The sequence below is a fragment of the Streptomyces sp. NPDC048002 genome, from assembly GCF_040653275.1.
GTDB lineage: Bacteria > Actinomycetota > Actinomycetes > Streptomycetales > Streptomycetaceae > Streptomyces.
Genome location: NZ_JBEZNL010000002.1, coordinates 115,159 through 229,059, shown reverse-complemented (window position 1 = coordinate 229,059; position 113,901 = coordinate 115,159). Strand labels below are relative to the sequence as shown.

Sequence of the window (113,901 nt, the reverse complement as noted above, 5' to 3'; positions counted from 1 at the left end):
CTACCTAGTCGACCAGGGCATGCTGACCGAGACAGAGGACGACGAGCGTCTGGTGAAGGTCTACCGCACCACCGGCCGCTACCAACTGCAGGTCCGTGAACTGGCAGCCGTCGAGGTATACGACGAGTTACTGCGTCTCGGCGCCCCCGCAGGGCACGCTGCCGGCGACGTCGTGCGGGTTTCCGACTCCGGCACGCTGTACTGACGGGCTCGGGTGTGGACAACACGATGAACTATGAGCTCTCTCGGGTCCGCCTGTGCTCGGTCGGCCCGACGGGCGCACGGTTCCAGGACGTGACCCTGGACCTCAGCGGTGCCGGGCGTCCGGTCACCCAGGAGCAGGCGGATCTGTTCGACTCTGTGACGCAGACGTTGCGCCCGTCGCCCGCCAGCGTGCTCTTCCTGGAGAACGGCGGCGGCAAGTCCGTACTTCTCAGACTGGTGTTCTCAGTACTGCTTCCTGGGAGAGGCCCCGTCAAGGGAGCCGCCGATCCTCGTCTCCTCGACGACTATGTGCTGGGCCAGGATGTCTCCCACATCGTTCTCGAATGGACGCACGCGGTGAACGGCCGGACGCTCGTCACCGGCAAAGCCATGGCGTGGAAGAACCAGACGGTCTCCAAGATCGCCGAAAATCTCAAGGAGTGGTGGTATCACTTCCGCCCTACCGACACGCTGGCCCTGGACACCCTCCCGATCGCCGACGGTGGCCGCTATCTGTCCTTCGACGCCTACCGCAAAGACCTGATCGAACTCAGGGACCAGGATCCGAGGCTGGAACTGGACTGGCCGAAGTCCCATGCAGACTGGACGGAGCGGCTGGGGGACGACCTTGGTATCGATCCCGAACTCTTCCGCTATCAGCGGGTGATGAACAAGGGCGAAGGCGAGGCGGTACGCGCGTTCGACCTCGACTCGGACGCGAGCTTCGTCGACTTTCTACTCAAGGCCGTAGTCAAGCAAGACAGTCTGACCGAGTTGGCCGATCTGGTGTCCCAACACCAGGACAAGCTCGCTCGGCGGCAGAGCTTGTTGCTGGAACAGGAGTTCGTGGAGCACACGGTTGAACTCCAGGGCCCCCTCATCGAGGCGTCGCGCGCCGAGGCCGAGGCACGGAAGTCCTTTAAACAGGCCGAGGAATGCCTGGTGACGTTCGCCGGGCAGCTCAAGCGTCGCGTCGACGACGATGACGTCAATCTGGGGAAACTGGAACAGGAGGTGACACGTCTTGCCCGGGAACGGGACGACGCCGCTCACCTGGCCAAGCGGTGGAGCGCGACCGTGGCCGAACAGAGACTCAGCCTTGCCGCAATGCGTCTTGAAGAGGCCAAGGCTCTCGTCGCCCGAGCGTCCACGGAGCGGGACGACGCCAACGCCCTCACGGAAGGCTGGCAGGCGACGGCCGTCGTACTGCGCCACCAGGAGAAGACCGGCGAGGCGGCCCGGCTCCGTGAACTGGTCAACCTCGGCGAAGAACGTGCCCGCCCGGCCCTTGAAGCACGCGATCACGCCGCCAGGACACTTGCCTTTGGGCTCTCGGCCCTCGCGCGCGAAGCCGACACGCGGGCGCGCCATGAGGAGGACACAGCGCGTCGACGCGACGAGGCCGAGGCGGAGACACGCGGCAAGCGGGAGGAGGCGCTCAAGGCCGCGACCGAAGCGCAGGGCGAGCGGCGGAGCCTCATCGAGAGGATGGAGGCGGTTGATGCCGACGCTGAGCAGGCCGTGGCCGACGGACTGGCAGCCGACCCCGAGACGCTGCCACAGGCCGCCCAGGATGCACAGCACGCTTTGGAAGCCCTACGTAACAAGATCGACGCCCTGGCAGAGGAAGAGGACGCACTCGCCGAGGAACACATCGAGGCCCAGCGGCTCCTGGACGAGGCGAAGGAGAACGAGGGGAAGGCACGCCAGCTTGCCGAACGCCTCCAGGACAGGATGCAACAGGCCATGGGTCCCAAGACGGTACTGGAGTCCGAGCCACGGCTGACGGCACTCCTCGACGGGGAACCAGTCGACCTCGAAGACGATGCGCACCTTCTGCTCGAGCGTCTCGCCGAAGCGGTCGCCGAGGGAGAACGGGAACATGTCACACTGCGGATCGAGGAAGCCCGCGACGAGCAGGCCCGCCTGGCCCTGGCCGACGGGCGGCTGCTGCCGCCGCCGGCCGTCGTGACCGAAGCATGCCGGATTCTGAGACACGAGAAGATCGACGCCTGGCCGGGCTGGGAACACATCGCGGACTACCCCCAGCGAAAGCGCGAGGAGTTCCTTGCCCGAGCGTCCCATCTCGTCAGCGGCGTCATGCTGAACTCCGGCGATGACCTGGACAGGGCCCGTGACGTCCTTGTCGCACTGAGGCCCCAGCCCACTGCTTACGTGGCCGTGGGCACTAGCGAGGCACTCGAGTCACCGCAGACCAGGCATCCGGACGGTGTTGCGTTCACCCTCCCTTTCCACCCCGCGCTGTACGACCCCGAGGCAGCCGACGCCGAACACCGGGCCATCGAGGAGCGGCGTTCCCAGCGCACACGGCGCCTCGCTGAGATCAAGGCCTCCAAGCACAGGGATGAGGGACTCCGGCACCGGATCGCCACCTGGCGGGAGAGTTACCCGCCCGGCGCCCTTGCCGTCCTGTCCGAAACAGCTGCTATGGCCGCTGACGATCTCGTCACCGCGGGGAGGCACACAGCCGAGCGACAGCGCGGTGTCACCGGCCTGGTTGAGCGGCAGACACAGAACCGGACAGCTCAACGTACGGCCGCGGTCGAGCGGGATCGCCTGACCGAGGTGAGCAGCAGACTCAACGACATCGCCCGACGCCTGGACCAGATGTCGGAATGGTCGGACCTGGCCCGTGCTGCCGAGACGCGACGGGACCAGCAGAATGAAGCGGCCGCGCAGGCACTGACCGCCGCGGAGGAGCACCGTCGTCTGGCAACAGAGCACAGGAACACCGCCGGTGAACAACTTCAGATCAAGGAAGGCGCGATCAAGGAACGGGCGGCACTGCCCGGTGCGCAGGATGTGCCTGACAACGCGGATTCGCCACGGGAGCCCATCGCCGTGCTGCGCAACACCTACAAGACCGCGTCAGACAACTACGAGAAGGCCGATGTGCCGGACGAGTTGCGCCGAAGCCTCACCCGGGCAGGGGAGGAGGAAACGGCTGCCGGCGCCGAGTACTCGGCACTGGACGAGGCACTTCGTGACCGGGCCCATCGGCTCCTGTTGACCCCGGAGGCCTCCGACGCGACTACCCGCGCGCAAGCCCTACGGCGTGCGCAACGTACTCGGAAGGCCGCCGAAGAGGCTGTCGGGAAGGCCCAGGTCACCCAAGGACAGCACGAGAACGCCCTGAACGAACGCGACAACGAATTCCGGGCGCTCACCTCCGAGAGCGTGGCGCCCATGCCTCTGGAGCGCCAGCCCCGCGACATCGCCGCATGCCAGGAAGCAGTCGAGGAAGCCGAGTCGAAGCAGTCGGCCGCCGCAGTGGCGAAGGCTTCCGTGGACGCCCTGCACGCCGTGGCCGTCCAGACATGGGAGGTGGCGAAAGACACCGCCAAGGAGTTCGCCATCCTCGCGGAAACCCTCACAGCTCTCACTCCCGAGGAAGCCACCGTCGAGCCGTTCACGGGTGACGCCGCCGTCGCACGCCGCGAGCACCGCCGACTCAACCAGGCCAGGAACACAGCCCGGGACGATCAAGCCAGACACGACCGGACCCTGCGCAAAGCGATCGAGAGGCTGAAGAAGCATGCGGGCTCTGACAAGTACGACTCCCTGAACATCCCCGTCCGCCGCCAGATCCTGCTCCTCCCGCCCGAGGAACTGACCGCCCATGCACCCGGCTGGGACATTCCCCTCACCTCGCGGCTGCGGAGCCTCACCGACGACCTGAACCAGATCAGCCGACATCTGAAGGTGATCATTGAGCACCTCAAAGGCGAGGTCGACAAGGCCCTGGCCATCCTGCGGTCGGCGCAGCGCCTGTCCACGCTGCCGCGTTCCCTCGCCGAATGGGCCGGACAGGAGTTCATCCAGTTCAACTTCGACAAGCTCGGCGACGAACTGCTCACGGCCCACCTGGGACAGGTGATCGAGGAAGCCGCCGCCGGTGTCACCGGCGACGGACGCAAGACGCGGCGCGACGGCCTCTCCCTGCTGCTGCGCGGCGTGCACACCGCCGTCCCCAAGGGATTCCGGGTGTACATCCTCAAGCCCGACAAGGTCCTGCGAACGGAGCGCGTCCGGGTGTCCAAGGTCAAAGAGATCTTTTCCGGCGGCCAGGAGCTCACCGCCGCCATCCTCCTCTACTGCACGCTGGCCTCCTTGCGGGCCAACACCAAAGGCCGCAGACGCGATCGCCACGCGGGCGTTCTGTTCCTCGACAACCCGATCGGACGGGCCAACGCCGACTACCTGCTCGACCTGCAACGATCGGTGGCGGAGGCGCTCGGTGTCCAACTTGTCTACACCACAGGTCTCTTCGACGAGAAAGCGCTGGGACAGTTCCCCCTGATCATCCGGCTGCGTAACGACGCCGACCTGAGGGCCGCGCGCAAGTACCTGGTCGTGGACGAAGTGATCCGGAATCACCTCGACCGTCTCCCTCCCGAAGACGGCACCGGGCGTCTGTCTGCCGCCAGGGTCTTCACCCGCGAGGCGAGAGGTGCCCGAGCGTGACGCAGGAGACACCGGCGGAAGAGACCGGGCCGTCCCGACGGGAACGTGAACTCCTCGCGCGCCTGCGCCAGTGGGCAAAGGACAACAAACGCAGCACCAAAAGCAAGACGCAGATCCCACTGGACGCCGTTCTGCATACCTTTCGGACTGTCCCCAACCGCAACCCTGAAGGGGAGTTCGAGTCGGCCGTACTCGACAACTGCCTGAAAATCCTGGAACGGCATGGCTTGATCAAGGTTTTCCAGGAGAGGACGTCCGAGAAGGTGTCTCTGCCGGTCAAGATCTGGCTCCTGCCCGAGGACCGTCCCGTCCGTGCCGAGGAACCGATGCCACGCTGGCATCACGAACTCAACTGGCTCGCACGGGAATGGCAGCGGGCCACTCCCAAACAGCGGGCCGCCTACACCGCCCTCAACCTGTGGCGCAAAAGCGACCCGGACCTGTTCGCCGTACCTATCCGCGAGCGCGCCCTGGAGATCTTCGGCACCTTTGGCTCCGAGGCCGACTTCCCCATGCCAGAGAAGACCTTCGACGAGCTGAAGTCCGGCCCCCTCTTCTCTGATCCGGACCGGCTCGACGAGGTGATCCGAACGTTCCGGTCGCCCCCACCCCTGCTCACCGAAACCTTCCCCCTGGAGGAAACGGACGGCCGGTACTGTCGGGTCGGCACCGGTGACGTCCTGCTCGTCGTCGAGAACTCGACCACCTGGTGGTCCCTCGTCGAATGCCTTCCAGAACAGCACCGTCTCGGATACGTCGCCTGGGGACTTGGCGGCACCTTCAGAGCTTCGGTCCGGGCCATCACCGAGGAACATCGTGTCTCGGATATCCGCTACTTCGGCGACCTCGACCTCAGCGGCGTACGCATCCCGCTGAAGGCCTCCCACACGGCGTCACAGCTCGGCCTGCCCACCGTAAAGCCCACCGAAATGTTGTACGAAGCGCTCTTGGGTCAGGGCCGACCCCGTAACGCCAAGGAGGCTCCGGCCAGCGCGGCGGAAGCCGCACAACTGGCGAACTGGCTTCCCGAACAACTGCGGGCGGACACCGTGGGTCTTCTCATGGAGGGCAAACGACTTGCTCAGGAATGGGTCGGATACCGATACCTGAGACGGAATACGGACTGGTACACGGACGTTCGTTGACGGGTCCGGAGCCTTCGTCACGCTGACCGGGTTTATTCCAACGAGGGTGATAGCCCGGAGTCCTCTCATGCGTCCGTGGCGCCGCGAAGGTCTGCCAGGATCCGCCGGATGTCCGCGGCCAACGTCGCGGGTGTGATGACCCTGCCGGCTCGAACGGACAAAGCGCCCGGAGTGTCAGGCGGATCAGCCTCCACCAGGTCCCCCACTTCCGTCAGGATGCCGAACAAGACCGCGTGGAGATGACGCCGGGCGGCTTCCTGCGCGCGATCCGCCGGGCCCATGGGCCAGCCCCGTAGCTGCTCGTCGGCCGCGGCACGGCGGAGACTACGAGTGGCGAACCACTCCACGCCGACTGACTCACCGCGATCGGTCACCACGACGCCGTGGGCGCGGTAACGGTCGTCGTTGTCCGCCTCCGGTAGCCCGGCCGCCGCCAGAAGCGTCCGGATCTCCAGCCGCAGCGGTCCGCGGCCTGGGGGCTGGAGCCGATGCTGAGCACTTGTCACGAGGCATACTCCTTGGTTGTGCGAGTCGTCATTCGACGAGAGTGATGACGCCGTCAGGAATCCAGCCTTCGATATATCCACGGAGGAACGGGCCGAGCTCGCGCGGGTGTACATCGAATTCCTCGTCCTCGACATTCGCCAACGGATGCCAGGCGTAATCGACGTTCGTGACGACACGTGCGCGGGCACGAAGACTGATCGATCTCATTTTGCTGCGACGGACTACAAAGATGTGCGTCGATTCATCCAGCCTGTCTCGCTTCGGTAGCGGGTTGTAACGTCCGGCAACCGGAGTACGCGCAAGGAACCAGTGCGAGAAGAGTGAGTCCAGAACATGAATGACAGAGAACCGTGAAGGCCCGAGGCGGATTACCCGCGAGGCGACCGGCCGCCACGAGGGGTCACCATGAACTCTGCACAGCAGTACACGCTCCTCGCGATCGATCACAGCCAGGGCGGTGTGCAGCGACTTATTTCGGAATGCGGTCCTCATGCCCTGAGCATCGGCCGTAATCGGGCCATACGCCCTCGGTGAGCCGGAAAGGAATGAAGCCGAGAAAAACGAAGCCATTCTTTGAAGTGAGCCGCTTGCAACGACGTCGTCCGGCAGCTGATGCTGCAACGTTGGACAGTGAGACCGAGGATGTGCCCTGACCTGCAGCGATCAGCTAAGCGTTTCCGGAGCGGCGCGTGTGCGTTCCGCAGCAATCTCCTGGCCACCTGCTGACCTGCGGTGACGGAGTTTTCTACAAGCCCCACGAAGGCGGACGGTGGCCCCGTGGGGTCACAGGCGTCAGGGTACCGGATCAGGCCGGGGTCGGGTCAGGTCGTCGGGACGTGGGTGAAGCGGGAGGCTGCCCTGAGGTCGGATTCGATGGCCCGGGCCGTGTCGCGCAGGGCCGGGAGGAGCTTCTCCTCGCAGTCCTCCCGGGTGTGGCGCGCCGCGTGCATCGACACCGACGCCGCGGCGACGGGGCGGGAGGCGTCGGCGGGGCGGATCGGGACCGCGATCGTGCGCAGGCCCCTCTCCTGTTCCTCGTCCAGGAGGACGTGGGTGGGGGTGGTGTCCGTGGGGGAGAGGAGGATCTGGCCCAGGGCCGTACGACGGGCCGGGGCCCGTGTGCCCGGGGTGATGGTCACGCTCATCACTCCGGGGGCCGTCGCTCCGGCCGTGTACTGGATCTCCTCCGCGTCCGGGGTCAGGATCGCCAGGGACGTCGATTCCCGGATCGTCGCCGTCAGGTCCGCCAGGTGCGGGGCGGCCAGCCGGGGGAGCGTGGTCCGGGACAGCGGGGGGAAGCCCAGGGAGAGGACCTTCGGCGTCAGGGCGTACGTGCGCTCGTCGGGGCGGGTGATCAGGCCCAGGTGTTCGTAGGTGATCAGGGATCTGCGGGCCGTCGCCCTCGCCAGGCCCGTCGCCTGGGCCACCTCCGTCAGTGTCAGCCGGTCCCGGCCCTCGCCGAAGGCCGTCAGTACGGTCAGGCCGCGGGCCAGGGATTCCACGAAGTCGCGGCCCAGTTCCTGCTTGGACGCGCCCGTCCAGGCGGCCAGCGCCGAGGGCGGCGGGGGAGTGGACGGGGGCGGTGCCGTGCGCAGCCGTTGTTCCATCGCCGCCACCGCCCGCCTGAGGCGCGGGAGCAGCGTCCCGTGCAGGTCCGCCGCGGTGTGGCGGCTGGTGTGGCTGACCACGCTCGCCACGCAGGCGATGCGCAGCGTGCCGGGATCCCGTACCGGTACCGACAGCGCCACCAGGCCCGGTTCGATCAACTGGTCGTCCAGGGCGAAGCCGTTCTCCCCGGCTCGGGTCACCCACTCCGCGAACTCCGCGTCCCGCAAAGGGTGTTGCCGATGGGGTACGGCGGGGAAGTCCCGGTCCTCCGGGTCCCGGTCCCGGCGCTCGCGCCAGGCGCGCCACTCCTCGTCCGTCCACTCCGTGGCGAACAGCGGTCCGGGGGCGGTGCGTTCGGCGGGCAGGAGGTCGCCGATGCGGAAGCTCAGGGACATCGCCCGGCGGCGGGTCGCCTGGTGGATGAAGCGGATGCCGTCGCCGTCGGACACCGCCAGGGAGACCGACTCGTCGAGTTCGTCGGCGAGCGCGTCCGCCTCCCCGGCGAGGAGGTCCGGCAGGCGCAGGGCCGCCAGGCAGGCGTTGCCCAGTTCCATCAGGCGGGGGGTCAGGACCGCGTCCCGGCCGTCGAGGCGGACGTATCCCATGCGGGCGAGGGTGGAGGTGATCCGGTCGACGGTGGAGCGGGCCAGGCCCGTGGCGCGTTCCAGCCCGCTCGGGCTCATCGCCCCGCCCGCCTCCGACAGCTCACGCAGCACGGCGACCCCTCTGATCAGCGGGGTCACCGCCTCGGGCGGAGGGGTGGCGGTGAGGTGCGGGGACGGCATCGGTTCTCCGGTACGACGAACGGCGGACGACCACCGAGGGACTAAGGACGACCGCCCAGGGACGGCGGACGACCACCGAGGGACTACGGACGACCGCCCAGGGACGGCGGACGACCACCGAAGGACGGCGGACGGCCACCCCAGGGACCGCGGACGGCCACCCAGGGACCGCGGGCGACCACCGGCGGACGGTGCGGGCAGCCACCGGCGGACCGCGGACGACCACCGGCGGACCGCGGACGACCACCGGCGGACCGCGGACCCGGAAGGCGGCCCGTCCACCGTAGACCGGCCCCGGCCAACCACCCCGCCCCGCCCCGCACTACCCCCGGCTCACCCGCACCACATGATCCCCCGAAAGCTTCGCCGCCACCGCGATGTGGATTCCGTTGGCGGGGTCCCTGAACGCCTCGCCGGGGGTGAACGGGGCGTCGGAGAGTTCCGCGTGGACGTTCGGGCTGCGGGTGCAGCCGCCGCTGTCGCCGCGGCTGTCGTAGACGCGTACCGGGCCCTGGCCGGTGTCCACGTCCGCGTCGACCTTGTAGATGAGCACGCCGGGACGGCACACCGTCTCGTCGTTGCCCTCGCGGGTGCGCAGCTCGACGGCGTAGCCGGTGCGGGCGTCCAGTGGGACGAAGACCAGTTTCGGGCCGCCGGGACGGGCCAGCGGTGTGAGGGTGTACTCGGTCGTCCCGGGTGCCGTCGCGCAGCGCACCTGGGACGGGTCCAGCCAGCCGAGCTTCCACTTGTGCCAGCCCAGTACGTCGTTGTTGGCGCCCCAGTCCTCGCTCATGATGTCCCAGTGGCCGACCGCGCCCCCGCCCTCCTGGGTGTAGAGGTCGGGCAGGCCGAAGACGTGGCCGTTCTCGTGGGGCAGGACGCGGTAGCCGGTGCGGTCGTAGGTGCCGGAGCCGTCGTCCTGGCGGGAGTAGACGAAGGAGGCGTTCGCGACGGGGACGCCGTCGGCCGTCGGGGCCTCGCTGTTGCCGGCGAAGGTCACGGACAGGACCGTGTCCAGGGCGGACGGGCCGGCGTTCGGTGTCACCAGGACGTTCACGAAGTCGTAGCGCCTGAAGTCCACCTCGGGGTCGGCCGCTGCCACGATGTCCTGGACCAGGTCCCGGTAGCCGGGGTCGAAGGGGGCGCCGCGTTCTATGCCGTACTCCTCGAAGGGCTTCGGCATGCGCAGCCAGCCGGTGATCGGGGTCTCGGTGCGGTAGTCGAGACGGCCGTAGGAGCTGGTGCGGAACCAGTCCTGGGTCTGCGGGAAGAACTCGTCGAAGCGGTCCAGCGCGCGGCCGGACCCGCGGGCGTCGGAGAAGTCGATCATCAGGGTCAGGGCCCGGACGGTGCCGGTGGAGCGGGCGTAGCCGCCGGTGGTGGGCACGCTCTCCGACATCTGGACCTGAGGCCCACCGGTGATCATGCAGGGGCCGAGCGCCGAGCTGCGGGACAGCGAGATGGGTCCCGCCTTCGCCGTCGTGCCGCCCGCGGAGAGGGTCCCTGATCCGGCCGAGGAGCTGACGGCGAAGGTCAGCGCGGCGACGGAGGCGAGGGCGGCGGCACGACGGGGACGTATCCGACGGCTGGACGGCTGCATGCACGGGGCCCTTCGTCCTCGGCAGCCGCCGGCTTGGCTGCACCCTTGCGATCACCCTCGGCCGAGGGGGGCGCGGGCGCGCGCTGGGAGAGCCCGAACGTGGCACCGGACAGGGGTGTGACTCAGGTCACAGGAAGTCTTTCCCTCAACTCGAAATATCCGGGGAGCGTCTCCCCGTTTAGAACAGTGTTCGCGCGAAACGGGGAGAGCTTCCCCGGATCGCGACCGGAGAACTCCGGCAGAGCCGGAAGGCTTCGGCAGAGCCGGAAGGCTTCGGCAGAACCAGAGAACCTCAGCAGGACCAGAGAACCTCAGCAGAGAAGGAGTACGCCGTGCAGACCGCTCTTCCCGCGCAGCGCAAGGTGACCCGGCCGCGCGCCGACGCCCTGCGCAACCGGGAGCGGATCGTCACCGCCGCCCGGGAGATGTTCGTCGAGTGCGGCCCTGACGTCCCGCTCGACGAGATCGCCCGCCGTGCCGGAGTCGGCAACGCCACGGTGTACCGCAACTTCCCCGACCGGGACGCCCTCGTCCGCGAGGTCGTCTGCTCGGTCATGGACCGGACGGTCGCCGCCGCCGAGACCGCGCTCGCGGAGAACGGCGACGCCTTCGAGGCACTGGAGCGCTTCGTGCACAGCGCCGCCGACGAGCGGATCAGCGCGCTGTGCCCGATGATCTCCAGCACCTTCGACCAGAACCACCCCGACCTGGAGGCGGCGCGCGAGCGCGCCGAGCGGATGGTCGCGATGGTCATGGAACGCGCCAGGACGGCCGGGCAGCTCCGCGCGGACGTCGGCGTCGGTGACCTCATGGTCGCCGTGGCCCAGCTCAGCAGGCCCCCGGCCGGCGCGGGCTGCCTCAGCGCCGACCGCTTCGTCCACCGTCATCTTCAGCTGTTCCTGGACGGACTGCGGGCCCCGGCCCGTTCCGCGCTGCCGGGCACGGCCGTAACCCTGGAGGACCTCCGGGAGTCATGAGCCGTTCCGGCGCCTGACAAAGGTGTCAGGTTCCGTCTTCTTCACATACCTCCTCTCCTCCTCCTGCCCCTCCCCTTAGCCACACGTATTTCCGTAACGCTTTTCCGTCACGAAGTCCCGAAGTGGGTACCCCCATGTCTGAAACAGCCGTCAAGGCTCCCGGAGTCCCCGACTCCAACCGCTGGAAGGCGCTGATCTTCATCGCGCTCGCCCAGCTGATGGTCGTGCTCGACGCCACCATCGTGAACATCGCCCTGCCCTCCGCCCAGCAGGACCTCGGCATCTCCGACGGCAACCGGCAGTGGGTCGTCACGGCCTACGCCCTCGCCTTCGGCGGTCTGCTGCTGTTCGGCGGCCGTATCGCCGACCTGTGGGGCCGCAAGCGCGCCTTCGTCATCGGTCTGACCGGCTTCGCCGCGGCCTCCGCGCTCGGTGGCGCCGCCACCAACGAGGCCATGATGTTCGGCGCCCGCGCCCTCCAGGGTGTCTTCGGCGCCCTGCTCGCGCCCGCCGCGCTCTCCCTGCTCGCCGTGATGTTCACGGACGCCAAGGAGCGCGCCAAGGCGTTCGGCATCTACGGCGCCATCGCCGGTGGTGGCGGTGCCGTCGGTCTGATCCTGGGCGGATTCCTCACCGAGTACCTGGACTGGCGCTGGACGTTCTTCGTGAACATCCCGTTCGCCGTGGTCGCCGCGGCCGGTGCCTGGTACGTCATCCGTGAGCCCGAGGGCGGCCGCAACCGCTCGCCGCTCGACATCCCCGGCGTCATCCTCTCCACCCTGGGTCTGGTCGCGCTGGTCTACGGCTTCACCCGCGCCGAGTCCGAGGGCTGGGGCGACTCCGTGACGATCGGCATGTTCGTCGCCTCCGGCGTCCTGCTCGCAGCGTTCGTCGCGGTCGAGGCCAAGGTGAAGGCCCCGCTGCTGCCGCTGCGCGTGGTCACCGACCGCAACCGCGGCGGGATCTACCTCTCGCTGGGCCTCGCCATCATCGGCATGTTCGGTCTGTTCCTCTTCCTGACCTACTACCTGCAGATCGTGAAGGGCTACTCCCCGGTCAAGACCGGCTTCGCCTTCCTGCCGATGATCGTCGGCATGATCACGGGCTCGACCCAGATCGGCACCCGCCTGATGACCCGGGTCGCGCCGCGGCTGCTGATGGGCCCCGGCTTCCTGCTCGCCGCGGTCGGCATGCTGCTGCTGACCCAGCTGGAGATCGGCTCCTCCTACGCCGCCCTGCTGCTCCCGGCGATGCTGCTGCTCGGCCTCGGTATGGGTACGGCGTTCATGCCGGCCATGTCCCTGGCCACCACGGGCGTCAAGCCGCAGGACTCCGGTGTCGCCTCCGCGATGGTCAACACCTCCCAGCAGGTGGGCGGCGCGATCGGTACGGCGCTGCTGAACACGATCGCCGCCTCGGCCACCACGTCCTACGTCGCCGACCACATCGGCGGCGCCGCCACCCGCTCCCAGCAGCAGCTGGTCCAGCTGGAGGGCATGGTGGAGGGCTACACCAGCGCGATCTGGTTCGCCGTCGGCATCCTGGTCGCCGCCTCCCTCATCGCCTTCACCTTCGTCAACGCGGGCAAGCCGGGCAGCACGCCGGTCGCCTCGTCCGACGGCGCCGAGGAGGAGCTGCCGGTCCCGGTCGTCGCCCACTGACGACCGCCCGTACCCCTTCGGCACCCCGGTAGGACCCGTACGTACGGGGAAGGGACGCCCCGTGCGTACGACCCGGGACCTGCCCCGGCCCCGCTGAGTGAGCGGCTCAGCGGAGCCAGGGCAGGTCCGCACCCGCTTCGTCGGGTTCGAGTCCCTCGGCGACGATCCGCATGATCTCGCCGAGGGACTTCTGCTGTTCCGGGGTGAGCCGGTCGAAGAGCGCGCCGCGTACGGCGGCCACATGACCCGGCGCGGTCCGCTCCAGCACCGCGTGGCCCTCGTCGGTGAGGACCGCGAACTGGCCGCGCTTGTCCGAGGGGCAGTTCTCGCGGCGCACCCAGCCGTTCTTCTCCAGCCGCGCGATCGCGTGCGAGAGACGGGAGCGGGTGATCTTCGCGTACATGGCCAGCTCGGTCATCCGCAGCCGCCGCTGCGGCGAGTCGGCGAGCTTGACCAGCAGCCCGTAGTAGATGTGCGGCATGCCCGCGTCCCGCTGGAGCTGACGGTCCAGGTGGTCCTCCAGCAGCGTCGTGGCCTGGAGGTACGAACGCCAGACGCGCTGTTCCCCGTCGCTGAGCCAGCGGGGCTCCTCGGTGGGGCCGGATGCGGGGGAGGGGCCGGGTGCGGGTGCCGTGTTCATGGCTCCACTGTACGAGCAGTCTCCTTGAAACTTAAACCAAAGGGGGCTTATCCTGACGTAGAGATTTAGACTTCAAGTAATGCCTCAGAGGGAGCCGCCGTCATGACCGCCACCGCCCCGGAACGCATGCCCGCGCTCTACCTCAGCCATGGCGCCCCGCCCCTCGCCGACGACCCGGTCTGGCCCGGCGAGCTGGCCGCCTGGTCCGCCGACCTGCCCCGCCCCAAGGCGATCCTCATGGTCTCCGCGCACTGGGAGGAGGCCCCCCTCGCCCTCGGCGCGGTGGAGACCGTCCCGCTGGTCTACGACTTCTGGGGCTTCCCCGAGCACTACTACCGGGTGACCTACCCGGCGCCCGGCGCCCCCGCGCTCGCCGAGTCCGTGCGCAAGCTGCTGCGCGCCCCGGGCACGCCGGTGCAGGACATCCCCGACCGGGGGCTCGACCACGGCGCGTACGTCCCTCTGGTGGAGATGTTCCCGTCCGCCGACATCCCCGTCCTCCAGATCTCCATGCCGACCCTCGACCCGGTCCGGCTGATGGAGATCGGCCGCAGGCTGGCGCCGCTGCGCGACGAGGGCGTGCTGATCGTCGGCTCCGGCTTCTTCACCCACAACCTGGCCGCCCTGCGCCAGGGCGGCATCCCCGCCTGGTCGGCGGAGTTCGACGACTGGGGCCGGCGGGCCCTGGAGGACCACGACTGGGACGCCCTGCTGGACTTCCTGGGCAAGTCCCCGGCCGGCCGCTACGCCCACCCGCGTACCGAGCACTTCGCCCCGCTGTTCGTGACCATGGGCGCGGCGGAGGCGGGCGGCGAACTGGACGCGCAGAAGTCGGTCATCGACGGGTTCTGGATGGGCCTGGCGAAGCGGTCGGTGCAGTTCGGCTGAGCCGCACGTGCGCGGGGGCGCCCGACCCGGCGGGTGATGTGCGTTGCCTGTGAGGTCGTACTCCCTGGCAACCATCCGGCCGCGCGGTCCGTCTTTCCGGTGGGGAGAGCGGGCGGGGGTGGCGTGAAGGGTGCTCGCGCATGTGACGGGCGTCTCGCATGTGCGGGGATCGCGGGGGTATCCGAGAGGTCCGGAGAGACCTGCGACCCAGGTCCTGACCTGCGCCTCCGTGGCCGCTGCCGATGCCGCCCCGCACTGTGCGGCGGCACAGGGTACTGCATGATCAGAAAAATAGAGGGACGGGTTGGGAATTCTGTCCTGATTCCAGTCGTTGTTTCCATCGGATGCAGGGCACCCGAGCAGAGTGCCGGGCAACCAAGGACCACCCGCCAGCCCACCATCGCAAGGGAGCACGCATGGCAACCCGTGCCGTCGCCCGTCGTAAGTCCGCCACCGGCGGGACGTCCGACGCGGCACACAGTGTTCGCGCCCATGGCGGCGAGATCGCCGATCGCGACCTGGTCGGCATGTACCTCGACGAGATCGCGCGCACCCCGCTGCTCGACGCCGCCAAGGAAGTCGAGCTGTCCCAGGTCATCGAGGCGGGTGTGTTCGCGCGACAGGTCCTCGACGGGTACGAGGAGTCCAAGGCGGACGCCTCCCGCGAGGAGCTGGAGGCGCTGATCGCCGACGGGGAGCGCGCCAAGGACGTCTTCATCCGTTCCAACCTCCGTCTCGTCGTCGCCGTCGCCCGCCGCTATCCGCGCAGCGGACTGCCGCTGCTGGACCTCGTCCAGGAGGGGAACGCCGGCCTGGTCCGCGCGGTGGAGAAGTTCGACTACCGCAAGGGCTTCAAGTTCTCCACGTACGCCACCTGGTGGATCCGCCAGGCGATCACCCGCTCGATAGCCGACCAGTCCCGGACCATCCGGCTCCCCGTCCACTTGGTGGAGGAGCTGGGCCGGATCCGGCGCGTGCAGCGCGAGTTCAACCGTGAGCACGGCCGCGAGCCGGAGCACACGGAGATCGCCACCGAGCTGGGCTCCACCCCGGAGCGCGTCGCCGACGTCCTCGACTGGGCCCGCGACCCGGTCTCGCTGAACATGTCGGTGGACGACGACGGCGACACCCAGTTCGGCGACCTGCTGGAGGACACCTCGGCGGTCTCCCCGGAGCAGTCCGTGCTGACCCTCCTGCGCAGCGAGGAACTGGACGACCTGATCGGCCGCCTCGACCAGCGCACCGCCTCGATCATCAAGATGCGGTACGGCATCGAGGACGGCCGTGAGCGCACGCTCACCGAGGTCGGCAAGGAGCACGGGCTGACGCGCGAGCGCATCCGGCAGATCGAGAAGCACGCGCTGCTGGAGCTGAAGAAGCTGGCCCACCAGACCGGCTTCGACGCGGCGGCCTGACGGGCGGGGCGTGCGCGGTGAGGGCCGCGGGGCGTGCGGGGCTTCGGCCGCGCACGCCGGGTGGCCAAAGACCGCGCAAAGTATGGCGGTCCAACGCCGCTTCAACCCCCGGGGCCCTGGGAACAACCTTTCAGGGTCCAGGAGTTCGGTCGGCGATCCCCCCTCGCGGGCCCTTCATATGGACCACGTCCCGTCGCGGTACCCCCCCGGCGCCGGGACCCTCCGAGAGCCGGACTTCGGTGCCCTCCCCCCCCCCTGGGCGCCGGGGTCCGGCTCCTTCTGTACGGGCGGCCTCGACGGGCCCGGGCATGCTGGGAAGCGGGCCACCCCGTACCTGAACCCCGGGGTGGCCCGCGGATGGCAGATTGTGTCACATGGGCATAGCCTGCCGAACGTGAGCAGTCCCACCCCGAGCCCCAACTCCGGCCCCGAACCGCACCCCGCCGCACCGCACTCCGCCGCACCGCTGTCCCTGACGGAGCGGCGCAAGGCGGAGACGCGTATGCAGATCGCCCGCGCGGCGGCCGCCCTCTTCGTCCGGCAGGGCCTGCGCGCCACCCGCGCCGAGGACATCGCCCAGGCCGCCGGTATCGCCCCGCGCACCTTCTACCGGTACTTCGCCACCAAGGAGGAGTCCGTCGCCCCCCTCTACGCCGCCGGCGCCGAGCGCTGGGCCCGCGCGGTGCGGCTGGCACCCCCGGAACTGTCCCTCCCCGAGGCCCTGGAGCACGCCGTACGCCACACCCTGACGCCCGGCGTCGGTGTCTCGGCGTCCTCCTGGGCGTGGGTGCGCACCCTGATCCGCCTCGCCGCTTCGAGCCCCGCTCTGGGCAAGGTGTGGGCGGAGGTCTGCCACGACTCCGAGCGGACCCTGGCGGAGGTGCTGGCGGAGCGTCTCGGTACGGGGGACTCCGCGGCCGGCGAGGCCGACGACAACGTTGCCCTGGCGCCCGAACTGCGGTTCGCGGCAGCCGTGGCCGCCGCCGCGGTGCGGGTGGCCGTGGAGTCCTGGGCGGCCGGAGAGGCCCGGCCGGAGAGCGAACAGGGGCCTGCCGCACTGGCGTTGCGGAATCTCGCCGTGCTGCGGGGCATCGCCTGGGGGAAGCTGGCCTGAAGGCGCCCTGACCGGTGTCCCGGTGTCCCGGCGCCCCGGTGTCCCGGCGCCCCGTTCGTCCCGTGGTGCTCCGTTGCGGCCTCCCGCGGCGGAGGCTCAGCCGCCCGCCGCCGCCCTGCTCAGCCTCGCGCCCAAGTCCCTCACATGCCGCACCAGTTCCTCCGGCTCGTGCACCGTGAAGTCGTAGCCGACCATCGCCAGCCGTACCGCCATCCACTCCACGGCGTCCCCGGTGGTGGCGTGCAGCCGGCAGGTGTCGGCGTCGATCGGCTGGGGCGTCCCGAGCCACTGGGGGACGCGGGCCGCGACGGACTCGGCGGGGGCGGCGAAGGTGACGGTGAACTCGTAGGTCTCCTGCCGCCGGTACATCGACTGCCGCAGGTACTCGGCCGCGTCGCCCGTGGGCAGCTCGCGCGGGGCGAACCGGGCGCCGGTGGCGAAGGGCTCGCTCACCCGGTCCACCCGGAACGTCCGCCAGTCGTCGCGGCCGAGGTCGTAGGCGACGAGGTACCAGCGGCGGCCGGTGGAGACCAGCCGGTGGGGCTCGGTGACCCGGCGCGACTCGGTGCCGTCCTTGGCCCGGTAGGCGAACCGGAGCCGCTCGTGACCGGCCACCGTCGAGGCCATCACGGTCAGCGTCTCCGGTGCGATGCTCGCCCCGTCGCCGCTGGTCAGGGGGGTGGTCGCGGCCTGGAGGGTGGCGACCCGGTGGCGGAGCCGGCCGGGCAGCACCTGTTCCAGCTTGGCGAGGGCCCGCACCGACGCCTCGTCCACGCCCTCCACGGCGTGCCCGGCGCCCGCCCGGAGCCCCACCGCGATGGCGACGGCCTCCTCGTCGTCGAGGACGAGCGGAGGCATCGCCTTGCCCGCGACGAGCCGGTAGCCGCCGTCGGAGCCCATGGTCGCCTGCACCGGATAGCCGAGTTCACGCAGCCGGTCGATGTCCCGCCGGACCGTGCGCCGGGACACCCCGAGCCGGTCGGCGAGCTCGCCGCCGGGCCATTCGCGGGGCGTCTGGAGGAGGGAGAGGAGCTGAAGCAGCCGGGCCGGAGTGTCAGTGGTCATGGATCCGAGGATGCCGTACTACTAGGACACGATCTGACCTATTGGGGCCATAGGTTCTTCCCATGACCTCCAGCGAGCCTCACCTCGAAACCTCCGACCGGGCCTCCGCGCCCGCCCCGGCGTCCTCCGCCGCGGACAAGCGCCGTTGGTTCGCCCTGGCGATCGTGATGACCGCGGCCTTCATGGACCTCGTCGACGTCACGATCGTCAACATCGCCATTCCGTCGATCACGCAGACCGCGGGCGCCACCGAGAGCCAGATCCAGTGGATAACGGCCGGCTACGCGCTCGCCTTCGCCGCGGGCCTGATCACCGGCGGCAGGCTGGGCGACATCCACGGCCGCAAGAAGCTGTTCCTCATCGGCATCGGCGGCTTCACGGTCGCCTCCGCGCTGTGCGGTTTCGCCGCCAACCCGGAGATGCTCGTCGCCTCCCGCATCCTCCAGGGCGCGATGGCCGCCCTGATGGTGCCGCAGGTCCTGTCGATCGTGCACGCCACCTTCCCCGCCCACGAACGCGGCAAGGTGTTCGGCCTGTTCGGCGCGGTCGTGGGGCTCGGCGCGGTCAGCGGCCCGCTGCTCGGTGCGCTGCTCACCGAGTGGAACCTCTTCGGTCTGGAGTGGCGCCCGATCTTCCTGATCAACCTGCCGGTCGGCATCGCGGGCCTGATCCTCGGCAGCCGCTTCATCACCGAGTCCAAGGCCACCCGGGCCCCGAGGCTGGACCTGGTGGGCGTCGCCCTGGTCACGCTCGGCCTGCTGATGCTGCTCTACCCGCTGACCCGCGGCCGTGAGCTGGGCTGGCCGCTGTGGGGTCACCTGTCCATGGCCGGCGCGCTGGTCGTGCTCGCGGTGCTGGTGGCGTACGAGCGGCGCAAGACCGCGCGGGACGGCTCCCCGCTCATCGAGCTGTCCCTGTTCCGGGTGAAGAGCTTCGCCGCCGGCATCGCCGTGCAGACCGTGTTCGGGGTGGGCCTCGGGATCTTCTTCCTGGTGTGGACGCTCTACATGCAGATGGGTCTGGGCTGGAGCCCGCTGAAGGCGGGGCTGACCGGGGTGCCGTTCTCGATCGCGGTCTCGGTGGCGGCGGGGCTGTCGGTGCAGAAGCTGGTGCCGCGCTTCGGGCGCAAGGTGCTCCAGGCGGGCGCGCTGGTGCTGGGGCTCGGAGTCCTGCTCTACATCTGGGAGTCGGAGCGGTACGGCCTGGGCATCGAGCCCTGGCAGATGGCGCTGCCGCTGGTCGTGATGGGCGTGGGCATGGGCCTGATCGTCGCCCCGCTGACCGACGCGATCCTCTCCGAGGTGCCCCGGGAGCACGCCGGTTCGGCGTCCGGGCTGATCAACACCGTGCAGCAGATGGGGAACGCGCTCGGGCTCGGGCTGGTGTCGGTGGTGTTCTTCGGGGTGCTCGACGACCGGCTCGGCGGTCTTGGAAGCGGTTCGGAGGCGGGTGCCGGGTCCGGTGCCCGGGCCGTGGTCGGGTCGGCCTTCGCGGACGCCTTCCAGCACGCGCTGGGCTGGGTGGCGGCGGTGATGGGTGTCATCTTCCTGCTGATGTTCGCCCTGCCGCGCAAGCCGGCGCAGCACGTCGAGGGCGCCGGGGAGCCGGAGCCGCACGCCGACCCGGAGGAGACCCGCGAGCCGGTCCCGGTGGGCTGACCGCCCCCCCCGACCCCCAGGCTGGAGCAAGGGCCCCGTACCGGAAGGTGCGGGGCCCTCCCATGTCGCCCGGGCCATGTCGCCCGTAAGCGCCCCTATGGGGGAACTTGGGAAGCTGTGCGTGGTTCACGGCACCTGCGAGATACGTCACGGTCCGGGGTCAAAGTCCCGGACCGTGGTGTGTACTGGGCCGCATGCCTGAGGACGTCTCGATCTTCCAGCTGGTGGGCGTGGGTCTGCTCGCCCTGCTGACCGTTGCCTGGGTGATCGGCCTGGCCCGCGTCCTGCGCGCCTGCCGCCCCGAGGCCACCCGCCCGACCATCGACCCGGCCCTGTCCGGCCTTCCGCAGCAGCGGCAGGCGGGCCCGCACCTGGAGTCGGTACAGCTCACACCGGCGGAACAGGACGCGTTCGCGGGCCTGGTGCGACAGCTCAGCGACGGCCGCTGACCCCCTGGCGGGGCCGGCCCGCTACGACATCTGCCCCGCGCGCCGCTCCATGGCCTCCCGGGCCTCGTCCTCGCTGACGTACACCTCGCACCGGTGCCGCCCGTCCGGCGTCGCCGTGTGCTCGACCTCCCACAGGGAGATCTCCTTGCCGTCGCGCAGCAGGAAGGCGTGCTCGTAGAGCGAGAAGCACAGCCCGGCGCGGCCCGCACGGCAGGGGCGCCCGAAGGCCTGGGTGATCTGGTGCGCGAACGCCGTGGCCAGCAGGGTCGCGGTGGCCCGACCCGGGCGGTCGGTGTTCTCCGCGCGGCGCAGCAGGCGGCGCGCGTGGTCGGCGGAGTCGTCCGGCACGTAGGTGTGCCGCGGGGCGCGCACCGGGGCGAGCTGCACCATCACCGGCAGCTCGAAGTCGGGGGCGTCCGGCGGTAAGGGCAGACGCGCGGTCGCGGCCCGCAGCTCCTCCTCGTCGACGTACACCTCGTGCTGCGGCGCGCTGTCCGGCGCGGTGTTGTGCACCAGCTCCCACAGGGTGAGCGCCGAGCCGTCCGCGAGCAGCCAGGTGTGCCGGTACGTCTCACGGTGCCGGCCCGCGCTGTGGTGCGCGGAGTGCAGCGAACTGTCGTGCGCCAGCGCGCAGTCGAGCCGCCATATCACCTCGTCGGGCAGCTCGAAGGAGTTCAGGGCGCGGCCGAGGAGTCGCGCGAGGTGCTCCTCCGGAGACTCCGGCGACCCATGGGATTCGTACGCTGCCGTCTCGTACGGAACGCTCAAGGTTTCTCCCGGCGTTGCTGCATGTCACCTTGTGGGTGCATACCGTAGCCCCTCGGTCGGACATCATGTCCGCGAACCGAGAAAACGTACGTACCTAAAACGCCGGGGCCGCGCGGATGGTTCCCGCGCGGCCCGACGCACTGTCAGAAGCCCCTGATCAGGCGGCACTTCCCGCGGTCCACTGGCTCCACGGCAGGTTCCATCCGTTGAGCCCGTTGTCCGGTGCCACCGACTTGTCGGGGGAGTTCTTCACGATCACCACGTCGCCGATGAGCGAGTTGTCGTAGAACCACTTCGCCGTGGTGTCGCCCTGCGCGCCCTGTACGTCCTGGAGCCCGACGCAGCCGTGACTGGTGCCCTGCTGCCCGAACGGCGGGTTGCCCTTGTTGTACCAGTAGTTGCCGTGCAGGAAGGTCCCCGAGGTCGTCAGGCGCATCGCGTGCGGCACGTCGGGGATGTCGTAGGCGTCGGCCAGATCCACCGTCTGGCTGTTCATCCGGGTCTCCTTGAGCTTCTCGGAGATCACCATCTGCCCGTTGTACGTCGGGAACTCCGCGCTGCCCGCCGAGATCGGCACCGACTTGAGGGTCTTGCCGTCCCGCTCGACCGTCATGGTCTGGGTGTTGACGTCCACGGTGGAGACCTGGGAGCGCCCGATGGTGAAGGTCACCGTCTTGCGCTGCACCCCGAAGACGCCGTTCGCGCCCTCGACCCCGTCCAGGTCGATCTTCAGGGTGACCTTGGAGCCGGCCTTCCAGTACTCCTCCGGCCGGAAGTCGAGCCGCTGCTCGCCGAACCAGTGGCCCACCACCTCCTGCCCGCTGCTGGAGGTGACCGTGATGCCCGACTGGACGGCCTTCCTGTCGCTGATCGCCTTGTCGAAGGTGAACGACACCGGCATCCCGACGCCCACCGTCGTGCCGTCGTCCGGCGTGTAGGTCCCTATGAAGCTGTTCTCGGTGCTGACCGTGGTGAAGGTGGAGTCCGCGGTGGTCGTCCTCCCGTCCGAGCCCTTGGCCTTCGCCGCTATCTCGTACTTCGTGCCGCGCTCCAGCTGCTCCTTCGGCTTCCAGCTGGCGCCGTCCGCCGCTATATCGCCGGGCACGGCCTGCCCGGTCTCCGCCACCGTCATCGTCACGGCGGTGAGATCGCCGCCGTCGACCTTCACGCCGGTCGAGTTGATCGACGCGCCGGACGAGCCGTCCTTCGCCGAGATCACGATCGTCGCCCCCGACGTCCGGCCCGAGCCGTCGCCGCCCTTGCCGTCGTCCTTGGCGGTGGCGCTGCCCCCGCAGGCGGTGAGGGTGAGGGCGCCGACCACCAGGGCGGCACAGGTTCCCAGCACGCGCCGCGCTGTTTTGTCCGGCGTAGTCACTGTCTGCTCCCCGTTCGCATGGTGTGCGTGGTCCGATCCGATGCGTCCTGAGAGAGGGGACCGGTGAGGGGTCGGGTTCCCGCTGTGCGCGGTGAACGCCCTCACGTGACAGAACCGGGACAATCGGCGATGCGGCGGGGACGGATGTGACGAACGAGCCGGAGCCGGAGCGCTCGGCGGAGCGCTTCTCTCCGGGCACTCCTCTCCGGGCGGTCCTCTCCGGGCGGTCCTCTCCGGGCGGTCCTCTCCGGGCGGTCCGCTCCTTCAGGGCGTGCCGCCACCCCCGTACAGCTCCCCGTACGACGGCCACACCCCGCCCGGCCCGTCCACGGACTCCGCGGCCCGTACCGCGCGCACGACGGCCCGCGTCACCATGTCCGCGCCCGCGGCGAGGACCTCGTTCAGCGCGAGCGGGCTCGCCGCGTCGAGCGGGCGCTCCCCGGTGGCCAGCGCGAACACGGTGTCGCCGTCGTTGAGCAGGTGCACCGGCCGTACGGCGCGCGCGATGCCGTCGTGTGCCGTGCCGGCCAGCTTCTGGGCCTGGGCCTTGGTGAGGTCCGCGTCCGTCGCGACCACGGCGAGGGTGGTGTTCAGCGGGGGAGGGGCGTTGCGCTCGGCGGCCCGCGCGAGGTACCGGAGTGCCTCCTCGTGCCGTCCCGCGTCGGGGTACTCCACCCGCCCCTGGAACAACTCGCCGTACAGGACGCCGGTTTCCGGGTCCAGCACGTCGCCCGCCGCGTTCGCCACCACCAGGGCGCCGACGGTGATCCCGGACGCGAGCACCACGCTCGCCGTGCCGATCCCGCCCTTCAGCGCCCCGACCACCGCTCCCGTTCCCGCGCCGACGCAGCCCTGAGGCACCGCGGTGCCCGGCGCGCTCGCCGAGGCCGCCTCGACCGCCGCCCGTCCCGTCGCCGCGTCCGGCCGGGCCCGGAAGTCCCCGCCCCGCCCCAGGTCGAAGACGCAGGCCGCGGGCACCACCGGCACCACGTGCGCCGGATCCGGTCCGACGCGCACCCCGCGCCGGCGCTCCTCCAGCCAGGCCATCACACCGGAGGCCGCGTCCAGCCCGTACGCGCTGCCCCCGGTCAGGACGATCGCCTCGACCTTCTGCACTAGGTTGCGCGGGTCGAGCGCGTCGGTCTCCTTGGTGCCGGGGCCGCCGCCGCGCACGTCCACCGCGGCGACGGCGCCACCCTCCGGCGCGAGGACGACGGTGGTCCCGGTCAGCATGCCGTTCCCGGTGCGGGTGGCGTGTCCGACCCGCACACCGGCGACGTCGGTCAATGCGTCAAGAGTCATGGGGCCAGTGTCGTGCAGCGCGGGCCGTACCCTGGGGGTATGGACAACGCCCCCGCCCCCGAGCCGCGCGAGCCCAAGGCCGCGCTCGTCTTCGACGACCCGCTGGACCAGCAGTCCTCGGACGACACGGACCGCGGGTGGGGCGACCGGCCGGCCGGCACCGGTGACAGCGCGGCGGATCTCAAGCGCTTCCTCGACGAGAAGCCGCCCCACCACATCTGAGCCGGGCGGCACGTCCGGACCCCGTGCCGATTCCGGAACTCGGGCCGGGCCCGGACCCCGTGCCGCGTTCGGACCCCGTGCCCCGCTAACTCTCGCTGCGCCCGGAGCCGCGCTGCGCGACCAGCGCGTCGCGGATCTCCTTGAGGACCTCCAGCTCGGTCACCTCGATCAGCTCGTGGGTGCCTTCCTTCGCCTTCCTGCGGGCCTCCTGGCGGGCCAGGTACTTCGACATCGGCAGGACCATCAGGAAGTAGACGACCGCCGCGGTGATCACGAAGCTGAGCGTCGCCCCGAGGACCGAGCCCCAGAGGATCATCACGCCGCTGGTGACCGTGCCGTCCGCGGCCTTCTCGCAGGGGCCCTTCAGACACGAGCTGTAACTGTCGAGATTCTGCGTCCCGATCGCTCCGACGAGCGGGTTGATGACGCCCCTCACCACCGAGTTGACGATGTTGGTGAAGGCGGCGCCGATGACCACCGCTACTGCCAGATCGACGACGTTCCCGCGCATCAGGAAGGCCTTGAAGCCGTCCAGGATGCCGGGTTCCTTCTTCTCGCTCACCTCGGGGACTCTCCTCGTACGCGCAAGTGGTGGAACAGGCCGCTCCGCAACCTACGTCAGGGCTGGGCCGTCCTGTCCAATTCCATCGCTCGAAAGGGCGACTTGACAGACAGTCAAGCATCAGGCGAATCATGCGGTTCAGCACAGGGTCACCGCCAGCCGTGCCGTGGCGCTCGCGCCCACCAGCCGTGCCGCGAGGGGGCGCGGCACCGTCAGCACGACGAGCGCGCCGCTGTCGACCGCCTCCCCGGGAGCCTCGGGCACCTTCGACACCCGCACTCCGCGCGCGACCACCTCCGCGTCGCCGCCCGTGCTCCGCTCACCGGCCGCGATGACGTCCACCCGGTCGCCGGGCCGCAGCAGCCGGACCGTCGCCGCGTCGGCGATCCGCACCGGCGCCGTCACCAGTTCCACCGAGCGCCGCTCGCGGCCGGGCTCCGCCGCCGGATGCCCACGTGTCCGCTCGGTGTCCCGGGGGCCCGCCGCGACCAGGGCGGCGGCGGTGACGGCGAGGCCCGCGGCCACGGCTCGCCGCCGGTGCCGTACCAGCCGGTGCAGCGCGAACCGTCCGCCGCGCACCCGCACCGGCGCGAAATGCGGCACCTCGCAGGTCGCGGGCGCGTCCGTGCCGAGCGGGCGGGGTGACGGAGAGGAAGAGAAGGGGGAGGTTGAAGAGGAGAGGAACGAAGGCGTCGGACCGTAGGACATGAGGAACCACCTGCCACGAGGGATCGGCTTGCGAGACCCACGATGGGGCCTCGCGCCGCCGCCCGCCGCGGCCGGTGGAGGACTCCGCGGTTGTGGACAACTCCCACACCCGAACGAGGGGTTCCGCCCCGGCCGGTCGTACTACGGCAGCTCGAACCCCGGGTCCATCCCGCCCAGCGCGGACGTGCACAGGCAGTCCCGCTCCTCGGTGGCGGGCAGCGCGGCGACCGCGTCGAACAGCACGCCCCGCAGCCGGTCCACGTTCGCCGCGAACACCCACAGCACCTCGTCGTGGGAGACGCCCTCGCCGGTCTCCGCGCCCGCGTCCAGGTCGGTGACCAGGGTCATCGACGTGTAGCAGAGTTCGAGTTCACGGGCGAGCGCCGCCTCGGGGTGACCGGTCATGCCCACCACGGACCAGCCCTGCGCCTGGTGCCACAGGGACTCGGCGCGGGTGGAGAAGCGCGGCCCCTCGATCACGACCAGGGTGCCGCCGTCCACGGGCTCCCAGTCCTGCCCGCGCGCCGCCTTCAGCGCGGCGGCCCGCCCGGCGGGGCAGTAGGGGTCGGCCAGCGACACGTGGACCACGTTCGGCACCGTGCCGTCGGGCAGCGGCAGCCCGTCGAAGTAGCTGCCCGCGCGGGACTTCGTACGGTCGACGAGCTGGTCCGGGACGAGCAGGGTGCCGGGACCGTACTCGGGGCGCAGCCCGCCCACCGCGCACGGCCCGAGGACCTGGCGCACCCCGACCGAGCGCAGCGCCCACAGGTTGGCCCGGTAGTTGATCCGGTGCGGCGGCAGATGGTGGCCGCGCCCGTGCCGGGGCAGGAAGGCGACCCGCCGGCCGGCGATCTCACCGAGGAAGAGGGAGTCGCTGGGCGCCCCGTAGGGGGTGTCCACCTGGACCTCGGTCACGTCCTCAAGGAACGAGTAGAAGCCGGACCCGCCGATTACGCCGATCTCTGCGTTCGCCATGCCGCCACAGTAGCGGGCGCCCGTCGGCCGCCGGACGGGCCGCGGGACGCCGAGAACCCCGCCGTCGCGTGACGGCGGGGTTCCTGAAGCCGGATGTCAGGCGGCGGAGGTGCTGCTCGTCGAGGAGCCCTTGCCCGAGGACTTCGAGTCCGAGGAGGACGACGACGAGGACGAAGACGAAGAAGAAGACGACGAAGAGGACTCCGACGACGACGCGGTGGACGTCGACGACTTCGACGACGACGCCGGCGAGCTGCTCGACGAGGAGCCGCGGCTGTCGTTGCGGTAGAAGCCGGAGCCCTTGAAGACAATGCCGACCGCGGAGAACACCTTCTTCAGGCGGCCACCGCAGCTGGGGCACTCGGTGAGGGCGTCGTCGGTGAACTTCTGCACCGCCTCGAGGCCCTCGCCGCACTCGGTGCACTGGTACTGGTAGGTCGGCACTGTCTTCCTCCTGGCACTCTCACTCAATGAGTGCTAACGACGGTCCATAGTGACGTATTCCGCGGGATCAGTCCACCGCCACCGGCACGCGGTGACCGACGCCACGTGCGACGGTACGGCTCCGGGGGCGTGTCGCGAGCCGGGAACGCAGGGCCACCAGGGTGGCCAGAGCGAGCAGAGTGCCGACCGCGGGCACCAGGAATCCGGCGCCCTGCCAGAAGCGGTCCTCCAGTTGTCCGGCCACCGTCACGGCGGCCGCCTGGCCGAGGGCCACCGCGCCGGTCAGCCAGGTGAACGCCTCGGTGCGGGCGCCGGCCGGCACCAGGCCGTCCACCAGCGTGTAGCCGGTGATCAGGGCGGGCGCGATGCACATGCCAACGAGGAGACCCAGACCGGCCAGGACCGGCACCGAGTGCGCGGCCCACAGTCCGGACGCGGCGAGCGCGAGGGCGGCGTAGCCGAACAGGAGGCGCTGCCGCGGTGCGGCCTTCCACGCGACGGCGCCGCACGCGATGCCGGACAGCATGTTGCCGGCGGCGAAGACGCCGTACAGGACGCCGTTCATGCCGGGCTCGCCGATCGACTCGGTGAAGGCGGCCAGCGACACCTGCATGCCGCCGAAGACGGAACCGATGCCGAGGAAGGTCACGATGAGCACGCGCACCCCGGGGATGCGCAGTGCGGACTCGTGCCGCACGCGCGCGTGGCCGTCGAGGGCGACCGAGGGCTGGGTGGAGCGCTGCGCGGCGAACAGCAGACCGCCCACCAGGGTCAGCGCGGCCTCCGTGACCAGGCCGGCCGCCGGGTCGACGGTGGTGCACAGGGCGGTGGCGAGCAGCGGGCCCAGGACGAAGGTCAGCTCGTCGGTGACGGACTCGAAGGCGGCGGCGGTCGGCATCAGGGGCGAGCCCTGGAGCTTCACGCCCCAGCGGGCCCGCACCATCGGGCCGACCTGCGGAACCGAGGCGCCCGTCGGCACGGCCGCCACGAACAGCGCCCACAGCGGGGCGTCGGCCAGCGCGAGCGCCGTCAGCGTCAGACCCGCCAGCGCGTGCACCAGCACGCCGGGGATCAGGACGGCACGCTGCCCGTACCGGTCGGCGAGGCGCCCGCTCCAGGGGGCGAACAGGGCCATGGAGACGCCGGTGACGGCGGCGGCCGCGCCGGCGGCGCCGTACGAGCCCGTGGTGTGCTGCACGAGCAGCACGATGGAGATGGTGAGCATCGCGAACGGCTGACGCGCCGCGAAGCCGGGGAGCAGGAAGGTCCAGGCGCCGCGGGTGCGCAGCAGCTGTCCGTATCCGGGGCGGGAGGAGGCCGGCGAGGTCGTCGACGGCTCGGTGGTGACCGTGGATTCCACGGCCCGTGCCTTTCTGCCGCCTGGTAGCGCGGCCCCCGGGTGCGGGGCGGCGCCGAGAGCTGTCCTCTTGCGCGGTGCGGTAGATACCGGCGCCTACTGCGAAGGACGTCCCGGCCGCCATACGGTCGCGCCAGCTCTGCGTCAGGCAGAGTTGGTTCGATCAGGGTGCGCCTTCAGCGTACAGGGATCAAGGGCTTGTTCGCCTGTGAAAACGAGCACCAAGACGCCGGCGCGCCTGTGAATGAATGGGGTGTGAACGGTACGAAACATCCCCTTAACGACCCCACGCCCGTACGAGCACGCGACCCCACGACCCCACGCCCGCACGACCCCACGATCAACGCCCGTGCCGGTGCCGCCCGTGCCCGCCGCCGCCTTCCGTGGCCTCCGCGAGCCAGCCGGCCAGCTTGCCGCCGCGCCCGACGGCCCGCAGCCGCCGCTCCGCCGCGTCCCGCACCGGATCCGTGGCGACCACGAGCAGCTCGTCCCCGCGTCGCAGCACCGTCGTCGGCAGCGGCACGAACGAGGTGCCCTCCCGCACGACCAGGGTGACGGCGGCGCCGGCGGGCAGCCGCAGCTCGGCGACCTCGACCCCGTGCATCCGCGAGCCCTTGGGGATCGCCACCGACAGCAGGTGCCCGCGCAGCCGCTCCAGCGGCGCCGACTCGATGCCGAGGTCGGCCGCGGCCTCCGCGTCCTCGCCGAGCCGCAGCTTGCGGGCGAGCCAGGGCAGAGTCGGCCCCTGCACAAGGGTGTAGACGACGACCAGCACGAAGACGATGTTGAAGATCCGGCGGCTGTCCTCGACCCCGCCGACCATCGGGATGGTCGCCAGGATGATGGGGACGGCGCCGCGCAGTCCGGCCCAGGACATCAGTGTCTGCTCCTGCCACGGCACCCGGAACGGGGTCAGGCACAGCACGACGCTCAGCGGGCGGGCGATCATCGTCAGCACCAGGCCGATGAGGAGGGCCGGCAGGATGTCGTCGCCCAGCTCGTGCGGGGTGACCAGCAGGCCGAGCAGGACGAACATCCCGATCTGGGCCAGCCAGCCGAGCCCGTCGGCGAACCCGCGGGTGGCCGGCCAGTGCGGCAGCCGGGCGTTGCCCATCACCATCGCGGCGAGATAGACCGCGAGGAAGCCGCTGCCGTGGGCGAGGGCGCCCGCCGCGTACGCCACGACGGCGATGGCCATGACGGCGATCGGGTAGAGGCCGGAGGCGGGCAGCGCCACGTGCCGCAGCCCCAAGGAGCCGAGCCAGCCCACCGCGAGGCCGATCGCGGCGCCGATGGCCAGCTCCAGCAGGATCTCGCCGATCAGTACGTACCAGTGCTCGATGGGCCCGGAGTGCGAGAAGGCGACGACCAGGATGACCACGGGGGCGTCGTTGAAGCCGGACTCCGCCTCCAGGGTGCCCGTCACGCGCGCGGGCAGGGGGATTCTGCGCAGCACGGAGAAGACCGCGGCCGCGTCGGTGGAGGACACCACGGCGCCGATGATGAGCGCCTGGCGCCAGTCGAGGTCGATCAGGTAGTGCGCGGCGGTCGCCGTGACGCCGACGCTCACCGCGACGCCGAACAGGGCCAGCGTGGTGGCGGCGGGAAGGGCCGGCTCGATCTCTTTCCACTTGGTGCCCAGACCACCCTCGGCGAGGATCACGACCAGGGCCGCGTACCCGATGACCTGCGTCAGCTCGGCGTTGTCCCACTGGATGTCACCGATGCCGTCCTGGCCCATCGCGATGCCGATGCCCAGGTACAGCAGCAGGCTGGGGAGCCCGCTGCGCGAGGAGATCCGGACCGCCACGACGGCGAAGAGCAGGACGAGCGAGCAGACGAGCAGGAGCTGGTTGAGGTCGTGGACAGTCAGCGGCCGTTCCCTTCCCTGGCTCACGGGCACGCGCGCGTGAGCTCACGTACATAGGACACGAAGTGGTGGGACTTCGTACCCAACTACTTCGTTACCTTACCTAACTCTTGACGATTTCTTGACGCTTCGCCGGGCATGATCGAACGCCCGTGCGCGCGGGTTCCCCGGTCCGCGTCAAGTGCCGCCGGGCCCTGCGCCTATGGTTGCTCCAGCGCTCATTCACATGGACAGCCCGCCCTGCCGCTCGCGTTAGGACAGCAAGGACAGCGATGCCCCCCAACACCACCGCCTCCACGGGTCAGCAGCCCGGCAAGTCCGGCAGGAAGAAGGGGCGCAAAGCCCGCCTTGTCGTCATCGTCCTCGTGCTGGCCATCATCGGAGGCGTGGCGTACGGGGCGTACTGGTCCATCAGCACGGTGCGTGCCTCGTTCCCGCAGACCGAGGGCTCGATAACCCTCGAAGGTCTGTCGGGCCCCGTCGACGTCAAGCGGGACGGCTACGGCATCCCGCAGATCTACGCCTCCTCCGACGAGGACCTCTTCATGGCGCAGGGCTACGTCCAGGCGCAGGACCGGTTCTACGAGATGGACGTCCGCCGCCACATGACCTCCGGGCGCCTGTCGGAGATGTTCGGCGAGGGCCAGGTCGACAACGACGAATTCCTGCGCACCCTGGGCTGGGACCGGGTCGCGAAGGAGGAGTACGAGACCAAGCTCTCGGACTCCACCAAGAAGTACCTCCAGGCGTACGCGAAGGGCGTCAACGCCTACCTGGAGGGCAAGAGCGGCGAGGAACTGTCCCTGGAGTACGCGGCCCTCGGCTTCGTCAACGACTACGAGCCCGAGGCGTGGACCCCGGTCGACTCGGTCGCGTGGCTGAAGGCGATGGCCTGGGACCTGCGCGGCAACATGGAGGACGAGATCGACCGGGCCCTGGCGACCAGCCGGCTGGGCCCGAAGCAGATCCAGGACCTCTACCCCGACTACCCGTACGGCCGGAACAAGGCGATCGTCCAGGAGGGTCAGTACGACGAGCTGACCGGGGCGTTCGCACAGGAGGGCGCCTCCACGGGCGAGGGCACGGGCGACGGCACGGGCGCGGGCACCGGCACGGCGGGCACCGCGGACGCCACCGGCGCCGCCGCCGGCTCGACGGACACCGGCGGGGCGACGGGCCTGGAGAGCCAGCTCTCGGGCCTCTACGACGTCCTGGAGGACCTCCCCACCGCGGTCGGCGTGAACGGCAACGGCATCGGCTCCAACTCCTGGGTCGTGGGCGGCGACCACACCATCACCGGCAAGCCGCTGCTGGCGAACGACCCGCACCTGTCGGCGTCGTTGCCGTCGGTCTGGTACCAGATGGGCCTGCACTGCCGCGAGGTCTCCGCCAAGTGCCAGTTCGACGTCTCCGGTTACACCTTCGCGGGTCTGCCCGGTGTGATCATCGGCCACAACCAGGACATCTCCTGGGGCATGACCAACTCCGGGGTCGACGTCACCGACCTCTACCTGGAGAAGCTCACCGGCGAGGGCTACCAGTACGACGGCAAGGTCAAGCCGTTCACCACCCGCGAGGAGACGATCAAGGTCGCCGGTGGCGAGTCCAAGACGATCGTCGTCCGCGAGACCGTCAACGGCCCCCTGCTCTCCGACCGCAGCGACGAACTGGTGAAGGTCGGCAAGAAGGCTTCCGTCGACACCGCAGCGCCCGACCGCGGTGACGGCTACGGCATCTCCCTGCGCTGGACCGCGCTGGACCCGGGCACCTCCATGGACGCCGTGTTCGCCATGGACAAGGCCGCCGACTGGAACGACTTCCGGGCCGCCGCCGCCCTGTTCGACGTGCCCTCGCAGAACCTGGTCTACGCCGACACGCAGAACCACATCGGCTACACCCTGCCCGGGAAGATCCCCACGCGCGCGCAGGGCGTGGACGGCTCGATCCCGCAGCCCGGCTGGGACTCCAAGTACCGCTGGACCGGCTACATCCCGCAGAAGGAGCTGCCCTACGAGTACGACCCCGCGCGCGGGTACATCGTCACCGCCAACCAGGCCGTGATCGACGAGGACAAGTACCCCTACCTCCTCACCGCGGACTGGGGCTACGGCACCCGCAGCCAGCGCATCACCGATCTGATCAAGTCGAAGATCGACGACGGCGGCAAGGTCTCCACCGACGACATGCGCCAGATGCAGCTGGACAACAGCAGCGAGATCGCCAAGCTGCTGGTGCCCAAGCTGCTGAAGATCGACATCGACGACCCGGACGTCCGCCAGGCGCAGAAGCTCCTGGAGGGCTGGGACTACACCCAGGACGCCGACTCGGCGGCCGCCGCGTACTTCAACTCGGTCTGGCGCAACATCCTCAAGCTGGCCTTCGGCCACAAGCTGCCCAAGGAGCTGCGGGTCAAGGGCCAGTGCCTGTGGGTCGACCCGGTCAGCACCACCGGCCCCGCCGACGAGGCGGAGAAGGTCCGCGAGTGCGGCCGGCGCGACGCCGACCAGGCGCAGCCGGACGGCGGCGACCGCTGGTTCGAGGTGGTGCGCAACCTGATGGCCGACGAGGACAGCGACTGGTGGCAGACGCCGGCGTCGGGCACCCGTCCCAAGGCCGAAAACCGTGACCAGCTGTTCGAGCGCGCCATGATCGACGCCCGCTGGGAGCTGACCGCCAAGCTCGGCAAGGACATCGACACCTGGAGCTGGGGCCGGCTGCACCGCCTGTTCCTGAAGAACCAGACCCTCGGCACCGAGGGCCCCGGCTTCCTCCGGTACGCCCTCAACCGCGGCCCCTGGAAGCTCAGTGGCGGCGAGGCGACGGTGAACGCGACCGGCTGGAACGCGGCGGGCGGCTACGGCGTCATCTGGGTGCCGTCGATGCGGATGGTGGTGAACCTCGCCGACCTCGACAAGTCGAAGTGGATCAACCTCACCGGCGCCTCCGGGCACGCCTACAACGCCCACTACACCGACCAGACGGACAAGTGGGCCGACGGCGAACTGCTCGACTGGTCCTTCTCGAAGGACGCCGTCGAGAAGAGCACGAGCGACACCCTGACGCTGGAACCGTGAGCCGCTGACGGCGACACCGCACCGACGAAAGGGCCCTCCACGCGCGCGTGGAGGGCCCTTTCGCACGGGTGAGGGCGCTCAGGCGGGCCGGAAGTGCCGCACACCCGACGGTGTCACCACGGCGTGCACCGGCCGGTCGTGCGGCTCGGCCGGCACCCGCTCGACGACCTCCCCGTCGTACAGCAGCACCACCAGCGCGGGGTGCGCGTCCGCGCGTTCCAGCCGTGCGAGGACCCGGTCGTAGGAACCGCCGCCGCGTCCCAGGCGCATGCCGCGGGCGTCGACCGCGAGCCCCGGCAGCAGCACGGCGTCCGCGGTGGTGACGGCGTCCGGGCCGAGGCGCTCCCCGGCCGGCTCGAAGAGCTCCATCCGTCCGCCGTGCCGGACCGGGGCCAGGGTGTGCTCGCCGTCGTACGCGCCCCAGTCGAGGTCGTTGTCGGGCAGGAGCACCGGAAGCAGGACCCGCATGCCCCGCGCGCGCAGCGCGTCCAGCAGCGCGAGGGTGCCCGGTTCGCTCCCGACGGAGACGTAGGCCGCCACCGTGCGCGCACGGCTCAACTCGGGCAGCCGCAGCGCGTGCCCCGCCAGCGCGGCCGAGGATCTCCGCACGTCATCAGCCGTCAACCTGTTTCTCACCGCGATGAACTCTCGCCGCAACGTTCGCTTGTCAGGCTCAGCCGGACGTCCGATCTGACTCAATGGTCGTACCCGTACCCTTTCAATACGCTCATATGAGAGCCAATTAACCGGAGCCACAGATTCCCTACAAAGGCACCGGATAAGGTTGCGGGCATGACTCAGTCGCACCCTCGGATCAGCAAGGCTGTCATCCCCGCAGCGGGCCTCGGCACCCGGTTCCTGCCGGCCACGAAGGCCACTCCCAAGGAGATGCTGCCGGTCGTCGACAAGCCGGCGATCCAGTACGTGGTCGAGGAGGCCGTCTCCGCGGGCCTCGACGACGTCCTCATGATCACGGGCCGCAACAAGCGCCCCCTTGAGGACCACTTCGACCGCAACTACGAACTGGAGTCCGCCCTTCAGAAGAAGGGCGACGCCGACCGGCTCGCCAAGGTGCAGGAGTCCAGCGACCTCGCGACCATGCACTACGTGCGCCAGGGCGACCCCAGGGGCCTCGGCCACGCCGTGCTCTGCGCCGCCCCGCACGTGGGCCACGAGCCCTTCGCGGTGCTCCTCGGCGACGACCTGATCGACCCCCGCGACCCGCTGCTCAAGCGGATGGTGGAGATCCAGGAGCAGCACGGCGGCAGCGTCATCGCCCTCATGGAGGTCGCCCCCGAGCAGATCCACCTCTACGGCTGCGCCGCCGTGGAGGCCACCGACGACGGCGACGTCGTCAAGGTGACCGGCCTGGTCGAGAAGCCGGACGCCGCGGACGCCCCGTCCCACTACGCCATCATCGGCCGGTACGTCCTCGACCCGCACATCTTCGACATACTCCGCAAGACCGAGCCCGGCCGCGGCGGCGAGATCCAGCTCACCGACGCCCTCCAGCAGCTCGCGGCGGACGAGAAGGTCGGCGGCCCCGTGCACGGCGTCGTCTTCAAGGGCCGCCGCTATGACACCGGCGACCGCGGCGACTACCTGCGTGCCATTGTCCGACTCGCATGCGAACGTGAAGACCTGGGCCCGGACTTCCGGACCTGGCTTCGCAGTTACGTAGCCGAGGAGATGTAGCAACGTTGAGCAGCCCCGCGCCCCGCACCGCCGCCCAGGACCACCTCTGGTCGGTGGACGAGCACCTGGAGGACATCCTCGCGACCGTCCGCCCCCTCGAACCCATCGAGCTGAACCTGCTCGACGCCCAGGGCTGCGTCCTGGTCGACGACATCACGGTGCCGGTCTCCCTGCCGCCGTTCGACAACAGCTCCATGGACGGGTACGCGGTACGGGTCGCCGACATCGCGGGCGCGAGCGAGGAGTACCCGGCGGTCCTGGAGGTCGTCGGGGACGTCGCGGCGGGCCAGGCGCAGCTGCTGCAGGTGGGGCCCGGTCAGGCCGCCCGCATCATGACGGGCGCGCCGCTGCCGCCTGGCGCCGAGACGGTCGTCCCGGTCGAGTGGACCGACGGCGGGCTCGGCGAGGGCCCGGTGACCGGCATGCGGGCCCGCAGCCTCGCCCCCGAGGCGGCCTCCGGGCACGTGCATGTGTACCGCCCCGCCGAGGCACGCGCGCATGTCCGCGCGAAGGGCAGTGACGTACGGGCCGGCGACCGGGCCCTGGAGGCGGGCACCGTGCTCGGCCCGCCGCAGATCGCCCTGCTCGCCGCGATCGGCCGCGGCACGGTGAGGGTCCGCCCGCGCCCCCGCGTGGTCGTGATGTCCACCGGCAGCGAACTCGTCCAGCCCGACGAAGAGTTGCGCGACGGCCAGATCTACGACTCCAACAGCTTCGCCCTCACCGCGGCGGCCCGGGACGCCGGCGCCATCGCCTACCGCGTCGGCGCCGTCGCCGACGACGCCGAGACCCTCCGCTCCACCATCGAGGACCAACTCGTCCGCGCCGACCTCATGGTCACCACCGGCGGGGTGAGCGTCGGCGCGTACGACGTGGTCAAGGAGGCCCTCCAGTCCGTCGGGGACGAGGACGAGGCGGGCAGCGGCATCGACTTCCGCAAGCTCGCCATGCAGCCCGGAAAGCCCCAGGGCTTCGGCTCCATCGGCCCCGACCACACCCCGCTGCTGGCCCTGCCCGGCAACCCGGTGTCGTCCTACGTCTCCTTCGAACTGTTCGTGCGGCCCGCGATCCGCACCCTCATGGGTCTGGACGACGTCCACCGCCCGCGCACCACCGCACGCCTCACCGCGGGCAAGGCCCTGACCTCGCCCAAGGGGCGCCGGCAGTTCCTGCGCGGCGCCTACGCCGACGGCGCGGTGACCCCGGTCGGCGGAGCCGGATCGCACCTGGTCGCGGCCCTCGCGCACGCCGACGCGCTGATCGTCGTCCCCGAGGACACCGAGTCCGTGGAGCCCGGCGCCGAGGTCGAGGTCGTCCTGCTCGGCTGACCCCTGGTCCGGGCGCCGGTCCCGCGCCGGTGCGCGCCCCGACTTGGCGGTACCGTGTCGCGCACAGACAGGCCCTGGCGCCGCACCGCCGAGGGCCCGGACCGGGAGCGCCGCCAAGCATGAGTACGCAGGATCGACTGACGCACATCGACGAGGCGGGCGCCGCCCGCATGGTCGACGTATCCGGCAAGGACGTGACCGCGCGCACCGCGCGCGCGAGCGGGCGCGTCCTGGTCGCGCCCCGGGTGGTCGAGCTGCTGCGGGGAGAGGGCGTCCCCAAGGGCGACGCGCTGGCCACCGCGCGGATCGCGGGCATCATGGGAGCCAAACGCACCCCGGACCTGATCCCGCTGTGCCACCCCCTGGCGGTCTCCGGTGTGAAACTGGACCTGTCGGTCGCGGACGACGCGGTGGAGATCACGGCCACCGTCAGGACCACGGACCGCACGGGCGTCGAGATGGAGGCACTCACCGCGGTCACCGTCGCCGCGCTCACCGTGATCGACATGGTCAAGGCGGTCGACAAGGGAGCGGTCATCACGGACGTGCGCGTGGAGGAGAAGACCGGCGGCAAGTCGGGCGACTGGAGCCGGGCGTGAGCGCCGGGACCCGTCGCGCCCTCGTCGTGACCGCCTCCAACCGCGCCGCCGCCGGGGTCTACGAGGACAAGGGCGGCCCGCTGATCGCCGCGGGACTGAAGGGCTTCGGCTTCGAGGTCGAGGGCCCCCGGGTCGTTCCCGACGGCGAGCCCGTGAAGGCCGCGCTGCGCGCCGCCGTCGACGCCGGGTACGACGTCGTCGTCACCACCGGCGGCACGGGCATCTCACCCACCGACCGCACCCCGGAGGCGACCCGCGAGGTGATCGACCACGAGGTGCCGGGCATCGCGGAGGCCATCCGGGCCTTCGGACGCGAGAAGGTGCCGACCGCGGCGCTCTCCCGCGGGCTGGCCGGGGTGGCGGGTGCCACGCTCATCGTCAACCTGCCGGGTTCCACCGGCGGGGTGAAGGACGGACTCGCCGTCCTGGAGCCCCTGCTGGCGCACGCCGTCGACCAGCTCCGCGGCGGCGACCACCCCAGACCCGGCGCGGGCACCGGGGGTGCGAGCTGAACAGCCCTTCCTGGCCGGTCGTCCTCGCGGACGGAGACATCGTCCTCCGCCCGATAAGGCTGCGCGACCAACGGGCCTGGCGCGAGGTCAACCGGCGCAACCGGGACTGGCTGCGCCCCTGGGAGGCCACCATCCCGCCGCCCACGCCCAGCGGGCCGATCACGCACCGGCCGACCTACCGGCAGATGGTCCGGCACCTGCGCGCCGAGGCGAACGCGGGCCGCATGCTGCCCTTCGTCATCGAGTACCAGGGGCGGCTGGTCGGCCAGTTGACGGTCGCCGGGATCACCTGGGGCTCGATGTGCTCGGGGCACGTCGGCTACTGGGTGGACCAGTCGGTGGCCGGGCGCGGGGTGATGCCGACGGCCGTGGCGATGGTGGTGGACCACTGTTTCCGCACCGTCGGACTGCACCGCATCGAGGTCTGCATTCGCCCGGAGAACGGGCCGAGCCGCCGGGTGGTGGAGAAACTCGGATTCCGGGAGGAGGGGCTGCGGCCCCGCTATCTCCACATCGACGGGGCCTGGCGCGACCATCTGGTGTTCGCGCTCACCGCGGAAGAGGTGCCCGACGGACTCCTCGGCCGCTGGCGCCGGTCGCACGCGCGCGGTTCCTCGACCGACGGACCCAGGAACCCGCAGAACACGCCGGGGAATCCCGGATAGCCCCTGGTAATTGAATATATGTTCGAAATTGATCGAGCGGCGATCGTCTCGGAGCTGTGAATTCACGTCCGTTGCGGCCTGCTGATCGCATCGATCACAAAAAAATTTCGAAATATCAGCCAGATCGTGCGACACACCGGCTCAATTGGCAGATGGCCTCACACAAACCCCTCTACCGTGTGAGGCGTGAGCAGCAGCGGCCTCATCTACGCAGTCATTGTCGGGGCCTGGGCCGCCTACTTGGTGCCGATGTGGCTCCGTAGGCAGGACGAGCTGAACGAGGCCCGTCCGACGGAACGCTTCAGCACAGCCATCCGGTTGCTGTCCGGCCGGGCGGGGATGGAGCGTCGGTACGCCAAGGACCTGCGGGCGCGCTCCACCGACGAGGGGGAGCCCAGCGCCGTCGACCCGGACGACGTCACCGCATCGGTGGACGTCCGGGCCTTCGCCATGCCTCCGACCCGCCCGCAGGCGCAGGCGGCGGTGCCGGCCCCGGCGGAGGAACAGGACCGGGCGGCGGAACCGGAACCCGTACAGGAACGGCCCGAACCGGCCCGCGCACCGAAGCGGCAGCAGGCGCAGCCGGCGCGGAAACCGGCCCCGTCCGCACGGCGCACACGTCCCACACCCGCCTCGGAAGCGGCCGCCGCGCGCGCCCGGCGCACGAAGGTGCTCGCGCGCCGTCGGCGTACCACCGTGATGCTCTTCCTCGCCTTCACCTGCGGTGCGATCGTCGCCGCGGTCGGCGGGCTCACCTTCCTCTGGGCGCCCGGTGTGCCGGCCGTGCTGCTCAGCGCGTACATCGCCTACCTGCGCACCCAGGAGCGCCGCCGGTTCGCGTACCAGATGGACCGCCGCCGGGCCGAGGCCGCCGCGCAGCGGCTGCGGGAGCGGGCGCGCCAGCCGCGCCGGCGGGTGCCCGCCGACCCCGGCGCGGACGCCGAGGAGTCCGACGAAGGCCCCGGACCACAGACCGACCCGGGCCTCCTGGCGCTCGCCGCCGACCGGCGGGCCCTCGTCGAGCAGACCGACCACGCCGAGTGGGTCGACCAGCAGCGCGAGCGTCAGCGGCGGCCGGGCCAGGGCGAGAGCTGGGACCCGGTCCCGGTGCCGCTGCCCACCTACGTGACCGCGCCGGTCGCGCCGCGGGCCACCGCCGACGTGGATCTGGGCGCCCCGGACGCCTGGAGTTCGGCGCGGTCCAGCGCGGTGACGCCGGAGCAGGAGACGGCGGCGCCCCAGGAGGCCGTGGCCGAGCGGCCGGAGGCGGCCGAGGGCGAGGAGAAGGCCGACGGCGGCGGGCGCAGCGACGCCCGCCGGGCCGCCTCCGCGCGGCGGGCGCGCGAGCGCGGCCGCACCCCGCTGTTCGACCAGTACGACGACGGCGGCCGGCCGCGGGCCGCCAACGAGTAGGCGGGGCCCGTGTGATCCGCCGGTCCGGGCGTCCCACCAGCGCCGGACCGGAGGCCGCGCCGGAACGGATTTTTATGCCGGCGCATCGGGGTGCTAGAGTTTCACTCGTTGCAAGGGCCTGTGGCGCAGTCTGGTAGCGCACCTCGTTCGCATCGAGGGGGTCTGGGGTTCAAATCCCCACAGGTCCACCGCAGCGAGATCCCGTCCGATCGTTCCGATCGGACGGGATCTCTTTTTTTTGGTGCCGTCGAGCGCCCAACACCCCCGCCCCGACCGGCGGCTGACGCGGTGACGGCCGGGCGGGGGCGCTCGGGAGCGTTCAGGGGTTGAGCGGCTTGGCGTAGCAGAGGCTCAGTTCGTGGAAGCGGTAGTAGCCGAACTTCGCGCACGGTTCGTAGCCGCTGGACTCGTACAGGGCGACCGCCTCCGGCTGCTTGGCGCCCGTCTCCAGCACCATGCGCGACCGGCCGGCCGCGCGGGCGTCGTCCTCCAGGGCGGCCAGGACGCGCCGGGCGAGACCTCGGCCGCGCATGTCCTCGATCACGTACATCCGCTTCAGCTCGGCGTCCCCGTCGAGGTTGCCCTCGTCGTTCGTGTCCTGTGCGCGCCAGCCGCCCGAGGCGACCGGGGTGCCGTCCTCGGCGTAGGCGATCAGGTACACGCCGTTCGGCGGCTCGAAGTGGGCCGGGTCCATGTGAGTGGCGTCACCGCCGTCGCCGTAGCGGACGCCGTACTCGGCCTGGACGGCGTCGTTGAGCTTGACGGCGTCGGGGTGGTCGAAGGAGACGCGACGTATGTTCATGCGGCAAACCGTACATTCGTAAGAGGTCGGAATCTGGACTACGTCCAGTGTGCCGGTATCGTGCCGGGGTGCTCACTGTGACCTCCGTGAATGTGAACGGGCTGCGTGCCGCCGCGAAGAAGGGCTTCGTGGAGTGGCTGGCCGAGACCTCCGCCGATGTGCTCTGCCTCCAGGAGGTGCGCGCCGAACCGCAGCAGCTGCCCGAGGCCGTGCGCGCGCCCGAGGGCTGGCACGTCGTGCACGCCCCCGCCACCGCGAAGGGGCGTGCGGGCGTCTCCCTCTACACCCGGCGTGAACCCGACCGGGTGCGGATCGGATTCGGGTCGGCCGAGTTCGACGCGAGCGGCCGGTACGTCGAGGCCGACCTGCCGGGTGTGACGGTCGCCTCGCTCTACCTGCCCTCCGGGGAGGTCGGCACCGAGCGCCAGGACGAGAAGGTCCGCTTCATGGGCGAGTTCCTCGCCTACCTCAAGGAGCTGCGCGAGCGGGCCGCCGCCGACGGCCGCGAGGTCGTGGTCTGCGGCGACTGGAACATCGCGCACCGGAACGCCGACCTGAAGAACTGGCGCGCCAACGCCAAGAACTCCGGCTTCCTGCCCGAGGAGCGCGCGTGGCTCGGCCAGGTCCTCGACCCGGCCGACGGCGGGTACGTCGACGTGGTGCGCGCCCTGCACCCGGACGTCGAGGGCCCCTACAGCTGGTGGTCGTACCGCGGGCGGGCCTTCGACAACGACTCGGGCTGGCGCATCGACTACCAGATCGCGACGCCGGGGCTCGCCGGCCGGGCGGTCAAGGGGCTGGTGGAGCGGGCGGCGACGCATGCCGAGCGCTGGTCGGACCACGCGCCGGTGACGGTCGTCTACGAGTAGGCCCCCGCGGGGCTAGTTGGTCTTGCGGAGGCGGCGGTCCAGGGCGAGGGACATCTCCGCCTCCACCACGCTCCTGGCCAGCGGGCGCAGCCGGGGGAGGTCCTCCTCGGCGGCGTGGCGCAGGATCAGGTCGGCGAACAGGTCGGCGAGGACGTCGGCGTGGGCGCGCAGTTCCTTGCCCGCGGCCAGCACCTCGGCCAGCGGGATGCCCTCGCGGACCAGCGCGGCGGAGACGTCCAGCAGGCGGCGGCTGATGTGGACGATCTCCCCGCCGTCGGTGGCGAGGTAGCCGAGGTCCAGGGCGGCGGCCAGGTTCTCGGCGGTCACCTGGCCCTCGAAGCGGGCGGCGAGTTCCTCGGGGGTGAGGCGGACCGGCTCCTCCTCGGTGGGGGTGACGCCGAGCAGGTCGGCGACGTCCCGGCCGTGGTCGAGGGCCTCGGCCAGCTCGGCGATGCCGCTGAGGGTGTGGCCGCGTTCCAGCAGTGTCGAGATGGTGCGCAGCCGGGCCAGGTGGCGGTCGTCGTACCAGGCGATGCGGCCCTCGCGGCGGGGCGGGTGGATGAGCCCCCGTTCGCGGTAGAAACGCAGGGTGCGCACGGTGATGCCGGCCAGGTCGGCCAGTTCCTCCATGCGGTACTCGCGTCGGCCTTCGGGTCGTCCAGCGTCTTCTGCCACGCCGGAAGCCTATGGTGTACCGCCGGTAACTTTCCTCGGTCCAACCCCTACCCATGAGTACGGAGCTGCTCTACCCTCCCATTGCGCCAGTGTTCACTGGCAGAGTCGCACGGCTGTGGAGGGCTTCGGGATGACCGAACACGAGCATGTACGGGTGGCGGTGATCGGATCCGGGTTCGGTGGGCTCGGGGCCGCGGTGCGGCTGCGGCGGGAGGGCGTCACCGACTTCGTCGTTCTGGAGCGGGCCTCCAGTGTCGGCGGCACCTGGCGCGACAACAGCTATCCCGGCTGCGCCTGTGACGTCCCGTCGCATCTGTACTCCTTCTCCTTCGCGCCCAACCCGGACTGGCCGCGCACCTTCTCCGGTCAGGAGCACATCCGCGCCTACCTGGAGCACGTCACGGACACGTTCGGGCTGCGCCCGCACCTCCGCTTCGACTCCGAGGTCAAGCGGATGGCCTGGAACGCCGAGCGGCTGTGCTGGGACATCGAGACCACCGCCGGGAACCTCTCCGCCGACGTCGTCGTCTCGGCCACCGGGCCGCTGTCCGACCCCAAGGTCCCGGACATCCCGGGCCTGGACTCCTTCCCCGGCAAGGTCTTCCACTCCGCCCGCTGGGACCACGACTACGACCTGCGCGGCAAGCGCGTCGCCATGGTCGGCACCGGCGCCTCCGCGATCCAGATCGTGCCGGCAGTCCAGCCCGACGTCTCCCGGCTCACCCTCTTCCAGCGCACCCCGCCCTGGGTGATGCCGCGCATGGACCGCGCGATCAGCGGGGCGGAGCGCTGGCTGCACAAGCAGCTGCCCTTCACCACCCTGGCCCGCCGCGGGCTGCTCTGGGGCATCCGGGAACTCCAGGTCCAGGCGTTCACCAAGCACCCGAACGAACTCGGTCTGGTGGAGCGGCTCGCCAAGCAGAACATGGCCCGTGCCATCAAGGACCCGGCGCTGCGCGCCAAGCTCACCCCGGACTACCGGATCGGCTGCAAGCGGATCCTGCTGTCCAGCTCGTACTACCCGGCGATCGCCCAGCCCAACGTCGACGTCGTCGCCAGTGGGCTGGCGGAGGTCCGGGGCTCGACGGTGGTGGCCGCCGACGGCAGCGAGGCCGAGGTCGACGCGATCATCTTCGGCACCGGCTTCCACGTCACCGACATGCCCATCGCGGAGCGGGTCGTCGGCGCCGACGGGCGGACGCTGGCCGAGGCGTGGAAGGGCGGGATGGAGGGGCTGCGGGGCGCGTCCGCCGCCGGGTTCCCGAACTGGATGACGATCATCGGGCCCAACACCGGGCTCGGGAACTCGTCGATGATCCTCATGATCGAGAGCCAGCTGAACTACCTGGCCGACTACATGCGCCAGTTGGACCTCCTCGGCGGCCGGGTCGCCCTGGACGCCCGGCCGAGCGCCGTGGGCGCCTGGAACCGGCGGGTGCAGGAGCGTATGAAGCGGACCGTGTGGAACACCGGCGGCTGCACCAGCTGGTACCTCGACGCGGCCGGCCGCAACACCACCGTCTGGCCGGGCACGACGGCCGAGTTCCGGCGCGCGACCCGGCGGGTGGACCTCGCGGAGTACTCCGTGGTGCGCGCCGGGGGTGCGGAGAACGGCGGCCTCGCCGCCGCCGACGACGTCCGTCCGGAGGTGGACGCGTGAGCCGCCTGACGCACGTGACCTCCGGGCCGTACGCCCCGCCCGCCGCCGCGCGGGAACTCACCGTGACCTCCGCGGACGGCGCGCGCCTCCACGTCGAGGTGCACGGACCCGACGACGCGCCCGCCGTCGTCCTCGCGCACGGCTGGACCTGCTCCACCGCCTTCTGGGCGGCGCAGATCCGCGAACTCGCCACCGACCACCGGGTCATCGCCTACGACCAGCGCGGCCACGGGCGCAGCCCCGCGAGCCCGTCCTGCGGCACCGAGCAGCTCGCCGACGACCTGGAGGCGGTGCTGCGGGCGACGCTCGCGCCCGCCGAGCGGGTGGTGGTCGCCGGGCACTCGATGGGCGCCATGACGGTGCTGGCCGCCGCGGGCCGGCCCGCGTTCCGGGAGCACGCGGCCGCCGTCCTGCTGTGCAGCACCGGCGCCTCGCGGCTGGTCGCCGAGTCCACCGTCGTCCCCATGAGGCCGGGGCGGGCGCGGACCTGGCTGACCGGGCAGGTGCTCGGGTCGCGGGCGCCGCTCGGGCCGGTCACTCCGCTCGCCCGGCGCATCCTCAAGTACGCCACCATGGGGCCCGGTTCGGCGCCGCACATGGTCGAGGCGTGCGCGCGGATCGTGCACGCCTGTCCGCGCGGGGTACGGCACGCCTGGTCGCGGGTGCTGGACCGGCTCGACCTCGACCACGGTGTGACGGAGCTGAAGGTGCCGGCCGCGGTGGTCGTCGGCACCGCCGACCGGCTCACCCCGCCCGTGCACGCGCGCTCGCTGGCCGCCGCGCTGCCGACCTGCGTCGGGCTCACCGAGCTGCCCGGACTCGGGCACATGACGCCGGTGGAGGCGCCGGAGCTGGTCAGCGCCAGGATTCGTGAACTCGTCGTCGCCTACGCACAGATCAAGGAGGGCGCATGAGCAGGGTGAGCCTCGAAGGACAGGTCGCCGTCGTCACCGGAGCGGCGCGCGGTGTGGGTGAGCTGCTCGCCCGCAAGCTCTCCGCGCGCGGGGCGAAGGTGGCGCTGGTCGGTCTCGAACCGGACGAACTCAAGCAGGTCTCCGAGCGGCTGCACAGCGAGAGCCACCACTGGCACGCCGACGTCACCGACCACGAGGCGATGGCGCGGGTGGCCCAGGAGGTCAAGGAGCGGTTCGGGAAGGTCGACATCGTCGTCGCCAACGCCGGTGTCGCGTCGGGGGGTCCGTTCGTCGACTCCGACCCGGTGGCGTGGCGGCGGGTCATCGAGGTCAACCTCATCGGCTCGGCGGTGACCGCGCGGGCGTTCCTGCCGGTGCTGACGGAGAGCCGCGGCTATCTGCTCCAGATCGCCTCCCTCGCCGCGATCACCCCGGCGCCGATGATGACCGCGTACTGCGCGTCCAAGTCGGGCGTCGAGGCGTACGCGCACAGTCTGCGCGCCGAGGTCGGGTACAAGGGCGTGCGGGTGGGCGTCGGTTACCTGTCCTGGACCGACACCGACATGGTGCGCGGCGCCGATCAGGACGACGTGATGCGGGAGTTGCGGCAGCGACTGCCGTGGCCGTCGAACAAGACCTACCCGCTCGGTCCGGCCGTCGACCGGATCGTGGCCGGGATCGAGCGGCGCTCCAGCCATGTGTACGGGCAGTGGTGGCTGCGCGGGATGCAGGGGGTGCGGGGGTATCTGCCGGCGCTCATCGGGACCGTGGGCCAGCGGGAGATGGGCCGGTTCGCCGGCCGGCTCGACGGCATGCGGATCGGGCTGGTCGGGGCGGGTGGCGCGGCCGACGAGCAGGAGAGGGTCACGCAGCGCGACTGATCGACATGCGGTGGGTGACGGGGCGTGTGAATCTGGTCGAGCCCGATCCCCTCATCGACGAGGGGATCGACTCAGCCATCACAGGAGTGAAAACTCATGGGCATGAAGGACCAGTTCCAGGAGAAGTCCGAGCAGTGGCAGCGCCAGGCGAAGGACAAGATGCAGCAGTCCCGCGAGCAGTCCCGCGAGCCGGGCGGTCGGCCCGAGCGGCGCGAGCAGGGCTCGCAGCCGGGGCGTCACGAGCAGGGCTCGCGGCCGGAGCGGGAGCGCGGCGAGCGCGGTGAGCGCGGTGAGCACGCGGAGCGTATGCCGCGGGGCGAGCAGGAGCGGTTCGACCACGACATGTAGGTCGCGCTCGGCTTGAGCCGTGAGGCGTGGGGTGCCCCCTTCTTGTGGGGTGCCCCACGCCTCGGTTCTGTTTTCGGGTGCGGGTTCGGTGGGGGCTGGTCGCGCAGTTCCCCGCGCCCCTGGCGGGCGGGGCTTTGCCCGCGCCTCCGCTGTTTTCGGGTGCGGGTTCGGTGGGGGCTGGTCGCGCGGTTCCCCGCGCCCCTGAGGGGCGGGGCTTCGCCCGCGCCCCGCGCTCCCGCACCCCTCAGGGGCGCTCGGGGAGTTGGGGGCGGGATCGGTTGGGGACCTGGGAGTAGTCGGGGGGAGTTGCCGGGGGGTTGGTTTCGAGGAGGTCCAGGGCCAGGCGTACGGCGTCGTCGAGTTGGGCGTGGCGGCCCTCGGCCCAGTCCAGCGGGGTGCGCAGGATCTCCAGGTCGGGGATGACACCGTGGTTCTCGATCGTCCAGCCGTACGCGTCGAACCAGGCCGCGTTCATCGGGACCGTGATCACCGAGCCGTCGCCCAGCTGGTGGCGGCCGGTCATGCCGACCACGCCGCCCCAGGTGCGCTGGCCCACCACCGGTCCCAGCTTCAGGAGTTTGAAGGCGGCCGTGATCATGTCGCCGTCGGAGGAGGTCGCCTCGTCCGCGAGGGCGACCACCGGTCCGCGCGGGGCGTTGGAGGCGTACGACACCGGCTGGGCGTTCCTGGTGAGGTCCCAGCCGAGGATGGTGCGGGTCAGCTTCTCCACGACCAGTTCGCTGATGTGGCCGCCCGCGTTGCCGCGCACGTCGACGATGAGCGCCGGGCGGGACACCTCCATGCGCAGATCGCGGTTGAACTGGGCCCAGCCCGAGCCGCCCATGTCGGGGATGTGCAGATAGCCGCAGCGTCCGCCGCTCAACTCCCGTACGACATCGCGGCGTTTGGCCACCCAGTCCTGGTAGCGCAGGGGGCGTTCGTCGATCAGCGGGACCACGGCGACCCGGCGCGCGCGTCCTTCGCCCGCCGCCGGGGTGAACGTCAGCTCCACCGTCGTACCGCCCGCCCCGGCGAGCAGCGGGAAGGGGCCCGTCACCGGGTCGACCTCCCGGCCGTCGACGTGGGTGAGCACCGCGCCCTCGCGGATGCCGGTGCCCGCCAGCGGTGAGCGGGCCTTGGAGTCGGAGGAGTCGCCGGGCAGGATCCGCCGGACCGTCCAACCCGCCTCGCGGCGCACGAGGTTGGCGCCGAGCAGGCCCTGGCGGCGCTGGTAGTGCGGTGGGCCCTCGTTGCGGCGGGCCGCGGAGACGTAGGCGTGGGAGGTGCCCAGTTCGCCGAGCACCTCGCGGAGCAGGTCGGCGAAGTCGTCGGGGGAGGCGACCTGTTCGACCAGCGGGCGGTACTGGTCCAGCACCGCGTCCCAGTCGATGCCGCACATGCCGGGGTCCCAGAAGTAGGCGCGGATCAGCCGGCCCGCCTCCGCGTAGGACTGGCGCCACTCGGCGCCCGGGTCGACCTCGTGCAGGATGCGGCGGGTGTCGATCCACACCGTGGAGTCGCTGTCGCCGGGTTCCGTGGCGGGCACCGCGCGCAGTTCCCCCTCGTCGACGACGACCAGCCGGCTGCCGTCGCCGCTGACCGCGAACCAGTCCAGGTGCTCGACGAGTTCGGACTTCTTGGCCTTGGTGATGCTGAAGTGCTCCAGGGTCGGGCGGCCGCTGGTGTCGTCGGGGTTGGCGAAGGTCTCGCCGAGCGCTCCGGAGATCGGCCAGCGCAGCCAGACCAGACCGCCGCCGGAGACCGGGTACAGCGCCGAGTACTTGGAGGCGGTGACCGGGAACGGTGTCACCCGGCTCTCCAGCCCCTCGATCTCGACGGTCACCGCGCCGCCCTCGCCGCCCTCGTCCTCCACCGGGTCCATGCCCCCGGCCGCCGGGCGTCCCTCCGGGGTCAGCGCGAACGGGCTCGGTGTCGCCGAGGACAGCGGCACCAGGTAGGGGCGGCAGCCGAGCGGGAAGGACAGGTCGCCGGTGTGGACGTCGTAGACCGGGTCGAAGCCGCGCCAGGAGAGGAAGGCCAGATAGCGGCCGTCGCTGGTGAAGACCGGGTTCTCGTCCTCGAAGCGGCCGTTGGTGACGTCGACGACGAGCCGGCCGGGCTGCCCGGTGGCCGGGGTGCCGGCGATCCGGGCCATCTTGATCTGCCGCAGGGAGCGGCCGATGCCGGGGTGCGACCAGGTCAGCCAGGAGCCGTCGGGCGAGAAGGCGAGGTCGCGCACGGGGCCGTTGATCGAGCGGATCAGCTCGGTCACCTCGCCGCCCGAGTCCTCGGTGGCGTCCAGGAGCAGCAGCCGTCCGTCGTGCGAGGCGATGGCCAGCCGTTCGCCCTGCGGGTCGGCGACCAGTTCCAGTACCCGGCCCAGCTCGCCCGAGGCGAGCCTGCGCGGCTCGCGGTCGCCGGTGGCGCGGGGCAGGTAGGCGATCTCGATCGCGTCCTCGCCCTCGGCGTCGGTGACGTAGGCGACCTGTCCGGCCGGGCCGAGCATCTCGGGGAGCCGGACCCGGACGCCGGGGGTGTCGGTGATGGTCCGGGCCGGGCCGTCCCGGTGGGTGAGCCAGTACAGGCTGCCGCGGACCACGACTGCGCTGGCGCGGCCGGTCTCGTCGACCGAGACGCCGTCCACGTGGTGGGCGGCGGGCACCTGGTAGCGGCGCCGTCCCGCGCTCGGGCCGCTCAGCCGGACGTCGAGCTTGCGCGGCTCGCTGTCGAGGTCGTCGACGATCCACAGTTCGCCCGCGCACTGGTAGACCACGCGCGTGCCGTCGCTGGAGGCGTGCCGGGCGTAGAAGGCGTCGTGGTCGGTGTGCCGGCGCAGGTCGGTGCCGTGGTGGGTGCAGGAGTAGAGGTTGCCGACGCCCTCGTGGTCGGAGAGGAAGGCGACCCGGCCGCCGACGAGCATCGGGCAGGCGAGGTGGCCGTCGAGGTCGGCGAGCAGGCGTTCGCCGTGGAACCACAGGCGGCCCATGGCGCCGCCGCGGTAGCGCTTCCACGAGGCCGGCTCGTGCGGCGGGGTGCCGGTGAGCAGCAGGGTGCGGCGCTCGCCGTCGAGGTCGGCGCACTGGATGTCGCTGACCGGGCCCCAGGGGAGCTTGCGGCCGGGGGAGCCGTCGGGGGAGACCTTGTAGGCCCAGGTGTAGTAGGAGAAGGGCTCGCCGTGCGAGGCGACGGCGAGGATGTCGCCGTCCGGGGTCCAGCCGGTGACCTGGGTGTCGGCGGTGCCCCAGTGGCTGAGCTGCCTGCCCGGTCCGCCGTCGGTCGGCACCAGGTGGATCTCGGGGACGAGGCTGCGCCAGCTCGTGTACGCGATGTGCCCGCCGTCGGGGGAGAAGCGGGGGTGGCCGGCCTTGGTGCGGTCCACGGTCAGCCGCCAGGCGCGGCCGGGGCCGTCCAGGGAGGCCAGCCAGAGGTCGTCCTCGGCCACGAAGCACAGGCGGTCACCGTTGAGATGAGGAAGGCGCAGGTAGCTCACCTCCCCATGCTTTTCCCGTGGATGGGCCCGGGCAACTCGTGAGAATCCGGGCGGCGTGACCCAGGACACGTACGAAACCGTTTCGTTTCGCTCAGGGCTGCGCTACATTCGTCCTGTACGAAACAGTGTCGTTCGCAGTGGGACGATGCGGAGAAAGGGGAGTGCATCATGGTCGAGGTCGCAACGGCGCGCCGCAGCCGGATCACGCCCGAGCGCGAGGCCGAGCTGTACGGGGCCGTGCTCGATCTGCTCCGCGAGGTCGGCTACGACGCGCTGACCATGGACGCGGTCGCCGCGCGCACCAAGTCCAGCAAGGCGACGCTCTACCGCCAGTGGGGCGGCAAGCCGCAACTCGTCGTCAAGGCGATCCGGTCCACCAAGCCCGGGGGCTCCTTCGACAGCGTCGACACCGGCACGCTCCAGGGCGATCTGCATGCCCACACGGAGCACACCGACGACTGCCAGATGGAACAGAACGCCGCGCTGATGCGGGGTCTGGCCATGGCGGTGCACACCAACCCCGATCTCCTGCGGGAGTTCCGGGAACAACTCGTCGAACCGGAGATGGCGGAAGTCCGTCGGGTGCTCCAGCGTGCGATCGACCGGGGTGAGATCCGCGAGGACTGCCCCGCCCTCGACTACGTGGTGCACATGATGATCGGTGCGTTCGTCACCCGGGGGCTGATCGAGAACCAGCCCCCGACCCGTGCCTTCGTCCGGTCGTACATCGACGCCGTGGTCCTCCCCGCCCTCGGCGCGCCCGTCTCCTGAGCACGTGCCGTCGCGCCTGACGCGACGCGCCACCCGCAGTACCTGACGCGACCGCTCACGTCGTCGGGCCGGTCCTCCCTGTCCCCACGGGTCGACCACCCATGCCCTGAACACCCCCACGACCTGACCGGGAGTACCCCTCCGTGGCCACGTTCCTCTATCGACTCGGACGGCTCGCCTTCAGGCGACGCCACTTCGTCGCCCTCATCTGGGTGGCGCTGCTGACGCTCGCCGGCGTCGGCGCCGCCTCCGCGCCCGCCGCGGGCACCACCTCCTTCTCCATCCCCGGCACCGAGGCCCAGCGCGCCTTCGACCTGCTGGAAGAACGATTCCCCGGCTCCAGTGCCGACGGAGCGACCGCCCGGGTCGTCTTCGAGGCGCCGGACGGGCAGAAACTCGCGGACGCCGACAACAAGGCGGCCGTGAAGCAGGCCGTCAAGGAGCTGGGCACCGGCTCCGAGGTCGTCTCGGTGACCGACCCCTTCCAGACCAAGTCGATCTCCGAGGACGGCGGCGTCGGCTACGCGCAGGTCAGCTACGAGGTCTCCGGAATGGAGCTCCAGGACGCCTCCAAGGAGGCCCTGGAACACGCCGCCGACGAGGCGCGGGAGGCCGGACTGACCGTCGAGATCGGCGGTGACGCGCTCCAGGCCACGCCCGAGACCGGCTCCACCGAGATCATCGGTATCGCGGTCGCCGCCGTCGTCCTGGTCATCACCCTGGGCTCGCTCGTCGCGGCCGGACTCCCGCTGCTCACCGCCCTGATCGGGGTCGGCATCGGCGTCTCCGGCATCACCGCGCTGGCCAACGCGCTGGAGCTGGGCTCCACCACCTCCACGCTGGCCATGATGATCGGCCTCGCCGTCGGCATCGACTACGCGCTGTTCATCGTCTCCCGCTACCGCGCCGAACTGGCCGAGGGCCGGGACCGCGAGGAGGCCGTCGGCCGCGCCGTCGGCACCGCGGGCTCGGCGGTGGTCTTCGCCGGCCTCACCGTCGTCATCGCGCTGGTGGGTCTCTCGGTCGTCAACATCCCGATGCTGACCAAGATGGGCATCGCCGCGGCCGCCACGGTCGTGATCGCGGTCCTGATCGCGCTGACGATGATCCCGGCGCTGCTCGGGTACGCCGGCCGCAAGGTGCAGCCGGCGGGGGCGAAGAGCAAGCTGTTCGGCCGGGGCGGGAAGAAGTCCTCGGACGCCGCTGACTCCGCGGACACCGCGGACGCCCCCGACCAGCCCGCCAAGCCCAACATGGGCACCCGCTGGGCCAGCTTCGTGGTCCGCCGTCCCGTCGCCGTGCTCCTCTTCGGCGTGATCGGCCTCGGCGTCGCCGCGGTCCCGGTCGCCTCCCTGGAGCTGGGGCTGCCCGACGACGGCTCCCAGCCCACCTCCACCACCCAGCGCCGCGCCTACGACCTGCTCTCCGACGGCTTCGGCCCCGGCTTCAACGGGCCGCTGATGGTCGTCGGCGACGCCAAGGGCAGCGACGACCCCGAGGCCGCCGCGACCGAGGTGGGCGACGAGATCAAGGGCCTGGACGGCGTGGTGTCGGTCATGCCGGCCACCTTCAACAAGGCCGGCGACACCTTCACCATCACGGTAATCCCCGACTCCAAGCCCTCCTCGACGCAGACCGAGGACCTGGTCCACTCGATCCGGGACACCGGCGCCGACATCGAGGCCGCCACCGGCACCGAGGTGCTGGTCAGCGGCAGCACGGCGATGAACATCGACTTCTCGCAGAAGATGAACGACGCGCTGGTCCCGTACCTCGCGCTCGTGGTGGGACTCGCCTTCCTCCTGCTGATCGCCGTGTTCCGCTCGATCCTGGTCCCGCTGAAGGCGGCGCTCGGCTTCCTGCTGAGCGTGCTCGCCGCCCTGGGCGCGGTCGTCGCGGTCTTCCAGTGGGGCTGGCTGTCCGGCCTCATGGGCGTGGAGGAGACCGGCCCGATCATGTCGATGATGCCGATCTTCATGGTCGGCGTGGTCTTCGGTCTCGCGATGGACTACGAGGTCTTCCTCGTGACCCGGATGCGCGAGGCGTACGTCCACGGCGAGAAGCCCAGCCAGGCCGTGGTGACCGGCTTCAAGCACGGCGCCCGGGTGGTCACGGCCGCCGCGGTGATCATGATGGCGGTCTTCGCCGGCTTCATCGGCTCCTCCGAGTCGATGGTCAAGATGATCGGCTTCGGCCTCGCCATCGCCGTCTTCTTCGACGCCTTCGTGGTCCGGATGGCGATCGTCCCGGCGGTGCTGGCCCTGCTCGGCAAGCGGGCCTGGTGGCTGCCGAGGTGGCTGGACCGCGCGCTGCCCAACGTCGACGTCGAGGGCGAGGGCCTGCGGACGGCCGCGGCCGACGAGCAGGACGACGACAAGGAGCTGGTACGCGTCTGACGTACCGCTCCTGAGTGACCAGCCGGTGAGGGCCGTCGTGGGGACGGTGGCGCCCTCACCGGCTTCCTCATGAGCGGATCCGCCCGCTCACGGGAAGTACAGGTCCGCCTTGCGCAGGACGTGACGGGTGAACAGCCCGCCCCAGGGGACCTGGCCCCGGTACAGGGTGGTCCGCCGGACGCCGGGGCCGACCTGGACGACGACGGGCCGTCCGACCACCGAGGTGTCGAGCATCTGCGCGTCCCGCGCGGCGAACCGCACCGCGGAGGGGTGGACGTCGGTGCTGATCAGGGCGGGCAGGGCGGTCACCACGTTGCGGGCGCCGGGGATCCCGCCACGCAGGCTCTTGGCGTGGGCCAGGGCGTGCGCGGTGAACCGGGCGAGGAGCTCGGCGTCCACCGAGGGGACCGCCGCGGCGTGGACGAAGAGCTTCGTCCGGGTGCCGAACCAGCCGGCCTTGCGGTCCGCGCGGCTGCCGACGAGGACCGGCAGGCCGTCCCACACCTCGAAGACCACCGGGGTCCCGTCGGCGGCCAGCCGGCCGTGCAGGGCTTCCAGGTAGGCGACGGCGTCATCGGCCTGCGGGGGCGTGTCCGGTCTCTGCTATGTCATGCGCCGATCCTCCAACACCCCTGATTTGAAAGGAAGATGACGAAAACGCCGTTAAGCCGGTCGCGTGCGGTGTGCACGCGCCGTTAGCGTTCGGTTCATGACCTCCTCCGACTCCGCGGCCCACCCCCGCTTCGCCGAGGCCCTCGCCGAACTGGGCCTCGCCGAACTGACCGCCCGCGTCCGCCGCTTCCCCGACGCCACCCGCACCGCCGCCGAGGCGGCCGCCGCCATCGGGTGCGAGCTGAGCCAGATCTGCAAGTCCCTGATCTTCGCCGTGGACGGCGAGCCGGTGCTGGTCCTGATGGACGGGGCGTCCCGGGTCGACATGGAGCTGGTGCGGCGGGAACTCGGCGCCGAGAAGGTGACCCGGGCCAGGGCCGACGTGGTCAGGGAGACCACCGGGTACGCCATCGGCGGGGTGCCGCCCTTCGGGCACCGGACCAGGACACGGGTCCTCGCCGACCGCTCGCTGCTCGACCACGACGTGGTGTGGGCCGCCGCCGGCACGCCGTACACGGTCTTCCCGATGGAACCCAAGGCCCTCGTCGCCCAGGCCGGCGCCACCCTGACGGACGTGCGCGAGCGCACCGCCTGAGAGTGCGGCTCGTCCGGGAACGGTGTCTGCGGTGGTGGGGGACGGGGCTGGAGGAGCACCCTGGAAGCAGGTGTTCCGGAGGTGATCGTCATGATGCACACCACAGTGGGATGGCACGTCGACATGGAGTTCCGGGAGGACGAGCAGCACACGCGGGCGGCGGCGATGGTCCGGCTGCCCGACGGCTCCGAGATGCGGGGCCACGGGGCGGCCAGCCGTCACCACAGCGACTCCAACCAGCCACGGGTCGGTGAGGAGATCGCGGCGGCCCGCGCCCTGAACGAACTCGCCATGCAACTGCTGTCGAAGGCGCACGGCGAGATCGACGCGGCGTCGGGGCGGACCTCGCACCCGATCCACGTGTGAGCCCGAGGTCGGGAGGTCAGGCGCCCCGCTCCAGGGACACGCGCACCGCGCGGACCAGCGCCTGGGCCCGCGGGTCGGCCGTCACGGTCTTGCGGAAGCCGTTGGTGACATAGCCGAGGGCGATGCCCGAGGCCGGGTCGGCGAAGCCGAGGGAGCCGCCCCGGCCGGGGTGGCCGAAGGAGTCCGGCGAGAGGAACGGCGAGGCGCCGCCGTGCAGCATGAAGCCGAGGCCGAACCGGGTGTTCACGACCAGCACCCGGTCCGGCCCGGCCGACTCCTCGGCGCGCGCGGCCTGCGCCGTGGCCGGGTGGAAGAGCCGTACGCCGTCCACCTCGCCGATGAGCGCCGCGTACACGCGGGCCAGCCCGTCGGCGGTGGCGGTGCCGTTGGTGGCGGGCAGTGCCGCGGCCCGGTACGCGGGGTCGTTCTGGTCCGGGAACGGGGTGATCGCGGCGAAGGCCCGGCGGGTCAGGGAGTCGGGGTCGGCGTAGGCGTCGGTCACCGCGCGCTTGGGGCGGGCCCGCAGGACGGCTCCGGGGGCCGGTTCCGGACCCTCGATGCGGCCGACCCGGCCCGCCCGGCCCGCGGCCTCCCCCTCGGGGGGCAGCCCGAGCCAGAACTCGGCGCCCAGCGGACCGGCGATCTCCGCCGCGATCCACTCCCCGGCGCCCCTACCGGTGACCCGGCGCACCAGTTCGTCGAGCATCCAGCCGTAGGTCAGCGCGTGATAGCCGTGATCGGTGCCCGGCTCCCAGGCGGGTGCCTGGGCGGCTACCGCCGCCGGGCCGAGCGCCGGGTCCAGCGCCTGCTCGGGGGTGAGGGGCCGGTCCAGCACCGGCAGTCCGGCCCGGTGCCCGAGCACGTGCCGGACCAGCACCCGCTCCTTGCCCCGCGCCTTGAACTCCGGCCAGTACTCGCCCACCGGGGCGTCCAGGTCCAGCAGGCCCCGCTGCCACAGCACCAGCGCCGCGGCGGCGGCGACGCCCTTGGTCGCCGAGCGCACGACCTGGGCCGTGCCGCGCCGCCAGGGCTCCGTGCCGTCGACGTCCCGGGTGCCGGCCCACAGGTCGACGACCCTCTGCCCGTCCCGGTACACGGCGACCGCGGCGCCCCGGTCGCCGAGCGTCTCGAAGTTCCGCGCGAACGCCTCGCCGACCGGCTCGAAGCCCTCGGCCACTGTGCCGTTCACGTCCACGTCCGTACTCCCTCGCCCGCCACCCGGTGCCGATCCCCGCTGCTTCACCCAAGCAGGATCGTCACGTCGATGTTCCCGCGGGTCGCGTTGGAGTAGGGGCAGACCTCGTGCGCCGCGTCCACCAGCTTCGCCGCCACGTCGGCGTCGAGGACCGGCAGGGAGACGCTGAGGGCGACCGCGAGCCCGTAGCCGCGCTGCTTGTTGGGGCCGATGCCGACCTTGGCGGCGACGGTGGAGCCGGTGAGGTCCAGCCCGGACCGGCGTCCCACCAGGACCAGCGCGTTGTGGAAGCAGGAGCTGAAGCCGGCGGCGAAGAGCTGCTCGGGGTTGGTGCCGTTGCCGTCGCCGCCGAGCTGCGCGGGCATCGCGACCCGCAGCTGGAGGTGGCCGTCCTGGCTGGTCACATAGCCGTCCCGGCCGCCGTGCGCGGTGGCCTCGGCGACATACATGATCTTGGTGGGACGGGTGTCGACGGCGGTGTCCTCGGTCAAGTTCGGCCTCCCCCGGAATTAGCGAGTGCACAAGTACATCGTGCACAAGGTACTTGCCGGTAGGGAGGGGTGCGCGGGCAGGGGGTGGAGACCGCCGGTAACGCCCCGGCGCCGGTCGGGGCCGCTACGGCGCGCGGTCCGCGGCGGCCCGTGCCTTCTCGGTCAGCCGCCACAGCTCCTCGCGCAGCCGCGCCGCCTCGGAGCCGTCCAGCTCCGTCGAGGCCAGCAGGGCGCCCGGCACCCGCGCCGCGCGCTCCCTCAGCTGCTCGCCGCGCCCGGTGCACGCCACGCGCACCGAGCGCTCGTCGTCCGCCGCGCGCTCCCGGCGTACGAGCCCCGCGCTCTGGAGCCGCTTGAGCAGCGGCGACACCGTGCCGTAGTCCAGCCGCAGCGCCCCGGCCAGCTCCTTCACGGTGGTCTCGCCCCGCTCCCACAGCACCAGCAGGACCAGGTACTGCGGGTAGGTGAGCCCCAGCTCGTCCAGGAGCGGCCGGTACGCGGCCGTCACCGCGCGCTGGGCCGCGTACAGCGCGAAGCAGAGCTGTTCGTCCAGCAGCAGGGATCCGGCGGCGCCGTCTTCGTGGCTCGTCACCCGCCCATTGTCACGGACGGGCCCCGGGCGCCGGCACCGAACGCGGATCGAAGCCGAAGGGGAGTTCCAGCCGGTGGGCGCGCATCAGCTCGCCGTCGGAGAGCAGCTCGGCCGTAGCGCCGTCGGCCGCGATCACGCCCTCGCTCAGGACCAGCGCGCGCGGGCACAGCTCCAGCGCGTAGGGCAGGTCGTGGGTGACCATCAGCACGGTCACGTCCAGCGAGCGCAGGATGTCGGCGAGTTCACGGCGCGAGGCCGGGTCGAGGTTGGAGGACGGCTCGTCCAGGACGAGGATCTCCGGTTCCATGGCGAGCACCGTCGCCACGGCCACCCGGCGGCGCTGTCCGAAGGAGAGGTGGTGCGGCGGCCGCTCCTTGAACGCGGCCATGCCGACCTGGTCCAGCGCCTTGTCCACCCGCCGCTCCAGCTCCTCCCCCTTCAGCCCGGCCGCCGCCGGGCCGAACGCCACGTCCTCGCGGACCGTCGGCATGAAGAGCTGGTCGTCGGGGTCCTGGAAGACGATGCCGACCCGGCGCCGGATCTCCGCCATGTGCGCGCGTCCCACCGGCAGCCCCGCGACCCGCACGGTACCGGTGCCCCCGGTCAGGATGCCGTTGAGGTGCAGTACGAGGGTGGTCTTGCCGGCGCCGTTCGGGCCGAGCAGCGCGACCCGTTCGCCGCGGCCGACGGAGAAGTCCACGCCGAACAGGGCCTGATGGCCGTCGGGGTAGGCGTAGGCGAGGCCGGAGACCTCCAGAGAAGCTGTCACAGCGTCCATCCCAGCAGACATACGACGAGGGCGGCGAAGGGGAGGGCGAACGCGTGCGTCCACTGGGCCCGGGACGCGGTCACCTCGTCGATGACGGGCATGGCGCCGGCGTACCCGCGGCTGACCATGGCCAGGTGCACCCGCTCGCCGCGCTCGTAGGAGCGGATGAACAGGGCGCCCGCCGACTTCGCGAGCACCCCCCAGTGCCGCACCCCGCGCGCCTCGAACCCGCGCGACTCACGGGCGATCCTCATGCGCCGCATCTCGTCGGTGATGACATCGCCGTAGCGGATCATGAAGGAGGCGATCTGGACCAGCAGCGGCGGGAGTTTCAGCCGTTGCAGGCCCAGCAGCAGTTCCCGCAGTTCGGTGGTGGACGCCAGGAGCACCGAGGCGGCGACGCCCAGGGTGCCCTTGGCCAGGACGTTCCAGGCGCCCCACAGTCCGTTGACGCTCAGCGAGAGCCCGAGCACCTCGACCCGCTCGCCCTCCGCCACGAACGGCATCAGCACCGCGAACGCGACGAACGGCACCTCGATCAGCAGCCGCTTGAGCAGGAAGCCGGCCGGCACACGGGCCAGGCACGCCACCCCGGCGAGGAGCGCGGCGTACACGCCGAACGCCCACATCGCCTCGCGCGGGGTCGAGACCACGACCAGGACGAACGCGAAGGTCGCGGCGAGCTTGGTGTGCGGCGGCAGACCGTGCACGGGCGAGTGCCCGTGCCGGTAGAGCCTGTGCGCGTGCCCGGCACCCATGTCAGACGTTCGTGCTCGCGGGGGAGACGTCCTCCCCGCGGCGCCTGCGCACGGACCAGAACACGGCGGTGCCCGCGACGACCGTGACGCCGACGCCGATCACACCGGCGAGGCCGCCGGAGAGCCGGGCGTTGTCGACGTCCTTGACGCCGTAGTCCGCGAGCGGCGAGTCGGCGTAGTGGTGTTCCTCGGCCTTCTCGTCGATGCCGTTGTCGGTGGCGACCTTCTCCAGGCCGTCGGGGTCGGCCGAGGCGTAGAAGCTGACGAGGCCGGCGAGGACGAGCGAGGTGACCAGGCCGCTGATCCACAGCGTGCGCCGGGAGGTGCGCGCCGCGACGGGCGCCGGCTCGGTCTCCGGCTCGGGCGCGTCGATGAGTTCGCCGTTCACCCGCAGCTGGAGGCGTTCGCGCAGGTCACGGGCACCGTAGACGAGGTCCGGGCGGACCGCGAGCACCGCGCCGACGGTCAGTGCGGTGATCGCCGCCTCGCCGATGCCGATGAGGATGTGCACGCCGACCATCGCACCGGCGACCTTGCCGATGGAGACGTCGGTGGTGCCGCCGATCGCGTACATGAGCGTGAAGGCCAGCGCCGCCGCCGGGACGGAGACCAGCGCGGCGACGAAGGAGGCGACGGTCACCGAGCGACGGGTGCGCGGCAGCACCTTCACCAGCGCGCGGAAGAGGCCGTAGGCGACGACCGTCGTCACGATCGCCATGTTGGTGATGTTGACGCCGAGCGCGGTCAGGCCGCCGTCGGCGAAGAGCAGACCCTGCATGAGCAGGACCACGGAGACACAGAGCACGCCGGTGTAGGGACCGACGAGGATGGCGGCGAGCGCGCCGCCGAGGAGGTGGCCGCTGGTCCCCGCCGCGACGGGGAAGTTCAGCATCTGCACCGCGAAGATGAAGGCGGCGACCAGGCCGGCCAGCGGGGCGGTGCGTTCGTCGAGCTCGCGGCGGGCGCCGCGCAGGCTCACGGCGACCGCGGCGGCAGCGACCGCTCCGGTCGCGACCGAGGTGGGGGCGTCTATGAATCCGTCAGGCACATGCACCGTTCGATGATAGTGGCTTGTTGCGAACGGTTTGCAAGAGCGTGTGACCGAAAAGAAACGGCGGATGACTCCCGGCTCCGGAGGCGCCCCCCGGGAAATATGCGACATTGGAGAGAAAGCGGATCCACAGCTTTCGTTCAGGTCGCTGAGTGTGAGGGGCCGTCCGATGTCCGTAGTCGAACAGTACGCGCGAGCCCACATCGTCACGGACACCGACGTCCTCATACAGGAGGACCGTGACGCGGTCCCCGTGGTCCTGCGCTACGACCCCGAACTCGACCCCCGGTCGGTGCGGTTCGGACTGCCCGGGGCGCACGAGTGGACCTTCGACCGGGACCTGCTGGAGCAGGGCCTGCGTGCCCCGGCCGGCAGCGGAGAGGTCCGCGTGTGGCCGTGCGGCCGGGTCCAGGCGGTGGTGGAGTTCCACTCCGCGCAGGGCGTCTCGGTCGTGCAGTTCGACAGCAAGGCACTGCTGCGGTTCCTTCGCCGCACCTACATCGCGGCCGCCGACCCCGTGCACCACTGAGCCGCCGGGCGGGAGCGGCTCGCGTCAGTCGGCCAGCTTCAGCAGCGCCGCCACGATCGGACCCGCCGTCGAGCCGCCGTGCCCGGCCGCCTGCACGACCCCTGCGGCCGCGACGTCGCCCCGGTAGGCGGTGAACCAGCCGTTCGGCTTCTTCTGGTTGTCGACCTCCGCCGAGCCGGTCTTCGCGCCGACGTCACCGCTCACCCCGGCCATCGCCTCGGCCGCCGTGCCGTACGCGGCCGTGTACGCCATCAGCTCGCGCAGCTGCGCCAGCGTGTCCGCGGACATCGCGCGCGCGGCCGTCGCCAGCTGCCGGCCGTCCACCTCGGGGGAGACCAGGTAGGGCTGGTGGAAGACGCCCGCCTTCACCGTCGCCGAGACCGACGCCATGTTCAGCGGGTTCATCCGCACCCCGCCCTGGCCGATCAGCTCGGCCGCCATCTGCGCCTTGGACTGCACGGGCACGGCGCCGTCGAAGGTGGAGACGCCCACGGCCCAGTTGTTCAGGCCGAGGCCGAACACCTGCTGGGCCTGTTCGGTCAGGCTGTCGTCGTCCAGCTCGGGGGCCTGGCTGATGAAGGCGGTGTTGCAGGAGCGGGCGAAGCTCGCCTTGAAGGTGCCGCCCTTGATCTGGAACTTGTCGTCGTTCTGGAACTTCCAGCCGCCGTAGGTGAAGTACTTGGGGCAGGGGTGGGCCGCGTTCGCCGAGGCCAGGTCCTTCTCGATGAGCATCGAGGAGGTGATGACCTTCATGGTGGAGCCGGGTGCGAGGGAGCCCTGGAAGGCGGTGTTGAAGCCCCGGGAGGCGTTCGCCGCGGCCAGGATCTCGCCGGTGGAGACGCGCAGCAGGACCACCGAGGAGCGGGCCTTCTTGGCGACCTGTTCCTCGGCGGCGGCCTGGAGGGCGGGGTCGAGCGTCGTCTCGACCGTGCCCGGGGTGCCCTTGCTCAGCTCCAGCAGGGTCTTGTCCGCCGACTCGGCCTCCTTGCCGCGGACCACCCGCACCTCGACCCCCGCCTCGCCGCCCGCGGTCTTGCCGTACTTCTCGCGCAGGGAGTCCAGGATCGAGCCCAGCGAGGGGTACTTCGCGGTCGTCAGCTCGCCGCCGTCCCGGTCGAGCGCCTTGACGGGCGGTGTCCCGGCCTCGCCGGTGACCAGGCGGTCGCCGTCCTTGAGGTCGGGGTGCACGACGGACGGCTGCCACCGGACGACGGGCTCGCCGTCGCCCGCGCGCCGTACGACGGTCAGCGCGCTGTCGTACGCCAGCGTCTTGCTGAGCTTGTCGAACTTCACCGTCGCCTTGACGGAGAACGGGACCTTGCCGCCGGTGGCGGTGCCCGCGGTGAGGGTGACGTCCTTGACGCGGGCGTCCTTGAAGTACCCGGTGAGGGCTTTGCGGGCGCCGGCCGCGTCGTCCGTGCCGCCGGAGGCGGCGGCGACGCGGCCCTCCTGCCAGGCGCCGAGGAAGGTCCGGGAGGCGGTGGCGACCTCCTTGGCGGACAGCGGGCCGGTCTTCACCGACTTGGTGTCGTTGGCCGACTCGGTGCGGTCCTCGGCGTCCCCGCCGAGCAGCGCGTAGGCGGCGACCCCGGCACCGGCCACGACCGCGGCGATCGTCCCGCCGACCAGCACGGCGGGGTTCGTCTTCCGTCGCTCGGCGACGCGCCTTCTCTTGCCCACTGTCCTCAAGTCCTCCGCGCAATCCCCGGGGGTTCCCGGGTCCGGTCTCGTCAGCCCAACGACGGCACCACCCTAGAGTCCCGGGCGGGTCACGTGACGTCAGCCACCCGCGGCCAGCACCGCCCGCACGATCGGGCCCGCCGCCTCGCCGCCGCGCCCGCCGGACACCGCCATCGCCGCCGCGCTCACATCATCACGGAAACCGGTGAACCAGCTGTTGGCGTCCTTCCCGTCCACCTCCGCCGAGCCGGTCTTCGCGCCGATGTCGCCGCCCAGACCGGACATCACCGTGCTCGCCGTGCCCTGCGTGGCGGTGAGCCGCATCATCTGCTTGAGCTGGGTCGCGGTGTCCGCCCGGAGTCCGTCGGCGGTGGCCAGCTCCCGTCCGTCCAGGTCGGGGGAGACGAGATACGGCTGCCGGAAGGTTCCGGTGATCGCGGTGGCTGTGACGGACGCCATGTTCAGCGGGCTCATCTGGACCTGGCCCTGGCCGATCGCGTTGGCCGCGCGGTCCGGCCCCGTCGAGGCGGGCACGCTGCCGTCGAAGGAGCTGATGCCGGTCTTCCAGTCGTCCCGGCCGAGCCCGAACCGCTGCTGGGCCTCCGCCGTCAGCGAGGAGTCGGTGAGCGGCTCCTCGTCCACGAGCTTGATGAAGCCGGTGTTGCAGGAGCGCATGAACGTGTCCGCGAGCGTGGCGCCCTCGTTGGCCGCCAGGCCGGGGAGGTTGCCGAAGGTCTGGCTCTGCCAGGTGGCGGAGTCCGGGCAGGGCGCGGGACCGTTCATCGAGGTGACACCGTTGTCGATCAGCATCGCGGCCGTGATGATCTTCATCGTGGAGCCGGGTGCCACCTGCCCCTCGAAGGCGGCGTTGAAGGCGTCCGCACGGTGGTTCGCCACCGCCAGCACCTCGCCCGTGCTCGGCTTCACGGCCACCACCGACGACTCGGGGTAGTCCTTCACCGCCTTCTCGGCGGCGGCCTGCACCGGCGCGCTCAGGGTGGTGCGCAGCTTGCCCGGTTCGCCCTCGGCGAGGGTGAGCAGCGGGGTGTCGGCGACGCCCTCCGCCGCGTGCCTGACCACCAGTTCGACCCCGGGCGTGCCGCCCGCCTTGTCGCCGTACCGCTGGCGCAGGGTGTCCAGGACCGGACCGAGGGAGGGGTACTTCGCCTTGGTGAGCACCTGGTCGTCGCGGTCCACGGCCTCGATGGGCGGGCTCGCCGACTCACCGGTGACCAGGGTGTCGTCCTTCTTCAGCTCCGGATGCACCACGGACGGGTCCCAGTCGACCAGCGCCCGCCCGGAGGTCTCCCCGCGCACGACCTTCAGCTCGCTGTCGTAGGCGAGCGGCTTCGCCTTCCCGTCGTAGGACACCGTCGCCGCGACGGAGAAGGGCACGACCCCGCCGTTCGCGGTCCCCGGCGTGATGTCGACCTTCGTGATGTGCGCGGCCTCGCCGTAGGCGGTCAGCAGCGCCGTCGCCTCCTGCGGGAAGTCGGTGTACGAGGCGGCCTCGGACGCCTGCCCCTTCTCCCAGGCGGCGAAGAACTCCTCCGAGGTCTCCTCGACCTCGTCCCCGCTCGGCGGCCCGGTCTTCACCGCCGCGGGGCCGCCCCCGTCACCGCCCACCGCCGACACGACGTTGTAGGCGCCGTATCCGGCACCGCCCACCATCACCGCGAACACACCGCCGATGACGGCGGCCTTGACCCCCTTGCCCATTGGGCAGTCCTCCCCGTGTCCCCATTGGTTCCCGCCACTCTAGGAGCGGGCTGTGACGGAGGGGGCGGGTGTTTCCGGATTGTTGCTAGACCCACGTATCGAGCCACATCCGCGACCGCCAGCTGTCGATGGGGATCGAGGTGCCGGTGTAGAGGGGCCAGAAGTAGATGAAGTTCCAGGCGATCAGCAGGACCAGGACGCCCGCGCCCGTCGCGCCCGTCACCCTGCGCAGCTCGCTCGACCCCGGCGGGCCGGTGAGCGCGCCGAGCAGCATCGCCACGGCCAGGCAGAGGAAGGGCAGGAAGACGACGGCGTAGAAGAAGAAGATCGTCCGCTCCTGGAAGAAGAACCAGGGCAGGTAGCCGGCCACGATGCCGCAGGCGATGGCGCCCGCGCGCCAGTCGCGGCGGAAGAACCAGCGCCACAGCACGTACAGCAGGGCGAAGCAGCCCACCCACCACAGCAGGGGCGTGCCGATGGCCAGCACCTCGCGCGCGCACTTCTCGCCCGCGTCCGCCGGGCAGCCGTCCTTGCCGGGGGCCGGGGACTCGTAGAAGTACGACACCGGGCGGCCGGTGACGATCCAGCTCCAGGGGTTGGACTGGTAGGTGTGCGGCGAGGACAGGTCGACGTGGAAGTCGTACACCTGCGTCTCGTAGTGCCACAGGCTGCGCAGCCAGTCGGGGAACAGCCACGACCAGTCGCTGTTCCTGCCGTCGGTGGCGGCCCAGTTGCGGTAGTAGCCGCCGGAGCCGTCCGTGGGGGAGAGGATCCAGCCCGTCCAGGAGACCAGGTAGGTGACGATCGCGACCGGCACGGTGGCCAGGAACGCCAGTCCCAGGTCGTGCTTGAGGACCGCCAGGTAGGGGCGGCGGGCGCCCGCCACCTTGCGGGAGCCGACGTCCCACAGGACCGTCAGCAGGCCGAACGCGGCGAGGAAGTACAGGCCGTTCCACTTGGTACCGAGGGCCAGGCCCAGCATCAGGCCCGCCGCCCAGCGCCAGGGCCGCAGGCCCAGACCGAGCGTGTCGGCGGTGTGCGCGTCGGGGCGGACCATGCCGTTCGCGTCCGCGGGCAGCGCGGCGGCGAGCCGCTCGCGGGCCCGGTCGCGGTCGACGACCAGACAGCCGAACGCGGCCAGCACGAAGAACATCAGCACACCGTCGAGGAGCGCGGTGCGGCTCATCACGAAGTGCAGCCCGTCCACCGCCATCAGCGCGCCCGCCAGGCAGCCGAGGAAGGTCGAGCGGAAGATCCGGCGGCCGATCCGGCACAGCATCAGCACCGAGAGCGTGCCGAGCAGCGCGGTCATGAACCGCCAGCCGAACGGGTCGAAGCCGAAGACCAGCTCACCGAGGCCGATGACGTACTTGCCGACCGGCGGGTGCACCACGTACGCCGCGTCGGTCGGGATGTCGACCTTGTCGCCGAGCTGGAGCACCAGGTCGTTGGCGTTCTTGTCCCAGTTGACCTCGAAGCCGCGGTGGACGAGCGCCCAGGCGTCCTTGGCGTAGTACGTCTCGTCGAATATCACCGCCTTGGGGCTGCCCAGGTTCCAGAACCTCAGCACGCCCGCGAACAGCGTGACCAGCAGCGGACCGCCCCAGCCCGACCAGCGCGCGAGCCGGTCGGTGAGCACCGGCGGCAGCCCCAGCACCGACCACATTCTCGGTCCCGGCTGCGCGTACGGCGGGTTCAGACGGTCGCGGACGTCGCTCGCGGGCCCCGCCGTGTAGCCGAAACGGCGCAGCCGCTGCTGCCACGACGGCCGCTGGTCGTGCGGCGTCTTGTCCTGCCGGGTGTCCATGGAGGACGCGGTACTGGTCACCGCGCCATCGTAGGGAACCGCGCTGTGGGAGTCCCGTGCACGGCGCCTGCGAGGATGGAAACGTGACAGTTACGTCCGGAACCCTGGTCCTCGCCGGCACTCCCATCGGGGACATCGCCGACGCCCCGCCCCGGCTCGCCGAGGAACTCGCCGGCGCCGACGTCGTCGCCGCCGAGGACACCCGGCGGCTGCGCCGGCTCACCCAGGCCCTGGGGGTCACGCCCAAGGGGCGGGTGGTGTCGTACTTCGAGGGCAACGAAGCGGCCCGCACCCCCGAACTCGTCGAGGAACTCCTCGGCGGCGCCCGGGTGCTGCTCGTCACCGACGCGGGCATGCCCTCGGTCTCCGACCCCGGGTACCGGCTGGTCGCCGCGGCCGTCGAGCGGGACGTCAAGGTCACCGCGGTGCCGGGGCCGTCGGCGGTGCTCACCGCGCTCGCGCTGTCCGGGCTGCCCGTCGACCGGTTCTGCTTCGAGGGCTTCCTGCCGCGCAAGGCGGGCGAGCGGCTGTCCCGGCTGCGCGAGGTGGCCGGGGAGCGGCGCACGCTCGTCTACTTCGAGGCCCCGCACCGGCTCGACGACACCCTCGCCGCGATGGCCGAGGTGTTCGGCGCCGAGCGGCGGGCCGCGGTGTGCCGGGAGCTGACCAAGACCTACGAGGAGGTCAAGCGGGGTCCGCTGGGCGAGCTGGCCGCGTGGGCGGCCGAGGGGGTGCGCGGGGAGATCACGGTGGTCGTGGAGGGCGCGCCGGAGAAGGGGCCCGAGGAGATCGGGCCGGAGGAGCTGGTGCGCCGGGTGCGGGTGCGCGAGGAGGCGGGCGAGCGCCGCAAGGAGGCCATCGCGGCGGTCGCGGTGGAGGCCGGGCTGCCCAAGCGGGTCGTCTTCGACGCGGTGGTGGCGGCCAAGAGCCGGTGACCGAGCCGGTCCCGAGCCGGTGACCCGGCCGGTGACCGGACGGGTCGGGCGGGCGGCTCCGTCAGGCCGGCGTGAGGAAGTCGCCATGCCGGAGTAAAGCGGTACGGGCGTTTCGGCAAGGAACGTCCAAGGCGGTCCCAACAGTGCGCAGCTCGCGTGCTTTCGCCCCGGCCGAGGAGTCCACTGGAATCGAGGGGCGCGACCCGCCCCCGCCAGCGGAACCGACAGGAGCCGGCATGAGTGAGATCGCAGGGCAGCACCGCCTCCGCACCGCGGAGACCCCCGTCGTCCACGAGTCGTATTCCTTCGCCTGCATGCGCTGCGGGCACGGCTGGGAACAGTCGTACGAGATCGAGCACCACACGGACGCCGAGGGGCGGGAGTTCGTCCTGTACGTGGCGGACGGCAGGATCGTCCCCTCCCCGCTGAGCCGTCCCACCTGCGTGAACTGCGACGGCCACGTCGTACGGATCATGCGCGCCGGACAGGTCTCCTCGGTCCGTGACGCGGCGCACCGGCCGCGCCGCACACCCCCGAAGCAGCCGGACGCCCCGGCCGCGGAGCGCCACCACTGGCATCTGTCCGACCTGCTGCACCCCTTCCAACGCAAGGCGGGCTGAACGGGCTCGGCGGCGGGGAGCGCAGGCCCCTTCGTAGGATCGGGGCATGCCTTCCTCCAGCGAGAAGAACGCGGCGCCGCCGCTCCCGGAACCGCTCCGGGTGCCCGTCGCCGACTCCCACACCCACCTCGACATGCAGTCCGGCACGGTGGAGGAAGGGCTCGCGAAGGCCGCGTCGGTCGGGGTGACCACGGTCGTGCAGGTCGGCTGCGACGTACGCGGCTCGCAGTGGGCCGCGGACACCGCGGCCGCGTTCGACGGCGTCCACGCCGCCGTCGCCCTGCACCCCAACGAGGCGCCGCGCATCGTCCACGGCGACCCCGACGGCTGGTCCCGGCAGGGCGCGCGCCGGCCGGGCGGCGAGGCCGGGCTGGACGCGGCGCTCGCCGAGATCGAGGCGCTGGCCGCGCTGGAGCACGTCAAGGCGGTCGGCGAGACCGGCCTCGACTACTTCCGCACCGGCGAGGAGGGCAAGGAGGCGCAGGAGCGCTCCTTCCGCGCCCACATCGAGATCGCCAAGCGGCACGGCAAGGCGCTGGTCATCCACGACCGCGACGCGCACGCCGACGTGCTGCGGGTGCTGAAGGAGGAGGGCGCCCCGGAGCGGACCGTCTTCCACTGCTACTCGGGCGACGCCGAGATGGCGGAGATCTGCGCGGCCGCCGGATACTTCATGTCCTTCGCCGGCAACGTCACCTTCAAGAACGCCCAGAACCTGCGGGACGCCGTCGCGGTCGCCCCGCTGGAACTGCTGCTGGTGGAGACCGACGCGCCCTTCCTGACCCCGGCGCCCTACCGCGGACGGCCCAACGCCCCGTATCTGATTCCGGTCACGGTGCGCGCGATGGCCGCGGTGCGCGGGATCGACGAGGACACGCTGGCGACGGCCCTCGGTGCGAACACGGCACGCGCCTTCGACTACTGAGGACCAATCTCCGGCCCGCGACGGTGCGTAGTCGCGTCGCTTTGGAGAGTGACGTCCGCTCCGCTAGGTTCTGGCCCGATCGGGACCCCTCTGGCCTCTGTGGCCTCTTCGGCCTCTCTGGAGCGTGGCGGCGTGAGCAGCAGATCGCAGTACGAGACGTACGAGGCGCACGAGGAGTACCGGGAGCGGCACGCGCGCGGTGCCGATCTGCACAGCGCGCAGACCCTGGCGTACGGGATGCCGGCGGCGTACGAGCGGACGTACGTGGACACCTACGTGGACACCTACGTGCCCGCCTACGAGGAGACCCCCGGGCCCGTCGAGGCCCCCGGACCCGTCGAGCCCGGCGAACCCGTCGCGCGCGCCGGAGCGGTCCGGCGGGGCGCACGCCGGCGGAAGGCGCGCCACCCGGGCGGCGCCGACGGCTCCGTGCGCCGCCTGCTGCCGCAGGCGCTGGTCGTCGCGTTCCTCGCCGGCGGCACCACCGCCTTCGTCGCCGAGGACAAGGCGGTCGAGCTGACCGTCGACGGCCACCCGCGCACCCTGCACACCTTCGCCGACGACGTGACCGAGCTGCTCGCCGAGGAGGGCGTGCGGGTCGGGGCGCACGACGTGATCTCGCCCGCCCCCGGCACCGAGCTGAGCAGCGGCGACGAGATCATGGTCGAGTACGGGCGCCCGGTGACCCTCACGCTCGACGGCCGGCGCTACGAGGCGTGGACGACGGCGCACACGGTGGAGGAGGCGCTGGCCCAGTGGGGCGTGCGCGCCGAGGGCGCGTACCTGTCCCGGGCGCGCTCCCTGCGGATCGGGCGCGCCGGGCTGGCGCTGGACGTGCGCACCGAGCGCTCCGTGACGGTCATGGCGGACGGCCGGGCCCGCACCGTGCGCACCAACGCGGCGACCGTCGGGGAGGCCGTGGAGGAGGCCGGGATCACCCTGCGCGGCCTCGACGCCACCTCCGTCCCCGCCGGAAGCTTTCCGCGCGACGGGCAGACGGTGACCGTACTGCGCATCACCGGCTCCACGGAGGTCCGCGAGGAGGAGATCCCCTTCGGGGTGCGGCGCACCGAGGACCCCTCGCTGTTCCGCGGCACCGAGGTCGTCGAGCGGGCCGGACAGGCGGGGCTGCGGCGCATCACCTACTCCCTGCGCACCGTCAACGGTGTACGGCAGAAGCCGCGGCTGCTCAGGACCGAACTGGTGCGGGAGGCGCGGACCCAGGTCGTGAAGGTGGGGACCCGGCCCATGCCGACCTCCGTGCGGGGCGCGGACGGCCTGAACTGGCAGGCGCTCGCCGCCTGCGAGTCGGGCGGGCGCCCCGACGCGGTCGACCCCTCCGGAACCTACGGCGGCCTGTACCAGTTCGACACCCGGACCTGGCGCGGCCTCGGCGGCAGCGGGCGCCCCCAGGACGCCCCCGCCGCCGAGCAGACCTTCCGGGCGAAGAAGCTGTACGTGCAGCGCGGCGCCGGTCCGTGGCCGCACTGCGGGGCGCGGCTCTAGACCGCGTCGGACACGGCCTGGACGGGCGGGGGCCCGCGCGGGCCGGGCGGGAGGCGTGGGCGGTGGCCCGTACCCTTGTCCCGTGAGCAGCAGCCCCGCCCCCGACGCCCTCCTGGGCCCCGCCGACGTCCGCGAACTCGCGGAGGTGCTCGGTGTGCGGCCCACCAAGCAGCGCGGCCAGAACTTCGTGATCGACGCGAACACCGTGCGCCGCATCGTCCGCACCGCGGACGTCCGGCCGGACGACGTGGTCGTGGAGGTCGGGCCGGGGCTCGGTTCCCTCACCCTCGCGCTGCTGGAGGCCGCCGACCGGGTCACCGCCGTCGAGATCGACGACGTCCTCGCAGGCGCCCTGCCCGCCACCGTCGCCGCCCGGATGCCCGGCCGCGCCAACCGCTTCGCGCTGGTCCACTCCGACGCGATGCTCGTCACCGAGCTGCCCGGCCCGGCCCCGACCGCACTGGTGGCGAACCTGCCGTACAACGTCGCCGTACCCGTGCTGCTGCACATGCTCGCCACCTTCCCGAGCATCGAGCGCACCCTGGTGATGGTGCAGGCGGAGGTCGCCGACCGGCTGGCCGCCGCGCCCGGTTCGAAGGTCTACGGCGTGCCCTCGGTGAAGGCGAACTGGTACGCCGAGGTCAAGCGCGCCGGAGCCATCGGCCGCAATGTCTTCTGGCCGGCGCCGAACGTCGACAGCGGGCTGGTCTCGCTGGTCCGCCGGACCGAGCCGGTGAAGACCACGGCCTCCCGCGCGGAGGTCTTCGCCGTCGTCGACGCCGCCTTCGCACAGCGGCGCAAGACGCTCAGGGCCGCGCTCGCCGGATGGGCCGGTTCCGCGCCCGCCGCCGAGGCGGCGCTCGTCGCGGCCGGGGTCTCGCCGCAGGCGCGCGGGGAGTCCCTGACCGTCGAGGAGTTCGCGCGGATCGCCGAGCACAAGTCCAGTGAGGGGGACAGCTGAGTGGCCGTCACCGTACGCGTCCCCGCCAAGGTCAACGTCCAGCTCGCGGTGGGCGCCGCCCGCCCCGACGGCTTCCACGACCTGGCCAACGTCTTCCTCGCCGTCGGCCTGTACGACGAGGTCACCGTCACCCCGTCCGCGGGCGGACCGACGGTGACCTGCGAGGGCCCCGACGCCGCCCAGGTCCCCCTCGACGGCACCAACCTCGCCGTCCGCGCCGCCGAGGCGCTCGCCGCCCGGTACGGCATCAGCCCCGACGTGCACCTGCACATCGCCAAGGACATCCCGGTCGCGGGCGGCATGGCCGGCGGCAGCGCGGACGGCGCGGCCGCCCTGCTCGCCTGCGACACGCTGTGGGGGACCAACGCCCCCCGCCGGGAACTCCTCGACATCTGCGCCGAGCTGGGCAGCGACGTGCCGTTCAGCCTGGTGGGCGGGGCCGCGCTCGGCACCGGACGGGGCGAGAAGCTGCGCGTGCTGGAGACCGGCGGGACCTTCCACTGGGTGTTCGCCATGGCCGTACGCGGACTGTCCACCCCGGCCGTGTTCCGCGAGTTCGACCGGCTGGCCGAGGGGCGGGACGTCCCCGAACCGGTCGCCTCCGAGGCGCTGCTCGGCGCGCTCGCCGAGGGCGACCCGGACGCGCTCGCCGCGGCCGTCACCAACGACCTCCAGCCCGCCGCGCTCTCCCTCTTCCCCGAACTCGCCGACACCCTCGCCGCGGGCCGCGGCGCGGGGGCGCTCGCCGCGCTGGTCTCCGGATCGGGCCCCACGACCGCGTTCCTCGCCCGGGACGCGGAGTCCGCGGCGAAGGTCGCCGAGTCCCTGCACACGTCCGGCACCTGCCGCACGGTACGGGTGGCGTCGGGGCCCGCCCCGGGCGCCACGGTCGTAGCGGGGTAAGCGGACGACGGCCCGCTGCGCCGCCGACTACCCTGGAGGGTCGATCGATCCACCTGGGCAGGAGAGAAATGGCCGTCAATCTGGTCAATGTCGAGAACGTCAGCAAGGTGTACGGCACCCGTGCCCTGCTCGACGGCGTCTCGCTCGGCGTCTCCGAGGGGGATCGGATCGGGGTCGTCGGCCGCAACGGCGACGGCAAGACCACCCTGATCCGGATGCTGGCCAGGCTGGAGGAGGCCGACACCGGGCGGGTCACCCACTCCGGCGGACTGCGCCTGGGCGTGCTCACCCAGCACGACTCCCTCGACCCGAAGGCCACCGTCCGGCACGAGGTCATCCGGGACATGGCGGACCACGAGTGGGCGGGCAACGCCAAGATCCGGGACGTGCTGACCGGCCTCTTCGGCGGCCTGGACCTGCCCGGCTTCCCGCAGGGCCTGGACACCGTCATCGAGCCGCTCTCCGGCGGTGAGCGCCGCCGGATCGCGCTCGCCAAGCTGCTCATCGAGGAACCGGACCTCATCGTCCTCGACGAGCCCACCAACCACCTCGACGTCGAGGGCATCTCCTGGCTCGCCCAGCACCTGCGCGAGCGCCGCTCGGCGCTGGTCTGCGTCACCCACGACCGCTGGTTCCTGGACCAGGTCTGCACCCGCATGTGGGACGTCCAGCGCGGCAGCGTCTTCGAGTACGAGGGCGGCTACTCCGACTACGTCTTCGCCCGCGCCGAACGGGAGCGCATCGCCGCCACCGAGGAGACCAAGCGGCAGAACCTGGTCCGCAAGGAACTGGCCTGGCTGCGCCGCGGCGCCCCCGCGCGCACCTCCAAGCCGCGCTTCCGCGTCGAGGCCGCCAATGAGCTGATCAAGGACGTGCCGCCGCCCCGGGACACCAGCGAGCTGATGAAGTTCGCCTCGTCCAGGCTCGGCAAGACCGTCTTCGACCTGGAGGACGTGACCGTCCAGGCCGGCCCCAAGGTGCTGCTCAAGCACGTCACCTGGCAGCTCGGCCCCGGCGACCGCATCGGTTTGGTCGGCGTCAACGGCGCGGGCAAGACCTCCCTGCTGCGCGCCATGGCCGAGGCGGCCCGCACCGAGGGCGAGACGCAGCCCGTCGGCGGCCGTGTCGTCGTCGGCAAGACCGTCAAGCTCGCCTACCTCTCCCAGGAGGTCGCCGAACTCGACCCCGCCCTGCGGGTGCTGGAGGCCGTGCAGCGGGTGCGCGAGCGCGTCGACCTCGGCAAGGGGCGCGAGATGACGGCCGGGCAGCTGTGCGAGACGTTCGGCTTCAACAAGGAGAAGCAGTGGACGCCGGTCGGCGACCTGTCCGGCGGTGAGCGGCGCCGGCTCCAGCTGCTGCGGCTGCTGATGGACGAGCCGAACGTGCTCTTCCTCGACGAGCCCACCAACGACCTCGACATCGAGACCCTCACCCAGCTGGAGGACCTGCTCGACGGCTGGCCCGGCTCGATGGTCGTCATCTCCCACGACCGGTTCTTCGTCGAGCGCACCACGGACCGGGTGTTCGCCCTGCTCGGCGACGCCGCCCTGCGGATGCTGCCGCGCGGCATCGACGAGTACATCGAGCGCCGCCACAGCATGGAGGATGCCGCGGCTGCCGCCGCACCCGTCGCCGCGAAGGCCGCCCCGGAGAAGAGCGCCGCCGACCAGCGCGCCGCCAAGAAGGAGCTCCAGAAGATCGAGCGGCAGCTGGACAAGGTCTCCGAGCGCGAGACCAAGCTGCACGCCCACATCGCCGAGAACGCGACAGACTTCGCGAAGGTGGCGGAACTCGACTCCGAGCTGCGCGACTTGGCGGGCCAGCGCGAGGAACTGGAGCTGCGGTGGCTGGAACTCGCGGAGGACGCGTAAGCGGCGTGAAGGGCGCGTGAAGGCGCGTAACAGCGGTATCACGGGCCGGTCGTCCCTTGGGAACAGGGGTTGACCGGCCCGCTGAACTGTCGGCCCCGAGTGATAGAAAGAGCCGTCTGAGAACCGTCTGAGAAGAATGGGTGTGGCGGGAACACAGCGCCACCGGGCGCGGCGCCACATCGGTCACAAGGGGGAAACCGCTGATGAGCCAGCCGCCCAGCCAGCCGCCGAACGGAGGCTTCGGCGCGCCGCAGGACCCGCCGCCGCAGGGAGGTTTCGGCACTCCCCAGCCGCCGCAGTCGCCGCAGCCCCCGGCCCAGCCGCCTCAGACACCCCCGCCCCCGCAGGCCCCGCCGGCCGGTACCCCGCAGCCCGGCTACGGCTACCCCCAACAGCCGGGTCCCTACGGCCAGCCCCAGCAGCCGGGCCCGTACGCGACCCCCGGCCCCTACGGAGCACCGGCCGCGCCCGGCCCGTACGGCCAGCCGCAGCAGCCGGGCCCGTACGCCACCCCCGGTTACGGGCAGCCCGGCCACGGCCAGCCCGGTCACGGCCAGCCCGGTTACGGCTACCCGCAGCAGCCGCAGTACCCCGGCGCGCCCACCCCGCCCCCCGGCTCGCGCAACCCCTTCAAGGGAAAGCCCGCCCTCGTCGTCGGTGCCGCGGTGGCGGCCCTGCTGGTCATCGGCGGCACCGTCTTCGCGGTGGCGGGCGGCGACGACGACGGCGGCAAGAAGAAGCCGGTCGCGCAGAAGAGCGACGACCCCAAGTCCTCCGACGACCCCGTGAACCCCGGTGACGGCAACGGCGACGGCGGTGACGACCCCGAGGACCTCAACAAGGGCCGCAAGGCCGGCGAGGCGAAGGTCCTCTGGTACAAGTCGGCGCCGGACGCCCCCGGTTCGGGTGCCGACGCCCCCGGCATGTGGATCACCGACAAGACCGCGGTGAAGGCGGCGTACAAGCAGGTCTTCGCCTACGGCGTCGCCGACGGCGACCCGGCCTGGGACGCGATCACCTTCCCGGAGAAGATCTGCGCCGTCACCCCGCAGAAGACGGCCGACGACAAGGTCGTCGTGGCGTACATGAGCGGCAGCAGCGACCGCGCCAAGTGCAACCAGCTCCAGGAACTCGACCTGAACACCGGAGACAAGGGCTGGACGGCCGAGGTCGCCGACGGCGAACTCTTCGACAGCACCCTCCAGATCGAGATGTCCCTCACCGGCGGCACCCTGATGGTGGGCCGCTCGCAGTCGGGCACCGCCTACGACGTCACCACCGGCAAGAAGCTGTGGGACAAGAAGAAGTACGGCGACGCCTGCTTCCCGGCCGCCTTCGCGGGCGGCGAGAAACTGGTCGCCGTCTCCTCCTGCGGCGCCGGCGGCGACAACGAGCACGACGAGGTGCAGGAACTCGACCCGAAGACCGGCAAGGTCAAGTGGACCTGGAAGCCCGACAAGGGCTGGCGGGTCGGCCGGGTCTACTCACTGAACCCGGTCGTGGTCTACAGCACCAACGAGGAGAAGAACAGCTGGAACATCTCCACGCTGGGCTCCGGCGGCACCATCGCCTCCCAGGTCGACGTGGACGAGAGCTTCTCCCCCGAGTGCGGCTGGGCCGTGCTCCAGCGCGACCTCCAGGGCTGCTCCGGCGTCGCCACCGACGGCAAGTCGCTCTACCTGCCCACCGAGGCCACCACCGGCGCCAACGAGATCGTCGCCATCAGCCTCACCACCGGCAAGGAGCAGTGGCGGGTGAAGTCCCCGGTGGAGGAGTCGATGATGCCGCTGAAGACGGAGGGCGGAAACCTCGTCGCCTACGTCAAGCCGTCCTGGGAGGCCGGCGGCCAGGTCGTGTCGATCCCGACCTCCGGCAGCGCCCACAAGCCGGTCGAGCTGCTCCAGCACCCGACGGGCACCGCCGACATCGAGGACAGCTTCTACTCCGGTACCTACGACTGGGTCGACGGCCGCTTCTACCTGTCGACCACCCGGCTGTCCGGCAACGACGACGCGAAGGAGAAGCTGATGCTCGCCTTCGGCAAGTGATCCGCTCCCGCTCCCGCTCCCGCGTCCCGTCCGTATCGAGCCGCTCCCCTTCCGAGGTACTCACATCATGACCACGCCCCCGCCCCCGCCGCCGAACCAGCCCCCGCAGGGGGGAGGGTTCGGGCCGCCGCAGGACGAACCGCCGAAGCAGTCCGCGCAGCCCCCGGCCGAGCCGCCGCCTTCTGGCGCGCCCACCCCGCCCCAGGCCCAGCCGCCCGCCTTCGGCGTGCCCGAGCCGTCCCCGCCCGCCGAGCCCCAGGCCCAGCCGCCGGGCTTCGGCGCGCCCACCCCGCCGCCCGAAGGAGGCTTCGGAGCCCCGACGCCCCCGCCGGCGGGCGGTTTCGGCGCCCCGACGCCCCCGCCGCAGGGAGGCTTCGGCGCGCCCACGCCCCCGCAGGGCTACGGCTACCCGCAGCCGCCCACGCCCCCGCAGCAGCCGGCCGGCTACGGCTACCCCCAGACGCCCCCGCAGGGGTACGGCTACCCGGGCCAGCCCCCGACCCAGCCGTACGGCCAGCCGCCCTACGGCTACCAGCCGCCGACCATGCCGATGCAGCCGCAGCCGGGTCAGCCGGGCGGCGGCAAGAAGTTCAACTCCCAGCTGGCGATCATCGTGGCCGCGGTCGTGGCCATCGCCCTGATCGTCGGCGGCGGTGTCCTGTACGCCTCCAACTCCGGTGACGACGGGGGCAAGGACGACACCGCCAGCTCCAGCGGCGGTACCGGCGGCGGTGACAAGGGCGGTGACACCGGCGGCTCCGGAGGCACCGGCGGCTCCGGCGGTGACACCGGAGGGTCCCAGTCGGCCGGCGCGGTCGAGAAGGCGCCGTCCGACCCCAACTCCCAGGTCCTCTTCCAGGTTCCGGCGCCCGAGGTGAAGAAGGACCAGACCGTCTCCACGGTCGGCTCCTGGCTCACCGACAAGGTGTACGCCAAGAGCGGGGTCGCCGAGGTCGTCGGCTACGACCCCGACAAGGGCACCGAGCTGTGGACGATCGAGCTGCCCGGCCCGGTCTGCCAGGGCAGCAACCACACCACCGAGGACAACCGGACGGCGATCACCTACCAGCCGAAGATGCCGACCAAGGCCAACCCGTCCTACGGCTGCACCCAGGTCGCGGGCATCGACCTCGACACCGGCAAGAAGCTGTGGACCAAGACGGTCGAGAGCGGCACCTCGCCGATCAGCTTCGACAACGTCACGGTCAGCGCGAGCACCGTGGCCGTCGGCAGCACCAGCGGCGGCGCCGCGTTCGACATGGCCACCGGTGACCAACTGTGGGCGCCGAAGCCGACCGACACCTGCTACGACGCCGGATACGGCGGCGGCCCGAAGCTGGTCGCGGTCCGCAAGTGCGGTTCGTACGGCGAGCGCCAGCTCAACATCCAGACCATCGACCCGAAGTCCGGGAAGGTGATCACGGAGTACAAGATGTCCGCGGGCATCGAGTACGCGAGCGTCGTCTCCACCGATCCGCTGGTCGTCGCCGCCGACGTCGGTGACGCCGCCGGTGACGGCAGCGGCATCTCGGACTTCTTCTCCATCGACAACAAGACCGGCAAGCTCCTCGCGCGCATCTCCGCGCCCGGCGAGCAGTACAACGCCTCCTGCGACGGCATCACCAAGATCGAGGAGTGCCGCCAGCTCGCCGTGGGCAACGACCGGCTCTACCTGCCCACCGAGAAGCACGACGGCAAGGCCGAGTACAGCGACACCAACGAGATCGTCTCCTTCGACCTCGCCACCGGCAAGGCGACCGGACAGCGGGCGGACGCCGGCGACAACTACGAGTTCGTCCCGCTGCGCATGGACGGACCCAACCTGATCGCCTACAAGCGCGGCCCCTACGACAAGGGCGGCCAGGTCGTCTCCCTCGACGGCGGCTCCTTCAAGGAGACCAAGCTGATGGAGAACCCGTCCACGGACAAGGTGATGAGCGTGGAGCGCAGCATGCTCCCCGACTACGCCGAGATCCTCTTCAGCCAGGGCCGGCTGTTCATGTCGGACGTCTTCGCCAGCGAGATCGGCAGCACCGGCGACGAGGAGTACCTGGTGATCGGCTTCGGTACCGAGTAACCACTCGAACGCCTGTCGCCACGGCCCCTCCCCTGCTCAGGGGAGGGGCCGTGCACGTACCGCCCATCACCCTCGAATGCGAGGAATTTCGGCGATCCGGGGCACTTCTCTCCAGTAGGGGCAGCGCAACGTCGAACAAGCGTGTAGCTTCCGGGGGCATCCAGGGGGTGACTCCGTGGGTGCGAGGGGATTCGTTGGGGGGACTGGGGGGTTGCTCGTGGGAGTGCGGCTGATGGTGGTCGACGACCACCGACTGCTCGCCGAGGCGTTGGCCTCGGCGCTGAAACTGAGGGGGCACCGGGTACTGGCCGCGGCGGCACCGGCCGCGGGGGCGGCCGAACTGGTCATCACACGGGCACCGGAGGTGTGCCTGCTGGGGACGGCGACACCGGCCGAGCCGGGCATGTTCGACCCGGTGGTACGGATCAAGCGGGAACGTCCGCAGGTCGCGGTGCTGGTGCTGGGACCGGTACCCAGCCCGCGGGGGATCGCGGCGGCCTTCGCGGCGGGGGCCTCGGGCTACGTCCGGCACGACGAGCGGATCGAGGGCGTGGAGCGGGCGATCATGAAGGCGCGGGCGGGCGAGGCGGCGGTGGCGCCGCAACTGCTCCAGGGCGCCTTCAGCGAGCTGCTCAACCCGGCGGCCCAGCCGGACGACGAGGGCCAGCGGCTGCTCCAGATGCTGACGCCCCGGGAGGTGGAGGTCCTGGTCCGGGTCGCCGACGGCGAGGACACCCGGCTCATCGCGGCCGGCATGGGCATCGCCCCCTCCACGGCCCGCACCCACGTCCAACGGGTCCTGATGAAGCTCGGCGTGGGCTCCCGCCTGGAGGCGGCGGCCCTGGCGGCCCGCACGGGCCTCCTGGACCGCGCGGGCCCCCGGCCGACGGAGACCTGACACCACCGACTCAGGGGGCCGGAGCTCCAATACCTGGCCCGCGGTCCCCGACCGGCCGAACCGTGATCATCCCGGGTGCCCGCACGCGCCCTCACCTCTTCCTCAGGGAAGCCTCATGGTTTCGCCAAGTGGGGGGACCTCGGCGAGGCCGAGGATGGTGGGGCGCTCGTGCGGTGACGGGGAAGCACGACAGCTTCGCCGCACGAGCGCGACGGCCGTACGAGGGGATACCGCGGCCGGAGACGGTCCGACGGCCGCGGCGGTGGGCGCCCCGACGTACGGGGGAGGTCCGCCGCACGGCTCTGACAGGGGGAGACGAAAAGGTGATCACTTCATGGCACGGCGGCCCGGCGAAGGGGCGCGGTAGGGGACGGAAGGCGTACGTCCACGCCTCGTACCGGGGTCTCTCGGGGGGTGCCGTATGAGCGTGTTCGATCTGCCGCGGCTGCACTTCCAGGGCGTGGCGACGGTCCATCCCGCGACCGGGGGCCGGCGGGGCGGACTCGTCGGCCTGGCCTCGGCCGGCGGACGCTCCTTATCGGGGCGCCATCCCGCCGACCCGGTGTCCGCAGAGGCGGGGCGGGAGCGTCCGGGCGAGCAGGGACGGGGGCCGGCACAGGGACCGGCACAGGGGCCGGGACAGGGGCCGGGACAGGGGCACCTCACCGTTGACGCGGAGATCGTCGGCGTCGAGTGCCGGCCCGGTGTCGTCGACACCGTCGACCCCGTGGTCGGGCGCGCCGTCGACCTCTGGGGGCACCGGGACGACGATCCCGCCACCGGGTCCGGCGGCCGGGCCCGTGTCCTCGACGTCGATCCGGCCTCCGACTGGACGACCGCGCTGAAGGTCGGCCGGTTCTGCTTCGGCCGGGACGGGCGCACCCAGGGCGCCGGGCACATGGCCATCGGAGCCGTCCACGGCTGCCACCCCCCGCGGTGGCACAACTCCGTCGCCGGGGACGACGGGACGGTCCGCCGGTCGGTCGTCCACCAGTTCGTCGTCACCGGCGGCGAGGATCTGGACTGGCTCGACGACGCGGCCGTCTCCCCGGCCGTGCGGCGCCTGCGGCACAGGGCGTCCGACGCCGGATTCGGCGGCCTCGTGGTGCAGTTCGCCCTCACCCGCGAGACGGCCGCCCACGATCCCGGCCGGCCGGACCGGTGGCGGCTGCGCGGGACGATCGCGCCGTGGCGCCACCACGAGCCGCGCACCTACCCGGCGGGCCGTCTGCTCGTCCCGGAACGGCGTCCGTACGGCCGGCTGCCCGGCCGGCTGCCTGGTCGGCCGCACAACCTGTGCGTCGAGGCGACGGACGCGCACGTCACCCTCAACATGGTCACAGCCCTGCCGGTCCCGGCCGACCTGGGGGACCTGGAGCTGCGCACCGCGGACAGCGCGCAACTGGTGGCCCGGATTCCCCGGAAGGCGTACCTGGAGGGGGCGGACGCCCTGGCCGGCGGGCTGGTGACGGTCCCCGCCGAACTGTCCGCCGCCGCGACCGCCGCGGAGGCGCTGCTCCTGACGGGCACCGGGCCGGACGGACCCGTGGTGCTCCTGCGGGAGAAGGAGATCAACGTCCAGGTCGACGACGCGTGCCTGCTCCTTGCCCGCCCCGACAGCCCGCACGACGCGGACCAGGACGTGGAGGTCCTCATGCGTTCCTACGTGCGGGGCCGGCCGCGTCCCGTCGGTGAGATCGTCGTCCGGCAGTTCTTCAACCCGCGCGCCCTGCCCGGCGATCCGGTCGCGGCCTGCCCGCGCGCCTGGTCCTCCGACGTCGACGTCGTGCGACTGCGCCCGGGGCGCCGGGACAGCGGGGCCGGCGCGTGGGCGAGCAGCTGCGTGCTGGACACGGACCGGACGGGCCGGGGCTGGTTCACCCTGCGGGGCGTGACCGCCGGAGCGGCGCGGGTGCTGCTGTCCACCGAGGACGAGGACATGCCGTGCGCCGTCGACCGTGACGGCTCCGCCGCGCGGGCCTACGACCACGACGACGCGCTCGGCTACTGGCCGGGCGCCGGGTACCTCTCGGCCCGGGTGCTGCCCCCTCCCGGTCCCGGGAGCGGTCGGCCCGGTCCCGGTGGGGGTCGGTAGGTGCGGTCGCGGTCGCGGCCGTCATCGTCATCGTGATCGCGGTCGTGATCGCGGTCGGGCTCGGAACCCGGAGACCCCGGTTCCGTGGTCCCGGCCGCTCCCCCTGCCCCCGTCCCGCCGGGGCGGGGGCAGGGGCGGCGGGTCAGTCCCCCGTGCCGGTCCGCTCGTCCTCCGGCGGCGTCGCCGGGGTGGGCGGCGGGGTCGGGCGGAGCTTCAGCCAGGCCAGGAAGAAGATGCCGAGGAGCAGCATTCCGAGCCCGGTCCAGAGGTTGATGTTGACGCCCGCCGCCTTGTCGAGGTCGGCGTCCGAGGGGTTGATCCCGGCGATGGTGACGATCACGCCGTAGAGGACGAACAGGCCGCCGATGATGCGGCGCAGGTCGAAGATGCTCGCCGCGGTTGCGGACTTGCCCTGCAGCTCGGTGACTTCCCGCTGGACGTCCTCCTCGGAGTATCCGCGGTGCCCGGGGACGGGGTCGGGGTGGCCGTTGTGTTCAGACATGGCTTCTCGATTCTCCCGCGATCAGAAAGAGAACGGGATGTAGCAGGCGGCGGCCAGGATGATCGCTCCCCAGCCCAGCAGGGCGGGCTTGCGGTACCAGGCGTCGTCGCCCTCGGCGGGCGCCTCGGACATGCCGGGGGAGCGGGTGCCGTAGACCAGGCCCTGGAGCTGCTCGATCGGCTTGGGCTTCGTGAACAGGGAGACGACGAACATGACCACCGCGCCGGCCACGAAGCCGACGATCGCCGAGACGAAGTTGGCGCCCTGGTCGGTGGGGATGTCGATGATGCCCTGCTTGTAGATCCAGAAGTAGTTGAGCATCGCGGCGACGGTGCCCGCGAGCAGACCCCAGAAGCCGGAGACGACGGACGCCCGCTTCCAGAACATGCCGACGATGAAGACCACGAACATCGGCACGTTGAAGAAGGAGAACAGCGTCTGGAGGTAACTCATGATGTTGGAGAAGGAGGAGGCCAGGAAGGCCGTTCCGACCGAGGCGACGACACCGATCACGGTGATCAGCCGGCCGAAGCGGACGTAGTAGGAGTCCTCGCGGCCCTGGACGACGTACCGCGCCCAGATGTCGTTGGTGAACACGGTGTTGAAGGACGAGACGTTCGCCGCCATGCCCGCCATGAACGCCGCCAGCAGACCGGTGACCGCGATGCCGAGCACGCCGTTGGGCAGCAACTGCTCCATGAGGTACGGGATGGCGTCGTTGTACTGGTAGCCCGACTCCTCCGTGCCGAAGCCCGGGATCAGGGCCGCGGCCGTCAGACCGGGGATCATCACCAGGAAGACGATGAAGATCTTCGGGTAGGCCGCGATCAGCGGGGTGCGCTGGGCCGCCGAGAGGTTCTTCGCCGACAGGGCGCGCTGGACCTCGGCGAAGTTGGTGGTCCAGTAGCCGAAGGACAGCACGAAGCCCAGACCCAGCACGATCGTCAGCCAGTTGGCGCCCAGCGGGTTGTCGCTGCCGATGCCGGTGCCGCCCCAGGCGGTGGTGAAGTCGGCGCCCTGGGACTTGTTGAGGGTGTCCGTCAGACCGTCCCAGCCGCCGACCTTCTTCAGGCCGAGCACCACGATGGGGATGAGGGCCGCGAGGATCACGAAGAACTGGAGCACCTCGTTGTAGATCGCGGAGGAGAGGCCGCCGAGGGTGATGTAGGCCAGCACGAAGGCGCCGGCGACCACGATCGCCACCCATTGCGGCCAGCCCAGCAGCGCCTCGACGACGATCGCGAGGGCGTAGAGGTTCACTCCGGAGATCAGGATGGCGGCGAAGGCGAACAGCGCCGAACTCAACAGATGCGCCCACTTGTCGAAGCGCAGCAGCAGCATCTCGGGGACCGAGCGGACCTTGCTGGAGTAGTAGAACGGCATCATCACCAGGCCCAGGAAGACCATCGCCGGGATGGCGCCGATCCAGTACCAGTGCACGGTGTAGACGCCGTACTGCGCGCTGTTGGCGGCCATGCCGAGGATCTCGGTGGCGGCCAGGTTGGCGGAGATGAACGCGAGGCCGGTGATCCAGGCGGGCAGGGAGCGTCCGGAGAGGAAGAAGTCGAGGCTCGTCTTCACCGAGCGGCGGGCCGCGAAGCCGATGCCCAGGACGACGACGAAGTAGATGCCGAGGATCGTGTAGTCGAGCCAGTTGGTGGGGAGCCGTAGCTCGGCGGCGAGATATGTGGGGGTTTGCATGCGTACTCGCTTCGTTGCGCGAACGGATCTTTAGCAGAGCGAGTGCCTCCGCCTTAACGCATTGAACACGTCGGGTGATGGTCTTTGTTTGATTGTGATGTTGACGCTTGGGGTGAGTCGTGTTTATATATGTTGATTTCTGTTTGATGGTTGTGTGGCTCGACTAGGGAGTCCGGCGTGAAGAAGACCTCGACCCGGCTGGCCGACGGTCGCGAGCTGATCTACTACGACCTGCGCGACGACAGCGTGCGGGCCGCGGTGGACCGGCGCCCGTTGGACCGCACCGTCACCACCTCCGAGGTCCGGCGGGACCCGCTGCTCGGCGACTCGGTCGCCATCGCCTCGCACCGCCAGGGGCGGACCTACCACCCGCCGGCCGACGAGTGCCCGCTGTGCCCCTCGCAGGGCGACCGGCTGAGCGAGATCCCGGACTCGTCCTACGACGTCGTGGTCTTCGAGAACCGCTTCCCCTCGCTGGCCGGCGACTCCGGCCGCTGTGAGGTGGTCTGTTTCACCTCCGACCACAACGCCTCCTTCGCCGACCTCGACGACGAACAGGCCCGGCTGGTCCTGGACGCGTGGACCGACCGGACCGCCGAGCTGTCCCATCTGCCCTCCGTCGAGCAGGTGTTCTGCTTCGAGAACCGCGGCGCCGAGATCGGTGTCACCCTCGGCCACCCGCACGGCCAGATCTACGCGTACCCCTTCGCCACCCCTCGCACCGCCCTGATGCTGCGCCAGGTGGCCCAGCACAAGGAGGCGACCGGCGGAGGCAACCTCTTCGACGCCGTCCTGGAGCGTGAACTGGCCGGTGAGCGGGTCGTCCTCGCGAGTGAACACTGGGTCGCCTTCGTGCCCTACGCGGCGCACTGGCCGTACGAGGTCCACCTGTACCCGCGCCGCCGGGTGCCGGACCTGCTGGGTCTCGACGAGGCGGCACGCTCAGAGTTCCCCCAGGTTTATCTGGAACTCTTGAGGCGTTTCGACCGGATCTTCGCCGAGCCGGACGGAGGGGAGAGCGCCGTGCAGGAGTCCCCGACGCCCTACATCGCCGCCTGGCACCAGGCGCCGTTCGGGGCGCTGGAGGAGTTCGACGGCGTCGTCCGCGACGACTTCGCGCTCCACCTGGAGCTCTTCACCATCCGCAGAACCCCCGGCAAGCTGAAGTTTCTCGCGGGTTCCGAGTCCGGCATGAGCGTGTTCATCAACGACGTGCCGCCGGAGCGCGCGGCAGAGCGACTGCGAGAGGTAGCGAGTTCATGAAGTACCTGGTGACGGGCGGGGCGGGATACGTCGGCAGCGTGGTCGCCCAGCATCTGCTGGAGGCGGGCCACGAGGTCACCGTGCTCGACAACCTCTCCACCGGCTTCCGCGAGGGCGTCCCCGCGGGCGCCGCCTTCGTCGAGGGCGACATCCGCGACGCCGCCAAGTGGCTGGACTCCTCCTACGGGGCCGTGCTGCACTTCGCCGCCTCCTCGCAGGTCGGCGAGTCGGTGGTGAAGCCCGAGAAGTACTGGGACAACAACGTCGGCGGCACCATGGCCCTGCTCGGCGCCATGCGCGAGGCGGGCGTGCGCCGGCTCGTCTTCTCCTCCACCGCGGCGACCTACGGCGAGCCCGAGCAGGTCCCGATCGTGGAGTCCGCGCCGACGCGGCCGACCAACCCCTACGGCGCCTCGAAGCTGGCCGTCGACCACATGATCACCGGGGAGGCGGCCGCGCACGGTCTGGCCGCGGTGTCTCTGCGCTACTTCAACGTGGCCGGTGCCTACGGCGAGTTCGGCGAGCGCCACGACCCCGAGTCGCACCTGATCCCGCTGGTCCTCCAGGTGGCGCAGGGCCGCCGGGAGGCGATCTCGGTCTTCGGCGACGACTACCCGACGCCGGACGGCACCTGTGTCCGCGACTACATCCACGTCGCCGACCTCGCGGAGGCCCACCTGCTGGCCGTGCGGGCGGCCTCCCCGGGCGAGCACCTGATCTGCAACCTCGGCAACGGCAACGGCTTCTCCGTGCGCCAGGTCGTCGAGACGGTGCGCCGGGTCACCGGGCACCCGATCCCCGAGGTGGTGGCCCCGCGCCGGGGCGGCGACCCGGCGGTCCTGGTGGCCTCCGCCGACGCGGCCCGCGAGAAGCTGGGCTGGCGCCCCTCGCGTGCCGACCTGGACGGAATCGTCGCGGACGCCTGGGAGTTCGCGCAGCGGCACGGCGAGTAGGTCTTCCCAGCCGGGTCCCCAGCGGGGTCCCCAGCGGTCACTTCAGTGGTCACTTCGGCGGTCGTGTCAGCGGTCACTTCAGTACGAAAGGTCAGGGGTCAGGGATGAGCGAGGCTGTGGCCGAGCGGTTCAGGGAGCTGTACGGGACCGAGCCGGAAGGGGTGTGGGCGGCACCGGGCCGGGTCAACCTCATCGGCGAGCACACCGACTACAACGACGGCTTCGTCATGCCCTTCGCGCTGCCGCACACCGCGCTGGCCGCGGTCGCCCGGCGCGACGACGGCGTACTGCGGCTGCACTCCGCGGACGTCGAGGGCGGCGTGGTCGAACTGCGCGTGGACGACCTGGTCCCGGAGACCGACCGCGGCTGGACGGCGTACCCGGCGGGCGTGGTGTGGGCGCTGCGCGAGGCCGGGCACCAGGTGACCGGCGCCGACATCCACCTGACCTCCACGGTTCCCTCCGGGGCCGGCCTGTCGTCCTCGGCGGCCCTGGAGGTCGTGGTCGCCCTCGCCCTCGACGACCTGTACGAGCTGGGCCTGAAGCGCTGGCAGCTGGCCCGGCTGTGCCAGCGCGCGGAGAACGTCTACGTCGGCGCGCCGGTCGGCATCATGGACCAGACCGCCTCTGCCTGCTGCGAGGAGGGCCACGCCCTCTTCCTGGACACCCGGGACCTGTCGCAGCAGCAGATCCCCTTCGACCTGGCCGCCGAGGGCATGCGGCTGCTGGTCGTCGACACCCAGGTCAAGCACTCGCACAGCGAGGGCGAGTACGGCAAGCGCCGCGCGGGCTGCGAGAAGGGCGCCGCCCTGCTCGGCGTCGACGCGCTGCGGGACATCCCCTACGACGGACTGGAGGCGGCGCTGGAACGCCTCGCCGATGAGGAGGAGGTGCTGCGCCTGGTCCGCCACGTCGTCACCGAGGACGAGCGGGTGGAGCGGATGGTCGGCCTGCTGCGGGCGGGCGAGACCCGGGCGATCGGCCCGGTGCTGGTGGCCGGACACGCCTCCCTGCGGGACGACTTCCGGGTCTCCTGCCCCGAACTCGACCTGGTGGTGGACAGCTCGGTGGCGGCCGGCGCCCTCGGCGCCCGGATGACCGGCGGCGGCTTCGGCGGCTCGGCGATCGTGCTGGTCGAGGCGGCCGACGTGGACACCGTCACCAAGGCCGTCGAGGAGGCCTTCGCGGCGGCCGGATTCACCGCCCCGCGGGTCTTCGAGGCGGTCCCCTCGGCGGGCGCCCGCCGGATCAGGTAAGACGCTTGGTCAGGGTGAACTCCGTGATCCCCGGCGGGTAGTCGGGGATCACGCACACCACCTCGTACCCCTGGCGCCGGTAGAAGTCCGGTGCCTGGAAGTCCCAGGTCTCCAGCCGGGCGCTGACACAGCCCCGTTCCTCGCGGGCCGTCCGCTCCGCCTCCGCGAGCAGGCGCGAACCCAGTCCGGCGCCGCGATGCCGCCCGTCGACCCAGAGGAACGCCACGTGCAGCCAGGTCGTCCAGGTGTGACCGACCAGCCCGCCGGCCAGCTCCCCGGACTCGTCCAGCATCCACACATGCAGCGGGGACTCGCGTTCGTCCGGGGTTCCGCGCAGTGCGGCGAGCACCGGCGAGGCCGCGGTGTTGGTGTCCCGCAACCGGGCGCGGAGCAGGTCGCGCCGCTCCTTGTCGACTTCTGTCTCCATTCGGAACATGCGGCTCACGATAAACGCGTCGACGGGTCAGTTCTGCGAATTGCCTTCCGCTCCCGGTCCTCGCCCGTACTCTGATGAGCAGCGCCGGTGGGGGCCGGTGCTGATCAGGGGGCGAGACAGCCGGGTACGGCGCCCGTGGTGGGGGTACCAATTTCCGCATGGCGGCGGCCGTGCGGCTGCAACCACCCGTGGGCGCCGTGCCCGTGCGGGTCGTCGCACTCCGGACCTTGGGGTATCCCCTGCTCTTCAGGAGCATTGGGGAAGGGGGTTTCAGTGGTTCGTATCCGAGTCCTGGTCGTCGACGACCACCGTATCTTCGCCGAGTCGCTCGCCGCCGCGCTGGCGGCCGAGCCCGACGTCGACGTCTCCGCCGCGGGCAGCGGCCCGGCGGCACTGCGCAGCCTGGAGCGCGCGGCCGCCGAGGGGCGCCGCTACGACGTGCTGCTCGTCGACGCCGATCTGGGCGGCGGGGTGGCGGGCATACGGCCCGCGGTGCCCGTCCAGGAGGTGGGGGAGGACGGGCTGGTCGACGGCATATCCCTGGTCGCGGGGGTACGGTCCGCGCAGCCCGGGGTGCGGATCGTGGTGCTCGCCGAGAAGGACGATCCGCGGCGGGCGGCGCTGGCGCTCCAGGCCGGGGCGTCCGGCTGGGTCGCCAAGGACTGTTCGCTGTCCCGGCTGCTGACCGTCATCCGCGGGGTGCTGCGGGAGGAGACGCACCTTCCGCCGGCCCTGCTCACCGGGGTCCTGCGGGAGTTGACCGCCGCGCGCAAGCACCGCACCGAGAGCGAGCGGCTGGTGGAGTCGCTGACCCCGCGCGAGCGCGAGGTGCTGCGGTGCATGGTGGCGGGTCTGGGGCGCAAGGCGGTCGCCGAGCGGCTGTTCCTCTCGCCGCACACCGTCCGTACCCATATGCAGAACGTGCTGGGCAAGTTGGGCGTCCACAGCACGCTGGCCGCCGTCGCGCTGGCCCGGCGCGCGGGCGTCGGACCGGTCGACCTAGCCGGGGATGTTGTCGAACGGGGCGGTCAACTGGCGTAGCAGCCCGGCCAGTTCGCCGCGCTGGATGCGGGACAGCTCGCCGAGGATGGCGCGCTCCTGCTCCAGCAGTCCGGCCAGGGCCTGGTCCGCGCGGTCCCGGCCCTCGTCGGTCAGCCGGACCAGCACGCCGCGCCGGTCGCTGGGGTCGGGAAGCCGCTCCACCAGGCCCTTCTTGGTCAGCCGGTCGATGCGGTTGGTCATGGTGCCGGAGGTGACCAGGGTCTGCGTCAGCAGCTGTCCGGGGGAGAGCTGGTACGGGGAGCCCGCGCGCCGCAGCGCGGTGAGCACGTCGAACTCCCAGGGCTCCAGGCTGTGCTCGGAGAAGGCCAGTCGGCGCGCGCGGTCCAGGTGCCGCGCCAGCCTGCTGACCCGGCTGAGCACTTCCAGTGGTTCCACGTCGAGGTCCGGGCGCTCCCGGCGCCACGCAGCGACCAGCCGATCGACCTCGTCCTCCATGACGATCAGTGTAGTGGTTGTGTCGACGTGAAGTCTCTTGATATCGAGCATCTTGATGTCAAGGTAATTCTGGGGGATGCTGGACACCATGACGACGCCCACGTGGAACCCCACCCAGTACCTGCGGCACGCCGACCACCGGGCCCGCCCGTTCGGCGACCTCCTGGCGCGCGTCCCCGACCCGCCGACCGCCCGCCCGCGTATCGCGGACCTGGGCTGCGGCCCCGGCAACGTCACCGTCCGGCTCACCGAGCGCTGGCCCGCCGCGCACGTCACCGGCTACGACAACTCGCCCGAGATGCTCGCCAAGGCCGAGGACCGCGCCGGGGCCACCCCGGCCGGCGGCAGCCTGGACTTCGCCCACGCCGACGTCCGCACCTGGCGGCCCGAGGAGCCCTACGACCTGATCGTCAGCAACGCGACCCTCCAGTGGGTGCCCGGTCACGCGGACCTCTTCGCGGCCTGGATCGACGGGCTCGCCCCCGGCGGCACCCTCGCCTTCCAGGTCCCCGGGAACTTCGCCTCCCCGAGCCACCGGCTGATGCGCGAACTGGCGGACTCCCCCCGCTGGCGCGACCGCCTCGCGGACGCCCTGCGCCACGACGGGGCGATCCTCACCCCCGAGGCCTACCTGGAGCGTCTGACGGCCCTCGGCTGCACCGGCGTGGACGTCTGGGAGACGACGTACGTCCATCTGCTGACCGGCGCCGACCCGGTCCTGGACTGGGTGAAGGGCACCGGGCTGCTCCCCGTGCTCACCGCGCTCGCCGACGACCCCCAGGCCCGGGACGCCTTCGTGGCGCAGTACCGGGCGGCCCTGCGCGAGGCGTATCCGCCCGGCCCGCACGGCACGCCGTTCCCCTTCCGCCGGGTCTTCGCCGTCGCCCGCAAGGAGTCCTGATGATCAGCGCGCTCGACCATGTGCAGCCGGCCGCGCCGCCCGGTTCCGAGGACCGGCTGCGCGCCTTCTACACCGGTGTCCTCGGCATGACCGAGATCCCCAAGCCCGCGGTGCTCGCCGCGCGCGGGGGCTGCTGGTTCATGGCCGGGCCCGTCCAGCTCCACCTCGGCGTCGAGGAGCACTTCCGGCCCGCCCGCAAGGCCCACCCGGGGCTGCGCGTCACCGGCATCGAGGCCTACGGGGCCCGGCTCGCGGCGCACGGGGTGCGGGTGCGCCGGGACGCGGAGCTGCCGGGGCACCGGCGGTTCTCCTGCGAGGACCCGGTCGGCAACCGCATCGAGTTCCTGGAGCCGTCTGCCCCCGGGACCTGAGGCCCTGGGGCGTGATGCGGCACGAGGGGGACCCGGAGGCGCGGCTCAGGCCTTGCGGCGCCCTATCAGGTGAGGCTTGGCCTCCAGGCCGTCCAGGCCGTGCCAGGCCAGGTTCACCAGGTGGGCCGCCACCTCCGCCTTCTTCGGGCGGCGCACGTCCAGCCACCACTGGCCGGTCAGGGCGACCATGCCGACCAGGGCCTGGGCGTAGAGGGGGGCCAGCTTCGGGTCGAAGCCGCGGCTCTTGAACTCGCGGCCCAGGATGTCCTCCACCTGGGTGGCGATGTCCGAGATCAGCGAGGCGAAGGAGCCCGTGGACTGGGGGATCGGGGAGTCCCGGACCAGGATCCGGAAACCGTCCGTGTACTCCTCGATGTAGTCCAGCAGCGCGAAGGCGGCCTGCTCGCACAGTTCCCGGGGGTGCCCGGCGGTCAGGGAGCCGGTCACCATGTCCAGCAGGCGGCGCATCTCACGGTCCACGACGACCGCGTACAGGCCCTCCTTGCCGCCGAAGTGCTCGTACACCACCGGCTTGGAGACCCCGGCCTTCGCCGCGATCTCCTCGACCGAGGTGCCCTCGAACCCCTTCGCCGCGAACAGGGTGCGACCGATCTCCAGCAGTTGCTGACGGCGCTCCGCACCGGTCATCCGGGTACGGCGCGCGCGCCGGGGCTTCTCGTTGCTCGGGGTGCTGCTGGAGTCGGTCGCCACGGCGTCCATCATGCCGCCTTCGCGGCCTCCGTCCCGCGCCGGGAGTCGTCATCGCCGGTGTTCCGCCGCGAATCGATACGCGAGCGTGACGGCCAGCGCACGTCGTACGCCCAGCCGGCCAGCTCGAACCAGCGGATCAGCCGGGCGGAGGAGTCGATCTGCCCGCGCATCACACCGTGCCGCGCCGAGGTCGGGTCGGCGTGGTGCAGGTTGTGCCAGGACTCGCCGCAGGACAGCACCGCCAGCCACCACACGTTGCCCGAGCGGTCCCGGGACTTGAACGGGCGCTTGCCGACCGCGTGGCAGATGGAGTTGATCGACCAGGTGACGTGGTGGAGCAGCGCCACCCGCACCAGCGAGCCCCAGAAGAAGCCGGTGAACGCTCCCCACCAGGACATCGTCACCAGGCCGCCGATCAGGGCCGGCAGGGCCAGCGAGAGCATCGTCCACCACAGGAACTGGCGGGAGATCGCCCGGATCGCCCGGTCCTTGATCAGGTCCGGCGCGTACTTGTCCTGCGGGGTCCGCTCCTCGTCGAACATCCAGCCGATGTGCGCCCACCACAGGCCCTTCATCAGGGCCGGGACGGTCTCCCCGTAGCGCCAGGGGGAGTGCGGGTCACCCTCCGCGTCGGAGAACTTGTGGTGCTTGCGGTGGTCGGCGACCCAGCGGACCAGCGGGCCCTCCACGGCCATCGAGCCCGCGACGGCCAGCGCGATGCGCAGCGGGCGCTTGGCCTTGAAGGAGCCGTGGGTGAAGTAGCGGTGGTAGCCGATCGTGACGCCGTGGCAGGCGAGGTAGTAGAAGAAGACCAGCAGACCGAGGTCGAGCCAGCTCACACCCCAGCCCCAGGCCAGCGGCACGGCCAGGGCGAGGGCCGCGAAGGGGACGACGATGAAGCCCGCCAGCGCGAGCTGCTCCACCCTCCCCTTCTTGTCGCCGCCGAGCGTGGCTGAGCGAAGGGGGGTGTCGTCGTTCGCCCGCGGGGCGTCTTCGATCACATCGGAGCTCGTGGTCATGGGCGTCCCCTGGGGGGTCGAGGGTGTGAGTCGAATGCCGGTGGCTCGGGGAACCGTTCCCTGCTTCCGTTACAACGATCCCTACGGTTCCGTAACCTACGGCGTCGTAAGTATGGCAGCGCGTCGCCCGGCGGCAAGGGCCCGTGAGCCTGCGCGTCCGGACCGGCACCTATCCTGGAGTCGGTCGGACAGCGCGGTCCGCTCTGACTACTTCCCGGATGTCCGGCCCGTATGCGGCAGCCGCCGCGCGAGACGTGCCTCCGGGTTCCCTCCAGACGAGCTTCAACACTGCAAGGAGCCGCACCTGTGAGCAGTGCCGACGACCTGACTACGAGCCCCACGTCGACCAGCGAGCTGCGCGCCGACATCAGGCGCCTGGGTGACCTCCTGGGCGAGACCCTCGTCCGGCAGGAGGGTCAGGACCTTCTCGACCTGGTCGAGAGGGTACGACGACTCACCCGCGAGGACGGCGAGGCCGCCGCGGAGCTGCTGCGCGGCACCGAACTCGACACGGCGGCCAAGCTGGTGCGCGCGTTCTCCACCTACTTCCACCTCGCCAACGTCACCGAGCAGGTGCACCGCGGCCGCGAGCTGCGCGCCAAGCGCGCCGCCGAGGGCGGTCTGCTGGCCCGCACGGCGGACCGGCTCAAGGACGCCGACCCCGAGCACCTGCGCGCGACGGTGAAGAACCTCAACGTCCGCCCGGTCTTCACCGCGCACCCCACCGAGGCCGCGCGCCGGTCGGTGCTGAACAAGCTCCGGCGCATCGCCGCGCTGCTGGAGACCCCGGTCATCGAGGCCGACCGCCGGCGCCACGACACCCGGCTGGCCGAGAACATCGACCTCGTCTGGCAGACCGACGAGCTGCGCGTGGTCCGTCCCGAGCCCGCCGACGAGGCCCGCAACGCCATCTACTACCTGGACGAGCTGCACGCCGGCGCCGTCGGCGACGTGCTGGAGGACCTCACCGCCGAGCTGGAGCGGGTCGGCGTCCGCATGCCGGACGACACCCGGCCGCTCACCTTCGGCACCTGGATCGGCGGCGACCGCGACGGCAACCCCAACGTCACCCCGCAGGTCACCTGGGACGTGCTGATCCTCCAGCACGAGCACGGCATCAACGACGCCCTGGAGATGATCGACGAGCTGCGCGGCCTGCTGTCGAACTCCATCCGCTACACCGGGGCGACCGAGGAACTGCTGGCCTCGCTCCGGAGCGACCTCGAACAGCTGCCGGAGATCAGCCCCCGCTACAAGCGCCTCAACGCCGAGGAGCCGTACCGGCTGAAGGCCACCTGCATCCGGCAGAAGCTGGAGAACACCAAGCTGCGCCTGGCCAAGGGCATCCCGCACGAGCAGGGCCGCGACTACCTGGGCACCAGCGAGCTGCTGGCCGACCTGACGCTGATCCAGACCTCGCTGCGCGAGCACCGCGGCGGACTCTTCGCCGACGGCCGGATGGACCGCACGATCCGCACGCTGGCCGCGTTCGGCCTCCAGCTCGCCACCATGGACGTCCGCGAGCACGCGGACGCCCACCACCACGCCCTCGGCCAGCTCTTCGACCGGCTCGGCGAGGAGTCCTGGCGGTACACCGACATGCCGCGCGACTACCGCGCCAAGCTGCTCGCCAAGGAGCTGAGGTCGCGCCGTCCGCTCGCCCCCACCCCGGCTCCGGTGGACGCGGCCGGCGAGAAGACCCTCGGGGTCTTCCAGACCGTCCGGCGGGCGCTGGAGGTCTTCGGACCCGAGGTGATCGAGTCGTACATCATCTCGATGTGCCAGGGCGCCGACGACGTCTTCGCTGCCGCGGTGCTGGCCCGCGAGGCCGGACTGATCGACCTGCACGCGGGCTGGGCGAAGATCGGCATCGTGCCGCTGCTGGAGACCACGGACGAGCTGAAGGCCGCCGACACCATCCTGGAGGACATGCTCTCGGACCCGTCCTACCGGCGCCTGGTCGCGCTCAGGGGCGATGTCCAGGAGGTCATGCTCGGCTACTCCGACTCCTCCAAGTTCGGCGGCATCACCACCTCGCAGTGGGAGATCCACCGCGCGCAGCGGCGGCTGCGCGACGTCGCCCACCGCCACGGTGTGCGGCTGCGCCTCTTCCACGGCCGCGGCGGCACCGTGGGCCGCGGCGGCGGCCCCTCTCACGACGCGATCCTCGCCCAGCCCTGGGGCACCCTGGAGGGCGAGATCAAGGTGACCGAGCAGGGCGAGGTCATCTCCGACAAGTACCTGGTGCCGTCGCTGGCCCGGGAGAACCTGGAGCTGACCGTCGCGGCCACGCTCCAGGCGTCCGCGCTGCACACCGCCCCGCGCCAGTCCGACGAGGCGCTGGCCCGCTGGGACGCGGCGATGGACGTGGTCTCCGACGCGGCCCACGCCGCGTACCGCAGGCTCGTCGAGGACCCGGACCTGCCGAACTACTTCCTCGCGTCGACACCGGTGGACCAGCTCGCCGACCTGCACCTCGGCTCCCGCCCCTCCCGCCGCCCCGGTTCGGGTGTCTCCCTGGACGGTCTGCGGGCCATCCCGTGGGTGTTCGGCTGGACCCAGTCGCGGCAGATCGTGCCGGGCTGGTTCGGTGTCGGCTCCGGTCTGAAGGCGCTGCGCGAGGCGGGCCTGGACACGGTCCTCGACGAGATGCACGAGCAGTGGCACTTCTTCCGCAACTTCGTCTCCAACGTCGAGATGACGCTCGCGAAGACGGACCTGCGCATCGCCCAGCACTACGTGGACACCCTCGTCCCCGACGAGCTCAAGCACGTGTTCGACGTCATCAAGGCCGAGCACGAGCTGACCGTCCGTGAGGTGCTGAAGGTGACGGGCGAGACGGAACTGCTCGACGCCGCCCCGGTGCTGAAGCAGACCTTCTCCATCCGGGACGCCTACCTGGACCCCATCTCCTACCTCCAGGTCGCCCTGCTCAAGCGCCAGCGCGACGCCGTGGCGGCCGAGGAGGAGGCGGACCCGCTGCTCTCCCGGGCGCTGCTGCTGACGGTGAACGGTGTGGCGGCGGGCCTGCGCAACACCGGCTGACGTTCCGCGACACCCCGCGCACCACGGTGCCCCCGAGCCTCGTCCGGCTCGGGGGCACCTCTGTACGCGGGGAGTGCCGTCACATCGTCAGGAACGCGGCCGTGAGCAGGAGGACGCCCGTGCCGGCCAGCACCTGCGCGGCCCGGGTGCGGCGCAGGCCGCCCGCGACGACGACCGAGGCCAGCAGCAGCGCGCCGCCGAGCGGGACCCAGGCGTAGACGATGCCGGCGGGACCGGAGCGGACCACCTCGTCGCCGCCCGGTTTGACGACGACCGTGTAGGTCTCGCCCTTGCGGACGGCCGCCGTGTGCTCGATGACGACGCGGTCCCGGGGCTGCGAGCCCGGTGACAGAGGGGTGTAGGGGCCGGCGCAGGTGTCACGGGCGCAGCGGGTCACCTCGACGGTGCCGCTCTCGCGCCCCTTGGTGAGCATCACGTGCTGGGCGGTCCCCCAGGACGCCCAGACACCCGCGATGAGGATCAGCGCCGCGACCGTACCCATGGCCGCGACGCGTCCGAAGCGGAGCGCGGCCGAGGCGCCCTGGCCGGACTTGACGGCAGTTGGCATGGCCGCGATCTTTGGCCATTGCCTCGCTGAAAGTCAATCTCCCCCGGAGCGGTCCGCTCCGCGGGGCGGCGGTCCTACGCGTTGTACGTGCCCTGCGCCCGCTCCAGCCCCTCGATGACCAGGCACTCCGCCGCGTCCGCCGCGCGGTCCACGAAGTAGTCCAGCTCCTTGCGTTCGGTCGCGGAGAAGTCCTTCAGCACGAAGTCCGCGACCTGCATCCGCCCCGGCGGGCGGCCGATGCCGAACCGGACCCGGTGGTAGTCCGGCCCCATGGCCTTCGTCATCGACTTCAGACCGTTGTGCCCGTTGTCCCCGCCGCCGAGCTTCAGCCGCAGCGTGCCGGGGTCGATGTCGAGTTCGTCGTGGACGGCGACGATGTGGTCGACCGGCACCTTGTAGAAGTCCTTCAGGGCGTTCACCGGGCCGCCGGAGAGGTTCATGAACGACATCGGCTTCACCAGGACGACCCGCCGGCTCAGGGGGCCGGGCGGACCGATCCGGCCCTCCACGACCTGCGCCTGCGCCTTGCCGGCCCGCTTGAACCTCCCCCCGATCCGCTCGGCCAGCAGATCCACCACCATGAACCCGACGTTGTGCCGGTTCATGGCGTACTCGGGGCCGGGATTGCCGAGACCGGCGATCAGCCAGGGTGCGCTCGGATCGGAAGTCACGTCCATGTCTCCTTGATAGGCCACAGCCGCCGCTCCCGGGGGAACGGCGGCTGTGAATCCGCAGTGGGCAAGCCGATCCGCCGACCGGGCTCGCGATCAGGCCTCGGCGGGCTCTTCGGCCGCGGCGGCCTCCTCGCCCTCGGCGGCCTCCTCGGCCTGCGCGGCCAGGACCTGGAGGACGACGGCGTCCTCCTCGACGGCCAGAGTGACGCCCTTGGGCAGGGTGATGTCCTTGGCGAGGACGGAGGCACCGGCCTCCAGGCCCTCGACGGAGACGGTGACGCCCTCGGGGATGTGGGTGGCCTCGGCCTCGACCGGAAGCGCGTTGAGCACGTGCTCCAGCAGGTTGCCGCCGGCGGCCAGCTCGCCCTCGGCGTGGACCGGGATCTCGACGGTGACCTTCTCGCCGCGCTTCACGAGCAGCAGGTCGACGTGCTCCAGGAAGCCCTTGATCGGGTCACGCTGCACGGACTTCGGGATCGCCAGCTCGTTGCCCTTGCCGTCGATGTCCAGGGAGATCAGGACGTTCGGCGTGCGCAGCGCGAGCAGCAGCTCGTGGCCCGGGAGGGTCAGGTGCTGGGGCTCGGTGCCGTGACCGTAGAGAACGACGGGCACCTTGGACTCGCGGCGGATGCGGCGCGCGGCGCCCTTGCCGAACTCGGTGCGGGACTCGGCGGCGAGCTTGACCTCGGACATGTGGATCACTCCTCGTAGGGTGAGAGACGGACAGGTCACCCGGCCACGAACGGCCTGCTACGAAGAGCGCGTCGATAACGGACCGCCATACCCCGAAAGACGGGTACGGCCTCCCTCGCCGAGCAACCTGAGCAGTCTACTCGGCGGGGAGGCCGTACCCAAAAGGATCTTCGAGGAGCTTCTACTGCTCGTCGAACAGGCTGGTCACCGAGCCGTCCTCGAACACCTCGCGCACCGCGCTGGCGATGGTCGGCGCGATCGACAGGACCGTGATCTTGTCCAGGTCGTCCGCCAGCTCGCCCGGGGTGGGCAGCGTGTTGGTGAACACGAACTCGCTCACCCGCGAGTTCTTCAGGCGGTCCGCGGCGGGACCGGACAGCACGCCGTGCGTGGCCGTCACGATGACGTCCTCCGCGCCGTGCGCGAACAGGGCGTCCGCCGCGGCGCAGATCGTGCCACCGGTGTCGATCATGTCGTCCACCAGGACGCACACCCGGCCCTTGACCTCGCCCACGACCTCGTGGACCGTCACCTGGTTCGCCACGTCCTTGTCGCGCCGCTTGTGCACGATGGCCAGCGGCGCGCCGAGCCGGTCGCACCAGCGGTCCGCGACCCGTACCCGGCCGGCGTCCGGCGAGACCACGGTGAGCTTCTCGCGGTCGACCTTCTTGCCCACGTAGTCGGCGAGCAGCGGCAGCGCGAAGAGGTGGTCCACCGGGCCGTCGAAGAAGCCCTGGATCTGGTCGGTGTGCAGATCGACCGTGAGGATCCGGTCGGCGCCCGCGGTCTTCATCAGGTCCGCGATCAGCCGCGCCGAGATCGGTTCACGGCCGCGGTGCTTCTTGTCCTGCCGCGCGTAACCGTAGAACGGCACGATGACGGTGATGGAGCGGGCCGACGCGCGCTTCAGGGCGTCGATCATGATCAGCTGCTCCATGATCCACTGGTTGATCGGAGCCGTGTGGCTCTGGATCACGAAGCAGTCCGCACCACGCGCCGACTCCTCGTAGCGCACGTAGATCTCGCCGTTGGCGAAGTCGAAGGCCTTGGTCGGGACGACCCCGACACCCAGCTGGTGGGCGACCTCCTCGGCAAGCTCGGGGTGGGCGCGGCCGGAGAAGAACATCATCTTCTTCTCGCCGGTCGTCTTGATCCCGGTCACAGCACTGTCTCCTCAGAGGTGTCTCAGCTGGATGCGAGAGGCCGAACCAGCCCGTCCCGGATGGCACGAGCGGCCGTCTCAGCTGGTAGGTGCGGATGTGCACTTATCACGGTACGCCGTCCCGGACGCACCTGTTTCCAGTCAGCTTTCGCCTTCCGGCTCCCGAGAAGCGCTCTCGGCGGCCTTCGCCGCCGCGCTGCCCGGACGCTTGCGGGCCACCCAGCCCTCGATATTCCGCTGCTGACCGCGGGCCACGGCCAGCGAACCGGGCGGTACGTCCTTCGTGATCACGGACCCGGCGGCGGTGTACGCGCCGTCCCCGATGGTGACAGGAGCCACAAACATGTTGTCCGAACCCGTGCGGCAGTGCGACCCGACCGTCGTGTGATGTTTGTCCTGTCCGTCGTAGTTCACGAAGACGCTGGCGGCACCGATGTTGGTGTGGTCGCCGATGGTCGCGTCCCCGACGTACGACAGGTGCGGCACCTTCGTGCCCTCGCCGATCGAGGCGTTCTTGGTCTCGACGTACGTACCGATCTTGCCCTTGGCGCCCAGCCGGGTCCCCGGCCGCAGGTACGCGAACGGGCCCACCGTCGCCTGAGCGCCCACCTCGGCCCGGTCCGCCACCGTGGTGTCCACCCGGGCGCCAGCCCCGACCCTGGTGTCGGTCAGCCGCGTGTTCGGGCCCACCTCGGCGCCGGCGCCGACGTGCGTCGTGCCCAGCAGCTGCGTGCCCGGGTGCACCAGGGCGTCCTGCTCGAAGGTCACCTCGACGTCGACCCAGGTCGTCGCCGGGTCCACCACCGTCACGCCGGCCAGCATCGCCTCGGTGAGCAGGCGGTCGTTGAGGATCCGCCGCGCCTCGGAGAGCTGCACCCGGTTGTTGATGCCGGCGATCTCGCGGTGGTCACCGGCCACGCAGGCCCCGACCCGGTGCCCCGCCTCGCGCAGGATGCCGAGCACGTCGGTCAGGTACTCCTCGCCCTGGCTGTTGTCCGTGCGGACCTTGCCGAGCGCGTCGGCGAGCAGCTGCCCGTCGAAGGCGAACACCCCGGAGTTGATCTCGCGGATCGCCCGCTGGGCGTCGTCGGCGTCCTTGTGCTCGACGATCGCGGTGACGGCCCCGGAGGCCGCGTCCCGCACGATCCGCCCGTACCCGGTGGCGTCCGGCACCTCGGCGGTCAGCACGGTCACGGCGTTGCCGTCGCCGGAGTGGGTGGCGGCGAGGTCGCGCAGGGTCGCGCCGGTCAGCAGCGGGGTGTCCCCGCACACGACGACGACGGTCCCGTCGACGGTGCCGCCCAGCTCCTCCAGGGCCATGCGTACGGCGTGCCCGGTGCCGTTCTGCTGCGCCTGCACCGCCGTGCGCACCGCGGAGTCGGTCCCGGCGAGGTGCGCGGTGACCTGCTCGCGGGCGTGGCCGACGACCACGACCAGGTTCTCGGGCTGCAACTCGCGGGCGGCGGCGAGCACATGGCCCACCAGGGAACGGCCGCAGATCTCGTGCAGGACCTTGGGTGTGGCCGACTTCATACGGGTGCCCTCACCCGCTGCGAGAACGACGACGGCTGCCGGGCGAATGGCGCTCACGGATGTGCCCTTCGGCTTTTGGGATGAGGTGGGGTGACCACCGCAGGATACCGGGGCGTTTCATGCCGGACATGAGTGCGGGCCCTGACTGAGCTGTCAGGACCCGAACTTTTCAGCTCCGCCAGCTGGATTCGAACCAGCACTACAGGGCTTCAAAGGCCCGCGGGCTACCAGTTACCCCATGGCGGATGGCTGCGTCAGACCTTACCTGAGACGCGCCGTCGCCTGAGCCACCATTCCTGACCACCACCCTTCGATCTGGCGGTAGAGCTCGGCTCCCTGGGAAACCCGGATGACCAGGCAGCCCCGGTAGTCCTCGCCGACGTTCTTACGCACGGTCTTGGGGTTGTGCTTCTTGATCGTCGTCTTCTGGAAGGCGGAGATCTCGACGCCCACCAAGTCCGCCCAGTACTGCTTGGCCCGCTCGACATCCGCGGTGATGTGAATCATCACGCGGTAGCTCAGGCGCTCACTGTTCACGCCGATCAGGCGGAGCCACGCGAGGTAGAGCTCCACCACGCCGGGGTCACTGTTCACGAAGAGCACGTTCTCCCGGCGGTCGTAGGGTTTGTCCTTTGCTCCCTCCGCCCAATACAGGGCGACGCCCGCCAGGAACAGTTCACGGTCGGACATCTCGCCCACTTCCGCGGCTGCCGCCGCTTTGGTCCGGCGACGCTGCTCGTCCCGTACGGCCAGCTCATGTTCCCAGCGTTTACGGGCCGCGAGTTTTGCCTGCTCCGTTGGATGACGGCGTTCCGGATTGGGGAGATCCCGTACCCACAAGGAGATCGAGCTCTTGGAGCAGCCCAGTTCGACCTGGATCTGGTCGTACGTCAAGCCCTGGAGCCGTAGTTCGCGGGCCCTTTCCCTCAGGTCGTCCTTGGCGTTGGGGCGCTTCGTCCATTCAGGAGGGGGCTCGCCCTCCAGGAGGCGATTGAGGAGGTCGTTGTTGTCGACGCGTAGTTCGTCGCGGATCCGGCGTCGGCTGAGCCCGGCTCGTCGCAGTGCCACCGCCCGCTCGCGGAGTGCCTCGAAGTCGGCGTACTTGCTCTGTGGATGTGCCATAGGCATACCGTCGGGAGGAATGATCGGTTCCGGTGTCGAACGGTGAGCGATTCAGCAGTTCGAGGTATTTCGGGCGCTATCGTCGCCGATCGCTCGCGCGGTGTGGTGTAGGCCAGTCGTCGAAAGTCACCGGAAATCCGGCGCGTACCGACCGTAGGCTGGAGGCATGACCACGACGGGGGAAGACCACACGGCGGACCGGGCGGGGCCCGGACCGTGGTGGTGGGACAGGTGGCGCAGCGCGGTTCTGGACATATCTCTGGCCGCCGTGTCCGCGCTGGAATGCGGGGCGAAAGGGTTCGCCTTCGCCGCGGACGCGGGGATACCGCGGTTCGTGGGCGTGCTGTTCGGGGTGCTGGCCGGCTCGGTGCTGGTCGTGCGGCGGCGCTGGCCGATCGCCGTCGTGCTGGTGTCGATCGCGGTGATGCCGGCCCAGATGGGCTTCCTGATGATCGTCGTGGGTCTCTACACCCTCGCCGCCTCGGAGCTGCCTCGGCGGATCATCGCCGCGCTGGCCGGGATGTCGCAGATCGGGATGCTGATCGTGACCTTCGTCTGGCTGCGCCAGGGCGTGGACCAGGGCGACCTCCAGTACGGGGACTGGTTCGTGCCGATCGGCGCGATCACCACCTCGCTCGGCATGACGGCTCCGCCCGTGCTGCTCGGGCTGTACGTCGGGGCCCGGCGGCGGCTGATGGAGTCGCTGCGGGAACGGGCGGACAGCCTGGAGCGGGAGCTGCAACTGCTCGCGGAGCGCGCCGAGGAGCGCGCGGAGTGGGCGCGCGGCGAGGAACGGACCCGGATCGCGCGCGAGATGCACGATGTCGTCGCGCACCGGGTGAGCCTGATGGTCGTGCACGCGGCGGCGCTCCAGGCGGTCGCGCGCAAGGACCCGGAGAAGGCCGTCAAGAACGCGGCCCTGGTGGGCGACATGGGGCGGCAGGCCCTGACCGAACTGCGCGAGATGCTCGGTGTGCTGCGGGCCGCGGACGGCAGGGCCGAACGGCGCGCGGCGGTGCCGCTGGCCGCGGTGGGCGCCGCGGCGGCGGCCGCGGCCTCCCGGGCCGCGGAGGACGAGGGCGCGGCGGCCTCGGCCGAGGGGCCGTGCCTGTCGGAACTGGACGAGCTGATCGGGCAGTCGGCCGCGGCGGGGATGGTGGTGAACCTCTCCGTCGAGGGTGACGTCCGCAGCTACGCGCCCGAGGTCGAGCAGACCGCGTACCGGGTGGTGCAGGAGGCGCTGACCAACGTCCACAAGCACGCGGCGGGCGCGAAGACGCAGGTACGGCTCGCGCACCGGCTGGCCGAGATCGCGATGCAGGTGGAGAACGAGCCGCCGCCGGAGCTGACGTCCGGCTCCCTGGCGAGGCTGCCCTCGGGCGGCAACGGCCTGGTCGGCATGAAGGAACGGGTCTCCGCCCTGGGCGGCGTCTTTGTCTCCGGCCCTACGGACGCGGGGGGCTTCCGCGTCTCGGCGGTGATCCCGGCGGCTTAGAGCTTCGGACAAAAGTGGGGCCCGGGGCTCGGGGCGGCACCGGTTCCCGGAGGGGACCTGTCCCTGTCGGTGGGGCGGGCCGCTGCCGGTGAGGTCGGCTCCGACGTGCTCGGGGTGGCTCAGGGTGCTGTCAGGCGGATGGGTTCCGCGCCGGCGACCAGGGTGGTGAGGGCCATGTCGATGTCCTGGCCGAGGTACCAGTCGCCGGTGTGGTCGAGGGTGTAGACGCGGCCCTCGGTGTCGATGGCGAGCAGGGCGTGGGTCTCGGTCTCGGCGCCGAGCGGGCAGACCTCGGTGTCCAGGGCGCGGCCCAGGTCCCCGAGGGTGCGGGCCATGTGCAGACCGTGCAGCGGGTCGAGATGGACCGCGGCCGGGGCGACCTGGCGGCCGGGCCCGGGGGGCGCGAGGCGCAGTCCGCCGAACTCCGCCCACGCCTCCACCGCGGCGGGGAAGACGGTGTGCCGGTGGCCGGCGGGGGAGGTGTGCTCGCGCAGGGCGTCGGCCCAGATCTCGGCCTGCTTGATGTCCCAGCGGCCGGGCTGCCAGCCGGCGGCGCGCAGGGCCGCGTCGACGGGCACGGCGAAGCGGGTGGTGGACGTGCGGGGATCCGGGTGCATCTGCCCTCAATCGTGCGGAGTTCGAAGGTGGCGTCGGTCGTCAGCCGTCGGTGCTCGCGGGGTCGACGACGCGGACGCCGAAATGCGCGCTGAGGGCGGTACAGGCGCGGCACGGCGCGGCGAAGCTGCCGTGCAGCGGGTCGCCGTCCTCGCGGATGCGGCGCGTGGTGAGCTTGGCCTGCTTGAGGATCTTGCGCGCCTCGCCACTGGTCAGCGGTTTGCGGGCGGCACGTTTGCTGCGCGCGGAATCGGCGGTGGTGAGGTGCCGGGAGATGAGGATCGTCTCGGCGCAGCGGCCGGTGAACCGGTCGCGCTGGGCGCTGGTGAGCGCGTCCAGGAAGTCCTGGACCAGCGGGTGCAGGGCGGGCGCCTGGTCGCCGCGGGCCGCGGTGCCGGTGAGGGTGGCGCCGCGCACGGAGAGGGCCGCGGCGATGGTGGGGAGTATGCCGTCACGGCGGTGGCGCAGGACGGGGGCGTGCGGCGCCTCGGTGGCACTCCAGCCGACCCGGGGGTCGCCGGACGTGCTGGTTCTCGCGCCCCCATGAGGTCCTGTCTGCGTCGCGTTCATGATCGTCATCCCCTCCCGAGCATCCCCCCGGACCCCACAGAGTGCCAAACGGCGTGGCTGGTGCGGAAGCTGGGGCGGCGCGACACGCCCGGGTCTGGGCAGGCTGTCACGGCAGGGTGACGGCTGGTCACGGAAGCGGAGGGGCCCTGACCGGGGCCCGGTGACCGGTGTCGTCCTACCGCATAGGCTGTCGGCACCGCGATCCATGCGGCCTACGCGTGGAGACAGACGATACGGGGCGCAGTGGCCTAGGCCGGACATTGCGTGCCGTACCAGGATGCCGCAGGGGGCAACTGCCATGACGACAGGTCGGCTCGGGCTGGGGGCACCTCCCGGCCGTCAGGCCGGGGGACACGCCGTGCCGCCGAACGCGCCCTACGCCGGGCAGGTCGTGCACTTCCCGGACCCGGTCAGGGCAGCCCGCCACCCCAGGGGTGTGCGGATGGACGAACACGGCTATCCCGACTTCTCGCCCTACGCGCGCGCGGCCGCGGAGATCGCGGACCCGCCGGAGGGCTTCGGGGTCGACGAACTGCGGCTGACCGACTACGTGTCGGCGAACGCGGCCCTCGCGGCGACCGGACACGAGCTGTGGGACACGGTGCCGTCGGTGGCGACGCCGCACGGCTGGACCTGGCACCACGTGCTGGGCTCGCGGCGGATGGAACTGGTCCCGGTCGAGGTGAAGGCGCTGCTGCGGCACCACGGCGGCATCGCGACGGCCGCGGTCGACCAGGACAAGCGGGGCACCCGCCCGCTCCAGGAGACGCGCCCCGCCCACATAGGGCTGCCGAAGTCCGGTACCGCGGTGAGCGAGTCGCAGGTGCTGGGCGTGGAGGAGGATCTCGGCTACCGGCTGCCCGGCGCCTACCGGTCCTTCCTGAAGGCGGCCGGCGGCTGCGCCCCGGTGGGCACCGCGCTCGACGCCGAACTGGGCCTGCTGATCGACCAGCCCTTCTTCACGGTCCGCGACGAGGCGGCCGTCAACGACCTGGTCTACGTCAACAAGTGCCTGCGCGACCATCTGACCAAGGACTACCTGGGCGTCGGCTTCGTCCAGGGCGGGCTGCTGGCCGTGAAGGTCAAGGGCGACCGCATCGGTTCGGTGTGGTTCTGCGCCTACGACGACGCCCGCGACGTCGATCCCTCGTGGGCGCCGGCCGACCGCGTGGCGCGGCTGCTGCTGCCGTGCGGTGACGACTTCGACGCCTTCCTGTCCCGACTGGCGGGATCCCCGCCGGAGTTGGAGACGGTGGCGAACCTGATGGTCGACGGCGGCTTCGCCCGTGCCGTGCCGGTGTCCGCCTCCATGGCTGGGGAGTGAGTTTCGCAATGGTGACGTTCGCTCAGGCGCAGGAGCGCGCCGAGGAGTGGATCAACGGCGACGTGCCGTCGTACCAGCACCGTGAGGTGCGGGTGCGGGAGTTCGAGCTCGGGTTCGTGGTGTGGGCCGAGGACCGCGCCGACGGACCCCGCTCGGACGGCGGCGCGCAGCGGCTCGTCATCGCCCGCGACAGCGGCGAGGCCACCCTGTGGCCCGCGCTGCCGGTGGGCGAGGTGATCCGCCGCTACGAGGAGGAGTACGGCCGTCCGGAGGCCGACGAGGAGCCCGCGCCGGCGCCCGCGGCCCGGGTGGACCTGAACCAGACCTCGTTCCTGCTGACTCCGCCGGAGTGGTTGCAGGAGGCGGCGGACCAGATGGGGATTCCCGGGCGCCGCGGCGGGGACACCTCGGGTGCCGGGGTCGCCGCGGGCGCGGGTGCTTCTTCGGGTTCCGGTGCTTCTTCGGGCGCGGGTGCCGCTTCGGGTTCCGGTGCGGCTTCGGCTTCCGGTGCCGCTTCGGGTTCCGGGGCGCTGCCGGAGACGCAGGCAGGTGTGCCCGGTTCGGGGATCGCCGCCGCCGCGACGCCGACTCCCGCGCCGGGGGCGCCCGTTGCCGACGGTGCGGGTGCGGCCTGGCCGGACGCCGGTGCGAGCGACGGCGCGGGGTCTCCCGCGGCTCCGGCGGGGGCGACTCCGTGGGCCGGTACGGACACCAACGCGGACTCCGGTGACGACCGTTCCGTACCGCTGCCCGCGACCGTGTTCGCGCCGCAGCTCGGCGAGGCCGACCACAGCGCGCCGCCGCCCGCCGCGCCGGACGCCAAGACGGCCCTGATGTCGGGCGGCAGCCAGCTCCCGCCGACGGCGGTCACACCGGCGCTCGGCGATCCGGGCACGCCGGGCGTTCCCGCGCCGGGCACGCCCCCGCACGGCGCCCCCGCCCCGGGGGCCACGCCTCCGCCTCCCTCCTCCGCCCCCGGCGGCCCGCAGACCCCGGCCCGGCCGCTCGCGCCGCACGCCGGGGACTGCCGACGCCGCGACGAGCAAGGCGGCCCCGCCGCGCCGGGTGCCGGGCGGCGCCACTCCGCCGCCTCCGCCGGGCGCACCCGGAGCGCCGGGCGTGCGCCCCGGTGCCACTCCGCCGCCGTCCGCGCCGGGCGGCGCGTACGTGCCCACGCAGATGGTCTCCGCGGTCGGCCCCGAGGGGCCCGACGTCCCCGGTGGTCCGGCCGCGCCGACTCCGCCGGGCACCCCCGGGCCGCCCGGTGCGCCGGGAGCCCCCGGCGGCACGCCTCCGGGCGGTGTCCACCACGCGGCCACGATGCTGGCCGACCCGAGCCGGCTGGGCGGCGCCCCGGGCGCCCCGCAGCCTCCCGGCGTCCCGCACGTCCCGGGAGCCCCGCAGCCTCCGGGTGTCCCCGGCGCGCCGACTCCGCCGGGCATGCCCGGCGCCCCCGGCGCCCCCGGTCCCGGTGCCGTGCACCACGCCGAGACCGTGCTGTCGGCGCCCCCGGTCGGCGGCCCCGGCGCGCCCCCGCCGCCCGGCGCTCCGGGCGTCCCCGGAATGGCACCCGGCGCGCCCCAGCCGCCGATGCCGCCCGGCGGGATGCCCCCCGGCGCGGTGCCGCCGCCCGGGCAGCCGATGCCCGGTCAGCAGCCCCCTGCCTACGGCTACCCGCAGCCCACCGGCCAGCCGACCGTGGGCCCCGGCTACCAGGCGGTCCTGCGCTACCGCGCCCAGGACGGCTCCGAGCAGCAGCTGATCCGGCGTTCGGCGCCGGGCACACCGCACCCGGAGTGGCAGATCTTCCACGAGCTGCGCGCCATGAACGTGCCGCCGGACCAGGTGCTGGAGCTGCACACCGAACTGGAGTCCTGCGAACTGCCGGGCGCCTACTGCGCGCGGATGATCCGGGAGCAGTGGCCGCAGGCGCGGCTCGCGAGCATCGCGCCGTATGGCACCGACCACGCCAGTCGGCAGCAGGGCATGGGGCAGCTGCTGGCGCACCAGGGGGAGCTGCACCAGGTGGCGGACGGGCCCGCGCGGCTCGCGCCGGTGCGGGCGCCGCTGCCGCCGGTGCAGCCGACTCCGCCGATCCCGCCGGAGGGCATCGCGCAGGAGCTGGCGGCGGCCTTCGGGCCGGGCGTGTTCCGGTTCGAGCAGGCCGCCGTGTCCCGGCAGGGGGTGCCGCCGATCGTGGCGCACTCGCTGGTCGTGGCGGGGCTGCCGATGGACATGGGCCCCTTCTTCTGGGCGCAGGCCCAGCCGGGGCGGCCCGTGCCGACGCTGGCGGAGCTGGCGGCCGAGCGCGGGGTGCAGCCGGCCGCGGACGCCGGGTCGTACCTGGTGATGGGCAGCGACTTCGGCCGGGCGCTCTGTGTGCAGTACGGCACGGCCAACATCGTCGCCGTGCCGGTGGAGGCGGGTCCGGGCGGTGCCCCGGTGCCGCCGCAGTTCGTCAACACCGGGCTGCCCGAGTTCCAGCGCTGTCTGGCGCTGCTCGGCCGGATGTGGCGGCTGCGGTTCGGGCTGAACCAGGAGCAGGCGGGCCGCTGGACCGTCGACTTCCAGGCCCAGCTGGCCTCGCTCGACCCGGCGGCGCTCGGTTCTCCCGAGAGCTGGTGGTCGGTGCTGCTGGAGCAGATGTGGGACGGCCTGCTGTGACGCGCCGCCGCTGAGCGGCACACGGCTGAGGGAGCCGGGCCCGGTCGGGATGACGACCGGGCCCGGAGCCATGTCCGGAGTGTCGCGTTATGAACCTTTCTTCCGCATACATCAAGATGTCCGCGAAATCATCTTTTCGCGTCCGTCTGATGGAGAGGGGTTCCCGTATGACCGGCACACCGGTCCCGTCCCACGGCTTCACCGCCGTCCGGGGGCGCGGCTACCGTCCCGAGCAGGTCGACGCGTACGCCGCCGCGCTCTGCCGGGACCGGGACGACGCCTGGGAGCGCGCCGCCCGGCTGACCGTGCTCGCCAAGGAGATGGAGGGCGAGGCGGACCGGCTGCGGGAGGCCGTGGCCGGGCTCGCGCCGCAGACGTACGACACCCTCGGGGAGCGCGCCCGGCGGATCCTCCAGCTCGGTCTTGAGGAGGCCGCCGCGCTGCGGGAGGGCGCGGGCGACGAGGCGATGCGGCTCACGGAGGCCGCGCAGGCGTACGCGGACGGGCTGCGCGACGAGGCCCGGGAACACGCCGCGTCGGTACGTGCCGAGGCGGAGGACCGGGCCCGGCAGGTGCTGCTCGCCGCGCGGGCCGAGGCCGACGAGACCCGGATCGCGGCCCGCCGCGAGGTCAAGGCGGGCCGTGCCGAGGCGCTGGACGCGCTGCGCGAGACCCGCGGGCGCACCGCCGGCATCCTCGCCCGGCAGGCCGGGGAGCACGCGGAACGGTCGGCGGCCTTCGCGCGGGAGGCCGAGGAACGGGCGGTCAGGACCGAGGCCCGGGACGTGGAGCGGCTGGCCCGTGCGGAGGCCGCGCTGTCGGAGGCCGAGCGGGTGTTCGCCGAGACCGAGGCCGGGGCGCGCCGGCGGGTGGAGGAGGCGCGGGCGCGGGCGGCGGAGCTGATCGCCGGGGCGCGGGTGCGCGAGGAGCGGATCGCCCGCGAGACCGAGGGGGTGCTGCGGGAGCACGGGGAGCGCTGGGACGACATGCGTGCCCACATGGACCGGATGCGCGACAGTCTCTCCACCCTGACCGGGCGGGCGGCCGCTGAGTAGCGGACGGCGGTGGGGGTGCCCGGGTTTCGTGCCCCGGGCACCCCCTTCCGGATCACTGGAAGGTGATGTCCGAGGTGCTGTAGCGGCAGTACGTGCCGTCGGGGCCCTCGCCCAGGGACGTCGGCTCGGCGCCGGAGCTGTTGCCCTTGAACCGCTCGCAGATGGTGAGGTCGTCGTCCCCCACGACGGTGACGCCCGAGAGGGTCGCGGTGTCGCCGTAGTTGGAGTTGATGCCCACCAGGACCTTGCCGGGCGCGGTCGCCTTCACGTTGCTGAGGACGACGTGCCGCTGGTACTGCGTGGAGCAGTTGCCGCAGGAGCGGACCAGCTTGCCGAAGTCCTCCACCTGGAAGTTGCGGACGGTGAGGGTGCCGGCGCCGTTGAACTGCAGGACCTTGTCGTCCGCCTTGCGGGCGCCGCCGCCGTCCACCAGGTACGTCGCGGAGCTGGACTTGCCCTTGAAGGAGGCGGCGTCCTCGCCGACGTCCTCCCACCACACGTTCTGCAGGGTGCAGCTGCCCAGGCAGTGGACGCCGTCGGCGGCCGGGGAGCCGAGGACGACGTTCTTCAGGACGGCGCCGTCGGCGAGTTCGAACAGCGGGTCCTGGCCCTCGGACTGGCTGTCGCCGCCGAGGTCGCCGGAGCCGTAGAAGCGCTTGAGGGAGCCGTCGTAGGTGCCGGACACCTCGACCGTCGCGCTCACCGCCTGGCTGCCGGTGGCCGTGGGCCAGGCGCCGAGGGTCGTGCCGCTGGTGGCCGTGGCGGTGGCCGAGGCCGTCGCGGTGGGAGTCGCGGAGGCCGTGGCCGTCGCCGACTTGGTCGCGGTGGCCGAGGCGGACGCCGTGGCCGTGGGCGTGGCCGACTTGGTGGCGGTGGCGGTGGCGGAGGCGGACGCCGAGGCGGAGGGCACCGCGGTGCCCTCGCTCACCAGCGTCCAGCTCTTGCTGCTCGCCTTGTCGCAGGAGTTCTGCTGCGCCAGCGCCGACTTGACGTTCAGGCACTTCGCGCTGTTCGCGTTGACCAGGTGGTAGGCCTCGCCGACGCTGCTGAGCGCCCAGACCTGGGCCGCGCCGCCGTCGCAGGTCTGCGGCAGCACCGCCTTGCCGGCCGACTTGGACGCGCCCTTCACCGTGGCGCACAGCCCGTCGGCGTCCTTGACGGTGAATCCGCCGTCGGTCTCGGCCAGTTGCCAGACCTGGGAGGCCTTGCCGTCGGCGCAGGCGGCCGTGGCCAGCCGGGTGCCGGAGGCGGGCAGGCTCAGACAGGTGCTGTCGGCCGCGTTGACCAGGCGGTAGGCGCCCGCGCCGGGGCCCGACGCGGAGGCCGTCATCAGCATGCCGCCGGTGACGGCGCCCGCGCCCAGGGCGGTGACCAGACCGCCGATCAGCACCACCCGGCGGCGGGTGGACTTCCTGCGCCGCGGCCGGTGCCCGCGGTCAGCTGCTCTCTCGCTCACGTCGTCGCTCTCGTTCCGGAGTTCGGAGGTTCGGGGGCGGAAGGCCAACGGCACTTCCGCCCCCTTGTCGCCGCGGCCGGTACAAGAGGTTGCCGGGAGATCGGGAGAATTTTTCGGCGCGGTCAGTCCTTGCGGCGCAGGGCCCCCGCCAGGATCCACCCCTCCACGGCCTCGTACTGCTTGCGCTGCTCCTCCGCCTTCCGGCGTCCCGAGGCCACGGTGCCCAGCCAGCCGAGCAGGAAGCCAGCGGGCACGGAGACCAGCGCGGTCGTCGTGAACGGGTACCAGTTGAAGTCGGCCTCGGGGAAGGCGGAGTAGGGGGAGCCGGAGACCAGGTTGGTGCCCGGCATCAGCAGCAGCACCACCAGCGTCCCGCCGATCAGCGTGGCCAGCAGGCCGGTGCGGGTGTAGCGGCGCCAGAAGAGGCTGAGGACGAGGGCGGGCGCGATGGCCGAGGCGCCGATGCAGAACGACATCGTGACCAGCGGCTGGAGGCTGCGGTGCTGCACCAGCGTGGCCAGCAGGATCGCCGGCACCCCCACCGCCACCGCCGACAGACGCGCCACCATCATCTCCCGCCGTTCCGACAGTTCCCGGAACCGGACGGCGAACACGTCGTGGGCGAGGGAGTTGGCGCAGGCGAGGATCATGCCCGCGACGGAGGCGAGCACGGTGAGGAAGATCGCCGTGGTGACCGCGGTGAACAGGAAGGTCTCCGCGGTGGAGACCTCCGTACCGAACGCGGCCTGCGAGCCGAGCAGATAGGCCGTGTTGCCCTGCGGGTCGGCGCCCGCGATCACCGCGCGCCCGATCAGCGCGGTCGCGCCGAAGCCGACGACCGTGATGACCAGCACGAAGAGCACCACCGTGGAGACCGCCCAGGACATCGAGCGGCGGACCTGACGGGCGCTGGAGGCGGTGTACATGCGCATGGTGACGTGCGGCAGGCAGCCGCCGCCGAGGACGACGGCGAGATGCGAGCTGACCATGTCCAGGCCCGGCAGCGGCCCGCCCGAGAACTGGAGCCCCGAGTTGAGGAAGGCGGAACCCACCCCGCTCTGCTCGGCGGCCGCGTCGAACAGCGCCGCCGGGCTCCAGTCGAACTTGCTCAGCACCAGCGCCGCGACCACGGCGCCCGAGCCGAGCAGCATCACCATCTTCAGGATCTGGATGAGGGCGGTGCCCTTCATGCCGCCGATCGCCGCGTAGCTGATCATCAGGGCGCCGAGGCCGATGATGCAGCCCGTCTTCAACGAGTCGCCGGAGAAGCCGAGGAGGAAGGCCATCAGCTGTCCGGTGCCGGCCAGTTGGACCAGCATCAGCGGCAGCAGGGCGGCGATGGTCACCGCGCAGGCCGCGATCCGTACGCTCCGGCCGGGCATCCGGCGGGCCAGCGCGTCGCCCATGGTGAACCGGCCCGCGTTGCGCAGCGGTTCGGCCAGCAGGAACATCAGCAGCATCAGCGAGAGCGCGGTGCTGAGGGCGAGGACGATGCCGTCGTAGCCGTACAGGGCGATGACGCCGCTGGTGCCGAGCACGGTCGCGGCGGAGATGTAGTCGCCGCCGATGGCCAGGCCGTTGCGCATCGCGGACAGGGAGCCGTAGCCGGTGTAGAACTCGTCGAGGTCGTCCCGGTCGGGGCCGGTCATCACGCACAGCAGCAGGGTGAGGGTGACGACGGCGGAGAAGGCGACCAGCGACATCGTCTGGGTGTCGCCGCTGAACTGGCTGGTCATCGGTGCCCGGCCCCCTCGCGCCTGGCGTCCACCTCGGCCTGCTTGCGGATGCGCTCGGCGAGCGGGTCCACGCGGCGGCGCGCGGTGTACTCGTAGAGGGCTATCGCGAGCCAGGTGACGGGGAGCTGGATCAGGGCCAGGAGCAGTCCGGTGGGCAGGCCGTCGGTGATCTCGCCGGTCATGAGGGACGGCGCGGACGCCGACAGGATCAGGAACAGCACGAAGTAGCCGAGCGCGGTGAGGGTGGCGGTGCGCCGCTGCCAGCGGTAGGCGCTGCGCAGGATCCGCAGGTCGCTGTGGTGCCCGAGGGGAGGGTGGCGCGGGGGACGGTAGGGCGGGGGTTCGGCGGGGGCGGGCGGCTGCCACGGGTAGGTGGCGGACGGCTGATGGGGCGGCTGGTGGCGCGGTTGCTGGGGCATGGGGGGATACGGGTCGAAGGACATCCCGTGTCTCCTTGCGTGGCGGCTCGGGTCCGGGGACGGACCGCAGGGAGGTGGGGGGTGGTCGAGCGGAGGACGCACGCTACTCGTTGGTAGCCATGGACGCGAGGGTTTCCGCAAACTGATCGGTCGGTACGCGCTTACTTCCGCCGCCGCCGGTCTGACCTCGGGTGTTACCGCCGTTAACTCCGACTTTTCGAGAGCGGCTGCTACGGTCCGGGCGGTCGCCGCTCCAGCACGCGGCGGTAGGCGACGCCGGGCCGGCCGGCGACCTCCGGCTCGCCGGTGCGCGTGAAACCGTTGCGCTCCAGGACCGTGCGCGAGGCCGGGTTGGCCTGCGTGGTGACCGCGGTGAGGGCGGACAGCCCGTACGACCCGGCCGCCAGCCGGCACAGCTGCCCCACCGCGGCCGTCGCCACGCCCCGGCCCGCCGCGCTCTGTCCGACGCGGTAGCCGAGTTCGGCGCTGCCCCCTTCCGCGTCCATCAGGTTCATCCGTCCCACCAGCAGGCCGTCGGCGTCGAGCAGCACATGGAAGTGGCAGATCCCCAGGTCCTGTTCGGTCAGCAGGTCCCGCAGGCGGGCCGCGAAGACGGCGGGCCGGAAGAAGTCGTCGCCGCGGTCGGGGACCGTCCGGGCGAAGTAGGCCCGGTTCTCCCGCTCGAAGGCCAGCAGGGCCTCCGCGTGTTCCTGCCGCAGCCGTTCCAGCCTCACCATGGCCCCAGGGTAGGGACGGCTCAGTCGGTGAGCACGGGGAATTTCCGCGGGGCGAGGAACAGCAGCACCAGGACCGCCAGCGCCGCCGCGCACGCCGCCCCCAGATACACCGCGTGCACCGCCTCCGCGATGGCCCGCCGGGTCGCCTCCGCCGCCGAGCCGGAGCCGAGCGCGCGGGTCACCGAGTCCAGGTCGCCCGCTCCGCCGAGGCGCACGGCGAGCACCCCGTTGGCGACGGCGCCGAAGGCCGCCGCGCCCAGCGTCTGCCCGGTCTGACGGCAGAACAGCACCGACGCCGTGGTGGTGCCGCGCTCGGACCAGCCCACCGTCGACTGGACCCCCACGATCAGGGGCAGTTGGAAGAGCCCGAGGGCGCCGCCGAGCAGCAGCATCAGCAGCGCGGGCTGCCAGGCGTCGCCCGGGTAGGGCAGGAAGGGGAACGCGAACAGGGCCAGCGCCGCCGCCGTCATGCCGAGCAGCGCGGTGTCACGGAAGCCGATCCTGCGGTACACGTGCTGGCTCAGCGCGGCCGACACGGGCCAGCTCAGCGTCCACACGGACAGCACGAAACCGGCGGCCACCGGCCCCAGCCCCAGCACCGACTGGGCGTAGGTGGGCAGGAAGACCGTGGGGGCGACCATCAGCAGGCCCAGCGCGCCGAGCGCCAGGTTCACCGCCGCGATCGTGCGGCGGCGCCACACCCAGCCCGGGATGACCGGCTCCGCCGCCCGGCGCTCCACCAGCACCACGGCCACCACCAGAACAACTCCCGCGCACAGCAGGGCGATCGAGGGCGCCGACAGCCACGGCCAGGCCACCCCGCCCTGCACCAGCGCCGTGAGCAGCACCCCGCCGCAGGCGAAGACCAGGGCGGCGCCCGCCCAGTCGATCCGCGACCGGGTCGCGGACAACTCCCTTTCCGGCTCGTGCAGATGGCGCACGATCAGCCACAACGCCACCGACCCGACCGGCAGGTTGACCAGGAAGATCCAGCGCCAGTCCGCGTACGCCGCCAGCACCCCGCCCACGCCGGGCCCCGCCACCGCGGACACCGCCCACACCGTGGACAGCTTCGCCTGGATCCGGGGGCGCTCCTTGAGCGGGTACAGATCGGCGGCGAGCGTCTGCACCGTGCCCTGGAGCGCGCCGCCGCCGAGCCCCTGCACGATTCGGAAGGCGATCAGCGCGCCCATGTTCCAGGCCAGCGCGCACAGCAGCGAGCCGAGCAGGAACAGGGCCGCGCCCGCCACCAGCACCGGCTTGCGCCCGAAGGAGTCGGACAGCTTGCCGTAGACGGGGAGGCTGACGGTCACGGCGAGCAGATAGCCGGAGAACAGCCAGGAGAAGTAGGAGAAGCCGCCGAGGTCGCCCACGATCTGGGGGACGGCGGTGGAGACGATGGTCGAGTCGAGCGCGGCCAGCGCCATCGACAGCATCAGGGCGGCCACCACCGCGCCCCGGCGGCCGGGCCGGTCACGCCGGGCGAGGTCACGTACAGCCGGTCTGGTGTCGCCGCCCACGGGATTTCCTTTCCCCCTGCATCTATCTGCCGGGACCAGCTTCCCACTTGACCCTCACGCGGCGGGAGGGATGAGGCTGGGTGGGCCCGAGGGAGGAGGGAACCCCGACTCGCGCTCCACCAAAGGGCGGACTGCCCCTAGGGGTTCCTCCGTACCAGGGCTCGGGGCGGGTTCGTCCCGGCGGAGGACGAGACGGCCGGGTGACCTTCCTTAACCTGGCTTTACGCCGCTGGGGGGCGGCTGACCGGCCCACCGGGGGTGGGGTTTTCCCCCGCAGGAAGACGGCGCTTGGCACCAGCGCGCCGAACCCCCGCCGCGACCAGACTCTTCCACGTACCGCCTCGCACGACCCACTTGCTGACCGACATAGGAGACTTGCCATGACATCGGCCGTGACCATTCCCAGGCACGGGGACACTGGAGGGCGTACGGCCGTTGCCGCCCGGGCGCGGCAGGTCGTCAAGGCGTACGGGTCGGGAGAGACCCGCGTCGTCGCCCTGGACCACGTGGACGTGGACATCATGCGGGGGCAGTTCACCGCGATCATGGGCCCCTCGGGCTCCGGGAAGTCCACGCTCATGCACTGCCTCGCCGGCCTCGACACCGTGAGCGGCGGGCAGATCTACCTGGACGACACCGAGATCACCGGGCTGAAGGACAAGAAGCTCACCCGGCTGCGCCGGGACCGGATCGGCTTCATCTTCCAGGCGTTCAACCTGCTGCCGACGCTGAACGCGATCGAGAACATCACGCTGCCCATGGACATCGCGGGCCGCAAGCCGGACCGGGAGTGGCTGGCGCGGGTGGTGGAGACCGTCGGGCTCTCCTCCCGCCTCAAGCACCGCCCCACCCAGCTCTCCGGCGGCCAGCAGCAGCGGGTCGCCGTGGCCCGGGCACTGGCCGCCCGGCCCGAGATCATCTTCGGTGACGAGCCGACCGGAAACCTCGACTCGCGGGCCGGCGCCGAGGTGCTCGGCTTCCTGCGCCGCTCGGTCGACGAACTCGGCCAGACCATCGTCATGGTCACCCACGACCCGGTGGCCGCCTCCTACGCGGACCGCGTGCTGTACCTCGCCGACGGCCGGATCGTCGACGAGATGTTCAAGCCGACCGCCGAGGCCGTCCTGGACCGCATGAAGGACTTCGACGCCCGGGGGCGTACGTCATGACCGTCATGAAGACCTCGATGCGCAACTTCTTCGCGCACAAGGGGCGCATGGCCCTCTCGGCCGTGGCCGTACTGCTGTCGGTGGCCTTCGTCTGCGGGACGCTGGTGTTCACCGACACCATGAACACCACCTTCGACAAGCTCTTCGCCGCCACCTCCTCCGATGTGACGGTCAGTTCGAAGGACGCCTCCGACACCGGCGAGACCACCAACGACACCGGGAAGCCGCCGGTCATGCCGGCCTCCGTGGTGGAGGAGGTGCGCGGCGCCGAGGGAGTGAAGTCGGCCGAGGGCACCGTCTTCTCCACCTCCGTCACCGTCGTCGACGGCGACAAGGACAGCCTCTCGCCGACCAGCGGCGCCCCGACCATCGTCGGCAGCTGGAACGCCAACGAGGCCCGCACCATGAAGATCACCTCCGGTACGGCGCCCCGGGGCCCCGACCAGGTGATGGTCGACGCGGACACCGTCGACAAGCACGACCTGAAGCTCGGCGACGAGATCGGCGTGATCACCGCCGTCGGCACGCACACCGCGCGGATCTCCGCCATCGCCGACTTCCAGGTCACCAACCCCGGCGCGGCGATCTTCTACCTCGACACCAGGACCGCCCAGCAGGCCCTGATCGGCGAGCCGGACGTCTACACCAACGTCAACGTCACCGCGGCGGCCGGCGTCTCGGACGCGGCGCTGAAGAAGAACGTGCTCGCCGCGACCGGCGGCGACTACAAGGTGCAGACCGCCAAGGAGACCGCCGACGCCAACCAGAAGGACGTCGAGGGCTTCATGAACGTCATGAAGTACGCGATGCTCGGCTTCGCCGGGATCGCCTTCCTCGTCGGCATCTTCCTGATCA

98 protein-coding genes, 2 tRNA genes and 3 pseudogenes (2 of these 103 cut by a window edge) are annotated in these 113,901 nt (G+C 71.6%); 53 read left to right on the top strand and 50 right to left on the bottom strand.

What is annotated here, in order from left to right:
- The 3 genes in view from AB0E07_RS04030 to AB0E07_RS04020 are tightly spaced (at most 23 nt apart) and all read left to right on the top strand, a layout consistent with a single transcriptional unit that may run on beyond the window.
- Window positions 1-205, top strand: the 3' portion of a protein-coding gene (locus AB0E07_RS04030; protein ID WP_362246146.1) for a hypothetical protein. The gene continues 614 nt to the left of window position 1, outside the view; the window shows 205 of its 819 coding nt (coding positions 615-819); its start codon lies beyond the left edge, outside the window; its stop codon occupies window positions 203-205.
- Between the two features lie 23 nt (window positions 206-228).
- Window positions 229-4,689, top strand: coding sequence for a hypothetical protein (locus AB0E07_RS04025; protein ID WP_362246144.1), 4,461 nt, complete (start codon window positions 229-231; stop codon window positions 4,687-4,689).
- Entirely contained in the window at window positions 4,686-5,834 is a 1,149-nt protein-coding gene (locus tag AB0E07_RS04020) for a Wadjet anti-phage system protein JetD domain-containing protein (protein WP_362246142.1), read from the top strand. The genes AB0E07_RS04025 and AB0E07_RS04020 overlap by 4 nt, the downstream gene beginning before the upstream one ends.
- A 65-nt stretch (window positions 5,835-5,899) precedes the next feature.
- On the opposite strand, the gene AB0E07_RS04015 is transcribed toward AB0E07_RS04020, so the two are convergent.
- From AB0E07_RS04015 to AB0E07_RS04000, 4 genes are all read right to left on the bottom strand, one after another.
- Window positions 5,900-6,340: a hypothetical protein gene (locus AB0E07_RS04015; RefSeq protein WP_362246140.1), complete on the bottom strand. Its 441-nt coding sequence runs from the start codon at window positions 6,338-6,340 to the stop codon at window positions 5,900-5,902.
- A gap of 28 nt (window positions 6,341-6,368) precedes the next feature.
- The gene (locus AB0E07_RS04010) at window positions 6,369-6,962 is read right to left on the bottom strand and encodes a hypothetical protein (RefSeq protein WP_362246138.1); all 594 of its coding nucleotides are present in this window, start codon (window positions 6,960-6,962) and stop codon (window positions 6,369-6,371) included.
- A 200-nt stretch (window positions 6,963-7,162) separates the two neighbouring features.
- Window positions 7,163-8,734, bottom strand: coding sequence for a helix-turn-helix domain-containing protein (locus AB0E07_RS04005; protein WP_362246136.1), 1,572 nt, complete (start codon window positions 8,732-8,734; stop codon window positions 7,163-7,165).
- 322 nt (window positions 8,735-9,056) lie between these two features.
- The gene (locus AB0E07_RS04000; RefSeq protein ID WP_362246134.1) at window positions 9,057-10,334 is read right to left on the bottom strand and encodes a M6 family metalloprotease domain-containing protein; all 1,278 of its coding nucleotides are present in this window, start codon (window positions 10,332-10,334) and stop codon (window positions 9,057-9,059) included.
- 332 nt (window positions 10,335-10,666) lie between these two features.
- Here AB0E07_RS04000 and AB0E07_RS03995 point away from each other — a divergent pair, with 332 nt between their 5' ends.
- Both AB0E07_RS03995 and AB0E07_RS03990 read left to right on the top strand, forming a co-directional pair.
- Complete coding sequence (locus AB0E07_RS03995) at window positions 10,667-11,311, top strand: helix-turn-helix domain-containing protein (RefSeq protein ID WP_362246132.1); 645 nt, start codon at window positions 10,667-10,669, stop codon at window positions 11,309-11,311.
- A 134-nt stretch (window positions 11,312-11,445) separates the two neighbouring features.
- Window positions 11,446-12,972, top strand: coding sequence for an MFS transporter (locus AB0E07_RS03990; RefSeq protein WP_362246129.1), 1,527 nt, complete (start codon window positions 11,446-11,448; stop codon window positions 12,970-12,972).
- 106 nt (window positions 12,973-13,078) lie between these two features.
- Here AB0E07_RS03990 and AB0E07_RS03985 read toward each other — a convergent pair whose 3' ends face one another.
- A complete protein-coding gene (locus AB0E07_RS03985) occupies window positions 13,079-13,612 on the bottom strand; it encodes a MarR family transcriptional regulator (RefSeq protein WP_362246126.1) in 534 nt (177 codons plus the stop codon).
- Window positions 13,613-13,714: 102 nt separating this feature from the next.
- Between AB0E07_RS03985 and AB0E07_RS03980 the strand changes: the two genes are divergently transcribed.
- The 3 genes from AB0E07_RS03980 to AB0E07_RS03970 all read left to right on the top strand — a co-directional run bounded on the left by AB0E07_RS03980 (window position 13,715) and on the right by AB0E07_RS03970 (window position 17,029).
- The gene (locus AB0E07_RS03980; protein ID WP_362246124.1) at window positions 13,715-14,500 is read left to right on the top strand and encodes a class III extradiol ring-cleavage dioxygenase; all 786 of its coding nucleotides are present in this window, start codon (window positions 13,715-13,717) and stop codon (window positions 14,498-14,500) included.
- Between the two features lie 416 nt (window positions 14,501-14,916).
- A complete protein-coding gene (locus AB0E07_RS03975; RefSeq protein WP_362246122.1) occupies window positions 14,917-15,915 on the top strand; it encodes a sigma-70 family RNA polymerase sigma factor in 999 nt (332 codons plus the stop codon).
- A gap of 502 nt (window positions 15,916-16,417) precedes the next feature.
- Entirely contained in the window at window positions 16,418-17,029 is a 612-nt protein-coding gene (locus AB0E07_RS03970) for a TetR family transcriptional regulator (RefSeq protein WP_362246814.1), read from the top strand.
- Window positions 17,030-17,125: 96 nt separating this feature from the next.
- Here AB0E07_RS03970 and AB0E07_RS03965 read toward each other — a convergent pair whose 3' ends face one another.
- On the bottom strand, window positions 17,126-18,094 hold the full coding sequence (locus AB0E07_RS03965) for a YafY family protein (RefSeq protein ID WP_362246120.1): 969 nt from the start codon (window positions 18,092-18,094) through the stop codon (window positions 17,126-17,128).
- A 62-nt stretch (window positions 18,095-18,156) separates the two neighbouring features.
- On the opposite strand from AB0E07_RS03965, the gene AB0E07_RS03960 reads away from it, so the two are divergent.
- Window positions 18,157-19,752: an MFS transporter gene (locus tag AB0E07_RS03960; RefSeq protein ID WP_362246118.1), complete on the top strand. Its 1,596-nt coding sequence runs from the start codon at window positions 18,157-18,159 to the stop codon at window positions 19,750-19,752.
- Between the two features lie 194 nt (window positions 19,753-19,946).
- Window positions 19,947-20,201, top strand: coding sequence for a hypothetical protein (locus tag AB0E07_RS03955; protein WP_362246116.1), 255 nt, complete (start codon window positions 19,947-19,949; stop codon window positions 20,199-20,201).
- A 21-nt stretch (window positions 20,202-20,222) separates the two neighbouring features.
- Here AB0E07_RS03955 and AB0E07_RS03950 read toward each other — a convergent pair whose 3' ends face one another.
- The 3 genes from AB0E07_RS03950 to AB0E07_RS03940 all read right to left on the bottom strand — a co-directional run bounded on the left by AB0E07_RS03950 (window position 20,223) and on the right by AB0E07_RS03940 (window position 23,646).
- Window positions 20,223-20,969: a DUF6227 family protein gene (locus AB0E07_RS03950; RefSeq protein WP_362246114.1), complete on the bottom strand. Its 747-nt coding sequence runs from the start codon at window positions 20,967-20,969 to the stop codon at window positions 20,223-20,225.
- Between the two features lie 157 nt (window positions 20,970-21,126).
- Window positions 21,127-22,344, bottom strand: coding sequence for an Ig-like domain-containing protein (locus tag AB0E07_RS03945; RefSeq protein WP_362246112.1), 1,218 nt, complete (start codon window positions 22,342-22,344; stop codon window positions 21,127-21,129).
- Window positions 22,345-22,608: 264 nt separating this feature from the next.
- Window positions 22,609-23,646 (bottom strand): P1 family peptidase, encoded by a 1,038-nt coding sequence (locus AB0E07_RS03940; RefSeq protein ID WP_362246110.1) that lies wholly within the window; start codon window positions 23,644-23,646, stop codon window positions 22,609-22,611.
- A gap of 39 nt (window positions 23,647-23,685) precedes the next feature.
- Between AB0E07_RS03940 and AB0E07_RS03935 the strand changes: the two genes are divergently transcribed.
- On the top strand, window positions 23,686-23,868 hold the full coding sequence (locus AB0E07_RS03935; protein ID WP_362246108.1) for a hypothetical protein: 183 nt from the start codon (window positions 23,686-23,688) through the stop codon (window positions 23,866-23,868).
- A gap of 85 nt (window positions 23,869-23,953) precedes the next feature.
- Here the strand turns inward: AB0E07_RS03935 and mscL are convergent, their stop codons facing one another.
- The 6 genes from mscL to AB0E07_RS03905 all read right to left on the bottom strand — a co-directional run bounded on the left by mscL (window position 23,954) and on the right by AB0E07_RS03905 (window position 29,817).
- The gene (gene mscL / locus AB0E07_RS03930) at window positions 23,954-24,430 is read right to left on the bottom strand and encodes a large conductance mechanosensitive channel protein MscL (RefSeq protein WP_362246106.1); all 477 of its coding nucleotides are present in this window, start codon (window positions 24,428-24,430) and stop codon (window positions 23,954-23,956) included.
- A 138-nt stretch (window positions 24,431-24,568) separates the two neighbouring features.
- Window positions 24,569-25,138 carry a hypothetical protein gene (locus AB0E07_RS03925; protein WP_362246103.1) on the bottom strand — a complete coding sequence of 190 codons (570 nt, stop codon included), beginning with the start codon at window positions 25,136-25,138 and terminating at the stop codon, window positions 24,569-24,571.
- 141 nt (window positions 25,139-25,279) lie between these two features.
- Window positions 25,280-26,113, bottom strand: a complete 834-nt coding sequence (locus AB0E07_RS03920) for an S-methyl-5'-thioadenosine phosphorylase (protein ID WP_362246101.1) — start codon at window positions 26,111-26,113, stop codon at window positions 25,280-25,282.
- A gap of 96 nt (window positions 26,114-26,209) precedes the next feature.
- Complete coding sequence (locus tag AB0E07_RS03915) at window positions 26,210-26,557, bottom strand: FmdB family zinc ribbon protein (RefSeq protein ID WP_362246099.1); 348 nt, start codon at window positions 26,555-26,557, stop codon at window positions 26,210-26,212.
- Between the two features lie 67 nt (window positions 26,558-26,624).
- Window positions 26,625-27,917 (bottom strand): MFS transporter, encoded by a 1,293-nt coding sequence (locus AB0E07_RS03910; protein ID WP_362246097.1) that lies wholly within the window; start codon window positions 27,915-27,917, stop codon window positions 26,625-26,627.
- A 337-nt stretch (window positions 27,918-28,254) separates the two neighbouring features.
- A complete protein-coding gene (locus tag AB0E07_RS03905) occupies window positions 28,255-29,817 on the bottom strand; it encodes a potassium/proton antiporter (protein WP_362246095.1) in 1,563 nt (520 codons plus the stop codon).
- Between the two features lie 239 nt (window positions 29,818-30,056).
- Here AB0E07_RS03905 and AB0E07_RS03900 point away from each other — a divergent pair, with 239 nt between their 5' ends.
- Entirely contained in the window at window positions 30,057-32,858 is a 2,802-nt protein-coding gene (locus AB0E07_RS03900) for a penicillin acylase family protein (RefSeq protein WP_362246093.1), read from the top strand.
- Window positions 32,859-32,936: 78 nt separating this feature from the next.
- Here AB0E07_RS03900 and AB0E07_RS03895 read toward each other — a convergent pair whose 3' ends face one another.
- The gene (locus tag AB0E07_RS03895) at window positions 32,937-33,557 is read right to left on the bottom strand and encodes a 5-formyltetrahydrofolate cyclo-ligase (protein ID WP_362246091.1); all 621 of its coding nucleotides are present in this window, start codon (window positions 33,555-33,557) and stop codon (window positions 32,937-32,939) included.
- 93 nt (window positions 33,558-33,650) lie between these two features.
- Between AB0E07_RS03895 and galU the strand changes: the two genes are divergently transcribed.
- From galU to AB0E07_RS03860, 7 genes are all read left to right on the top strand, one after another.
- Entirely contained in the window at window positions 33,651-34,553 is a 903-nt protein-coding gene (gene galU / locus AB0E07_RS03890; RefSeq protein ID WP_362246089.1) for a UTP--glucose-1-phosphate uridylyltransferase GalU, read from the top strand.
- 5 nt (window positions 34,554-34,558) lie between these two features.
- Entirely contained in the window at window positions 34,559-35,881 is a 1,323-nt protein-coding gene (gene glp / locus AB0E07_RS03885; RefSeq protein WP_362246087.1) for a gephyrin-like molybdotransferase Glp, read from the top strand.
- A 119-nt stretch (window positions 35,882-36,000) separates the two neighbouring features.
- Complete coding sequence (moaC, locus tag AB0E07_RS03880; RefSeq protein ID WP_362246085.1) at window positions 36,001-36,480, top strand: cyclic pyranopterin monophosphate synthase MoaC; 480 nt, start codon at window positions 36,001-36,003, stop codon at window positions 36,478-36,480.
- The gene (locus AB0E07_RS03875; protein WP_362246083.1) at window positions 36,477-36,992 is read left to right on the top strand and encodes a MogA/MoaB family molybdenum cofactor biosynthesis protein; all 516 of its coding nucleotides are present in this window, start codon (window positions 36,477-36,479) and stop codon (window positions 36,990-36,992) included. Before moaC ends, AB0E07_RS03875 begins: the two co-directional genes overlap by 4 nt.
- Window positions 36,989-37,657, top strand: coding sequence for a GNAT family protein (locus AB0E07_RS03870; RefSeq protein WP_362246812.1), 669 nt, complete (start codon window positions 36,989-36,991; stop codon window positions 37,655-37,657). Before AB0E07_RS03875 ends, AB0E07_RS03870 begins: the two co-directional genes overlap by 4 nt.
- Window positions 37,658-37,843: 186 nt before the next feature.
- Window positions 37,844-39,070: a gephyrin-like molybdotransferase receptor GlpR gene (gene glpR / locus AB0E07_RS03865; protein ID WP_362246081.1), complete on the top strand. Its 1,227-nt coding sequence runs from the start codon at window positions 37,844-37,846 to the stop codon at window positions 39,068-39,070.
- Between the two features lie 114 nt (window positions 39,071-39,184).
- A tRNA-Ala gene (locus AB0E07_RS03860) sits at window positions 39,185-39,258 on the top strand.
- Window positions 39,259-39,389: 131 nt separating this feature from the next.
- Here AB0E07_RS03860 and AB0E07_RS03855 read toward each other — a convergent pair.
- The gene (locus tag AB0E07_RS03855; RefSeq protein WP_362246079.1) at window positions 39,390-39,872 is read right to left on the bottom strand and encodes a GNAT family N-acetyltransferase; all 483 of its coding nucleotides are present in this window, start codon (window positions 39,870-39,872) and stop codon (window positions 39,390-39,392) included.
- Window positions 39,873-39,940: 68 nt separating this feature from the next.
- On the opposite strand from AB0E07_RS03855, the gene AB0E07_RS03850 reads away from it, so the two are divergent.
- Entirely contained in the window at window positions 39,941-40,741 is an 801-nt protein-coding gene (locus AB0E07_RS03850) for an exodeoxyribonuclease III (RefSeq protein WP_362246077.1), read from the top strand.
- A gap of 12 nt (window positions 40,742-40,753) precedes the next feature.
- Here the strand turns inward: AB0E07_RS03850 and AB0E07_RS03845 are convergent, their stop codons facing one another.
- Complete coding sequence (locus AB0E07_RS03845) at window positions 40,754-41,371, bottom strand: MerR family transcriptional regulator (RefSeq protein ID WP_362246810.1); 618 nt, start codon at window positions 41,369-41,371, stop codon at window positions 40,754-40,756.
- A 175-nt stretch (window positions 41,372-41,546) separates the two neighbouring features.
- Here AB0E07_RS03845 and AB0E07_RS03840 point away from each other — a divergent pair, with 175 nt between their 5' ends.
- The 4 genes from AB0E07_RS03840 to AB0E07_RS03825 all read left to right on the top strand — a co-directional run bounded on the left by AB0E07_RS03840 (window position 41,547) and on the right by AB0E07_RS03825 (window position 45,219).
- Window positions 41,547-43,076 (top strand): NAD(P)/FAD-dependent oxidoreductase, encoded by a 1,530-nt coding sequence (locus tag AB0E07_RS03840; protein WP_362246075.1) that lies wholly within the window; start codon window positions 41,547-41,549, stop codon window positions 43,074-43,076.
- The gene (locus AB0E07_RS03835) at window positions 43,073-43,990 is read left to right on the top strand and encodes an alpha/beta hydrolase (RefSeq protein WP_362246073.1); all 918 of its coding nucleotides are present in this window, start codon (window positions 43,073-43,075) and stop codon (window positions 43,988-43,990) included. Before AB0E07_RS03840 ends, AB0E07_RS03835 begins: the two co-directional genes overlap by 4 nt.
- The gene (locus tag AB0E07_RS03830) at window positions 43,987-44,871 is read left to right on the top strand and encodes an SDR family oxidoreductase (protein WP_362246071.1); all 885 of its coding nucleotides are present in this window, start codon (window positions 43,987-43,989) and stop codon (window positions 44,869-44,871) included. Before AB0E07_RS03835 ends, AB0E07_RS03830 begins: the two co-directional genes overlap by 4 nt.
- A gap of 96 nt (window positions 44,872-44,967) precedes the next feature.
- The gene (locus AB0E07_RS03825; protein ID WP_362246069.1) at window positions 44,968-45,219 is read left to right on the top strand and encodes a hypothetical protein; all 252 of its coding nucleotides are present in this window, start codon (window positions 44,968-44,970) and stop codon (window positions 45,217-45,219) included.
- Between the two features lie 244 nt (window positions 45,220-45,463).
- Here the strand turns inward: AB0E07_RS03825 and AB0E07_RS03820 are convergent, their stop codons facing one another.
- Window positions 45,464-48,709 (bottom strand): S41 family peptidase, encoded by a 3,246-nt coding sequence (locus AB0E07_RS03820; protein WP_362246067.1) that lies wholly within the window; start codon window positions 48,707-48,709, stop codon window positions 45,464-45,466.
- A gap of 168 nt (window positions 48,710-48,877) precedes the next feature.
- Here AB0E07_RS03820 and AB0E07_RS03815 point away from each other — a divergent pair, with 168 nt between their 5' ends.
- On the top strand, window positions 48,878-49,480 hold the full coding sequence (locus AB0E07_RS03815; protein ID WP_362246065.1) for a TetR/AcrR family transcriptional regulator: 603 nt from the start codon (window positions 48,878-48,880) through the stop codon (window positions 49,478-49,480).
- 143 nt (window positions 49,481-49,623) lie between these two features.
- Window positions 49,624-51,876 (top strand): MMPL family transporter, encoded by a 2,253-nt coding sequence (locus AB0E07_RS03810; protein WP_362246063.1) that lies wholly within the window; start codon window positions 49,624-49,626, stop codon window positions 51,874-51,876.
- Between the two features lie 87 nt (window positions 51,877-51,963).
- Here AB0E07_RS03810 and AB0E07_RS03805 read toward each other — a convergent pair whose 3' ends face one another.
- Window positions 51,964-52,392, bottom strand: coding sequence for a hypothetical protein (locus tag AB0E07_RS03805; protein ID WP_362246061.1), 429 nt, complete (start codon window positions 52,390-52,392; stop codon window positions 51,964-51,966).
- A 193-nt stretch (window positions 52,393-52,585) separates the two neighbouring features.
- Here AB0E07_RS03805 and AB0E07_RS03800 point away from each other — a divergent pair, with 193 nt between their 5' ends.
- Window positions 52,586-53,083 (top strand): YbaK/EbsC family protein, encoded by a 498-nt coding sequence (locus AB0E07_RS03800; RefSeq protein WP_362246059.1) that lies wholly within the window; start codon window positions 52,586-52,588, stop codon window positions 53,081-53,083.
- A gap of 90 nt (window positions 53,084-53,173) precedes the next feature.
- Window positions 53,174-53,449, top strand: a complete 276-nt coding sequence (locus AB0E07_RS03795) for a DUF1876 domain-containing protein (protein ID WP_362246057.1) — start codon at window positions 53,174-53,176, stop codon at window positions 53,447-53,449.
- A 16-nt stretch (window positions 53,450-53,465) separates the two neighbouring features.
- Here the strand turns inward: AB0E07_RS03795 and AB0E07_RS03790 are convergent, their stop codons facing one another.
- The 6 genes from AB0E07_RS03790 to AB0E07_RS03765 form a co-directional block, all read right to left on the bottom strand.
- Window positions 53,466-54,644 (bottom strand): serine hydrolase domain-containing protein, encoded by a 1,179-nt coding sequence (locus tag AB0E07_RS03790; RefSeq protein ID WP_362246055.1) that lies wholly within the window; start codon window positions 54,642-54,644, stop codon window positions 53,466-53,468.
- A 44-nt stretch (window positions 54,645-54,688) separates the two neighbouring features.
- Window positions 54,689-55,135, bottom strand: coding sequence for an organic hydroperoxide resistance protein (locus tag AB0E07_RS03785; protein ID WP_362246053.1), 447 nt, complete (start codon window positions 55,133-55,135; stop codon window positions 54,689-54,691).
- A gap of 124 nt (window positions 55,136-55,259) precedes the next feature.
- A complete protein-coding gene (locus tag AB0E07_RS03780) occupies window positions 55,260-55,727 on the bottom strand; it encodes a MarR family transcriptional regulator (protein WP_362246051.1) in 468 nt (155 codons plus the stop codon).
- 10 nt (window positions 55,728-55,737) lie between these two features.
- On the bottom strand, window positions 55,738-56,505 hold the full coding sequence (locus AB0E07_RS03775) for an ABC transporter ATP-binding protein (RefSeq protein WP_362246049.1): 768 nt from the start codon (window positions 56,503-56,505) through the stop codon (window positions 55,738-55,740).
- Window positions 56,493-57,254, bottom strand: a complete 762-nt coding sequence (gene cbiQ, locus AB0E07_RS03770; RefSeq protein WP_362246047.1) for a cobalt ECF transporter T component CbiQ — start codon at window positions 57,252-57,254, stop codon at window positions 56,493-56,495. The genes AB0E07_RS03775 and cbiQ overlap by 13 nt, the downstream gene beginning before the upstream one ends.
- A gap of 1 nt (window position 57,255) precedes the next feature.
- Complete coding sequence (locus AB0E07_RS03765; RefSeq protein ID WP_362246045.1) at window positions 57,256-58,308, bottom strand: energy-coupling factor ABC transporter permease; 1,053 nt, start codon at window positions 58,306-58,308, stop codon at window positions 57,256-57,258.
- Window positions 58,309-58,474: 166 nt separating this feature from the next.
- On the opposite strand from AB0E07_RS03765, the gene AB0E07_RS03760 reads away from it, so the two are divergent.
- Window positions 58,475-58,834 (top strand): SsgA family sporulation/cell division regulator, encoded by a 360-nt coding sequence (locus AB0E07_RS03760; RefSeq protein WP_362246043.1) that lies wholly within the window; start codon window positions 58,475-58,477, stop codon window positions 58,832-58,834.
- Between the two features lie 24 nt (window positions 58,835-58,858).
- On the opposite strand, the gene AB0E07_RS03755 is transcribed toward AB0E07_RS03760, so the two are convergent.
- The 3 genes from AB0E07_RS03755 to AB0E07_RS03745 all read right to left on the bottom strand — a co-directional run bounded on the left by AB0E07_RS03755 (window position 58,859) and on the right by AB0E07_RS03745 (window position 64,061).
- The gene (locus AB0E07_RS03755; protein WP_362246041.1) at window positions 58,859-60,514 is read right to left on the bottom strand and encodes a penicillin-binding transpeptidase domain-containing protein; all 1,656 of its coding nucleotides are present in this window, start codon (window positions 60,512-60,514) and stop codon (window positions 58,859-58,861) included.
- Between the two features lie 99 nt (window positions 60,515-60,613).
- The gene (locus tag AB0E07_RS03750; RefSeq protein WP_362246039.1) at window positions 60,614-62,233 is read right to left on the bottom strand and encodes a penicillin-binding transpeptidase domain-containing protein; all 1,620 of its coding nucleotides are present in this window, start codon (window positions 62,231-62,233) and stop codon (window positions 60,614-60,616) included.
- Window positions 62,234-62,318: 85 nt separating this feature from the next.
- Entirely contained in the window at window positions 62,319-64,061 is a 1,743-nt protein-coding gene (locus AB0E07_RS03745) for a phospholipid carrier-dependent glycosyltransferase (protein WP_362246037.1), read from the bottom strand.
- Window positions 64,062-64,123: 62 nt separating this feature from the next.
- Between AB0E07_RS03745 and rsmI the strand changes: the two genes are divergently transcribed.
- The 11 genes from rsmI to AB0E07_RS03690 all read left to right on the top strand — a co-directional run bounded on the left by rsmI (window position 64,124) and on the right by AB0E07_RS03690 (window position 78,879).
- Complete coding sequence (gene rsmI / locus AB0E07_RS03740) at window positions 64,124-64,975, top strand: 16S rRNA (cytidine(1402)-2'-O)-methyltransferase (protein ID WP_362246035.1); 852 nt, start codon at window positions 64,124-64,126, stop codon at window positions 64,973-64,975.
- 236 nt (window positions 64,976-65,211) lie between these two features.
- A complete protein-coding gene (locus AB0E07_RS03735; RefSeq protein WP_362246033.1) occupies window positions 65,212-65,595 on the top strand; it encodes a hypothetical protein in 384 nt (127 codons plus the stop codon).
- A 46-nt stretch (window positions 65,596-65,641) separates the two neighbouring features.
- Complete coding sequence (locus AB0E07_RS03730; protein WP_362246031.1) at window positions 65,642-66,520, top strand: TatD family hydrolase; 879 nt, start codon at window positions 65,642-65,644, stop codon at window positions 66,518-66,520.
- Between the two features lie 132 nt (window positions 66,521-66,652).
- Window positions 66,653-68,026, top strand: a complete 1,374-nt coding sequence (locus AB0E07_RS03725) for a ubiquitin-like domain-containing protein (RefSeq protein ID WP_362246029.1) — start codon at window positions 66,653-66,655, stop codon at window positions 68,024-68,026.
- Between the two features lie 82 nt (window positions 68,027-68,108).
- Window positions 68,109-68,987 (top strand): 16S rRNA (adenine(1518)-N(6)/adenine(1519)-N(6))-dimethyltransferase RsmA, encoded by an 879-nt coding sequence (rsmA, locus tag AB0E07_RS03720; protein ID WP_362246027.1) that lies wholly within the window; start codon window positions 68,109-68,111, stop codon window positions 68,985-68,987.
- Window positions 68,988-69,890, top strand: a complete 903-nt coding sequence (locus AB0E07_RS03715; RefSeq protein WP_362246025.1) for a 4-(cytidine 5'-diphospho)-2-C-methyl-D-erythritol kinase — start codon at window positions 68,988-68,990, stop codon at window positions 69,888-69,890.
- 68 nt (window positions 69,891-69,958) lie between these two features.
- Entirely contained in the window at window positions 69,959-71,761 is a 1,803-nt protein-coding gene (locus AB0E07_RS03710) for an ABC-F family ATP-binding cassette domain-containing protein (RefSeq protein WP_362246023.1), read from the top strand.
- A 203-nt stretch (window positions 71,762-71,964) separates the two neighbouring features.
- Complete coding sequence (locus AB0E07_RS03705; RefSeq protein WP_362246021.1) at window positions 71,965-73,809, top strand: PQQ-binding-like beta-propeller repeat protein; 1,845 nt, start codon at window positions 71,965-71,967, stop codon at window positions 73,807-73,809.
- Between the two features lie 67 nt (window positions 73,810-73,876).
- Window positions 73,877-75,886 (top strand): PQQ-binding-like beta-propeller repeat protein, encoded by a 2,010-nt coding sequence (locus tag AB0E07_RS03700; RefSeq protein WP_362246019.1) that lies wholly within the window; start codon window positions 73,877-73,879, stop codon window positions 75,884-75,886.
- Between the two features lie 232 nt (window positions 75,887-76,118).
- Window positions 76,119-76,784, top strand: a complete 666-nt coding sequence (locus AB0E07_RS03695) for a LuxR C-terminal-related transcriptional regulator (protein ID WP_362246017.1) — start codon at window positions 76,119-76,121, stop codon at window positions 76,782-76,784.
- Window positions 76,785-77,205: 421 nt separating this feature from the next.
- Window positions 77,206-78,879: a hypothetical protein gene (locus AB0E07_RS03690; RefSeq protein WP_362246015.1), complete on the top strand. Its 1,674-nt coding sequence runs from the start codon at window positions 77,206-77,208 to the stop codon at window positions 78,877-78,879.
- Window positions 78,880-79,021: 142 nt separating this feature from the next.
- On the opposite strand, the gene AB0E07_RS03685 is transcribed toward AB0E07_RS03690, so the two are convergent.
- Both AB0E07_RS03685 and AB0E07_RS03680 read right to left on the bottom strand, forming a co-directional pair.
- Window positions 79,022-79,381, bottom strand: a complete 360-nt coding sequence (locus tag AB0E07_RS03685; protein ID WP_362246013.1) for a hypothetical protein — start codon at window positions 79,379-79,381, stop codon at window positions 79,022-79,024.
- A gap of 21 nt (window positions 79,382-79,402) precedes the next feature.
- Entirely contained in the window at window positions 79,403-81,082 is a 1,680-nt protein-coding gene (locus AB0E07_RS03680) for a sodium:solute symporter family protein (protein WP_362246011.1), read from the bottom strand.
- A 177-nt stretch (window positions 81,083-81,259) separates the two neighbouring features.
- Between AB0E07_RS03680 and galT the strand changes: the two genes are divergently transcribed.
- The 3 genes from galT to galK all read left to right on the top strand — a co-directional run bounded on the left by galT (window position 81,260) and on the right by galK (window position 84,554).
- Window positions 81,260-82,345 (top strand): galactose-1-phosphate uridylyltransferase, encoded by a 1,086-nt coding sequence (galT, locus tag AB0E07_RS03675; protein ID WP_362246009.1) that lies wholly within the window; start codon window positions 81,260-81,262, stop codon window positions 82,343-82,345.
- Entirely contained in the window at window positions 82,342-83,298 is a 957-nt protein-coding gene (gene galE, locus AB0E07_RS03670; RefSeq protein ID WP_362246007.1) for a UDP-glucose 4-epimerase GalE, read from the top strand. The genes galT and galE overlap by 4 nt, the downstream gene beginning before the upstream one ends.
- Window positions 83,299-83,402: 104 nt before the next feature.
- Entirely contained in the window at window positions 83,403-84,554 is a 1,152-nt protein-coding gene (gene galK, locus AB0E07_RS03665) for a galactokinase (protein WP_362246005.1), read from the top strand.
- Here the strand turns inward: galK and AB0E07_RS03660 are convergent.
- Window positions 84,547-85,002 (bottom strand): N-acetyltransferase, encoded by a 456-nt coding sequence (locus AB0E07_RS03660; RefSeq protein ID WP_362246808.1) that lies wholly within the window; start codon window positions 85,000-85,002, stop codon window positions 84,547-84,549. The genes galK and AB0E07_RS03660 overlap by 8 nt on opposite strands.
- 261 nt (window positions 85,003-85,263) lie before the next feature.
- On the opposite strand from AB0E07_RS03660, the gene AB0E07_RS03655 reads away from it, so the two are divergent.
- Window positions 85,264-86,031, top strand: coding sequence for a response regulator transcription factor (locus tag AB0E07_RS03655; RefSeq protein WP_362246003.1), 768 nt, complete (start codon window positions 85,264-85,266; stop codon window positions 86,029-86,031).
- On the opposite strand, the gene tamR is transcribed toward AB0E07_RS03655, so the two are convergent.
- Window positions 85,990-86,487 carry a MarR family transcriptional regulator TamR gene (gene tamR / locus AB0E07_RS03650; RefSeq protein WP_362246001.1) on the bottom strand — a complete coding sequence of 166 codons (498 nt, stop codon included), beginning with the start codon at window positions 86,485-86,487 and terminating at the stop codon, window positions 85,990-85,992. The two genes, AB0E07_RS03655 and tamR, sit on opposite strands and share 42 nt — an antisense overlap.
- Window positions 86,488-86,575: 88 nt before the next feature.
- On the opposite strand from tamR, the gene AB0E07_RS03645 reads away from it, so the two are divergent.
- Window positions 86,576-87,388, top strand: a complete 813-nt coding sequence (locus AB0E07_RS03645; RefSeq protein ID WP_362245999.1) for a trans-aconitate 2-methyltransferase — start codon at window positions 86,576-86,578, stop codon at window positions 87,386-87,388.
- Window positions 87,388-87,759 (top strand): VOC family protein, encoded by a 372-nt coding sequence (locus tag AB0E07_RS03640; RefSeq protein ID WP_362245997.1) that lies wholly within the window; start codon window positions 87,388-87,390, stop codon window positions 87,757-87,759. The genes AB0E07_RS03645 and AB0E07_RS03640 overlap by 1 nt, the downstream gene beginning before the upstream one ends.
- A gap of 45 nt (window positions 87,760-87,804) precedes the next feature.
- Here AB0E07_RS03640 and AB0E07_RS03635 read toward each other — a convergent pair whose 3' ends face one another.
- Both AB0E07_RS03635 and AB0E07_RS03630 read right to left on the bottom strand, forming a co-directional pair.
- Window positions 87,805-88,482: a TetR/AcrR family transcriptional regulator gene (locus tag AB0E07_RS03635; RefSeq protein WP_362245995.1), complete on the bottom strand. Its 678-nt coding sequence runs from the start codon at window positions 88,480-88,482 to the stop codon at window positions 87,805-87,807.
- On the bottom strand, window positions 88,479-89,489 hold the full coding sequence (locus AB0E07_RS03630; RefSeq protein WP_362245993.1) for a fatty acid desaturase: 1,011 nt from the start codon (window positions 89,487-89,489) through the stop codon (window positions 88,479-88,481). The genes AB0E07_RS03635 and AB0E07_RS03630 overlap by 4 nt, the downstream gene beginning before the upstream one ends.
- 306 nt (window positions 89,490-89,795) lie before the next feature.
- Here AB0E07_RS03630 and ppc point away from each other — a divergent pair, with 306 nt between their 5' ends.
- Window positions 89,796-92,534 carry a phosphoenolpyruvate carboxylase gene (gene ppc / locus AB0E07_RS03625; RefSeq protein WP_362245991.1) on the top strand — a complete coding sequence of 913 codons (2,739 nt, stop codon included), beginning with the start codon at window positions 89,796-89,798 and terminating at the stop codon, window positions 92,532-92,534.
- 79 nt (window positions 92,535-92,613) lie between these two features.
- On the opposite strand, the gene AB0E07_RS03620 is transcribed toward ppc, so the two are convergent.
- The 7 genes from AB0E07_RS03620 to AB0E07_RS03590 form a co-directional block, all read right to left on the bottom strand.
- Complete coding sequence (locus AB0E07_RS03620; protein ID WP_362245989.1) at window positions 92,614-93,102, bottom strand: hypothetical protein; 489 nt, start codon at window positions 93,100-93,102, stop codon at window positions 92,614-92,616.
- 74 nt (window positions 93,103-93,176) lie between these two features.
- A complete protein-coding gene (gene pth / locus AB0E07_RS03615) occupies window positions 93,177-93,779 on the bottom strand; it encodes an aminoacyl-tRNA hydrolase (RefSeq protein WP_362245987.1) in 603 nt (200 codons plus the stop codon).
- Window positions 93,780-93,869: 90 nt separating this feature from the next.
- The gene (locus tag AB0E07_RS03610; RefSeq protein WP_362245985.1) at window positions 93,870-94,469 is read right to left on the bottom strand and encodes a 50S ribosomal protein L25/general stress protein Ctc; all 600 of its coding nucleotides are present in this window, start codon (window positions 94,467-94,469) and stop codon (window positions 93,870-93,872) included.
- A 181-nt stretch (window positions 94,470-94,650) separates the two neighbouring features.
- A complete protein-coding gene (locus tag AB0E07_RS03605; protein WP_351928024.1) occupies window positions 94,651-95,631 on the bottom strand; it encodes a ribose-phosphate diphosphokinase in 981 nt (326 codons plus the stop codon).
- A gap of 141 nt (window positions 95,632-95,772) precedes the next feature.
- Window positions 95,773-97,221, bottom strand: a complete 1,449-nt coding sequence (gene glmU / locus AB0E07_RS03600; protein WP_362245983.1) for a bifunctional UDP-N-acetylglucosamine diphosphorylase/glucosamine-1-phosphate N-acetyltransferase GlmU — start codon at window positions 97,219-97,221, stop codon at window positions 95,773-95,775.
- A 116-nt stretch (window positions 97,222-97,337) separates the two neighbouring features.
- Window positions 97,338-97,410, bottom strand: a tRNA-Gln gene (locus AB0E07_RS03595).
- Window positions 97,411-97,425: 15 nt separating this feature from the next.
- Entirely contained in the window at window positions 97,426-98,286 is an 861-nt protein-coding gene (locus tag AB0E07_RS03590) for a hypothetical protein (RefSeq protein WP_362245981.1), read from the bottom strand.
- Window positions 98,287-98,452: 166 nt separating this feature from the next.
- Here AB0E07_RS03590 and AB0E07_RS03585 point away from each other — a divergent pair, with 166 nt between their 5' ends.
- Window positions 98,453-99,781 carry a histidine kinase gene (locus AB0E07_RS03585; RefSeq protein WP_362245979.1) on the top strand — a complete coding sequence of 443 codons (1,329 nt, stop codon included), beginning with the start codon at window positions 98,453-98,455 and terminating at the stop codon, window positions 99,779-99,781.
- Between the two features lie 119 nt (window positions 99,782-99,900).
- On the opposite strand, the gene AB0E07_RS03580 is transcribed toward AB0E07_RS03585, so the two are convergent.
- The gene (locus tag AB0E07_RS03580; RefSeq protein WP_362245977.1) at window positions 99,901-100,398 is read right to left on the bottom strand and encodes an SUKH-3 domain-containing protein; all 498 of its coding nucleotides are present in this window, start codon (window positions 100,396-100,398) and stop codon (window positions 99,901-99,903) included.
- A 40-nt stretch (window positions 100,399-100,438) separates the two neighbouring features.
- Window positions 100,439-100,975 (bottom strand): YwqJ-related putative deaminase, encoded by a 537-nt coding sequence (locus tag AB0E07_RS03575; protein ID WP_362245975.1) that lies wholly within the window; start codon window positions 100,973-100,975, stop codon window positions 100,439-100,441.
- A gap of 289 nt (window positions 100,976-101,264) precedes the next feature.
- On the opposite strand from AB0E07_RS03575, the gene AB0E07_RS03570 reads away from it, so the two are divergent.
- The 3 genes and pseudogenes from AB0E07_RS03570 (at window position 101,265) to AB0E07_RS03560 (ending at window position 106,009) form a co-directional block, all read left to right on the top strand.
- Window positions 101,265-102,290 (top strand): SMI1/KNR4 family protein, encoded by a 1,026-nt coding sequence (locus AB0E07_RS03570; protein WP_362245973.1) that lies wholly within the window; start codon window positions 101,265-101,267, stop codon window positions 102,288-102,290.
- A gap of 8 nt (window positions 102,291-102,298) precedes the next feature.
- Window positions 102,299-104,954, top strand: a pseudogene (locus AB0E07_RS03565) (SUKH-4 family immunity protein).
- Window positions 104,955-105,121: 167 nt separating this feature from the next.
- Window positions 105,122-106,009, top strand: coding sequence for a cellulose-binding protein (locus tag AB0E07_RS03560; RefSeq protein ID WP_362245971.1), 888 nt, complete (start codon window positions 105,122-105,124; stop codon window positions 106,007-106,009).
- 52 nt (window positions 106,010-106,061) lie between these two features.
- Here the strand turns inward: AB0E07_RS03560 and AB0E07_RS03555 are convergent.
- From AB0E07_RS03555 to AB0E07_RS03530, 6 genes and pseudogenes are all read right to left on the bottom strand, one after another.
- A pseudogene (locus AB0E07_RS03555) lies at window positions 106,062-106,742 on the bottom strand (pectate lyase); the annotation flags it as partial.
- 144 nt (window positions 106,743-106,886) lie between these two features.
- Window positions 106,887-107,339: pseudogene (locus tag AB0E07_RS03550) on the bottom strand (RICIN domain-containing protein); the annotation flags it as partial.
- A gap of 248 nt (window positions 107,340-107,587) precedes the next feature.
- Entirely contained in the window at window positions 107,588-109,201 is a 1,614-nt protein-coding gene (locus tag AB0E07_RS03545; protein WP_362245969.1) for a cation acetate symporter, read from the bottom strand.
- The gene (locus tag AB0E07_RS03540) at window positions 109,198-109,644 is read right to left on the bottom strand and encodes a DUF485 domain-containing protein (protein WP_362245967.1); all 447 of its coding nucleotides are present in this window, start codon (window positions 109,642-109,644) and stop codon (window positions 109,198-109,200) included. The genes AB0E07_RS03545 and AB0E07_RS03540 overlap by 4 nt, the downstream gene beginning before the upstream one ends.
- Before the next feature lie 206 nt (window positions 109,645-109,850).
- A complete protein-coding gene (locus AB0E07_RS03535; RefSeq protein ID WP_362245965.1) occupies window positions 109,851-110,357 on the bottom strand; it encodes a GNAT family N-acetyltransferase in 507 nt (168 codons plus the stop codon).
- Between the two features lie 20 nt (window positions 110,358-110,377).
- Window positions 110,378-111,877 carry an MFS transporter gene (locus AB0E07_RS03530; RefSeq protein ID WP_362245963.1) on the bottom strand — a complete coding sequence of 500 codons (1,500 nt, stop codon included), beginning with the start codon at window positions 111,875-111,877 and terminating at the stop codon, window positions 110,378-110,380.
- A gap of 380 nt (window positions 111,878-112,257) precedes the next feature.
- Between AB0E07_RS03530 and AB0E07_RS03525 the strand changes: the two genes are divergently transcribed.
- Both AB0E07_RS03525 and AB0E07_RS03520 read left to right on the top strand, forming a co-directional pair.
- Window positions 112,258-113,046: an ABC transporter ATP-binding protein gene (locus AB0E07_RS03525; RefSeq protein WP_362245961.1), complete on the top strand. Its 789-nt coding sequence runs from the start codon at window positions 112,258-112,260 to the stop codon at window positions 113,044-113,046.
- Window positions 113,043-113,901, top strand: the 5' portion of a protein-coding gene (locus tag AB0E07_RS03520; RefSeq protein WP_362245959.1) for an FtsX-like permease family protein. It continues 1,721 nt past the right edge of the window; only the first 859 of its 2,580 coding nucleotides appear in the window; its start codon is at window positions 113,043-113,045; its stop codon lies beyond the right edge, outside the window. The genes AB0E07_RS03525 and AB0E07_RS03520 overlap by 4 nt, the downstream gene beginning before the upstream one ends.

What these genes read in the sequence shown, in the direction of transcription:
- AB0E07_RS03635 (WP_362245995.1), bottom strand. Translation starts at nt 88,482, where the DNA reads ATGATGGACGCCGTGGCGACCGACTCCAGCAGCACCCCGAGCAACGAG.
- AB0E07_RS03540 (WP_362245967.1), bottom strand. Translation starts at nt 109,644, where the DNA reads ATGTCCTTCGACCCGTATCCCCCCATGCCCCAGCAACCGCGCCACCAG.
- AB0E07_RS03760 (WP_362246043.1), top strand. Translation starts at nt 58,475, where the DNA reads ATGTCCGTAGTCGAACAGTACGCGCGAGCCCACATCGTCACGGACACC.
- AB0E07_RS03575 (WP_362245975.1), bottom strand. Translation starts at nt 100,975, where the DNA reads ATGACGATCATGAACGCGACGCAGACAGGACCTCATGGGGGCGCGAGA.
- AB0E07_RS03955 (WP_362246116.1), top strand. Translation starts at nt 19,947, where the DNA reads ATGCCTGAGGACGTCTCGATCTTCCAGCTGGTGGGCGTGGGTCTGCTC.
- AB0E07_RS03645 (WP_362245999.1), top strand. Translation starts at nt 86,576, where the DNA reads ATGACGACGCCCACGTGGAACCCCACCCAGTACCTGCGGCACGCCGAC.
- AB0E07_RS03920 (WP_362246101.1), bottom strand. Translation starts at nt 26,113, where the DNA reads ATGGCGAACGCAGAGATCGGCGTAATCGGCGGGTCCGGCTTCTACTCG.
- AB0E07_RS03735 (WP_362246033.1), top strand. Translation starts at nt 65,212, where the DNA reads ATGAGTGAGATCGCAGGGCAGCACCGCCTCCGCACCGCGGAGACCCCC.
- AB0E07_RS03610 (WP_362245985.1), bottom strand. Translation starts at nt 94,469, where the DNA reads ATGTCCGAGGTCAAGCTCGCCGCCGAGTCCCGCACCGAGTTCGGCAAG.
- AB0E07_RS03620 (WP_362245989.1), bottom strand. Translation starts at nt 93,102, where the DNA reads ATGCCAACTGCCGTCAAGTCCGGCCAGGGCGCCTCGGCCGCGCTCCGC.
- AB0E07_RS03680 (WP_362246011.1), bottom strand. Translation starts at nt 81,082, where the DNA reads ATGCAAACCCCCACATATCTCGCCGCCGAGCTACGGCTCCCCACCAAC.
- AB0E07_RS03730 (WP_362246031.1), top strand. Translation starts at nt 65,642, where the DNA reads ATGCCTTCCTCCAGCGAGAAGAACGCGGCGCCGCCGCTCCCGGAACCG.
- AB0E07_RS03900 (WP_362246093.1), top strand. Translation starts at nt 30,057, where the DNA reads ATGCCCCCCAACACCACCGCCTCCACGGGTCAGCAGCCCGGCAAGTCC.
- AB0E07_RS03840 (WP_362246075.1), top strand. Translation starts at nt 41,547, where the DNA reads ATGACCGAACACGAGCATGTACGGGTGGCGGTGATCGGATCCGGGTTC.
- AB0E07_RS03535 (WP_362245965.1), bottom strand. Translation starts at nt 110,357, where the DNA reads ATGGTGAGGCTGGAACGGCTGCGGCAGGAACACGCGGAGGCCCTGCTG.
- AB0E07_RS03845 (WP_362246810.1), bottom strand. Translation starts at nt 41,371, where the DNA reads ATGGAGGAACTGGCCGACCTGGCCGGCATCACCGTGCGCACCCTGCGT.
- AB0E07_RS03685 (WP_362246013.1), bottom strand. Translation starts at nt 79,381, where the DNA reads ATGTCTGAACACAACGGCCACCCCGACCCCGTCCCCGGGCACCGCGGA.
- AB0E07_RS03925 (WP_362246103.1), bottom strand. Translation starts at nt 25,138, where the DNA reads ATGTCCTACGGTCCGACGCCTTCGTTCCTCTCCTCTTCAACCTCCCCC.
- AB0E07_RS03705 (WP_362246021.1), top strand. Translation starts at nt 71,965, where the DNA reads ATGAGCCAGCCGCCCAGCCAGCCGCCGAACGGAGGCTTCGGCGCGCCG.
- AB0E07_RS03985 (WP_362246126.1), bottom strand. Translation starts at nt 13,612, where the DNA reads ATGAACACGGCACCCGCACCCGGCCCCTCCCCCGCATCCGGCCCCACC.
- AB0E07_RS03970 (WP_362246814.1), top strand. Translation starts at nt 16,418, where the DNA reads ATGCAGATCGCCCGCGCGGCGGCCGCCCTCTTCGTCCGGCAGGGCCTG.
- galU (WP_362246089.1), top strand. Translation starts at nt 33,651, where the DNA reads ATGACTCAGTCGCACCCTCGGATCAGCAAGGCTGTCATCCCCGCAGCG.
- AB0E07_RS03590 (WP_362245981.1), bottom strand. Translation starts at nt 98,286, where the DNA reads ATGGCACATCCACAGAGCAAGTACGCCGACTTCGAGGCACTCCGCGAG.
- AB0E07_RS03580 (WP_362245977.1), bottom strand. Translation starts at nt 100,398, where the DNA reads ATGCACCCGGATCCCCGCACGTCCACCACCCGCTTCGCCGTGCCCGTC.
- AB0E07_RS04005 (WP_362246136.1), bottom strand. Translation starts at nt 8,734, where the DNA reads ATGCCGTCCCCGCACCTCACCGCCACCCCTCCGCCCGAGGCGGTGACC.
- AB0E07_RS03700 (WP_362246019.1), top strand. Translation starts at nt 73,877, where the DNA reads ATGACCACGCCCCCGCCCCCGCCGCCGAACCAGCCCCCGCAGGGGGGA.
- AB0E07_RS03990 (WP_362246129.1), top strand. Translation starts at nt 11,446, where the DNA reads ATGTCTGAAACAGCCGTCAAGGCTCCCGGAGTCCCCGACTCCAACCGC.
- AB0E07_RS03690 (WP_362246015.1), top strand. Translation starts at nt 77,206, where the DNA reads ATGAGCGTGTTCGATCTGCCGCGGCTGCACTTCCAGGGCGTGGCGACG.
- AB0E07_RS03965 (WP_362246120.1), bottom strand. Translation starts at nt 18,094, where the DNA reads ATGACCACTGACACTCCGGCCCGGCTGCTTCAGCTCCTCTCCCTCCTC.
- AB0E07_RS03825 (WP_362246069.1), top strand. Translation starts at nt 44,968, where the DNA reads ATGGGCATGAAGGACCAGTTCCAGGAGAAGTCCGAGCAGTGGCAGCGC.
- AB0E07_RS03795 (WP_362246057.1), top strand. Translation starts at nt 53,174, where the DNA reads ATGATGCACACCACAGTGGGATGGCACGTCGACATGGAGTTCCGGGAG.
- AB0E07_RS03710 (WP_362246023.1), top strand. Translation starts at nt 69,959, where the DNA reads ATGGCCGTCAATCTGGTCAATGTCGAGAACGTCAGCAAGGTGTACGGC.
- AB0E07_RS03975 (WP_362246122.1), top strand. Translation starts at nt 14,917, where the DNA reads ATGGCAACCCGTGCCGTCGCCCGTCGTAAGTCCGCCACCGGCGGGACG.
- AB0E07_RS03585 (WP_362245979.1), top strand. Translation starts at nt 98,453, where the DNA reads ATGACCACGACGGGGGAAGACCACACGGCGGACCGGGCGGGGCCCGGA.
- AB0E07_RS04025 (WP_362246144.1), top strand. Translation starts at nt 229, where the DNA reads ATGAACTATGAGCTCTCTCGGGTCCGCCTGTGCTCGGTCGGCCCGACG.
- AB0E07_RS03750 (WP_362246039.1), bottom strand. Translation starts at nt 62,233, where the DNA reads ATGGGCAAGGGGGTCAAGGCCGCCGTCATCGGCGGTGTGTTCGCGGTG.
- AB0E07_RS03545 (WP_362245969.1), bottom strand. Translation starts at nt 109,201, where the DNA reads ATGACCAGCCAGTTCAGCGGCGACACCCAGACGATGTCGCTGGTCGCC.
- pth (WP_362245987.1), bottom strand. Translation starts at nt 93,779, where the DNA reads ATGGACGTGACTTCCGATCCGAGCGCACCCTGGCTGATCGCCGGTCTC.
- AB0E07_RS03815 (WP_362246065.1), top strand. Translation starts at nt 48,878, where the DNA reads ATGGTCGAGGTCGCAACGGCGCGCCGCAGCCGGATCACGCCCGAGCGC.
- AB0E07_RS03775 (WP_362246049.1), bottom strand. Translation starts at nt 56,505, where the DNA reads ATGGACGCTGTGACAGCTTCTCTGGAGGTCTCCGGCCTCGCCTACGCC.
- AB0E07_RS03980 (WP_362246124.1), top strand. Translation starts at nt 13,715, where the DNA reads ATGACCGCCACCGCCCCGGAACGCATGCCCGCGCTCTACCTCAGCCAT.
- AB0E07_RS04000 (WP_362246134.1), bottom strand. Translation starts at nt 10,334, where the DNA reads ATGCAGCCGTCCAGCCGTCGGATACGTCCCCGTCGTGCCGCCGCCCTC.
- AB0E07_RS03560 (WP_362245971.1), top strand. Translation starts at nt 105,122, where the DNA reads ATGACCGGCACACCGGTCCCGTCCCACGGCTTCACCGCCGTCCGGGGG.
- AB0E07_RS03935 (WP_362246108.1), top strand. Translation starts at nt 23,686, where the DNA reads ATGGACAACGCCCCCGCCCCCGAGCCGCGCGAGCCCAAGGCCGCGCTC.
- AB0E07_RS03960 (WP_362246118.1), top strand. Translation starts at nt 18,157, where the DNA reads ATGACCTCCAGCGAGCCTCACCTCGAAACCTCCGACCGGGCCTCCGCG.
- AB0E07_RS03640 (WP_362245997.1), top strand. Translation starts at nt 87,388, where the DNA reads ATGATCAGCGCGCTCGACCATGTGCAGCCGGCCGCGCCGCCCGGTTCC.
- cbiQ (WP_362246047.1), bottom strand. Translation starts at nt 57,254, where the DNA reads ATGGGTGCCGGGCACGCGCACAGGCTCTACCGGCACGGGCACTCGCCC.
- AB0E07_RS03800 (WP_362246059.1), top strand. Translation starts at nt 52,586, where the DNA reads ATGACCTCCTCCGACTCCGCGGCCCACCCCCGCTTCGCCGAGGCCCTC.
- galK (WP_362246005.1), top strand. Translation starts at nt 83,403, where the DNA reads ATGAGCGAGGCTGTGGCCGAGCGGTTCAGGGAGCTGTACGGGACCGAG.
- tamR (WP_362246001.1), bottom strand. Translation starts at nt 86,487, where the DNA reads ATGGAGGACGAGGTCGATCGGCTGGTCGCTGCGTGGCGCCGGGAGCGC.
- moaC (WP_362246085.1), top strand. Translation starts at nt 36,001, where the DNA reads ATGAGTACGCAGGATCGACTGACGCACATCGACGAGGCGGGCGCCGCC.
- AB0E07_RS03630 (WP_362245993.1), bottom strand. Translation starts at nt 89,489, where the DNA reads ATGACCACGAGCTCCGATGTGATCGAAGACGCCCCGCGGGCGAACGAC.
- galE (WP_362246007.1), top strand. Translation starts at nt 82,342, where the DNA reads ATGAAGTACCTGGTGACGGGCGGGGCGGGATACGTCGGCAGCGTGGTC.
- AB0E07_RS03830 (WP_362246071.1), top strand. Translation starts at nt 43,987, where the DNA reads ATGAGCAGGGTGAGCCTCGAAGGACAGGTCGCCGTCGTCACCGGAGCG.
- AB0E07_RS03570 (WP_362245973.1), top strand. Translation starts at nt 101,265, where the DNA reads ATGACGACAGGTCGGCTCGGGCTGGGGGCACCTCCCGGCCGTCAGGCC.
- AB0E07_RS03525 (WP_362245961.1), top strand. Translation starts at nt 112,258, where the DNA reads ATGACATCGGCCGTGACCATTCCCAGGCACGGGGACACTGGAGGGCGT.
- AB0E07_RS03940 (WP_362246110.1), bottom strand. Translation starts at nt 23,646, where the DNA reads ATGACTCTTGACGCATTGACCGACGTCGCCGGTGTGCGGGTCGGACAC.
- AB0E07_RS03695 (WP_362246017.1), top strand. Translation starts at nt 76,119, where the DNA reads ATGGTGGTCGACGACCACCGACTGCTCGCCGAGGCGTTGGCCTCGGCG.
- AB0E07_RS03855 (WP_362246079.1), bottom strand. Translation starts at nt 39,872, where the DNA reads ATGAACATACGTCGCGTCTCCTTCGACCACCCCGACGCCGTCAAGCTC.